The organism is Sphingomonas faeni, assembly GCF_040407565.1.
Classification (GTDB): Bacteria; Pseudomonadota; Alphaproteobacteria; order Sphingomonadales; family Sphingomonadaceae; genus Sphingomonas; species Sphingomonas faeni_F.
The window spans coordinates 1-110249 of sequence record NZ_JAPZPR010000010.1 but is presented as its reverse complement, the minus strand read 5'-3'; the positions used below and the strand labels follow the sequence as shown (position 1 = coordinate 110249).

Sequence of the window (110249 nt, the reverse complement as noted above, 5' to 3'; positions counted from 1 at the left end):
CTTCCCCATCGAATCGCCCGCGACCCAGACCGCTCCGTCCTGCCCCTCGACGATAGTGTTCACCCCGCCGGTCGGTGCCCAGGGATTCGCATCCTTCAGCACGCCGCCGCGAACGACGGAGATACCGCCAAAGTCGTACCCTACCCAGATGTCGCCATTGCGCGCCGCGAGCAGCGCGGTGACCTGCGGCGAGCGATAGCGATCCTGGTCGACGGGCACGATCCGCTCGAAAACGATGCCGTCGAACCGGTACAGCCCGGTCGCGGTCCCGAGCCACAGATAGCCGTCGCGTCCCTGCACGATCGCACGGATGTTGCCGGGGGCACCGTCGCCCAGCGTCCAGCGCGAATGGCGCATCTGCGCGATGCTCCGCGTTGGATCGAGTGCGGAAGCGCTGCCGGCCGCCATAAAACAGCAGAGGATGCCGAGCAGCATGCGCAGTAGGCCACGGACAATCGCTCTGCCGCGCTCGAAGCGTAGAAGGCTGGTTTGCGCAATCAAGCGGAGGACACCTAAGCAGAGCTGATGATGATCGACGTTGCGCTCGCGGAACGAACAAATGCAAGGGCGGATCGCTATGCCTCAGGTCATACGAGATTGGGTCGGGCTACTGGCCGGTACGCGTGCACGCAAATGTCACGATTGTCCAAATTGGGTCAGCCCCGTCCACGATCCTGCGCCAAGCTCGTGATATCAATGACATAGGTCCGCACCGGATCGACGGGAGAACAGGATGCCGCCGATGGACGGTCGGACCGACGACGCGGCGACGATCGGCGTGTGGCGCGGTGTCCGCATCGACGTAGCGCCGCGCGATGCGGTCAGCGTCGAAGTGATGGTCGCCAGCGCGGGCGTCTTCACGCACGAGATCGGCCGGACGCGCCCCGCTGGCGGATTGGGCAATCTCGATACGGCCTTGGGCGGCGCGATCACGCGGTTGCGCGCCGACGGCATTTTTCGCGCGGAAACAGGCGACGTACTGACTTTGTCGGCGCCGGCGCGACCGATCCACGCGACCACCGTGCTCGCGATCGGGCTCGGCGATCCTGTGGCATGGTCGCCCGCGACGATGCGACAGGCGGTGGCGACCGCGACGCGCGAAACGATCCGCATCGACGCGAGCTCGGCGGCGTTCGCGCCGAGCCTGCTCGACAGCGGCCTCGATCCGGACGGCTTGGCCGGCACGCCCGACGCGATGCTTGCCGGGCTGTTCGACGCACTATCCGACGCCGACGCCCGGACGCTGTCGCGCTGGGTGTTCTGCGTCGGCGCGGGACGGTTCGAGACGGTGGTCGAGGTCTTTCGCGCCAGCTTCGACCAGCTCGCCGCGCAGTGACGCCGCGGCCGCTTGCCATGTCCGCCAGTCGCGGCGCAGGGTCGCCGCTATCCTTCCCGCCAGCCCGAGAGCCCGCATTGCCGCCCTCCCCCCGGATCCGCATCATGATCGTCGACGATCATCCCTTCCTGCGCGAAGGCGTGAAGGCGGTGATCGAAACGCAGGAGGATCTGGCGGTGGTCGCGGAGGCCGAGTCCGGCGAACAGGCGCTCGCGCTCTACCCGACGCACCTCCCCGACATAGTCCTCATGGATCTGCAGATGCCGGGGATCGGCGGCGTCGACACGATCGCGGCGATGCGGAGCAACTGGCCGCACGCGCGGATCGTCGTGCTGACCACCTATTCGGGCGATGCGCAGGCGTTGCGCGCGTTGCGTGCAGGGGCCGCCGGCTATCTGCTCAAGAACACGCTGCGCAAGGAACTGCTCGACACGATCCGCTCGGTCCACGCTGGCGGCAAGCATCTGAACGCGCAGGTGGCGTCGAGCATCGCCTTCCACGTGATCGAGGATGCGCTGACCGAGCGCGAGATCGGCGTCCTGTCGCTGGCCGCGTCGGGCAATTCGAACAAGCAGATCGCCGCCAAGCTCGCCGTCTCGGAAGAGACGGTGAAGGGCCATATGAAGCTGATCTTCGCGAAGCTCGGCGCGTCGGACCGCACGCACGCGGTGACGATCGCCGCCAAGCGCGGGATCATCGAACTCTGATCCAGGGCTGTACCGCGCCCCACTAAAGAGGGGGCGATCGCCACCCCGGCCGGGGCGCAGCCGATCGATACACGTCCGTTATGGTCCTCCGCACAGGTTGCGAGGGAGAACAGACGATGATGCACACTGCCCCGACGGCGATGGCCCTGCCCCACGCGTTCGCACCGTCCGTTGCCGCCAGCCTCGTGGCGAATGCGGTCAGCACGCTCGATCACAATCCGCTCGTCGCGCGGCATTATCTGGAGCGGCTCGCGGCGATGTTCGCCGACGATGTCGGGAATGGGTTCGCCGACGATGGCACCAGCAGCCCGCCGCCGAAGGCCAAGCCGGTCAAGGGCGGACTCGCCGCATGGCAAGTGCGTAACGTCGTCCAGCATATCGATACGTATCTGGGATCGACGATCGTGGTCGACGCACTCGCCGAGGTCGCGCGGCTCAGCACCGGGCATTTCTGTCGCGCCTTCAAAGTGACGACGGGCGAGACGCCGCACGCCTTCCTGATCCGCCAGCGCGTCGGCCGCGCGCAGACGCTGATGCTGCAGACTGACGATACGCTCAGCCACATCGCCTACGCCTGCGGGCTGACCGATCAAGCGCATCTGACCCGGCTGTTCCGCCGCGTGGTCGGTGCGACCCCTCTGATCTGGCGCCGCACCTGGCAGGCGCGCTGACCGACCTTTTTCCAACGGGAGACTATCATGACCATTACCGCCACAGCCGCGCCCGGCGCATCGCTGATCTCGCCGACCGATCACACGCTCGTGCTGATCGATTTCCAGTCGCAGATGGCGTTCGCGACCAAGTCGATCGCGACCGAATTGCTGCGTAACAATGCTGCCCTCATCAGCCATGCCGCGGCGGTGTTTGACGTGCCGACAATCCTGACGACGGTCGCGGTCGACAGCTTCTCCGGGCCGATGTTCAGCGAGATCACCGACGCGTTTCCGGGCGAGCCGCTGCTCGACCGCACCTCGATGAACACCTGGGAAGACGCCGCGGTGATCGACGAGGTCAACCGGATCGGCAAGACGCGGATCGTGTTCGCGGGGCTGTGGACGGGCGTGTGCATCGTCGGCCCCATCGCGTCGGCGATCGACCAAGGCTTCGAGGCGTATTTCATCAGCGACGCGTGCGGCGACGTGTCGGTTGAGGCGCATGAGCGCGCAGTGCAGCGGATGATCCAGCTTGGTGCGGTGCCGATGACGTCGGTGCAGTATCTGCTCGAACTGCAGCGCGACTGGGCACGGACCGAAACCTACGACGCGGTCACCGGCGTCGCGCGCAAATTCGCCGGCGCGTACGGGCTCGGCATCACCTACGCCAAGACCATGTTCGGCGCGTCCGAAGGCGGGCATTGATCGCGTGCGGCCGTACCTGATCTCGCTCGCGGCCGGCCTGTTCGTCGGCGTTATCTATGGGCTGCTGAAGGTCCGGTCGCCGGCGCCGCCAACGATCGCGCTGATCGGGCTCGCCGGGATATTGCTCGGCGAGCAGGCGGTGCCGCTCGCGAAGAGCCTGTGGGCCAGCCGCGACAAGGCCGCCGCGATCCGGGCGGCCTGCACCGATCACGTGTTCGGGATGCTGCCCGGCCATCACCACGACGATGCGGCGTGATCGCCCCGTGATCCTTGACCGCCGCACGACCATCCTCGGCGGGGCAGCGGCGACGCTGGCCCCGCTGCTAGCCGGCAACCGGAGACCGACCATGTCCGACCTGACCCTCGTCAACGCGAAGGTGACGACGCTCGACCGCGAGAACCCCGAGGCACAGGCGATCGCGATCCGCGACGGCACCTTCCTCGCGGTAGGCTCCGAACAGGAGGTGCGCGCGGCGGCTCCACAAGCCACCGTGATCGACGCGGGCGGGCGGCGCGTCATCCCCGGCCTGATCGACAGCCACATGCACATCATCCGCGGCGGGTTGAACTATAACCTTGAACTCCGCTGGGACGGCGTGCCGAGCCTCGCCGACGCGATGGCGATGCTCAAGCGCCAGGTCGACAACACCCCCGCCCCGCAATGGGTGCGCGTCGTCGGCGGCTTCACCGAACACCAGTTCGCCGAGAAGCGCCTGCCGACGATCGCCGAACTGAACGCGGTCGCACCCGATACGCCGGTGTTCATCCTGCATCTGTACGACCGCGCGCTGCTTAACGCGGCGGCGTTGCGTGTCGTCGGTTACGGAAAAGACACGCCCAACCCGCCCGGCGGCGAGATCGTCCGCGATGCGGCGGGCAACCCGACCGGGCTGCTGCTCGCGCATCCCAATGCGATGATCCTCTATTCGACGCTCGCCAAGGGCCCGAAACTGCCGCCTGAATATCAGCTCAATTCCACCCGACACTTCATGCGCGAGATGAATTCGCTCGGGGTCACCGGCGTGATCGATGCCGGGGGCGGCTTCCAGAACTATCCCGACGACTATGCGATCATTGAGAAGCTGCACGCCGACGACCAGTTGACGTTGCGGATCAGCTACAACCTGTTCACGCAGAAGCCGAAGGAGGAGCTCGCCGACTTCAAGGGCTGGGTGAAGCAGGTCACGCCCGGCCAGGGCGACGACAAGTACCGTCACAACGGCGCCGGCGAGATGCTCGTCTATTCCGCCGCCGACTTCGAGGATTTCCGCGTCGAGCGCCCCGACATGCCGCCGAGCATGGAAAGCGATCTCGAACCCGTCATCCGCCTGCTCGCCGAGTATAAATGGCCATGGCGCCTGCACGCGACCTACGACCAGACGATCGGCCGCGCGCTCGACGTGTACGAGAAGGTGGCGAAGGACATTCCGTTCGACGGGATCAACTGGTTCTTCGATCACGCCGAGACGATCACCGACCGCAACATCGACCGGATCGCAGCGCTCGGCGGCGGCATCGCGGTCCAGCACCGCATGGCTTACCAAGGCGAGTATTTCGTCGAACGCTACGGCGCCAAGGCCGCCGAGCGGACGCCGCCGATCGCGAAGATGCTCGCCGCCGGAATCCATGTCGGTGCCGGCACCGACGCGACGCGGGTCGCCAGCTACAACCCGTGGGTATCGCTCAACTGGCTGGTCACCGGCAGGACGGTCGGCGGTCTCGGGCTCTATCCCGGCGCGAACCGGGTCAGCCGCGAAAAGGCGCTGGCGATGTGGACGCATGAGAACACCTGGTTCTCGAACGAGGTCGGCAAGAAAGGCCGGATCAAGGCGGGGCAACTCGCCGATCTGGCAGTCCTGTCGGGCGATTATCTGACCGTCCCCGAAACCGACATCCCGCACCTTCGCTCGGTCCTGACCTTGCTCGGCGGCAAAGTGGTGTTCGGCGAAGGCGACTATGCGCCGCTCGCGCCCTCGCTGCCCAAACCGATGCCCGACTGGTCGCCGGTCGCGACGTTCGGCGGCTACCACCGGACGCCCGAAGCCTCGGCGAAACTTTCCGCCGCATGCGGATGCGCGAGCGGCTGCTCGGTCCACGGCCACGACCATGCCGCCGCCCTCGGCCGCGATGTGCCGGTTGCCGACGTCCAGAGCTTCTGGGGCGCGTTCGGCTGCGGCTGCTGGGCGGTCTGATCATGAAGGGGAGAAAGACGATGAAGCGTTTCGCCATGCTGTTCGCCGCCGCGCTGATCGGGGCGGCGCCGTCGATGCCATCGATCGCCCGAGAGGCGCCCGCGGCCGGGTACGCGGTCGGCGCGCAATACGACACCACGCACGTCTATGTGGCGCCGGAGGATTTCGACCGGTTCGTCGCGAGCTTCGTCGCGACGTTCGGCGGCACGACCAGCAAGCAGGGCGTGTTCCAGGTCACACCGACGCCCAGCCAGACGCTGTCGCAACTGATCCTGACGCCCGCCGGCACGGTCTCGGTGTTCGGCTTCAAGACACCGATCCCCTCCCCGTTCGGGCAGGAACGCACCGGCTATCTGGTGCGCGATCTGGACGCCGCCGTCGCCGCCGCGATGAAGCATGGCGCGACCCGGCTGGTGACGAGCTTCCCCGATCCGATCGGCCGCGATGCGCTGGTGCAGTGGCCGGGCGGCGTGAACATGCAGCTCTATTGGCACACCGCGACGCCGCATTATGCCGCGCTCGCGACGGTGCCCGAGAACCGCGTCTATCTCACGCCGGATGCTGCCGATGCGTTCGTGAAAAGCTGGCTCGGCTTCTCCAGAGGCCGCATCGTGTCCGATGAAAAGGCCACACCGGGCGCCGCGATCGGCCAGCCCGGCAAGACCTACCGCCGCATCCGCATCACGTCGGGCTACGGCAGGATGGTGGTCATCGTCTCGGACGGCCAGCTCCCCTGGCCCTACGCCCGCGACACCACCGGCTATGCAGTGACCGACCTCGGCGCGACGCTGGCCAGGGCGAACGCCGCGGGTGCCGAGGTCCTCGTCCCAGCGCAGGCCGACGGCGATCGGCAGACCGCGATCGTGCGCTTCCCCGGCGGCTATATCGCCGAGATTCACAGCGGCGCGGCGCGCTAGGCCGATGCGAACGTCCGCCCCCCGTTTCGTCGACGCGATCCTCGACTGGCGCTGGACCGCGACACTCGCCCGCCTCGCCTTGGTCAGCGCCTATCTTCTCGGTGGCATCGTCAAACTCGCCGAGTGGCCGGCAGCGGTCGCCGAGCAGGCGCATTTCGGCCTGCACCCTGCCGCGGTCTGGGCGGCGCTAACGATCGCGGTCGAATTGGTCGGGCCGATTTTGATCCTCTCGGGCCGGTTGGCGTGGTTGGGCGCGGGGATGCTCGGCGTCTTCACGCTGCTCGCGGCGATCACCGCGAATGCATTCTGGGGAATGCCGGCCGGACAAGCGCGGTTCATGGCGACCAACGCGTTCTTCGAGCATCTCGGGCTGATCGGCGGCTTCGCGCTCCTCGCGCTCCTCGACCGGGCACGACGTGCATAAATGGAGCCTGGTCCTGGCGCTGGCGGCTGCCCCGGCCGCAGCGCAGGACCGTGAGGCATGGCAGCCGCCGACGCTCACGACCACGCGCTACGACGAGACCTGGTCGACGCTCGCCGATCCGGCACCGCGCACCGGCCGCTGGACCGAGCGGTTCAAATATATCCCGCTCGGTGACGAGGACTATCTCACCACGGGCGTGGAAGTCCGCCTGCGCAACGAGGCGTATCGCGCAAAGCAGTGGGGCGGCGGCGATGCACCCGACGACGGCTATCTATGGATGCGGACGATGCCCTATGCCGATCTCCATGTCGGCCGCGTCCGCGGCTTCGTGCAGCCGATCGCCGCCTACGCCGCCGGGGTGGCGCCGTCCGCAGGCCCGATCGATCAGACCCGTTTCGACCTGCTCCAGGGGTTTGTCGACGTCCGGCTGGGCGATGCGGAAACGGGGTCGTTCGACGGCGCCGGCGTCACCGTCCGTGCTGGCCGCCAGATGCTGTCGTTCGGCACCGAGCGGCTGGTCGGTACGCGCTACGGCCCCAACGTGCCACTCGCGTTCGATGGAGTCCGCGCGCTAGCGACCATCGGTGGCGCCACCGTCACCCTGCTCGCGCTGAGGCCGGTCCAGCCCGGCCTCGGCACACTCGACGATCGCACGTCGCGGACGAAGTCGCTCTGGGGCGTGTATGTAACGCAGCCCGGTCTGGATCTCTATTACCTCGGCTACCGCAACACCGCGGCGCGTTTCGGCACGCGTACCGGCCGCGAGCGTCGTCACAGCATAGGCGCGCGCACGTTTGGCACCGCGGCCGACTGGCATTGGAACGTCGAGGGCGTCGCGCAGTTCGGCCGCTTCGCCGGTGGAGCGATCGCTGCCTGGACGCTCGGCACCGAACTCGGCCGTCGCTTTCCGACCGCAAGGCTCGCGCCCGATGCGGTCGTGCGCGTCAACATCGTCAGCGGCGACTCTCATCCAGGCGACGATCGCCTCGGGACGTTCAACGCGCTGTTCCCCAAGGGCAAGTATTTCGGCGAACTGTCCCCCGTCGGCCCCTACAACATCGTCAGCGTCAACCCGCGCGTCGCGGCTGCACTCGGCAAGACCGTGTCCGCAAGCCTCTCGGCGATGGCCTATTGGCGCTATTCCCGCAGCGACGGCGTCTACGATATTCCCGGCACCCTGGTCCGCGCGGCCGGCACCTCCCGCGCGCGCTTCATCGGCAAGGAAGCCGAAGCGACTTTGGCCTGGCAAGCGACGCCCGAACTCGAACTCTCGGCCTCGCTCTCCGCCTTCGCCCCAGGTCGGTTCATCCGCGACACGGGCAGGGCCCGAACGATCGCGATGCTCGGCACCGAGGCCAATTTCCGTTTCTAGAGGAGCTCCGATGACGATCGATCCGGCACCACCGCGCGACCCCCGAGTCCCCCTGCTCCTGCTGTTGTCGGTCACGACCGGCCTGGTCGACGCCGCGAGCGTGCTTGGGCTTGGCAAGGTGTTCACCGCGAACATGACCGGCAACATCGTGTTCCTCGGGTTCGCGGCCTCGGGGGTGCCGGGCTTCAAGATTGCACCGTTCGCGCTGGCGCTCGCCAGCTTCATGATCGGCGCGACCATCGCCGGACGGCTGGCGCGCAGCAGTGGCGACGGGTCGGAACGACGCTGGTTGATCATGTCGGCGATCATGGAAACGATCCTGCTCTGGGCGGCCGCCGCCGTCGCGCTGGGGTTCGACGTCGCCACCCAGTCGCCGGAGCCCCGGTTGTTCGCGATCATCGTGCTTACCGGCATCGCAATGGGCTATCGCAACGCGACCATCCGCCACTTGAAGGTCGCCGATCTGACGACCACCGTGCTGACGCTGACGCTGACCGGCCTCGGCGCCGATTCCAGCGCGGCGATGGGCGCCAACACCAACTGGCGACGACGGACGGGCGCGGTCGCCGCAGTCTTCTCGGGAGCGGCGGTCGGTGCGTATCTTCTCGCGCATGTCGGCCTGTTTGCGCCCCTGGCCTTGGCCGGCGCGCTGGTGCTGTCCGCCACGCTCGTGCACGTTCTGCGCGTCAGATAGGACTTCGGCCGCGAAACGCTCGAACCCATCCATAGCGGAAAACCGGTGGGTGAGACTGGTAAACCGCCACGAGATGCGCTCCGCTTACCACACGCGGGTGAGCGCCCGTCCCGAAGCGATCGATGCCAACGCGAAAACCGCAACGGCCGCCCACACGGCGACATCACCCCGCCGCTTCCGCCAGAATGGAGCGGCCGATCGCTGACGAAACGCCTCCGACGCATCGGGACAAGATCGTTCGCATGCGCTCCGGGTCGCGAACACCGTTGGCGTGGGCGCGATGCTGCGATACCGCGGCGGTGCACGCGAGCAACGAGGTTTTCAAATGGCAGCCACCGTAATCACTCCAAGCGGCCCCGGTGCCATGGAAGCAGGCCTGATCCTCGACGAGGACGGACAGCGCTTCGTCGTCCTGACCTTCAAGGAGCCGCAGGGCGAACCGACCTTGGTCACCTTCACGGTTCCGATCTTCCAGAACTATGTCGAGCATCTGGTGCGCACCGCCGCCGCCGCCAACGAGGAAGCGAACTGGGGCGTCCCCGGCTGACGGTCAGGCTGACCGGCAGCATTTGCGCGGTCACGCCGCGATCTGGCGGACCGGCGTGGCGGTGGCTTTCGCCCTGCACCCGCCGTTAGTGAACTTCGCCGGGCGGTTTGACGGGAAGCAGCAGCGGGGCGACGGGGACTCCCTCGTCGACCAGAGCCCTTGCCTCGGCAAGGCTGGCCTGGCCGTGGATCGTGACGTGCGCCTCGTCGCCCTGATGCATAGCCCGCGCGCGATCGGCGAACGCGGTACCGACCCATTCCGAGGATTCGAGCGCCTTGGCCTGCCGCGTCGCCAGCATGGTCATCGCCGCCTTGATCGCCGCGGGACTCGGCGCGGGCGGTTTGCGATTGCCCTTGGTCGGGATCGATGGCGCCATGAGCGCCTTGGTCACGGTGTCATCGTCACATACCGGGCATCGCACCAGCCCGGTCGCGCGCTGCTCCTCATAGGCGCCGCTCGACGCGAACCATGCCTCGAACACGTGACCCGCACCGCATTTGAGGTCGAAGACGATCACGGAACCATGGTCGCAGTCGGGATGGCGCGACGATGCGCGATCACCGGGATGCGCGCACGGACATCGGCGACGCGCGCCTGATCGATCTCTGCAAACGCCAGGCCATCTTCCTCGCCCATGTCGAGGATCACCTCGCCCCAGGGATCGACGACCAGCGAATGGCCATAGGTGGCGCGTCCATCGGCGTGGACGCCGGTCTGGGCCGCAGCGACCACGAAGGCGGCGGATTCGATCGCGCGGGCGCGCAACAGGACGTGCCAATGCGCCGCACCGGTCGGCTGCGTGAAGGCGGCCGGCATCGACAGAATGGTCGCACCAGCCGCAGTCAGGGCATTGTACAGTTCCGCGAACCGCAGATCGTAGCAGATCGAGGGTCCCAGCCGTCCCACGGGCGTCTCCACGACGATCGCCGCATCGCCGCCGGCATAGGCGGCGGACTCACGCCAACTTTCGCCGGTGGGAAGATCGACGTCGAACAGATGGATCTTGTCGTACCGTGCGCGGATTGCGCCCTGTCCGTCGATCACGAAACCGCGATTGGCGAACAGGCCGTCGGGTCGTCGCACGGCAAGCGACCCAAGATGGACCCAGATGCTGGCGTCCGCCGCGGCCGCACGGACGGCGGCGAGTACCGGATCCTCGTCTTCCGCGACGATCGATCGCCCGGCGCGTGTGCGATCACGGTCGATCAGTCCGGACATTTCGGGCGTGAACAGCATCGTCGCCCCCGCCCGGCCCGTTTCGCCGATCGCATCGACCAGCGTCGCGGCGTTGACGGCGGGATCGATCCCGCTCGTCATCTGCAGGACGCCGATCGTCGCCATCAGGCGAGCAGCGGGTCGAGACCACCCCTGGCGTCGAGCGCGGCCAGATCGTCCGACCCGCCGATATGCTTACCGTCGATGAACACTTGCGGCATCGTCGTGCGGCCCCCCGATCGCTCGACCATCTCGGCCTTTTTCGGGCCGCCCATGGTGACGTCGAACTGCTCGGGCTCCACGCCCTTGGAGGCGAGCAGCTTGAGCGCCCGGGTACAATAGGGGCAGAACGCCTTGGTATAGATTTCTATTTTTGCCATGGGGCGGGAAATGTGGTGTCGGTCCGCGCTTGTCAATCGTCCGCCGTCGAGGAAAGGACGCGCGCCCAGCACAGGATCGTGACCGAATGCGCGCCCGCTCTCAGCAGCGTCCGCGTGCAGGCGTCGGCAGTTGCACCGCTGGTATAGACGTCGTCGACCAATGCAATCGTGCGGCCACGCACGCGATCGGGCACCCCCACCGCGAACGCTCCGGCGACCGCCGTCGCTCGCTGGCGCCCTCCTAGTCCCCGCAGCAGGATCGTGCGGCGCCGACGCACCAGGACATCGCGGTCGTGGCGTACGCCGGAGAGCCTCGCGACGGCGTCCGCGATCAGCGCGGCCTGGTTGAAGCCGCGCGACCAGAGACGCCAACGATGCAGCGGCACCGGGACCAGCAGATCGATCTTCTTCGGCAACTGCCGGAGCATCTGGCGGGCCATCGTCTCGGCAAACGCGATCCGGCCGCCATATTTCAGCCGCAGCGCCAGATCGCGCGCGACCGGACCATAGGCCACCGCCGCCCGTACACCGGCATGGCGGGGTGGCTCGGCCATGCATGCGGCGCACACCGCAGTCTCGCCGCGATCGAACGCGAAAGGACGGTTGCAGGCGGCACACCATGGCGGCCCCAGGAACCGCAACCCGGCCCAGCAGACCGCGCAGAAGCGATGATCCTCGGCGACCGGCAGTCCGCATCCGGCACAGCGTGGCGGCAGGGCCAAGCCGATCAAGCGACGGATCGGCGCGACTGGCATCATCGTTCCCCCTTGACGCCGATTGCGGCCCCACCGGCCCGCGACGCCACGGCGCCCGCATCACGGACCTTGTCGGGGACGCGCGACCGCGGCACAAGCGCGACCGTGTCCGATACCGCCCCAGAGATTTTCGACCGCTCCGCCCGCCGCCATCGCCGCGACCGCGCGGCGCGCGACTATGCCGAGCATGATTTCCTCCGCGCGACGATGCTCGACGGGATCGCCGAGCGGCTCGACGCGGTCACGCGCGGTTTCACCGACATCCTCGATCTCGGCTGTTTCGATGGCGCGTTCGCTGCCCCGCCGGGCGCGCGCGTGGCTCGCTGCGATGCCGGGTTTGCCTTTGCGTCCGGACAGGCCGGCGTGCAGGCAGACGAGGACCGGCTGCCGTTCGCCGACGGGTCTTTCGATCTCGTGGTCAGCGCCGGCGTGCTCGATCAGGTCGACGACCTGCCCGGAGCGCTGTCGCTGATCCGCCGCGTGTTGCGACCCGACGGCCTGTTCCTCGGGGCGTTCGTCGGTGCCGGCAGCCTGCCAGCGTTGCGCAGCGCGCTGCGCATCGCCGAACGCGATCGCCCCGCCGCGCGCTTGCACCCGCAGATCGACGTCCGGTCCGCAGGCGATCTGCTGATGCGGGCCGGGTTCGCCTTGCCGGTCGCGGACGTGGAAACCCTCGACGTCGGCTACCGCGATCTCGGGCGGCTGTTCGGCGATCTGCGCGGCATGGCGGCCAGCAACATGCTCGCGCAGCGACAGGTCTTGACCAAGGATGTCCTGGCCCGAACGATCGCCGCCTTCGCCGACGCAGCCGACCCACGCGGTCGCACGCACGAAACCTTCCAGATCGTCTTCCTCACCGGATGGTCGCCCGATCCGTCGCAACCCAAGCCCGCCCGCCGCGGTAGCGCGACCGCGTCGTTGGGCGACGCCCTGAAACGCTGAGGCTCGACCGCCGGTCGAACCGCCGACTTACGCCGACGATCCGACCCTTAGCCGATCATACCCTCGCCGGCGGCGCCGCGGGCGAGGATCGCTCCCATCGCCTCGAACAGCGCATCCATCGCGACCGGTTTGAAGATCACATCGTCGGCGCCCGCAGCCAGGCAGCGTTCGCGCAGATCGGGCGCGATGTCCGCCGTCACGACGATGATCGGCACGCTGGCCTTCGCATCGCCGCGTGCGCGGATATGTTCGATCGCGGTGATCCCGTCCATGCCAGGCATACGCAGGTCAACGAGAACGATCGCGAACTCCTGCCCGTCGAGAATTTCCAGACCGCGTTCGGCGCTCTCCGCCTCGACCATGCTCGCGCCGGCGACATCGAGCATGTCCCTGACAACACGGCGATTCATCCGGTCATCTTCGATGAACAGGACGTTCACGGATGCCTCCGCGATAGTTCAACGAACGGAGGAAAACGAAAGGGCATTCCGCAGCATCTACGCCTCATGCTGCCCGCGGCACAAGGTCCGCATTTGCGTTGTTTTTCGAAACATTCATATCGAACATCGTGGCTACCAGAGCGCCCCCGCTCACCGGCTTGGCAACGACCCGGGTAATCCCAGTCGCCAGCAATTCGTCGCGTTCGGACGGCGCCGAAACTGGCCATAACAGTGTCGTCTCCGCGTCGCACGACGCCGCGGCGGCCGCAATCCTGGACAGGGCGGCATGCGTGTCGCCGCCTACCCGAATGGTGGCGTCGTCGATCAGCACCCGCGCCACGTTGCCGGCCTCCAGCTGCAGCACGGCATCGTCGGCGGACACGACACACATGACGGGCGCGCCATGCGGCGCCAGCAGCGTCTTGAACATGCTGCGGGTAATGGGGTTGCGATCGACGACCAGCGTCACCGGGCCGGTATCGGACGCCACGGCTGCGACGCGTGCCTCTTCGGCGCGGACCAGAGGCAGCACCAGCGTGAAATTGGTCCCCTGCCCCACCCTGCTGTCCACGGTCACGTCGCCGCCCATCGCGCGGGCGAGGTTGCGGCAGATCGACAGTCCCAGCCCGGTCCCGCCGAACTGGCGCGTCGTCCCGGCATCCGCCTGGCGAAACGATTCGAATATCTCGTCGAGCTTGTCGGCGGGGATGCCGATACCGGAATCCGTCACCACAGCCCTCAAACGATCGTCGGCGTCGACATCGACCGTCAGCGCGACGCGACCGGCCTGGGTGAATTTCAGCGCGTTGGACAGCAGGTTGAAGACGATCTGACGAACCCGGGCCGCATCGCCGATGATCATCGTCGGACACCCGCCGAGATCGACCTTGAACGAAAGTCCTTTGGCGCGAGCCTGCTCTTCCCACATCCGGGTCGCGTCCGTCACCGTCGCGCGAAGATCGAACGGCGCGGATTCGATCGTCAGGTTGCCGGTCTCCATCTTGGCGACGTCGAGGATATCGTCGACCAGCGCGCGCATCGTCACGCCCGCGCTGTGCACCACGCCGAGCCGGTCGCGCAGGACCGGGGCGAGCGTCGCGTCGGCCAGCATCACTTGCGTCATGCCGAGGATGCCGTTGAGCGGCGTACGGATTTCATGACTGGTAGTCGCCAGGAATTCGGTCTTCGCCGCCAGCGCCTTTCCAAGCGCACTGTTGGTCACCGCGAGATCGTCGTTCGCGGCACGGACCTGATCGCGACTGCGCCGCAGCGTGATCACGCCGAACGCCAGCAGCGCGATGACCACGGCGACCGCGGCCGCCGCGCCCAGGAATATGTAACGCTGCGTCTGCGCCCGTGATCGCTCGAACGCGATGCTGCGCTGAAGATCGCTCGCCTTGAGCTGGCTGATCTTCAGCTCCTGGTTGGCGAAATCGAACCGTGCCGCCATCAGTGCGGTCTTCGTACTCGTCGCCAGCTTGGTCGCATTGTCGTCGAGCCGTTTCAACGCCTGAAGATGCACCAGCGCATTTTGCCAATCGCCCGTCGCGCGGAACACATCATAGGCGGTCTGATGCACGTCCCTGAACGAGATGCCGGTAAGCTTGGTGTCGACGTCGCCGAGTGCACGGGTCAGCAGCGCCTTCGCGCGCGCTGGCTGGCCGTGTTGAAGCGCCGACTGTGCCTCGGTAGCGTCCAGGCGGACGATCAGGCCCGAGTCCTTTTGGTCGGCGATCTGACGCGCTGAAGCGATCGTCCGATCCGCCTTGGCGAGCTTGCCCATGTCCAGTTCGACACGCGCGATATTGATGTAGATCTGTTGCAGCAGGTTATGGCTGCCGAGTTGCTTGGCCGCCACCAACGCCTTTTCGAGCTGTATTTCACCCTTGGCGAACTGCCCGGACTCCGCGAACATCAAACCACGATTATTGTAGATCGATACCGCCATGTTGATATCGGATTTGTAGACGTCGAGCGCCTGGTCATAGTATTTGTCGGCCGTGTCAGGGTCCATCGCCTGCGTGTACAGCGACGCCAGGAACACGAGCGCCCGGGATTGGCCGCGCGCGTCCAGCAGCCTGCGGTAGATGATGTACGCCCGCTGGAAATCGATCAGCGCGTTGCCGGCCCGCCCCTCATTGCTGTCCAGCCAACCCAGCGACAAAAGGACGTCCGCTTGCAGCTTCGATCTCGGCTCATGGCGCGTGACCGCGGCGATCGCCTGTCTCAGCGGCAGGTCCGCACTGTCCGAATCATTCGATCGAAGATGGGCTTCCCCGCGCAACCACCGCGCGGTGGCGACGGCAATGCCGCGCTGCGCCGTCCCGCCGATCCGTTCGGCGTAGCGTTCGGCGACGACGGCCTTGGCCAGCGCCGTGACGGGATCGATAAGCATCGCGGCCTTCGCGTCCGCCACCGACTTTTCATATTCACCGACGGCGGTCGATGCCGGCTGGGCCGATGCGGGAACGGGCAGCCCGGCGGCCAGCAGAAACGCGGCGGCGATCGTGACGATCGACCGGATCGATACGCTCATCCGCGCTTCCACACGGTGGCCAGTCGATTGAACGGCGCCCGGATATCGGCGGCCATCGCCTGATATTTCCCGTCCTCCAGAAAGTGGATCAACGCATCGAGATTGATCGGACGGCTGATCAGGAACCCCTGGATCATGTCGCAGCCCATCACCGACAACAGCGCCATCGCGGCCTGCGTCTCGACACCTTCCGCGACCACCTCCATCTCCAGCGCATGCGCAAGATCGATCGTCGAGCGAACGATCAGCGGATCGCGGTTCGAACTGGTCAGCTGCGTCACGAACAGCTTGTCGATCTTCAGTTCGCGGGCCGGCAGTTGCTTCAGATAGGCCAGCGACGACAGCCCTGCGCCATAATCGTCGATCGCGATGACGATGCCGATATCCGCGAAGACCTTGAGGTTGGCGATCGCGCCCTCCGGATCGCGGATGACCGAAGTTTCGGTGATCTCGAATCCGAGCCGCGCGCCACTCGACTCGACCAGCGCGCAGGCGCGGCGGACGAAGCGCTTGTCGGCCAGCAACACGCCGGCGATATTGATGAAGATGCGGAGGTCATGACCTTTGTCGGCGAGGGTCTTCTGGTCTTGGATCGATCGGCGGATCGTCCAGAGCGTCAACGCGACGATGTCGCGCGACTCTTCGGCAAGCGGAATGAAGTCGTTCGGCAGCACCAGGCCGCGGGTCGGGTGATTCCAGCGCACGAGCGCTTCCACGCTGGTGATCTGCTGCCGGCGGAGGTGGACCTTGGGCTGGTATTGGAGGAACAGCTCCTCGCGCTCGATCGCGAGCGTCAGGTCGCGCGCGAGTTCGATCTGGTCGATGACGGCGGTATCGCCCGATACGTCGCGAGCAACCGCGACCCGCTCCGTTCGCGACTCGACGAGCGCGCGCTCCGCTTCCTCGATCAGGTGGACGTCGTCGCGGTGGTCACCGGCGGCGGCAGCACCGAGCCGGACATGGACGACGTGCGATTCGCCGTCGATATCGAAGGGCCGCTCGAACGCGACCTCCAGCGCGGCGACGGCAACGTCCAGCGCCAGGCGCGCGTCGCTCTCGAACGCGATCTCCGTCACCTCGCGACCGGCGATCATGACCCGCGCATCGGGTAGCGCAATGCCGATCCGCGCCGCCACATCGACGATCAGCGTATCCGCCCTGAGCCTGCCGAGATGCCGCCGCAGCAGCGCGAAGTTGGCGATTTCGACGAGGACGAGAAAGCGCCAACCCAATTGAGAACCGTGGGAAAAGACACTGTTCCGGGACGTCGCCGACGCGACCGGATCGATCGTTGGCGCTACGGCGCGCGAGATGCCGTGTTCGAACTGCGCATGCGGAACTTCCCTCATGCCGTCCGCGATAGCCGGCACGCATAAAGATACCCTTAAGCACTCGCCCGACTAGCTCGCGCAAAGATGGTTAATAAAGTACAAACGTGATTGTTTAACGCGCCGTTAGTGAGTATCAGGCGGGGGCACCCTCAAGGGTGTCAATAAGGGAGCATAAAACATGCTGAAGCTCATTATCTCGTTGATCTACGACCACATTCGCCCCTGGTGAATGACGTCGGTCGGTCCGAATATCGGTGATGCGTCGAATAAGGACGTGTCTCGGTAGTCGGGCCGACACTTGATCGAGGCTGACGGTATTTGACGAACCGATGACAGTGACAAATTAGTCAGTAGTTTCCGCCCTTGCAGCGCACAAATATTGATTTAGATCAATTGTATAGACTGCGTGAATCGCCGGCAAACTGACCACCGGCCAGGCAAGTTAAGGGCACGGGAATGCCTCCTCCCCGCCGCAATCCTGCGTTCGGACAGGTGATCGGCACGGAGCCGGACGCCGAGGTTCACCTACGTCGCGCGAACCAGCGACGGGCGGCGGGTCGCCCGGTCAGGCGACCTGCGCGACGCGTCGGACCGCCGGGTTCGAGAAGACCATCGCATCGTCGACCGAGCCGAACTTCAACGCCATCAAGTCCAGCGCATAGTTCTGGTTGAGCTTCCACGGCTTGCGCTCGCCCTGCGTCGGTAGTGCAGCGGCGGCGCGCTGGACATAGCCCGAGGTGAAGTCGAGGAACGACTCGCTCTTCATCGTCGGATCGTCGTTGTGCGGCGTTGCTTGGCGCAGGCCGCGCTTGGTCATCGTGTTGAGCAGGCGGCAGACATACACGGCGGTCAGGTCGGCCTTCAGCGTCCACGACGCGTTGGTGTAGCCGAAGGTCGAGGACAGGTTCGGTACGCCGTCGAACATCATCCCCTTGTACTGCAGCCGCCCGGCGAGCTCGATCGGCTTGCCGTCGAGGCTGAACGCGACTCCGCTCATCAGTTGCAGTTCGAGCCCGGTCGCGGTGACGATCACGTCGGCGGGCAGGTCCTGCCCCGAATCGAGGTGGATGCCGTCGGGCGTGATTCGCGCGATCGTGTCGGTGACGATCGAGGCGGTGCTGGCATTGATCGCGGTGAACAAGTCGCCGTCGGGGACCAGGCAGACGCGCTGGTCCCACGGATTGTAGCGCGGGGTGAAATGTGTCGCGACGTCATAGTCCGGGCCGAGCTGATCGCGGACCATGCCGATCATCCGCTCCTTGACGACCGCGGGCTTCTTGCGTGCCATCCGGTAGAAGAACATGCCCATCAGCACGTTCTTCCACCGCGTGATGCCGTAGGCCGCTTTCGCTGGCAGCTTGCCGCGCAGCCAATTCGCAACGCCGTCCTCGCCCGGCCGCGCGACGATATACGTCGGTGAGCGCTGGAGCATCGTCACATGCGCCGCGGTCTTCGCCATCGACGGGACCAGCGTCACAGCGGTCGCGCCGCTGCCGATCACGACGACTCGCTTGCCGCTATAGTCGAGGTCCTCGGGCCAAAATTGCGGGTGGACGATCTGCCCGGCGAAACTGTCCGCCCCCTCGAACTCAGGCGAATAGGCCTTGGCGTAATTGTAATAGCCCGCGCACATCGAAAGGAAGTTGCAGGTCAGCGTCACCGGGCCATCCGGTCCGGTCGCTTCGACCGTCCAGCGCGCGTCCTCGGTAGACCATGCCGCCGACTTGACGTGATGGCCGTAGCGAATCTTCTGGTCGATGCCGTACGCTTGCGCCGTTTCTTCGACATAGGCACGGATCGAGGGGCCGTCGGCGATCGACTTGGCCGCCGTCCAGGGGTGGAAGACGAACCCGAGCGTATGCATGTCCGAATCGGAGCGGATGCCGGGATAGCGGAACAGGTCCCACGTCCCGCCCATCGACTGCCGGCCCTCGAGGATCATGTAGCTCCGGTCGGGGCAGCGCGTCTGCAGGTGGTAGCCGGTACCGATCCCGGAAATGCCGGCGCCCACCACGATCACGTCGACATGTTCGGTCATGCTGCATCCTCATGCCCCCGGCGTTACGCCGTAGGTTTCATAACCGAACCTATCCTGTTGTGATCTTTACTCAATAGTCCTTCGTATATTTCACGCTCGCGCTCTGCCCGCCGCTCGATCCCGCCGCCGACAACAGGCTCAGCGCCTTGGTCAACGCGATCTCGAGCTGGGTCGAGGTGAAGCCCTTCGCGTCGGTCACGATCTCCACATAGATGTTCTTCGTGATGTACTTGCCCGCCGCGAGGCTCGTCCCACGCCCGGTCGCCTGATCGGCGCCGAGCACGCGCAACCGGTCGAAACCGGTCGCCGAGCGCAGCTTGCCGAGCGGGTTCAGACCGCCGCCGCCCGACCCGCGCAGCGAGTTCAGCGCCGACGCCAGCTGGATCGCCTCGGTCGCCGACAGATTGGCCGGGCTCGACCCGAACAACAGGCGGCTGAGCACTTCATCCTGCGGCAGCACCGGCGTCGACGTGAACGCGATCTGCGGCTTCTGGCCGGTCCCGGTGACGTTGATGACGACGGTGATGTCGCTGGTGGTCGTGGTCGCCTGGATGTTGATGTCCGGATCGGTCAGCGCACCGCCGCGGAAGCGGATCTGGCCCTTGTTCACCTCGAACCGCTTGCCAGAGAACGAATAGGTACCGCGGACCACGTCCATGCCGCCGGTGATGATCGGCGCGGCGGAGGTGCCGCCGATGTGCATGTCCATCTCCCACTCGGATTCGAGGCCCATGCCCGAGACGAACAGCTGGTTCGGCGCACGGACGCGAAGGTCGAGCTTGAACTTGCCGATCGCAGGCACGTCCGAGCGATCGGTCGAGACCGGCCTGCGGATATCGCTCTTGCGGCGGACACCGGTCAGTTCGGGAACCTCGGCCTGGCCCTGACGGATGATCTGGTAGCGCGCCTCGGGGATCTGAAGATCGCCCTGGATCAGGCCACCGTCGCGGCCATTCGTCAGGTGGACCGTGCCCGTCGTAGTCGCGCTGATCGCGTCGCTCTTGGCAAGCTGCGCATTGTTCAGCGTCGCGCGGATGTCGATCGGGAAGCCGCTGTCCGCCGCAAAGCCAATCCTGCCCTGCGCCTGAACGGTGCCGTCGCCGGCCTTGGCGGTCAGCTGCGTCAGTTGCAGGTCGGTGTTCGAGAACCGTCCGGCGATCCGCATCTGCGACAGACGCGTGCCATAGGTTTCGTTGTCGTACGTCAGGTTGTCGGCGCGGACGACGCCGTTCAGCTGCGGTGCGGACAGGCGCCCGGAAAAGTCGGCGGCGACAGCGATCGGCCCCGACAGCTGCTGGTTCGGGATCGCGGCGAAGCTGAACAGCACTGCGGATGGGCCGTTATAGCGGATCCCGCCCGACAGAGGGGCGGCCATCAGGCGCGTGCTCCACGAGCCACTGCCGGCCGGAAGCGGCCGAAGGTTGGCGACCATGCGGCCGATGACCGACGTCCCGCGACGAACCAGCGCTCGGCCGGTGGCGCCCTCGCCGCCGAGCGTGCCCGCGAACACGATGTCGACGGGGTCGGAGACGGCGGCCAGGCCGGATCGGGTGAAGTTGGTGACGGTCACGCGGGCGTCTGCGGTCGGCAGGGCCGCCGAGTTCGCCTGCGAGAAGTCGAGGCTGCCGGTCGCCTTGCCGCCGATCCCGAGGTTCGGGACGAGAGCGGAGAGCGTCGACAGGTCGAGGCGATCGAGCCGGACCTGCGCGTTCGTGCCGCGGCCATAGCTGCCCGCCAGGCGCGCCGAGCCACCGCCTGAGCCACCGAAGTCGATCCGGGTCGGCGACAGGCGATACACGCCCTTCGCCGCCTGAATGCGCGCCGGGTTGACGGTGCGGAAGTCGATGCCGTTCGCCTGGCCCTGTGCGGCGACAAGGTAGTTGTTCGGGCTTAGCTTGGCGTTGACGGCGAGACGGAACGGTACGCCGTTCGAGCCCGTCAGCAGCGCCTGCGCGGTGCCGTTGCCGCCGACATAGTTGACCTTCGCGCGTGCCGCGGAGAGGACGATCGCGCCGTAGCGCATGTCCGCGATCTGTGCGTCGGCGACGATCTGCGGGGTCGGCGTCAGGACTGCGGTCGCGCTGACGATCGCGCGACCTATCGTGAAGTCGACCATGCCGGGGATCTTCGCGCCGTTGGCACGTGCCGCGACGTCGGCACGCTGATAGCCGCCCTGGTTGGCGAGGCGGACGTTGCCCGACAGGCCCTGCCCGGCGAACTGGAGCGCACCCGCGAACGGACCTGCCGCGGTCTGGACGATGCGGCCGCTGCCGACGATCCCGGCAAACACCACGCGACGCACGTCGACTGCGAGTTGCGCCCCCGGCTTGACCAGCACGTCGGCGGTGAACGGCCCGTAATTGGTGCCGCCGCTCGCGGTGACGGCGTAGGCGCCGCCACGACCGACGATCCGCGCATTGAGGTTGACGAGGCCAACGCCAACGCCCGGCCGCGGTGCACGCAGGACGACGACCGGTGCGGTCGCGCTGCCCGTGACGCGGGCAGACAATGGGCCGTAGGCGGTCGAATACGCATCGGCGTTTACCAGCACTGCGCCGGTGGCCGGATCGAACCGACCTTCGCCGCTCGTCACGCGGAACTGTGGCGCGTTCATCCGGAGATTGCGGAAGGTGACGATGCCTTCGGGGCTGTAGCCGATGTCCGAACGGACGATCGCGTTGCCGCCGAGGAAGCTGCGCGCGCCTTCGTTGAAGATCTGCGAGGTCTGCGCGACGACGCGGCCGGTTATCCCGAAGCCGCCCTTGGGTCCCGGCACCAGCTTGGCGTCGGTCGTCAGGTTGACGATGCCGATGCCGTCAACGCGGTAATTGTTGACCCGCCCCTTCAGCGCGCCGGTGTAGCGGCCGGTTGCCATGTTCGCGACGACCACTGCGGTCGCATCGATCTTGTCCGAGCGGATCTTGAGGTTGTCGGAGAGGACGTTGACGCCCGAAATCGCAAAGTCGCCGTCGATCGCGACGTTGGTCGCGAGACCGCCGACCGCCGCGTTCAGACCGGTCACGCGACGCGCGCGCGCCTTGACCGGCACGAGGATGCGGTCGGAGTTCACGCGTGCGAGGCCCTCGGCGTAGAGGTTCTCGACGCCCATGTCGCCGAACGCGATCGTGGCGGCGCGGACCTTGTAGTCGACGGTCGGCGTCGCGAACGCGCCGTCGAGGACGACGCGAGCGGTGACATCACGACCGCGCAGGTTCGGCAGGATCGCGCCGGGCGTCAGCAGCTTCGCGTTAACCGCGAAATTGCCGAAGCGGCTGTTCGCGAGATCGATCAGGCCACCGGCGTCGACCGCGAGCGCGTCCGACTTCAGCGTCATCCGCGTGTCGGCCTTGCGGTCGTTCAGCGTGGTGTCGATCGCAACATCGAGCTGCGGCGCGGTCAGGCGCTCGACTGGCCCTTCGAGGTACAGGCCGGGACGTGTCGAGCCGCGGACTTCGATATGGCCGTTCTTCGCGGTCAGCGCGAGGTTGGCGAGTTCCCCACCGCCGAGCGTCGCGATCGCGCGACCCTGCCACGCCGCCCAGCTGCCGCGGCCATCGACGGTCGCAGTGAGCGGCGCCTTGAGCGAGCCCATCGTCGAAACGACGCCGCCGACCGGTGCGGTCAGCTTCACGTTTACGTCGAGCTTGTTCTGGTCGGGCACCGCGTCGAGCTTGAGCATCAGGCGGTCACCACCGGCGATACCCGGTCCGGTGAGCGCGGCGGCATTGGTCGTCAGCTGCGCGCGCTTGTCGGCGACATGCACGGTGCCGTCGATCTTGACGATATGCGTCTGGCCGGTGACCGGCTTGGCGATCAGGAAGCGATCGATCACCAGGCGGTTGATGTCGATATCGAGATCGGGAAGCAGCGGCGCGTTAGGATCGGTCGGCGTCGCGTTCAGCACCGGGCGGCGCTGCAGCGTGACCAGCGGCGTCGTCAGCGAGCGGACGTCGACATGATTCTTGGCGAACGCGAATGGACGCCAGTCGACGGCGAGCTTCGGGCTGGTCAGGAAGACGCCCTTGGGATCCGACACGCGGACATCGCTCAAGGTCATCGCGCCGTAGATCGAGCCGTCGATCCGGCCGACCTTGATGTTGAGCCCGGATGCGGTCGTGTAGCCACCGATCTGGTCCGCGACGAGGCGGCGGCCGGGATCGGTATTGATCCCGAACAGCACGATCAGGACGAGCGCGACAAGGCTCACGATTAGGATCGCGAGCCATTTCAGGATGCGCTGCCATAGCGGGCGCCGCTCGACCACGATCGTTTCGGGCGTCGTCTCGACGTGCGGAGTGCCGTTTTCGGCCATCAGAATGCCTGCCCGATCGAGATGTAGAGGGCGACCTTGCCGTCACCCTTGCGGGGGTTCAGCGGAGTCGCGACGTCGAACCGCATCGGGCCGAAGCTGGTGTAGAAGCGCCCGCCGATGCCCGCGCCGTAGCGCAAGGACGACAGGTTCGGCGTGCTGCTCTCATAGCTGTTGCCCGCGTCGATGAACGGCACGATGCCGTAATCGCCGAACCGGTAACGCGCTTCGAGTGCAAATTCGTTGAGCGAGCGACCGCCGACCGGGTTGCCGTTGGGATCGAACGGCCCGAGCCGCTGATACCCGTAGCCGCGCACCGAACCGCCGCCGCCGCCATAATAGCGCCGCGAGGGGGCGAGATCGTCGCGGTCGACGCCCTGGATCGAGCCGGCCTTGGCACGACCGGCGATGACGATGCTGCTGGAGACGGGATAGTAGAACGTCCCCTCGATCATCGTGCGGACGTACGGCTTGACCGACCCCTGCACCGAGGTTTCGGGGCTGAGGTTGAGCGTGAGGCGATAGCCCTTGGTCGGGTTGAGCAGGCTGTCCGAGCGATCGAACTTAATTTGGCCCGGCAGCGCGACGATGCCGTAGGTCCGGCGGACGTCCTTGCCTTGCGTGAAGTCGTAGACGCTTTCGTTCGTGCCGACGAGTTCGCCACCGTAATAATAGGTCAGCGGCTTCTGCCAGATCGGCGTGGAGTCGTAGCTCCAGCGGACGCCGACGCTGGTCGTGAACGCGTCGTAGGCGTCGTAATTCGAATGGTTCGCACCGGCGGTCAGGCTGAACGTCTTGTCGCGCTTGCCCGCGTTGGCGCGGCGGAACGTGCCCGCCAGACCCTGCTCCTGCGTACCAGCGATTACCGACGCGATCAGCGCGCCCTCGTACGGGAACAGGTTGCGGTGCTGCCACGTGCCTTCCGCGCGGAAGCCCTGCCCGGTCGAGAACCCGACATTGCCGCCGAGCGACCGCGGCTTGCCCTCGCTCTGGCGGACCAGCAGGTCGACCTGCTCGGTGCCGTCGGGGTTGATCGTGCCGGTACGGACCGGCTCGACCGAGACCGTCGAGAACAGCGACGTCGCGACCAGCGCATCGCGCAGATCGTCGGTCATCCGGTTGTCGTAGAGATCGCCCGCCTTGAACCGCGGGAAGAGGCTCAGATGCTCGAGATCGAAGACCGGATCGCCTTCGGTGCGAAGCTGGCCAAACGACGAGCGCGGGCCGGTATCGACGGGGAGCGTGTAGGCGCCGGTCGGGGTCTGGTCGTCGAGCAGGATGTCGCGCTCGCCGACCTTGACGAACGGATAGCCCTGCTGCGGCAGCGTCAGGCTGACGTTCGCCTCCGCGCCCTGGATCCGCGCGGCCTCGATCGGATCGCCGACCTTGAGCGGCAATTGCGTACGGACGAGGTCGGGCGGGGTCGTCGCGTCCGCCTTCACGGTGATCGACGACAGCGAATAGAGCCGGCCGGGTTGCGCGCTGACGGTCGCCTTCAGCCGCGCGGGCTTGGTCTTGTCGGCGTCGGGGATCGTCTCGATCGTCGAGATCGCGGTCGCGTCGTAATAGCCGAGCGACTTCAGCAGCCGCACCGCCAGCGCCTCGTCCTCGCGCGCACGCGCCGCGACCTGCGTGGCGTTCGCCGCCTTGCCTTTGCCCTCGGCGAGTGCGGACAGCGCCTTGTATTCGCCTTCGAGCCCGTCGCCCGCCTTGTCGAGGCCCTTGGTGGCGGTCTCGTAGCGGATCTCCGGCGCGTCCTTGTCCTTGACGTCCGCCGCGGTCTGGAGCGGGGTCGTGTCGAAGCTCGACAGCGGCGTCAGCGGTTGCGCGAGTTGTGGATCGCTCGGGCCGGTCGGGGGCAGGACGTCGCCGGCGAGCGTGGTCGCGGGGGGCGTTGCAGCGGCGGGAGTCGCGGGTGTTTGCGTCGAGGGAGCAGGCAACGGCGCCATCGCTTCCAATGGCGCATTCAGGTCACCGCTCAACGGCGGCAAGGCGCTGTCGAACTCGGCGTCCGGCACGATCGGAGCGTTGGAACGCGGGTCGTTCGACTGTGGCTGGTCGCTGGGCTTGGGCGCGTCGGGGCCCTTGGCCGGGGCGGTGCCCGGCTTCACCAACTGCGCGGAACCGGCGCCCGCGAACCCCGTTGTCGACGCTACCAACGCCAGAGCGAGCCAATGATGCCGGCTGTTCGAAGCTGTCACACAATCCCCTTTACAGGCAGCGATCGTGCTCGATTCACCCCCATGTTCGTCCACGTAACGCACATAGGACGGCTTGGTTTCACAAAAATTAACCTCAGACACAGCCGATTAGGCCACCGACCGGCATGACGATCGTATCGCGTCCGGGGCGGTCGATCCGTAGCGTCGCGGACGTCACGGTCGCGCCGGCGGAGATGTCGGCGCGGACGGCGACCGCCATGTCGAGCGTCGCTGTCACGTCGCCGCCGCGATACTGGGTGACGCCGCCAAAGCCGAAGCCGATCGCGGGCGACTGCGTCGTCATCGCGTAGTCATTGGTCTTGCCGTCGATCGCCAGGCGGATCTGCGCGGGGTCGGCGGTGGCCATCGCGACGAGCTGCCGGCCGGCGTCCATGCTCCAGAGATACGCGGCGCATCCCTTGGCGGGGAGCTTCTGCGTGCCGATCGCGCCGAGGGGGCCGGGACCTGAATTGGCAGCTGGCGCAGGCGTCGCAGCTTGCAGCGCGAGCATAAGAGCGAGCGATATCATGGCGTCACGCCTATCATGAACAGCCACGCGGGATAAGCCGCGATCGCCAGCAACGCGCCGAATGGAAGCGCGGTGTCCGCTGCCATGCCGCGTCCCTTGAGGCGTGCGGCAAGGACGACGCCGAGCCCAATCATGCTCGCGATCAGCAGGACGGCGGGCAACATCTGCCACCCGAGCCACAGCCCGATCGCGCCGAACAGCTTCGGGTCGCCGCCGCCCATCCCGTCGCGGCCACGCAAATGTCGGTAGCCGAACGCGACCAGCCACAACGTGCCGAACCCGGCGAGACCGCCGATTAGTCGCGCGGGGAGCGGCGGGTCGATGCCGAGCGCGGCGCTGGCGAGCCCGGTCGCAGCGAGGAGCATCGTCAGTCGATCGGGCAGCCAGAACGCGACGAGATCAAGACTTGCCAGCGCGAGCAACAGCCAACCGAATATCGCGCCGGCGATGCCGACTACCCCGGGAGCGACGAGCCCCGCGCCCAAGCCGATCGCCAACCCCGCCAGCTCGATCCGCCAATGCACCGGACTGATCGCGACACCGCATCCTCGGCACAGGCCGCGCAGGACGAGCGCACTCAGCAACGGTACCAGCTCGACCGCGCGGAGCGTTCGCCCGCAGCCATCGCACGCCGATCGCCCCTGCATCACCGACCGCCCGTCGGGCCAACGTGTCACCAGTGCCGCGACGAAGCTGCCGATGATCGCCCCGAGCATCCCCAGCAACACCGCCCAGAACGCAGCCTCAGACACCCGTTTTCCGCACCAGGTAGCGATACACGCCTAGGAGGTTGATCCCGAACAACACGATGTTCTGCGTGCCCAGCGCCCAGTCCCCGGTCAAGGCCGCACCGCTCAGCCAGGCGATCGACGAGCCGACGAACAGCACGAACCCCCACCCCGTCACGCGCCGCCCGAAATCGAGCGACACCATGAAGGCGGCGATCACCCCCGACCCTGCGGCACACCATTTGAGCGTCGTGATGAGTGTTTCCATGACGGGAGGTCTAGGCGCATCCCGCAGTGCTTTGTATTGCCGCACATCAACCCCAGATACGGGGGCAGAAGAATATATGGAGAGTGAAGTGGCCGCCGATCGAGATCCCATCGTCATCCTGTCCTACGCGCGCACGCCGATGGGATCGTTCCAGGGTGCGCTTGCCGGCGCCACCGCGACGCAGCTCGGTGCCGATGCGGTGCGCGGTGCGGTCGAGCGGTCGGGCGTCTCCGCCGCTGAGATCGAGCGGATCTACATGGGGTGCGTGCTGCCAGCGGGCCTCGGCCAGGCGCCGGCGCGACAGGCTGCGATTAATGCAGGGCTTGGCGATCATGTCGAGGCGACGACCGTCAACAAGATGTGCGGGTCGGGGATGCAGGCGGCGATCCTCGCCGCGGATGCGCTCGCGGCCGGCTCGGTCGACCTGCTCGTCGCCGGCGGCATGGAGAGCATGACCAACGCGCCATACCTCTCGAAAAGCCACCGCGGCGGCGCGCGGATCGGGCATGACCGGATGTACGACCACATGTATCTCGACGGGCTCGAGGATGCGTACGAACCCGGCAAGCTGATGGGCAATTTCGCCGAGGACACCGCGCACGAATATCAGTTTACGCGCAAGCAGATGGACGACTACGCGATCGAATCGCTGCACCGAGCACAGCGCGCGCAGAAGTCCGGCGCGTTCGACCGCGAGATCGTCTCCGTGGATATTGCAGGTCGCAAGGGCACGACAACAGTCTCGCTCGACGAGCAGCCGGCCAAGGGTGACGTCGCCAAGATCCCGACGCTGAAGCCCGCCTTCTCGAAGGAGGGCACGATTACCGCCGCCAACGCCTCGTCGATCTCGGACGGTGCCGCCGCGCTGGTGATGACGCGTGCGAGCATTGCGGACCGGCTTGGCATCAAGCCGATCGCGCGGGTCGTGGCCCACGCCGCGCACGCGCATGCCCCGTCGCTGTTCACGACCGCGCCGGTGTTCGCGATGCGCAAGGCGATGGAGAAGGCCGGCTGGTCGGCGTCGGACATCGACCTTTTCGAAGTCAACGAAGCCTTCGCGGTGGTGGCGATGATCGCGATGCGCGACCTAGGTCTGCCGCACGACAAGGTGAACATCCACGGCGGCGCGTGCGCGCTCGGCCATCCGATCGGCGCTAGCGGCGCGCGGATCCTCGCGACGTTGCTGTCGGCGCTCGAAACCACAGGCCAAAAGCGTGGCCTTGCCTCGCTCTGCATCGGCGGTGGCGAAGCGACCGCGATGGCAGTGGAATTGATGAACTGATCCGCTGACTTCCCCCCTCCCTGAAAGGGAGGGGCCGGGGGTGGGTTGCCCTCCACGACTCCCGGGCGCAGTCTCGAAGGATGCCGCGAGTTCCTCCCGAGATGACGCGGCGTGCACGGGAGTTGCGCAACCACCCGACCGATGCCGAGATCGCGATCTGGCATAAGGTCGCGTATTTTCGCCCGCGGTTCACGCGGCAGTTGGTCGTCGAAAGGTTTATCGTCGATCTGGCTTGTCGGGAGGTGCGCCTCGCGGTGGAGTTCGACGGCAGCCAACACATCGACTCGGTTCGGGACCGTTCGAGGACACGGCGGTTGGAAGAACTTGGTTGGACGGTGATCCGGTTCTGGAACTCCGACGTCGCTCGAAACCCAGACGGCGTAGCGGAAACGATCCTGGCAAGCGTTGTCCGTCTTCAGCAGCCAACCCACCCCCAACCCCTCCCTTCCAGGGAGGGGAGCTAGAAGGGCAGTCGACTACAGGGGGACGTTACCCTCTTCTTACTCCCTTCCCTGAAAGGGAGGGGCCGGGGGTGGGTCGGCTTCCGGATCATGCGACGCCGCCGATTAAACAGCCCTCTCAACCCTCAAGGCAAAACCTCACCAGCCTCAACACCCCAAAGCCCCCCAACCGCAACAAACCCCGCCTGCCCCTTCACGTCCATCCGGCACCAGCCATTGCCACACTGGCTCAGCCGCCCGACCACGCCCGGCGCTGCACGCCACAGCAATTTGGCGGACGAGACGGGCTTCTCGCGCATCTCCACCGGCCCCGCGCCGTGGACGATAGCGGTGCGCGTGCCGCTGAGCAGGTTCGCCTGCATCCAGCCTTCCGTGCCATCGGGATCGGCGACCTTGCGCCATTCCTTGAAGATCGCGACCACCTTGATCGGCAGGTCCTGGCGTTGATACAGCCAGCTCGCCGGATACGTTCGCGCAGGCCCGGTCCGCATCCGCGCACGCGATGCCGAGATCGATGCGTAATAGGGCACGCGCTTCTTCGTCGCATCCGCGGCGGTCACCGGGTCGGGCACCAGCGCGGTGGCAACGAAAACGGAAAGCGCGGCGGCGAGAATGCGCATGGTCATGTCCTAACTGGCGAACCCCGTCCTATCGCTATGCCACGCATTGCTCAACCGGAGTCGATACCGACAATCGCGGCTCCAAGATTGACGCGCTTGCCCGCCTTCGCCAAGCCGGTAGCATGACCGACACACGCCGCTGTCCGAACCCCAAGGTCGTCGTCACCCGCGAGCTGGCCGACACGCTCATGGACCGGATGGAGGCGCTGTTCGACACGCACAACAACCGCTCCGACACCAAACTTGACCGCGACCAGCTTGCCGCGGCGATGGCCGATTGCGACGTGTTCGTGCCGACCGTCACCGACGACATCGACGCCGACCTGATCGCCGGCGCGGGCGACCGCCTGAAGCTGATCGCCAACTACGGTGCGGGCGTGAACCACATCGACCTCAAGGCGGCGCGCGCGCGCGGGATCATCGTCACCAACACGCCAGGGGTGCTCACCGAGGACACCGCCGACATGACGATGGCGCTGATCCTGTCGGTCCCGCGGCGACTGGCCGAGGGCGAGAAGCTGGTGCGCTCGGGCCAGTGGAACGGCTGGAGCCCGGGTGGGATGCTTGGCCACCGGATCGGCGGCAAGGCGCTCGGCATCGTCGGGATGGGGCGGATCGGCCAGGCGGTCGCGCTGAGGGCACGCGCATTCGGGCTGACGATCCATTATCATAACCGCACCCGCCTGCCCGCGGTCCGCGAGGCGCAGCTGGCCGCCACCTTCCATGCATCGCTCGACGACATGCTCGGGGCGGTCGACATCGTCACGATCCACACGCCCCTGAACGCCGACAGCCGCGACCTGATCGACGCCCGCCGGATCGCGCTGATGCGGCCGCACGTGTACCTCATCAACGCCGCGCGCGGCGGGATCGTCGACGAGGGCGCGCTGGTCGAGGCGCTGGAGGCGGGCAAGCTCGCGGGCGCCGGGCTCGACGTCTGGGCGCACGAGCCGGCGATCGATCCGCGGCTGCTGGCGTTGCCCAACGTCGTGATGCTGCCGCACATGGGCTCGGCGACGCTCGAAGGGCGGATGGCGTCGGGCGAGCGCGTGATCCAGAATATCCGGATGTGGGCCGATGGCCATCGCCCGCCGGATCAGGTGCTCGACGGCTGGGTCTGAGCTTCAGCCGTCGATCTTCCCCCGCAAGGGTTGAGGTGCCGCCGAAGGTGAGGGAAGGGAGGACACGCGACGTTTCGCTTTCCTCCCCCTCCGACTGGCAAGTGCCAGCCACCTCCCCCTGGCGGGGGAGGATTACAAAACCCTCAGACCGCGCGCATCCAATGCGTCCGCGCAACAGTCCCGGTCAGTACCTTCGATCCGAACGCCTTGATGATCTTTGCCGCATCCGCACTGTTCATGAGCACGACGCGCGTGCCTCCCGATGGCAGCGTCTCGATCGCACTGATGATCGCGTCATGCTTCTTGCACATCGCAACGACCTGCGGCTGCTCGACGCTGACGTTGACCGCCCGCGAGATCGGCACGACGGTTTCACTGCCCGTCGTCACGACGAGAGTCCGGTGTTCGCTGAAACTGGATCGATACGCATACGGCATTCCCGGCTCGGAGCGGGAGCGCAAAGCATCTCTCAGTCGCGGCTCGCTCGTACGAAGCGCCGCAATGCCGTCGCTATGCGCGTAATGCCCGCAAACGGCAAGGCGAACCGCTAGGATCGCACCCGCAACAACGCGAGCCCGAAGCCGACGAAGATCGCCCCGGTCGCGCGATCGAACGCACGCCGAAGTACCGGACGCGTCAGATATCTGGCCAGCGTCTGTCCGCCCGCCGCATAGATGCCGTACCAGAAGCTCTCGACCACCGCGAACGTCGCCACCAGGATCGCGAACTGCGGTCCCTGCGGCGACGCGCGGTCGACGAACTGCGGGAGGAATGCCGCGGCAAAGAGCAGCAGCTTCGGGTTGCTGATCCCGATCACGAACCCGCCGCGGTAAAGGCGACTCTTGGACAGCGTCGTCGGCAGCGTGTCCGCGCCGACGTCGATCGGCGCGCCGGCGCCGCGCCAGGCCTTGATCCCGAGAAAGACGAGGTACGCGACGCCCACATAGCGCAAGGCGTCGAAGACGCGGGGCCACGCCGCCAGCAACGCGGACACGCCCGCCGCCGAGGCGGCCAGCACGAGCACCAGCGCGGTCAGACAGCCTGCCATCGCGGCAATGCTGCGCCGTACGCCGAACGACACGCTGCGCGTCATGACATGCAGCATGTTCGGCCCGGGCGTCCCGCAGAGCAGGAACACCGCGCCAATGAAGAGCCACCACATATGCAAGGTCATGCGCGGTTTCCTAGAAAGGTCACCTCGCCCTCCTACGCGAGCAAGAGCCCAGGATCGCAGGCGGCGTCTGTCGCAGACCCCGCGTGACGCACCTCAGTCCCCCGTCAAAATCCGGTCGACCAGCTGCCCGACGCTCGGCACGAACCCGTTCGAGTAGAACGGGTCCTTCTTGAAGTTATACGCCGCATGGCCCGCGAACATCAGGTTCTGGTCGATATCCCCACCATGCGCGATGTCCTGCAGCGTCTTCTGGATGCAGAAGCTGCGCGGATCCGCGAGGCGGCCGGTCGAGTTCGTCTCGGTATCCGCCCAGCTCGAGAACGAGCATTGCGACAGGCAGCCCATGCAGTCGGCCTGGTCCTTGCGGATCATGCCCTTCTCGGTCGGGCTGACGAACACCAGCGTGTTGTCCGGCGTCTTCAGCGCGTCGGTATAGCCCTCGCCGAACCAGCCGCGCGCGCGCAGCAGGTCGTTGCGGGTGACCCAGAAATTCTTGCCCTTCACGCCGACGTCGAGCTGGAAGACGTGATCGCCCGCCTCCTGCGTCGAGAACGCGATCTGGCGCTCCGAGCGTGCTTCGAGCGAGCGCAGGAACGGATTGCGGACAGCAGACGAATAGAAGCCGGTGGGGGAGAATTTGTGCAGCAGAACGTCGCCGGGCTCGATCTGCGTCAGCGCATCCTTCCACCCCTGCGGGATCGGGCTCTCGCGCGTCAGCAAGGGTCGCGTGCCGAACTGGAACGCGATCGTGCCCAGTTCGGGATTGTCGATCCAGTCGTTCCAGTCGCGCAGATACCAGACGCCGCCCGCCATCACGATCGGCACGTCGTCGGAAATCCCGCCTTCGCGCATCACGTCGCGCAGTTCCTTCACGCGCGGATACGGGTCCTGCGGCTTCAACGGGTCTTCGGCATTCGACAGGCCGTTATGCCCACCCGCGAGCCACGGATCCTCGTACACCACCGCGGCAAGCCACTCGGCCGCCTTCGAGTACGCGCGCTTCCACAGCGCACGGAACGCACGCCCCGAACTGACGATCGGCAGATAGCTGACGCCGTAGGACGCGGTGATCTCGGACAGCTTGTACGGCATGCCCGCACCGCAGGTGACGCCGGCAACCTTGCCGCGCGTGCGTTCGAGAACGCCGTGCAGGATCCGCTGCGCGCCGCCCATTTCCCACAGCACGTTGATGTTGATCGCGCCCTTGCCGTCGGCGATCTCATACGCGCGCTCGACCTGCTGGACGGCACCTTCGATGGCGTATTCGACGAGTTCTTCGTGGCGGGCCCGCCGAGTGAGGGCTTCATAGACCTGCGGAATGATCTTGCCGTCGGGATCGTAGCTGTCGGCGTTGACAGCGGACACGGTACCGATGCCGCCCGCGGCGGCCCAAGCGCCGGCCGAGGCATGGTTGGTCGCCGCGACGCCTTTGCCGCCTTCCACCAGCGGCCACACTTCGCGACCGTTATAGACGATAGGCTTCAGGCCCTTGAACACGACGTCACCTCTCCCGGAAAATACGGCCTACTAGAACGCACGGACGCATCGTGCGAGCAAATTGCGACCTAAGTTAGCGCACCTGGCCGTTGCAACGCGGCTTCGTACAGATCACGGTAGCGCGCGATCATCACGCCCTCGTCATACTCGGCGCGTGCCTTCGCCTGGTTCGCCGCCCCGACCGAGGCCCGCAGCGCCGGGTCGGACACCAAAGCCTGCAATGCGTCGCGCAGCCGGACTTCGTTGGCGATCTCGGTCACGAACGGCAGGTTCTCGGGTGCGACCATCCGCCGCAGATCGCCGACCGGATAGCTCGCGACCGGTAGGCCCGCCGCCATTGCCTCAACCACCGAGATCGGGAACTGCTCGCTCCGCGACGACAGCGCCAGCATGTCGAAATTCCCGATATACCGGTACGGCCGATCGAGGAATCCGGGCAGCACCAGCTTGTCCGCCATCCCCATCGCCGCGGCGGCTTGCAGGATGTTGGCGCGCTCCGGCCCCTCGCCGACGATCACCAACCGTATCCGCCCCGACACGCCGCCGACCGCACGCACCAGCGCGGTGAGGTCCTTCACCTCGCGCAGACCCGCCAGCGCGCCGATCACGACTTCCTTGGCGTTGCGCGTGAACCCCGGGATCGCCTTGGGCTCGGGCTTCTGCGCGTAATAGGCGGTGCCGATGCCGTTGACGATCCGGTGGACGCGCTCGCGTGGCTGTTTCCAGGTTCGCAGCGCTATGTCCTCGAGCACCTCGGACGGCACCGCGAGCGCATACGCAGCACTCAGCGCGAGCCGCCGATAGATGTTGCGCTCGATCTTCAGGCCGGACGCCTCGTCCGAGTTGAACCCGTCCTCGTGATGGACGAGCGGCGGCGCGCCCTTGCTGAACGCCCGCCGCGCCATCGCCCCATCGATCGCACCCCAGTTATACGTCAGCACCAGGTCGAACCGCCGCATATACTGCGCGATCGCCTCATAGCGCTTGACCGACGGCTTGCCGGTCAGCGGCGGCGGGGTCTGCGCGATCTCGTAGCGGATGCCCTTCGCGATCGATTCCCGCGCGCTGGTCTGCTCGGGCATCCCCGAGACGATGGTATGCTTCGCGCGATCCCCGAACGCGTTCATCAAGCGAACCGCCCGCGCCTCCTTGCCGCCGAGATCGAACGAGGAATGGAGATGGAGAATGTTCACGGGAGTGGCCATGCGGCGGGGGATGCCGAATTATCGGCGGCCTTTCAAGGGACGCGGTTTATCCCTGACAGGTCGATCGCGATGGTTCGCCGGGCGGGCACGCCTCCGACCGAACCCTCGCGTTGCCGGTATTCCCCTGGTCCGGCTGAAGCGCCGCCATTCGGCTTAGCGCCTGTTCGAACGGAGAAGCCCGAGCGCAAACAGGAGCCAGCCAATGATCATCAGACCGCCGGAGAGGATGACCATGGTCGCGACGCCAGCCTCGACGATCGGGGGCGCGGCATGCCCCTTGCCGGCAATCGGGAGAGCCTCGCTCGCGCCAGTGGCCGCGGCGAGCGTGAGGCCCAGCCAAAGGCCGATCGTTCCGGCGAGCGTCGTCCAGAACGACAGTGGTTCTGAAACCTTCGACCACGCCGCGTTCGACCAGACCAAGCCCAATATCATCAAGGCCATGCCGCTCTGGACGGCCGTCAGGTGCGCCGACAGTCCCATGCGAGGGTTCGCGAACATCGACACCACCACGCCTTGGCAAAGGCCAAGAAGAAACAGCAACGTCCCCGCTACGACAAGCGCTCTGGCGTGATGCGGAAGGGTCAAGGCCATGTCCTAATCGACCGCCCCAATAAAGGCGGCTCGCCAGTCTTGATCTTCCATTCGTCGATTGGCAACAATTCAGTGTTTCGCGACAAGAAACACTTACCCGGCGAACGCGTCCTTGCCGATATGCGTGATCCGGCAGGCCAGGTCCGCCTCACCGCTCGCTACGACATAGAAGTCGCCCGCATCGGCGATGCCGGTCGTGAAGACGACGTTGTCGAGATACATGCTGTCCTTGAGCGGTTCGGTCAGCGCGGGGCTGGGTTCGAGCAGCGCGGCGTGCTGCGTCGCGATCGTGATCGACGGATCGGCCTTGTCGAGGATCGACCAGTACGTCCGGTATATCCCGACGACGCCCGACGGCTCGACGCCGTGCCACAACGTCAGCCAGCCGCGATCGGTCAGGATCGGGGGCGCGCCGCCGCCCATTCGCGCGGTCGCGACGGTGGCGGCGTGCGGTCGGATGCCGGGCTTGTCGTGCGGCTTCCAATGTAGCGCATCGGGCGAGCGCGACAGGTTGATCGACGGCCCGCTGCGCCATTCGCTACCCGGCGGATACGCGAAATACAGGTCGCCGAGCGGTCGCGTCTGCGCCCAATACTGCCCGTCGATCAGCCCCTCGAAGATCAGCATGTCCTTGTTCTGGTGATCGAGCACGATCCCCTCGAGCTGCCAGTCGAGCGCGTCGGCCGACGAATACAATGTCGTCGAATGCCGCTCCGGGCTGACCGAACAAGTGGTCATCAGATAGCGGTCGCCGACCTTCGAGATCCGCGCATCCTCGACGCCGTAGCATTGATACGAGGTGCGCGGCGCGATCGCCTTGTCGTAATGCACCGCGACCACCGATTGCCCCTCGGCGTCCAGCTCCACCGGAAGCAGCCACGACAGCGACGTCAGCGCCATCACCTTCCACCCGCCGCCGGGGATCAGGAATTTCCGCGGATCCTTCGTATCCACCATCGTCAGCGGCCAGGCGTCGAGCACATACGCGCCGTCGTCCCAGCGGATCGCGTGGACGTTGCCGTTCTTGATCGGTTGCCTGAGCGCCTCGGCAACGCGCACCATGAGCAGCAGATTGCCGTTCGCCAGCCGCGTCATCCCGGGATTGAACGCGCCGAGCACATAGGTCTCGGCACCGACCTTCCCCGCCAGCGGCGATCGCGACAGGTCGATGTCGGCGGGGGTGAAGACGAGCTGGTCGAACATGCTGTACTCCTTGGATTTACGTCGGGCGACTTCCACCTGTTCCGTCATCCTGACGAAAGTCAGGACCCAGAGCCATGCAGGACGCCGCCCCGTTACTCTGGGTCCTGACTTTCGTCAGGATGACGGGAAGGGCTTGGCGCTCGACGACATACTGCCAAGCCGCCGCGCGCCTATTCCCCCTCGAGCGCCCGCGGGACGATGACGATCTGCTGGATCACGGTGCGCGTCGGTTGCGTCAGCAGGAATTCGACACCGGCTGCGATATCCTCCGCGCGCAGCATCTGCTCCGCCTTGATCATCGCGCGTTGCTTGTCGTCGGGCACATCCGGATATTGCATGTTCGACCCGACCTTGCCCGGCTCGACCAGCGAGACCTTGATCCCCTTCGGCCCGAGCTCGCGCCGCAACGCCTCCGAGAACCCGGCGATGCCCGCCTTGACCCCTGCATAGACGGTCGAGCTCGGCCCGAGGATGTGCGCGCTCAGCGAGCCGATGATGACGATGTCGCTGATCGGCGTCATCCGGTGCGCGGCGTGGTGCGCGCTCAGCATGTATGCGGTGAAATCGACCGCGATCGCGTAGCGGAGTTCGTCCTCGGTCATCTGCATGAGGCCGCCCGCCGCCACCGCCGCGTTGATGACGGTGATGTCGAAGCCGCCGAGATACGCCTCGCCCGCATCGAAGAACGCGCGGACCTTGTCGGGATCGGCGAGTTCGGTGATCATCCCGTCGCCCTCGCCGACTTCGCGGATGCGCGCGAGCGCGTCCTGCAGATAGCGTTCGTCGCGGCCGCAGATATAGACCTTGGCGCCTTCCGCCGCGAGCAGCACCGCGATCGCCCGGCCGATCCCGGTGGTCCCCCCGGTGATGATCGCGCGGCGGCCCTTCAGCGGGCGGACGGTGGTGTGGGCGTCGGAGAGTTCGGTCATCAAGTATCCCGGCTTGTCAGCAGACTGCGGGCAGAACATGCCGCGCCGCCCTCCCCTAAGCGCGGATCGCCGCCCCCTCAAGCGCACGCGCCAGCAACCGGTCGATCGGCTCCTGCAGCATCGTCTCGCTCAGCGTCGGCGCGTGGCCCACGCCCGGCACCGTCACGAGCTCGGCCCGGTCGAGCGATGCCGCCATCCGCTCAGCGGTCGCCGCCGACAGCAGGTCCGAGCGTCCCCCGCGCACGATCAAGGTCGGCACGTCGCGCAACGACGCCAGCCCCTGCCACATGTCCGGCCCCGCCTCGTTGCCCGGCACGCGGAAAGGCTCGGCGATCTTGAGATCGTAATCGAGCACGATCCGCCCCGAACTGTTGAGCCGGTACAGGCGCTTGGCCATCGCCAGCCAATCCTCGATCTGCCAGTCGGGATAGACGTCGCCGTTATTCTCCGCGACGCACCGCGCGGCATGCATCCAGGTCGGGAACACGCTCGCCTTGCCGACATAGCCGCGGATCCGCGACAGTCCCTGCGCGTCGATCTCGGGCCCGACGTCGTTGAGCAGCGCCGCCATCATCCGCCCGCGCGATGGCCCTGCCATCAGCATCGTCACGATCCCGCCGAGCGACGTGCCGAACGCGATGTAGCGAGCGATGCCGAGTTCGGTCAGCAACGCCTCGACGTCCTGCACATACGTCAGCGGTACATACGACATCGGATCCTTCGCGTAGGCGCTCTCGCCGCGCCCGCGAAAATCCACCGCGATCAGGCGCCAGCGCCCGGCCAGCCTTGCCGCGAGCGCATCGAAATCGCGCGCATTGCGCGTCAGCCCAGCCATGCACAGGATCGGCGGCTGGCCTTCCGCGCCCCCCGGATAGTCCCGCGCGTGCAGCCGCAGCCCGTCGTTGGACCACCAATAGAGGTTTTCGTATGCGGCCATGGTTGCGTCCTTCGGGTAGCGGCCACCATATCGCCGCATGCCCACCCGCCCGCAAGTGTATCGCCCCGAAGCAAATCTCCTGGATCTCGGCAACGGCTTCTTCGACCCTGTCGCGCCCGCCGACTTTCCCGAGACGCGAACCCGCTTCCGCAACGACCGCGCCGCGGCTCAGGTCGGCCTCGACACGTTGACGGACGACGAATGGACGCGCCATTTCGGCCGGTTCGAGCCGCTCCCCGGCACGCTGCCCCAGCCGCTGGCGCTGCGCTATCACGGCCACCAGTTCCGCAACTACAATCCCGACCTCGGCGACGGTCGCGGCTTCACCTTCGCGCAGATGCGCGACAATCGCGGCCGCCTGATGGATCTCGGTACCAAGGGATCTGGCCAGACTCCGTGGAGCCGTGCGGGCGACGGTCGCCTGACGCTCAAGGGCGGCGTCCGCGAGATCCTCGCGACCGAGATGCTCGAAGCGCTCAACGTCCCCACCTCGCGCACGCTGTCGCTGATCGAAACCGGCGAGCACCTCCACCGCGGCGACGAGCCCAGCCCGACGCGCTCCGCCGTGCTCGTCCGCCTCAACCACAGCCACGTCCGCATCGGCAGCTTCCAGCGCCTCGCCTACCACCGCGACGAAGCGGGATTGCACAAACTGGTCGGCTACACGCTGCGTATGCTCTACGACGAGAACAGCGACGATCCGGTCCGCCTGCTCGACCTCGTCGTCGGCCGCACCGCGCGTCTCGCGGCGCGCTACATGGCGGCGGGCTTCGTCCACGGCGTGCTCAATTCGGACAACATCAACGTCACCGGCGAGAGCTTCGACTACGGGCCGTGGCGGTTCGCCCCGACCTGGGACCCGGCCTTCACCGCCGCCTATTTCGACCACCAGGGGCTCTACGCGTTCGGCCGCCAGCCCGAGGCGATCCACTGGGACGTGATGCAGCTGGCCGTGGCGCTCCGCCAGATCGCCGAGAGCGACCCGCTGGTGGCCGCGCTCGACCAGTTCGGCCCGCGCTACCAACCCGAGGTCACGCAGGCGATCCTCTGGCGCCTCGGCGTCCGCCCGCACGACGACGAAGCCGACCGCGACCTCGTCCAGGCAACCGAACGCGCACTCCGCACCTCGAGCGTCGGCATCGACCGCTTCTTCTTCGACGCGTTCGGCGGCACCCTGCCCGATACCTATGGCGAACCCTGGACCGAAGTCCGCGCCGCGCTCGCGGCCTACGAACCGCGCAAGGATCGCGCGCATCCTTATTGGTCGGGCGAACCGTGCAGCATGCTGATCGACGAGGTCGAGGCGATCTGGACGCCAATCGCCGAGCACGACGACTGGACGCTGCTCAACGCCAAAGTCGCCGCGATCCGTAACATGGGCGAAGCGCTCCGCTGATCCTCCCCCGCCAGAGGGGGTGGCAGGCACTTGCCTGACGGAGGGGGAGGCAAGCGGCAGCACCCGTTTGCGTGTCCTCCCCCTCCGTCACCTTCCGCCCCCCCTGGCGGGGGAGGATCGTGAGACCGGCCTTAACCACGTGCAGTGGAAACTCGCCGCGAAACAAGGCAAGAGCGGCGCATGTCCGACGAGATCATCTCCTACGAGCCGGCCACCGGCGCGATTCTCTGGCGCCACCCGATCGGCGATGTCGACGCGGAAGTCGCCTGCGCGCGCTCCGGCTGGGCGACGTGGGCGTCGAAACCACTCGCGTTCCGGATCGAAACGATGCGGCGCTTCGCCAACATCGTCCGCCAGCGCAACGACGCGTTCACCGACCTGATTGCGCGCGAGACCGGCAAGCCGATCTGGGAAGCGCGCGGCGAAGTCGAGACGGTCATCGCCAAGGTCGACATCTCGGTCAGCGCCTATGCCGATCGCACCGCGCAACGTCGGCTCGAGGCGACGATGGGCTCGCGCATCGCCGTTCGTCACAAGCCACACGGCGTGCTCGCGGTACTCGGCCCCTACAATTTCCCCGCGCATCTGCCCAATGGGCACATCGTCCCCGCGCTGATCGCCGGCAATGCGGTCGTCTTCAAACCTTCGGAAAAGACACCCGCCGTCGGCGCCTTCCTCGTCGAATGCTTTCGCGCCGCGGGCGTCCCGCCCGAATGCATCCGCCTCGTCATCGGTGGCCCCGACGAGGGCAAGGCGCTCGCCGCGCATCCCGACATCGACGGCCTGCTGTTCACCGGGTCCGCGCGCACCGGCATCGCGCTCAACCGTGCCTTCGCCGAGAAGCCGGAGAAGATCCTCGCGCTCGAGATGGGCGGGAACAACCCTATCGTCGTCTGGGACACGCCCGACCTTCATACCGCCGCGGTGCTGGTGATCCAGTCCGCGTTCACCACCGCCGGCCAGCGCTGCACCGCGGCGCGCCGGCTGATCGTCGACGCGAAGCTCTGCGACCCGCTCATCGCGACGATCGACAAGATGATGGGCCGGATCATCGTCGGCGAACCCCATGCGAACCCCGCTCCGTTCATGGGCCCGGTGATCGACAACGAGGCGGCCGACCAGCTTACCGAAAGCTTCCTCACGTTGCTGATGCGGGGCGGTCGCCCGATCCGTCATCTCGAACGCCCCGTCGAGGGATTGCCGTTCCTCAAACCCGCGATGATCGACGTCACCGATATCGCCGACCGTCCCGATATCGAGCTCTTCGGCCCGCTGCTCCAGGTCATCCGCGTCGACGATTTCGACGCCGCGATCGCCGAGGCGAACAATACGCGCTACGGTCTGTCAGCATCGCTGATCAGCCAGACCCCGGCACTCTACGACCGCTTCTGGGCCAACATCCGCGCCGGCATCGTCAACTGGAACAAGCCGACCAACGGCGCCTCCTCGGGCGCGCCGTTCGGCGGCGTCGGCTGGTCGGGCAACCACCGCCCGAGCGCCTATTACGCCGCCGATTACTGTGCCTACCCCGTCGTCAGCAGCGAATCCGAAAGCGCGCGCGCGAGCATAGGCATCGGCCTCAGCGACGGCTGACCGACGTGATGGATTAACGATCCTCCCCCGCAAGGGGGAGGTGGCTGGCACTTGCCAGACGGAGGGGGAGGAAAGGGATAACCGATGCTCCGTGTCCTCCCACTCCGTCACCTTCGGCGCCACCTCCCCCTGCGGGTGAGGATCGTGAGGGTTCGACGAATGCCCCCACCACAAAAGCTCTCCTACCTCCCGCCATAGCATCATTCGGTTGCGGCGCAGGACGTTGCCGCCCATCTCTTGGTCCATGGCAAGCCTTCTAGATCCCACCGCCCGCGGGCGCGTCATCCTCGTCGGGGCGGGGCCAGGCGATCCCGGCCTCCTCACCGTCCGCGCGGTCGAGGCACTGAAGACCGCCGATGTCGTGGTCCACGATGGCCTGATCGACCCGCGCGTGCTCGACATCGCGCCACCGTCCGCGCAGCGCATCTCGGTCGCCAAGCAGCGCGCGCGCCATACGCTGCCGCAGGAGGCGATCAACGCGCTGATCATCGCGCACGTGAAGACGGGCGCGATCGTGATCCGCCTCAAGGGCGGCGACCCGTTCGTGTTCGGCCGCGGCGGCGAGGAAGTCGAGGCGGTCCGCGCTGCCGGCCTGCCCGTCGAGGTCATTCCTGGCGTGTCCGCCGCACTGGGTTGCGCCGCCGAGGCGATGCTGCCGCTCACCCACCGCGACCATTCGAGCGCGGTCAGCTTCGTGGCGGGCCAGTGCAAGGGCCTGAGCGAGCAGAACTGGGCCGGGCTCGCTGGGCAAGGCCGGACGTTGGTCATCTACATGGGCATCGCGAGCGCGACCGACATCGCCGACAAGCTGATGACCGATGGCGTTGCTCCCGACATGCCCGTCGCAGTGCTCGAACGCGGCACGCTCGAGGGCTCGCGGGCGATCCGGACATTGCTCGCCGATCTCGGCGCGATGGTCACGCGCGAGGCGGTGAAAAGCCCCGCGATCATCGTCGTCGGCGAAGTCGTCGAACTGTCGGACGCGCAAGACAAACTCGCCCGCTGGGCCCGCGTAGCAGAGGACGCCGCCGCATGAAGCTGTTGACCGGAAACGACCTTCCCACCGGCGACGTCGTCTGGTGGACCGGCAATGGCTGGTCGCGCCACATCGAGGATGCGGCCGATGTCGGCGTGGCCGGCGAAGCGATCCTCCAGGCGGAGGAAGGCGCCCGCCGCGTCAACGTGCCCTACCTGATCGAGGCGACACTGACCGAAGACGGCCCCCGCCCTGCCCACATCAAGGACCGCATCCGCGCTTTGGGCCCGACGATGCGGCCCGACCTGACTCTCAAACCCGCCGATCCGACCGCGGGCAGCTGGGTGATATGATTTACGCAAAGCCTGTCCTGAGCGAAGCCGAGGGGGCGCGAAGGCGCGAAGAGGTTAGTGAGAAGGTGTTTCACGCGGAGACGCGGAGACGCGGAGGTGTTGCGCTTGCCGCGCAGCGGCCTTCAAACTCGCTAGCCGCTTCAGCTTTGTTGCCCGCTAGCGCGGGTGCTTTCTCCTCCGCGTCTCCGCGTCTCCGCGCGAACAAAATTCTTCTGAATCCCTTCGCGCCATCGCGCCTTCGCGTGAACCAAAACTTTTCCGGAACCCCGCATGTATAAATACGACGAATACGACCAGGCGATCGTCGACCAGCGCGTTGACGAGTTCCGCGACCAGGTCCGCCGCCGCCTCTCGGGCGAGCTGACCGAGGACCAGTTCAAGCCGCTCAGGCTGATGAACGGCTTGTACCTCCAGCTCCACGCATACATGCTGCGCGTGGCGGTGCCGTACGGGACGCTCGACGGGCGGCAGATGCGGATGCTCGGCCATATCGCGCGCAAGTACGACCGCGGCTACGGGCACTTCACCACGCGCCAGAACATCCAGTTCAACTGGATCCAGCTCGACCAGACTCCGGACATCCTCCAGGAGCTGGCGACGGTCGAGATGCATGCCATCCAGACCAGCGGCAACTGCATCCGCAACATCAGCTCCGACCAGTTCGCCGGCGCCGCCGCGGACGAAGTTGCCGACCCGCGCCCCTGGGCCGAGCTGATCCGGCAATGGAGCACGTTCCACCCGGAATTCACGTACCTGCCGCGGAAGTTCAAGATCTGCGTGATCGCGGCGGACGAGGATCGTGCGGCGATGCGGCTGCACGATATCGGCATCGGGCTGCACGTCCGCGACGGCGAACTCGGCGCGAAAATCTACGTCGGTGGCGGCATGGGCCGTACGCCGATGATCAGCCACGAGATCCGCGACTTCGTCCCCGCCGACGACCTGATGAGCTATCTCGAGGCGTGCCTGCGCGTCTACAATCGCTATGGCCGGCGCGACAACATCTACAAGGCGCGGATCAAGATCCTGCTCCACGAGATCGGCGCCGACGAATATCGCCGCCAAGTCGAGGAGGAATTCGCCGCGGTGAAGGGCCTCGGTCTCGATCCCCCGCGGGCCGAGCTGGAGCGCATCACGAGCCACTTCGGCGCGCCAGCGTTCGACACGGACGCTGGCACCGACATCGATCGTAGCGACCCCGACTTCGCCGTCTGGCTCGACCAGAACGTCCGCGCCCACAAGCAGGATGGTTACGCTATCGTAACGATCAGCTTGAAGCCGGTCGGCGGCATCCCCGGCGACGCCTCGGCAGACCAGATCGACCTGATGGCCGACCTCGCCGAGCGCTACAGCTTCGACGAACTGCGCGTCACGCACGCCCAGAACATCGTCCTGCCACACGTTCATAGGCGTAACCTTCATAACCTTTGGACTGCGCTGAACGAGGCGGGGCTCGCCGAAGCCAATCTCGACCTGATCAGCGACATCATCGCCTGCCCCGGTCTGGATTACTGCAGCCTCGCCAATGCGCGCTCGATCCCGCTCGCGCAGAAGATCGCGACTCGCTTCGGCAGCCTCGATCGCCAACGTGACCTGGGCGAACTGAAGCTCAAGATCAGCGGCTGCATCAACGCCTGCGGGCATCATCACGCGGGCCACATCGGCATCCTCGGCGTCGACAAGAAGGGCACCGAGAATTACCAGCTCTCGCTCGGCGGCTCGGGCGCGGAGGATGTGAGCCTCGCCAAGATCACCGGGCCCGGCTTCTCCGAGGACGGCGTGGTCGATGCGATCGAGCGCGTGACGGACCGGTATCTGCAGGTCCGCGACCCCGGCGAACGCTTCCTCGACACCTACCGCCGCGTCGGCTTCGAGACGTTCAAGGAGGCGATCTATGGTTGAGTATCCGGACCAGACGCTGCTCCGCTTCCGCGACGACGAGCCGCATGACGAGCCCGCGGTGACGCTGGATTCGTTCATCGGCCAGAGCAACGCCGCGGCGGTGCGCCTGGAGGCAGGCGACGACGCGCGCGCACTGCTGCCGCAGATCGACCAACTTGCGCTGATCGAGGTGAGCTTCCCCGGCTATCGCGACGGCCGTGGCTATTCGTCCGCACGGATCTTGCGCGAGGCGGGCTATACCGGCGAGCTGCGTGCGCAGGGCGACGTGCTGGTCGATCAGATCCCGCTGATGCGTCGCTGCGGGTTCGACAGCTTCGCACCGCAGGCACCGATCGATATCGACGTGCTGCGCGCGAGCCTCGAGCGCTACGATACGCCGTACCAGAAGGCGGCGGACGGCGCGGTGCCGGTGTGGAAGCTGCGCCATGGGTGACCCCGCGCGCCTACTCGACATGATCGACGTGACGCCGCCCTTCACGCGCGCCGACGCAATGGCGATGCAGGAGCGGTTCGAAGGCGTCTCCGCACAGGAAATGCTGTTCGAACTGCTCGTCGGCGAGTTGCGTGGACGGATCGCGGCGGTGTCGTCGTTCGGCGCGGAGTCGGCGGTGCTGCTGCACATGGTCGCGCAGGTCGATGTCGACGTGCCGGTAGTGTTCACGAACACGCAGAAGATGTTCGGGGAGACGTTGGCGTATCGCGACGAGCTGGCAGAGAAGCTCGGCTTCACGGACCTGCGCGTGTTCCGGCCCGATCCGCGGTTGCTGGCGATCAAGGACAAGACGGGGTTGCGGTGGTCGTATGATCCGGACGGGTGCTGCGATCTGCGGAAAGTCGAGCCGTTGCGGCGGGCTCTGGCGCCGTTCGATGCCTGGATTTCGGGGCGGAAGGGGTTTCAGTCGGGGACCCGTACTGCCTTGCCGCGGTTCGAGGAGGATGAGGGCCGGTTGAAGATCAACCCGTTGGCGGATTGGGATAAGGCGAAGCTCGACGCCTATTTTGCGGAGCATGAGTTGCCGCGGCATCCGTTGGAGGCTCAGGGGTATCTCTCGATCGGCTGCGCGCCTTGCACTACCAAAGTCGCCCCCGGCGAAGACCCCCGTGCGGGGCGGTGGCGCAGTTTCGACAAGGTCGAATGTGGCATCCACGCCCCCACCGATTACGACCCGATGATCTGATCCAATTCCCTCGCCCCGACGGGGAGAGTGAAGGAGGAGCCACTTGGCGACGGAAGGGAGAGGGGCGTTGGGATCCAGGTCCCGAGCCACACTCCCCTCTCCCTTCCCACCGCAAGTGCGGCGGGCCCCTTCCCTCTCCCCGGAGGGGCGAGGGAGAAGCGGATCAATACTCGGCGAGATCCGAGAACTTCGTGATCGTCGGATCGAACTTCATCCGCACCTTGCCGGTCGCGCCGTGGCGCTGCTTGGCGATGATCAGTTCCGCCAAACCGTAAACTCGCTCCATCTCCGCCGCCCAAGACGCATGGTCCTCGAAGATCTTCGAGCTGTCGCCTTCCGCCGGGCGCTTGGGCTCCTTCGACGCGACGTAGTAATCCTCGCGGTACACGAACCAGACCATGTCGGCGTCCTGCTCGATCGAGCCCGATTCGCGAAGATCCGAGAGCATCGGCGTCTTGTCCTCACGCGATTCCACCGCACGCGACAGCTGCGACAGCGCCAAAACGGGGACGTTGAGGTCCTTCGCGAGCGTCTTTAGCCCGCGCGAAATCTCGGAGATTTCCTGGACGCGGTTGCCGTCCTTGCTCTTGCCCGAACCCGACAACAGCTGGAGATAGTCGACCACCACCAGCCCGATCTCGTTGTTGTGCCGACGCTGCAACCGGCGCACGCGCGTGTGCAGCGCACCGATCGAGAGACCGCCGGTATCGTCGATGAACAGCGGCAGGTTCTCCAGTTCCGCGGCGGCGGCGGCGAGCTGTGCGAACTCGGTCCGGCTGATTTTACCCATGCGGAGCGATTCCGAACTGATCTGCGACTGCTCGGCGAGAATACGCGTCGCCAACTGATCCGCCGACATTTCCAGCGAGAAGAACGCGACCTTCGCGCCGACCGAATCCTTCGGGGCGATTCCGTCGGCCATGTCGCGCATCCAGCGCCGCGCGGCATTGAACGCGATGTTGGTGGCGAGCGACGTCTTCCCCATGCCCGGACGGCCGGCGAGGATCATGAGATCGCTGTGATGCATGCCGCCGATCTTGGCGTTGATCGAATCGATCCCGGTGGTGACGCCCGACAGGTTACCGCCCGAGTTCAGCGCGCGCTCGGCCATCTTGACCGCCGCAGTCGTCGCCTGCGCGAACGACTTCACCGTGTTCTCGGAGCCGCCATCCGCCGCGACCTTGAACAGCTCTTCTTCAGCCAGCTCGATCTGCGCGCGCGGATTGACCTCCTCGGAGGTGTCCATCGCGCGATCGACCAGCGTCCGCCCGACCGACACGAGCGCACGGAGCATCGCGAGGTCGTAGATCTGCTGCGCGAACTGGCGCGCACCGATCAGGCCTGCACCGCTGCCCGTCAGCCCAGCCAGATACGCCGGCCCGCCGAGTTCGCGCATGCCCTCGTCCGCATCGAACATCGGCCGTAGCGTCACCGGCGTCACCAGCATGTCGTTGCCGCGCAGCGTCTTGATCGCCGCGAAGATCCGGCCGTGAACGGGTTCAAAGAAATGCCCGGGCTCGAGCTTGTCGACGAGGTCGTCCGCGAGCCGGTTGTCGATCATCATCGCGCCGAGCATCGCGGCCTCGGCTTCGACGTTGCGGGGAAGTTGCTGCGGTTCGGGGACCGCGGGAACGGGGAATGCGAGAGTTGCCATCTGCTTCACCTACGCGATGCTGAGCGTCCGGTCCAAGCGCACTGCGACGGAATGTGGGGATAAGTCGCCTCCTCCTTCTCCCCTCCCTGGAAGGGAGGGGTTGGGGGTGGGTCGGTCTCCGGATCGTCGAACGGTTGCGGCCAGAGCTGGCCTACCCACCCCCTGCCCCTCCCTTCCAGGGAGGGGAGTCCGTTGTGCTCATGGCGTCAACGCGTTCAGACCAAGTGACAGGCGATACGACCCCCGCTATCGAACCGTGATGGCCGACCCGCGGATCATCGACGTGCAACTCGACGAGACCAGTCTCGGCTGGCGCTCGCCAGACGTCGAGCAGGAGCGGCGGATCGCGATCTTCGACCTGATCGAGGGCAATCACTTCGCCCCGCAACGCGCCTATGCCGACGGCTATGCGGGGCCGTACAAGATCAAGCTCCAGTCGGAGGAAGGACGCCTCGGCATCCATATCCACCGCGAAGACGACACGCATCTCGAGACTTTGGTGCTCGCGCTTGGGCGCTTCCGACGGCCGATCCGCGATTATTTCGCGATCTGCGACAGTTACTATCAGGCGATCCGGCAATCTTCCCCCGCCCAGATCGAGACGGTCGACATGGCGCGCCGCGGCGTCCACAACGAAGCCGCCGAGCTGCTGAAAGAGCGTCTCGACGGCAAGATCGAGGTCGATTTCGACACCGCGCGACGGCTGTTCACGCTGATCTGCGTCCTCCACATCCGCAACTAGAAGACCCATGGCTCACGCACTTTTGAAATTCGCGGCCGCGCTGGCCGCAACCGGCTTCGTCGGCATCTGCGGCTGGACCGCGGCAACCGGCTGGCACCCCGACGTCAAGCACTACCCGTTGCAGGGCATCGACCTCGCCGAGAGCCCCGGCCCGGTCGAATGGGGCACGGTACGCGCGAGCGGCGCCGACTTCGCCTACATCGTCGCGACGTCGGGTACCGACCGCCGCGATCCGGCGTTCGAGGCGAATTGGGCGGCGTTGCCCGACGCGGGCCTGCGCCGCGGCGCGGTGCACGTCTATTCCTTGTGCCAGCGCGCGGACGAGCAGGCGAACGCGTTCAACACCTTCGTGCCGCGGACGTCGGACGCATTGCCGACCGCGGTCGACATCGCGTTCCACGACGACTGCACCGCGCGGCCCAGCCGCGCGACGCTGATCGCGGACATCGCGCAGTTCGTGACGATGGTGGAGACGCACACCCGCCAGCCGGTGATGCTGCGGATCAGCAAGGCGGTGGATTCGAAATACACGCTGTCGGACGCCGTCCCGCGGCCGCTCTGGGCGGTGGAGAATATCCTCAAGCCCGACTACACCGCGCGGCCGTGGCGGATGTGGCGCGCGAGCGATTTCCGCCGCATCGACGGGATCGAGGGACCAGTGAACTGGGACGTGGTGGCATCATGAACGAACAAGCAACGCAACTCGTGGCCGCAGCACGCGACGCCTCGCGCAACGCTCACGCGCCCTATTCGCGGTTCGCGGTCGGTGCGGCTGTGCTGCTCGACGACGGCACGGTGATCACCGGCGCGAACTTCGAGAACGCCAGCTACGGCTTGTCGCTGTGTGCGGAGACGGTCGCGATCGCCACCGCCAGCGCGGCGGGCCGGCTCCGCGATATCGTCGCGATCGGCGTGATCGGCGGCGCGATGGATGCCGACGGCTGCGCGACCGGCACATCCCCCGTCAGCCCATGCGGCCGCTGCCGCCAAGTCATCAATGAGGCGGCGCAGATGGGTGGCCGGGACCTGCCGGTGCATTGCGGGGCAGCCAAGGGCGACGCGATCCGGACTTACACCATGTCGGAGTTGCTCCCGGACGCGTTCGGTCCGGCAGATTTAGGCATTAGCTAAGACGGATTGCGAGGACGTAGCCGATACGACCCCGCCAGGGCGCGGTGGCAACGGCGGGGACCGATAGGGACTACACGAAGCATCGGTGGTCGCTTACCCCCCGCGGCTAGGCCTGCCCCCTGGCCGGGAAGGTTCACTGCCACTCGAGGCCACGCGTCGCGCAGGCGAGCCCTCGCTACCGGACCCGCTCGGCATGCGCGACGATCGACTCGCAAAGCCGGTGCGTTTTCAGAATGTCCTCCGACGCCGTCGCGCGCCCCTCGCGCACGCCCGTCAGAAAGTCAGCGCACATCGCCTCGAAGCCGCGTTGCCGGACGACCGGGGTCCAGTCGCCGCGTCGGTGACGCGTCTCGCCGTCGTCGTGCGTATACCGATCGGACAGATTGACGACCGATGTCTTGCTTCCGTCGCCGATCACGTCGAGCCGCTCCTCGTCGAGGGCGGACATGCGCTGCATCGTGCCGATCGCGTGGAGGCCGTCCCCCGCCAGCGTCAGCGTGACTCCGTGCAGCATCCCGTCGCGAACGATCGTCTCGGTCGTCATGCGCGGCGTCGCCCCCGGCGCCAGGAACCGGAGCGTGTCGACGACGTGGATGAAATCGTCGAACACGACCCGGCGCGGGGTGTCGGGTTGAGCGCGTCGATGCTTCTGCAGCAGGATGAACGACCGCGGCCGATCGAGCAACGAGGCGTAATCGGGTGCGAACCGCCGGTTGAAACCGACCGCCAGCAAGACCTGTCGGGACTCCGCCAACGCGACCAGCCTTGTCGCCTCGGCCAGCGTGTCAGCGAGCGGCTTGTCGACGAACACCGCGACGTCGCGATCGAGCAACGCCTCCACCGTCGCCGGATGCGCGACGGTCGCGCTGTGGACGAACGCCGCATCGAACCGCGTCGTCGCCAGCGCGGCGGCCACGCTGTCATGGCGGTGTGGAAGCCGGTATTGTGCCCCGACTTCAGCAAGAACCGCGGGATCGCGCGTCGTCAGATGAAGCTCGATCTCCGGCATTGACGCCAGCACCGGAAGATACGCCTTCCGCGCAATATCGCCCAGCCCACTCATTAATACCCGCATCGCCATTCCCTTCTCGTGCATCGCCACTAGGTATGCGTCGCCTGTCGCTACGCATCGTAACGTCGTGAGTCTCTACCGGGGATGTGGCGGCTGTCGACACGCACCCACTTGCCGTCGACCACCATCCGCGCGAAAGCGCACCGCGAAGAGGGAGCTATCATGACAGTCATGTCCGACCGCTGGATTCGCGAGCGCGCGCTGGGCGATGCGATGATCGAACCGTTCCACGAAGCGCAACGCCGCGACGGCTGCATCTCGTACGGCCTGTCATCCTACGGCTACGACGCGCGCGTTGCCGACGAGTTCAAGATCTTCACCAACGTCGACAGCGCGATCGTCGATCCGAAGGACTTTGCGGCGAACAGCTTCGTCGATCGCAAGACCGACGTGTGCATCATCCCGCCCAACAGCTTCGCACTTGCGCGGACCGTCGAATATTTTCGCGTACCGCGCGACGTTCTGGTGATCTGCCTTGGCAAGTCGACCTATGCGCGTTGTGGGATCATCGTCAATGTGACGCCGCTCGAGCCCGAATGGGAGGGCCATGTGACGCTCGAATTCTCGAACACCACGCCGTTGCCGGCCAAGATCTATGCGAATGAAGGCGCTTGCCAGTTTCTGTTCCTCAAGGGAAACGAACCTTGCGAAGTGAGCTACGCAGATCGCGCGGGGAAATATATGGGGCAGCGCGGGGTGACCCTGCCGCGGCTTTAGGGTGCGCCTGAAGCGCATGAACGCGTGCAAGCGCGGCGTCTCGTCGCAGCGGCTACAGCAATTAGCTCTACCGTCAGCTACGCCGATATTGTCTCATCGGCACCGAGTAAGCTAAACCAAAGCGCACGGTTCTTCGTTCTCGAAGGCGGAAACCCAGACTCGGCTTCCGCCTGCGTTGCAAGACTAACGAGCTATTGGTCGCCAAACCCCGTTTGATCAGCGGGTTGCGATCTGCTGCAAGCGTGCGCTGAGCGCACGATTTGCCAGATCGTGCGACGACATGACTATCCCCGAGGGGAGGTCCATCGCCACTGCCGGACGATCTAGGACCGCGGCGTACAACGCGCGGGCCTCGGACTCACGTCCAGTCCGGTGATAGACCGACGCCAGGTTCAACATCAGTTCGGGGCGCTGCGGGTAGATCCGGCGTTCGGCGACGATACGGTGTTCCGCCAAGGCCAGATCGCCAGCCGCGATCGCGACATACCCAGTTCGGTCAACCGGCGCGGACGGAACTGCCAAAGCCGGCGTCGCTGCGCCGAGGGCTGCGAGAACGAACAGGACGGTCTTGCGCATCGCTCATCTCCACTGACCTTCACGTGCTGGAAGGTTTCATTTTTATGACATTAGTGTGTCACTTCGATGACTGTCATACAAGTGTAATATTTGAATAGATCCTTCACCGTGCCAGCTTCAAATTTGCCAACGACCACGAAAAAGGGCGGCCCCGGAGGACCACCCTTTGGACGTTCAATACTGTACGCAGCGCGACCTAGAAGTCGTTGCGATACTGCTCGTTGCCGATGAAGCCGAGCTTGGTAATCGCGGACCGCTTGATCACGGCAAGCGTGCGATCGACCACTTCGTAGCGCGACTGCGGGTCAGGCTGGAAGTGAAGCTCAGGCTCAGGCGTCATGCCCGCGCTCTGATCCAGATACTGGCGTAACGTGACTTCGTCGACCGGAGAACCGTTCCACGCGACTACACCCGCAGCGTCAATCGAGATCTTGTTCTTCTGCGGATCAACCGGGTTCAATGGCGGATTCTTGCTGTTGACCGGAAGGTCCACCTTGACCGCGTGAGTCTGGATCGGGATCGTGATGATGAACATGATGAGAAGAACGAGCAGGACGTCGATCAACGGCGTCATGTTCATTTCCATCATCGGGCCGTCGTCTTCTTTGCCGCCGCTCATTGCCATTGCATGCTACTCCTAAATACGTCCGAGCGATCGTCAGCGTTCGGTGGTACCGCCGGGAGGCGGTTCAGAGATGAAGCCGACCCGGGCGAACCCGGCCTGCTGCATCGTGTAGATCGTGGCACCGATGCAGCGATACGGTGCGTTAACATCGCCGCGGATATGCGCCTCGGGCAATTCGAGGCCAGCCGCGTTGACACCGCCCTGACGTGCGATCTCCGCCTTCAGCTTGTCGACGGCCCGCTGCAGCAGTTCTTCGTGCGTGACCGGCGACAGCCCCCAGTACACCTGGCACTGGTTATTGGCCGACGTCACGGACAGTGACACGTTCTCGGGCTTGGTTGTGGTCGGATCGAAGCGGACATCGGGGAGCTTCAGCTGCACAGCCTGGACCGCAACGGTCGTCGTCACCAGGAAGATGATCAGAAGCACGAGCATGACGTCGACCAGCGGCGTCGTATTGATGTCCGATATCGATTTCTCGGTGGAATCGCCACCAACACTCATCGCCATGTGCGAACTATCCTATTCATATAATCGCCACCGGTACCGCCGGCGGAAAGGAAGCAGGGCTACCGACGGCAGCCCCACCTTCTCGCGGCTTAGTTGGCGCGCGGCACGCCGCCAGCCTGACCGGCGGTCGTGGTAGCGGGCTTGGTCGCGACCGGCTTGACGCCCGAAGCGATCGACGGGCGAACCGCGCCGTTCGAGGCCAGGAAGCCGAGCACGTCGTTCGAGAAGGCCGACAGGTCCTCTGCGATCGACTTGTTGCGACGCTGCAGCCAGTTGTACGACAACACGGCAGGAACCGCGACGACCAGACCAAGGGCAGTCATGATCAGGGCTTCACCGACCGGCCCTGCGACCTTGTCGATCGATGCCTGACCCGATGCACCGATCTTCACGAGCGCGCGGTAGATACCGATAACCGTACCGAACAGACCGATGAACGGCGAGACCGAACCCACCGTCGCGAGGAAGGCGAGACCGCCACCCAGCTTCGAGTTGATCGCGGCTTCCGAGCGGGCCAGCGAACCGTGCAGCCAGTCATGCGCCTCGACCGGATCGGTCAGCTTCGAATGCTGCTCCTGGGCGGCCAGGCCGTCGTCGACGATCTGCTTGTAGGCCGAGTTCTTGTCGAGCTTGGCCGAACCTTCGCGAAGGCTGTTCGACGACCAGAACGCCTGACGGACGCGCTTGCCCTGCCCGATGATCTTCTGCTGCTCGAACAGCTTCGAGAACAGGATGTAGAACGACACGACCGACATCAGAACGAGGATGCCGAACACGGTCTGGGAAATCAGGCCGCCTTCGCGAAGTGCGGCTTGCAGGCCGTACGGGTTGGCGTCGGCAGCGGCGGTCCCGGCCGCAGCAAGGATGGTGGTGATCATGGTCGATTAGTCCTCTGACTATAGGTCTATGTCTGAAACAAAAAACGACAGCGTGTGATGTCGCCGGTTACGGTCGCCGATTACTGGGGCGGGATCTTCCACGTCACGCGACGCGACGAACTCGACCGGATCGGGTTGCCCGACTGGTCCAGCGCCGGAGCGTAGCGCCCACGCCGGGTAATCGCCGCGCATGCCGCACGATCGAGAGCGGAAGACCCACTCGACGACGTTACGCGGCAATTCTCGACACGACCCTGCGTGTTGATGTCCCACGCAATCCCGACGGTGCCTTCTTCCTCGGCACGCAACGAGCTCGGTGGATAGTCATCCGTCGACACCCACTGCGCAGGATCACCCTTTGCGCCGGCTGCCTTGCTGACCACCGGAGCAGGTGGCGCGGGGGCTACTGCTGGCGATGGCGGCGCTGGCGGCGCCGTCGGCTGGAACCGCGGAATGATGCTCGACGTCGTCAGCGCGGGCGCTGGCTGCGGCGTTACAACGACCGGCGGCGGCGTGACGACAGTCGTCGGCGGCGGCGGCAGGTTTGGCTGGTCGGGTGGCGGCGGCGGGGGCTCGTCGGGTGGAGGCGGCGGCGGCGGCGGCTCCACGTCGAACGTCGTCATCTTTTCCTGGGCCTTTTTCACGTACTGATACGCGAGGCCAGTGACGAAAGCATAGCCCAAGGCCGCATGGATCAGCGCGACGATCACGATCGCGACGATTTTGCCTCCGGACATCTTCTGGTCAGTATAGGCCATTCAGAAACGACACTCCCTTAATCTGCCTGCTCCGTACACACATGCCCGCATTGAACACGGGGCACGTACGTCTGCCGTTGGCCGGAATAACCACGGGGCAGTGCCTTAGTCCTATCGCCACGTCATGCGACACGCAAACGCTTTGTCGGACGCAACAAACGTACAACCTCAGCATGGCAGAATTATTTCTGTATCGTTCAGGCGTGCTGGCGTAGCTTGGAGGCATGAATATTCTCTTTCACGTTACGGCTTCGGCCCTTGCGTTCGCACTCCTCGCCGTGCCTACCGATGCCCGTCAGGCACCGTCGCAGGCCCGCGTTTCTCCCGATAATGGGGCAAATCCCGGTGGTGCGGCGCAGCAGCCGACGAGCGGCGGCATCGGCTATGCGGACGTGGCCGATCTCGTTTTGGCGGCGCCGGTGATCGCCGACGCCACCGTTCGATCGACGACCAAGATCAAACCTGCCGAAGCGCCGGATCTCGCACCGGGCCTTGTCAGACTATACGTCGAGGTCGATGTCGCGGCGCTCATTCGTGGTGCAAACGGGCTGCCGCCGCGAATCGGGTATCTGCTCGATGTGGCGCCGGATGCCGGCGGTCGCGTTCCCAAATACAAAAAGGCGCGCGTTCTGATCTTCGCGCGGCCCGTCGCTGGCGCGGTGAATCAGGTTCAGCTCATCGCCCCCGATGCGCAACTCGGCTGGACCCCGCTGCTCGACGCCCGCGCCCGCAAGATCGCCCAGGATGCGCTGGCGACCGACGCCCCGCCGGTCATCACCGGGATCGGCAACGCCTTCCACGTTGCCGGTGCGCTGCCAGGCGAAGGCGAGACGCAGATCTTCCTGACCACCGCGGACCAGCGTCCGGTATCGCTATCGGTGCTGCGTCGCCCCGGCGAGCAACCCCGCTGGGCGGTGGCGCTGAGTGAAATCGTCGACGAATCGGCGGCGCCCCCGGCCGTCGAGACGCTGCTCTGGTACCGCCTTGCCTGCGCGCTTCCCCGGACCTTGCCGGAGCGCAGCACGAGCTCGCTCGAGGCCGCCGATGCGACGATCGCGCGCGAGGATTATGCGTTCGTGCTGAACGCGCTCGGACCCTGCGGCCGGACGCGCAAGAGCTAGGCGATGTCGAGCAACTGCCCGGTCGTGGACCGCGCCTGATCGAGAAATTCGACCGCGGCGTCAATATGCGCGGCCGCGGCGGTCTCGGTCGGAAATACCGCATTCAACCGGCGTGCGGGTGCCAGTTCGACCGCGAGCGGCCCGATCGCCGCTCTCGCCTGTGCCATAGCAAGTGGATCCAGCGCAGGCGATATCGACACGACGAGCGATCGGGCATTGGCATTCCGCACCAGCGCCGCGATGTCGCCGCCGGCTTCGAGCCGCAGCAGCACCGCGTCAACGACGATGGCGGACGAGGGTCACGCCAATCGCCTCGTCAGCTTCGGCGATCGCCAGCTTCACGATCTTCACCTGCACGCGCAGCACCCGCGCATCCTGCAGGAACAGCGTTTCGCAGATATGATCCGCCACGCCCTCGATCAGCGTAAAGTGGACACCCGGCGGCAGCGCCGTCGTCGCCGCATTCTTCAGGTCGAGATAATTCTTTGACGCGGACAGCAGCGTGTCTGGGTCGAACCGTTTGGGACACACCATGTCGACGGTCAGCGAAATCCGCAGCGGCTGCGGCAGATGCGTCTCCTCCGAATAGATGCCAGTCAGCACCTGCACTTCGAGATCGTGGACTTCGAGTTGAAGACTGTCTTCCATCGCCGCGCCTCTAGCAGACGCGCGCGTAGAAGAAAGTCGTGGTGAGATGAAAGTCACGCGGTAGAACTTGGTCGTGCCGTCGCCGCCGCGTGCCAGCGCCGGACCGCCCGCGCCTCCTCGGGCAACGCCAGCTTGCAGCGCGCCGCGAAGTCGATCGTCACCAGCGCCGTGATGTCGGCAAAGCTGTAGGCATCGGTCGCGATCCACGGCCGGTCCGCCAACTGCGCCTCCAGCGTCTCGACGAACACGTCCCACATGATCACGCCGCGTGCGGCGAGTTCGGGGATCTGCGGCATTGCCGGCCACTTGCCCGCCGCCCCGCGATCGCGAAACGCATCGACGGTGTTGCGCAGGACATAGACCGCCGCGGCATAGCCATCACTCTCGATCCGCCGGGTCCATGATTCGATCCGCGCGATGTCGACCGGCGTCGTCCCGAACAGCGACGACGCCGGGTGCAGCGCCTCGAAATACCGGCAGATCGCGGCCGATTCGCAAATCACTTCGCCGTCGTCGAGTTCGAGCGCCGGCACCGCCCCCCGCGGGTTGATCGCCAGGAACGCATCCTGCAACTGCTCGTCCGCGCGCAGGTCAATGGTCACACGTTCGACCGATATCCCCTTTTCGGCGAGAAAGACGCGGACGCGGCGCGGGCTTGGGGCACCGCGTGAATCATAGAGCTTCATCGATCGGGTTATCCTTGCGTTCAGCCGTCCCGAAGTTAAAGCGCGCTGCCCCCGTCGTCCATGCGCCACCCTGTTGGCCATGCCAGGGGCTGGAGATGCCGGTGATCACTCTCGTCCCCCTAGACAGCATCGATTCGACCGCGGTCGAGTTCCTGCTCGACCGCGCCTTCGGGCCCGATCGGTTCGCGCGCACCGCCTATACGATCCGCGGCACGGCAAAGCCGATCGCTGCACTCAGTTTCGCCGCGATCGAGGACGGCGTACTGGTCGGGTCGATCCAGTGCTGGCCGATCGCGCTGATCGAAGACGACCGCGAGATCCCGCTCGTCATGCTCGGCCCGGTCGCGGTCAAACCGACGCATCAGGGCGATGGCATCGGCCGCCGATTGATGGCGCACGCGCTCGACGCGGCAACCGCCTTCGACCTTGATGGTGCGCTGATGCTGATCGGGGACCCCGACTATTATGGCCGCTTCTTCGGCTTCACCGCCGAGCGCACCGCACGGTGGCGCGCGCCCGGCCCGGTCGAGCGTCATCGCCTGCTCGCGCGTGGCGCGGCAGTGCCCGATCGCGCCGGGATGCTCGGCCCCCGCGTGCCGGCCGTCGCATCTGTGTAAGGCGCGGCTTTACCTCGGCCCCCTGCCCGCCTAGTCCGCCGCTATGCCCATGGACCCCATTCCCGACATCGCCTCGCTCAGCCTCGCCGAGATCGCGAAACTGGTCGAGGAGGCCAAGCTTCCGCCCGTCGAGAAGTGGAGTCCCACGCATTGCGGCGACAGCGAGATGCGGATCGCGCGCGACGGCACCTGGTATCACCAGGGCTCGCCGATCGGTCGCCCGGCGATGGTCCGGCTGTTCTCGACGATCCTGCGCCGCGAGCCCGACGGCAGCCACGTCCTCGTCACGCCCGTAGAAAAGCTCGATATCGAGGTCGAGGATGCGCCGTTCATCGCGGTCGAGATGAAGGCGGAGGGCAGCGGTCGCGACTCGAAGCTCGCCTTCCGGCTCAACACCGGCGACTTCGTCACTGCAGGCCCGGAGCATCCGCTGCGCTTCATCGAGGATATTGACGGCCCACGCCCGTACCTCGCGGTGCGCGGCGGGCTGGAGGCACTCGTCGTCCGCCCGGTCTACTACGAGCTTGCCGAACGCGCGATCGCCGACGATGCGACGCCGCCGGGCATTTGGAGCGACGGCGCGTTCTTCCCGCTGGAGCCGGCTGCATGAGCCTGACGGAACGGCTGACCGCGGCGCTGGCGAAGGGCACCGGGTCGCACATGATCCTGCTGACCGGCGACCAGCACGACGGTGATCTCACCGCCACCGATACGCTGCTCCCCGCCGCAGTACTGATCGCAGTGACCGATCGCGCCGATCCCGGCGTGATCCTGACGCAGCGCACCGACACGATGAGCCGCCACCCCGGCCAGATCGCATTCCCCGGCGGCCGGATCGATCCCGGCGAAGACGTCGTCACTGCCGCTCTGCGCGAGGCCGAGGAGGAGATCGCGCTGCCTCGCGACCGCGTCACCGTGATCGGCGAGGCGGACAGCTACCGCACCGTCACCGGTTTTCAGGTGACGCCAGTGATCGGCATCATTCCCCCCGACCTGGTCTTCACACCGAGCGAAGCGGAAGTCGCCAGCGTGTTCGAAGTCCCGCTAGCGTTCCTCCTCGACGAGGCGAACCACGTCGAGGCGACGCTCGAATGGCAGGGCCACGACCGGCATTATTACGAGATCCTGTGGAACGAGCGCCGCATCTGGGGCGCGACCGCGGCGATGATCGTCAACCTCGCGCGCCGCCTGAGGTGGTCTTGATACTCCCGGCTGCGCCGTGGCGCGACCGTGACGGCCTTGAAGCACTGACCAAGGTTCTTGGCGCGGCCGAGGGTGAGTCGCGCTTCGTGGGCGGCGCGGTGCGCGATACGCTGCTCGGGATCGACGTCGCCGATGTCGACATCGCCACGCGCCTGCCGCCGCAGGAGGTGATCGATCGCCTCCAGGACGCGCGGATCAAGGCGGTACCGACCGGCCTCGCGCACGGCACCGTCACCGCGGTCACCGCAGGTGGTCCCGTCGAGGTGACGACGTTACGCCGCGACGTCTCGACCGATGGCCGCCACGCGATCATCGCCTATACCGACGACTGGCGCGAAGATGCCGCGCGCCGCGACTTCACGATGAACGCGCTCTACGCTGATCCGGCGACCGGTGAGATCTTCGACTATTTCGGTGGTCTCGATGACCTCGCGTCGCGGCGCGTCCGTTTCATCGGCGACCCGTTGCAGCGCATTGCCGAAGATCATCTGCGCATCCTTCGCTTCTTCCGCTTCCACGCGCGCTTCGGCACTGCGATCGACCAGGCCGGCCTCGACGCCTGCACGACCCGCGCCAACGACTTGATGGCGCTCTCACGTGAGCGCGTCGCGAGCGAAGTCCTGAAACTACTGATCGCCGCCAATGCCGTCCCGGTCGTCGCGATGATGGTCGAGCGCGGCATTTTTCGCGCGGTGCTTCCCGAGATCGACGTTGCTGGTGCAGAACGTCTCGCGCTGTTGGCCGACCGCGAGACGGCGGCCGGCATCGCCCCGGACCCGATCCGTCGCCTCGCCGTGGCGATCGCCCCCGCCACAGCCGAAGCCGTCGGCGCGCGCCTCAAACTCTCCAACACCGACCGCAAGCGCCTGATCGCCGCGACCGCCGGTCCCGGCACCGAAGGCCCGCACGCGCTCGCCTACCGCGTGGGGACGACCGGCGCGATCGATCGCCTGCTGATCGCCGGCGAGGACGTGTCCGCAATCAAGGACTGGGCGCCCCCCGCGTTCCCGTTCTCGGGTGGCGCATTGGTGGCACGCGGCTTGCGCAAAGGCCCCGACGTCGCCGCGATGCTCCGCGAGGTTGAAACGCACTGGATCGCAGAAGGCTTTCCCGACACGGCGCGGATAGACGTAATTGCCGACGAGAAGGTCGACGCAGCCTTACGCTGAAACCATTTCTTGCATGGTCGCTGGAGCAATCATCGCATAGGCCGCATCCGCCTCGAGTGGCCGGGCGTAGAAATACCCTTGCCCGAACGTGCAGCCAAGCGCGGCGAGCGTCTGCGCGAGTTCGTTCGTCTCGACTCCCTCGGCGGTCGTCTTCATACCCAGCGCCTGCGCCAGGCTCAGGATCGCGCGGACGATCGAAACCTTGTCGCGGTCCGCGAGCATGCCCGTGACGAAGCTTCTGTCGATCTTCAGTACGTCGATCGGCAGCTTCTGCAGGTAGGCCAGGTTCGAATAACCCGTTCCAAAATCGTCCATCGCCAGCGTCGTACCGAGCGCCTTCAGCGCGTGCATCGTTCCAGCGATCCGATCGGGATCTGTGACGATCGCGCTCTCGGTCAGTTCGAGGGTGAAGCGATCGCCGCTCAGCCCGGTCGATGCGAGCGCTGCCTCCACCACCGGCGCGATCGCGTCGCGCTGCAGCTGGATTGCCGACAGGTTCACGGCCAGCTTTACCCCGCACGGGCCGCCATAGGCGGAGTCCCAACGCGCCAGCGTTTGCGCCGCCTCCTCGATCGCCCAGCGCCCCAGCGGAACGATCAGCCCCGATTCTTCGGCCACCGCGATGAAGTCGGTCGGAGAATGCGCCCAGCCCTCGTCGTCGGTCCACCGCGCCAGTGCCTCGAACGACACGATCCGTCCGGTCGCAAGATCGCAGATCGGCTGGTAGGCGAGTCGGAGTCGACGATCCTCGATCGCCCGACGCAACATCGTCTCCATGCCGAACTGCGCGCGGGCGATCGCGAAATCCTGCGTCTGGTAGGTTTCGGCGCGTCCACTCACCTTGGCGCGCTTCACCGCGAACTGCGCGTGGCGGATCACCTCGACCTTGTCGTCTGGCGTGTCGGCACCATAGGCAATGCCCACCGAGCATTCGACGCTGATCTCGTAATCGGTCAGTCGGAACGGCGTGGTCAGCGTCCGCTGGATCCGGTCGGCGAGCGCGTGCGCTTCCTCGCGATCGTCGATCGTCATGAGGATTCCGAACTGATCGCCGCCGATCCGCGCGAGCGTGTCGCGCGCGCGCAACGCCCCCTTGATCCGCCGCGCGACGGTGATCAGCAACTCGTCGCCCGCCAGCGATCCGAGACAGGAGTTTAGTCGCCCGAACCGGTCGAGATCGATCGCAAGCACCGCACCGGACGCGTGATCCGCCATGTCTTCGATCAGATCGGCGAAGCCTTCGCGATTCGCCAGCCCGGTAAGGCTGTCCGTCGTCATCTCGCGACGCAGGCTGCGCTCGGTCTGCACCTGCGACGTGTGATCGATGAAGCTGATCGTGCACCGATCGCGGAACGCCGCGAACGATCGGGCGATCGTCACCCGGTAGTGGCGGCAGTCGATCGCGTCGCCGAGCACCCAGTCGAAATCGGATCGTAACTGCGTGGATTCGAGAAAGGCCAGTATCCTGGGGCCAAGGTCCGCAATCATCGGCGACCGCTCCGCGACCACGCCAAGCCCAGCCAACCGATAGGCGCGGTTCATCGCGAAAAGCTCGAACCGCCCGGCGATTACGACCAGATGGGCGGATGGGATCGGGATGAGTTCGAGCGCACGTGCGACCAGTTCGGTCGCGACGATGTGTTGCGCTAACGCTTCCGGGGCGGTCGAAGCCATGAGACTGCCGTACCCGGTGTTCGTTAAGACGCCCTGAAGGACCCTGAATGGAGTATTTCTAAACCATTATCCGAATCGATTGTCGCGCGGAAAGCCGGTCGGCGGCATCCGCCCCGCAGCCCCGCGCGCTGCACGCCACGGCCCGAGGTCCGACTCGGTCCGCGTCCGACCGGTGCCGCCGCCCATCGCCCAGCTGAGGCCCTCGGCGAACGTGAACGTGATCGCATCCGCCAGCCCTCCGTCGCGATAGCGTTGCAGCTGGAGCCCTTGCCCGCGCGTCATCTCGACCAGTTCGGCGAGTGGGAACACCAGCATCTTCCGGTTGTCGCCGATCGCCGCGACGTAATCGTCGTTCGGCCCGATCGGTCGAACGATCTTTAACTGCGCACCCGGCCGCGGCGTCATCACCGTCTTGCCCTTGCGGGTCTCGGCAACGACCTCCGCCGAACTGACCGAGAAGCCGCGGCCGTCGGTGGCAACGACAAGCAGTTTGGGATGCTTGCTCGCGGGCAGCAGCGCGACGATCCCGACGCTGCCGTCGAGGTCGATCATCGCGCGTACCGGCTCGCCGAACCCGCGTCCGCCCGGCAGCTTGTCCGCCGCGAGCGTGTAGAACCGCCCGTTCTCGGCGGCGAGCAACAGCTTGTCGGTGGTCTGCGCGTGGAACGCATAGGCCGGGCCGTCGCCCTCCTTGAACTTCAGCGCCTCCGGGCTCGCCAGATCATTGTGCCCCTTCATCGCCCGGATCCAGCCGCGCTGCGACAGGATCACGGTGATCGGCTCGCGCTCGATCATCGCCTCCAGCGGAATGTCGCGCGTCGGCGCGTGCTCCTCGATCGTCGTCCGTCGTTTGCCGAGCGGGGTCTCCAGCCCGTAGCGATCGCGAATCTTGGCCATGTCGCGCTTCATCCGCGCGCGCTGCTTCTTCGGATCGGCGAGCAACGCGGCCAGCGTCGTCTGCTCCTTGTCGAGCTTGTCGCGCTCGGTCTTGATCTCGAACTCTTCGAGCCGGCGGAGCGAGCGCAGACGCATATTGAGGATCGCCTCGGCCTGGCGATCCGTCAGCGCGAACTCGGCGATCATCACCTTTTTAGGCTCGTCCTCGGTGCGGATGATCTCGATCACGCGATCGAGGTTGAGATACGCGATCAGATAGCCGTCGAGCAGTTCGACCCGGTCGGCGATCTTCGCCAGCCGGTGTTCGGTCCGCCGGCGCAGCACCACGAACTGGTGATCAACCCACGCCGCCAGCGCCTCGCGCAACGACATCACCCGCGGCGTGCGATCCTTGTCGAGCACGTTGAGGTTGAGGCTGATCCGCGTCTCGAGATCGGTGAGCCGGAACAGCCCGTCCATCAGGATCTGCGGATCGACCGTTCGGCTACGCGGTTCGAGCACGATGCGGATCTCGGTATCCGATTCGTCGCGCACGTCGGCGAGGATCGGCAGGCGCTTGGCGTTGATCAGATCGGCGATCTGCTCGATCAGCTTGCCCTTCTGCACGCCGTACGGGATCTCGGTGACGATCAGCTGCCAGCCGCCGCCCTTCTCACGCTCAGTTTCCCAGCGGGCGCGGACACGGAAGCCACCACGTCCGGTCGCATAGGATTCGCGGATGACCGCAGGCGGGTCGACGACCAGCCCGCCGGTCGGGAAGTCGGGGCCCTTCACATGCTCAAGGATAGCCGCGTCGTTGGCGTCCGGCGTATCGATCAGGACGATCGCCGCATCGAGCAGTTCGGCGGCGTTGTGCGGCGGGATGCTCGTCGCCATGCCGACCGCGATCCCGCTCGCGCCGTTCGCCAGGAGGTTCGGGAACAGCCCCGGGAACAGCTCGGGCTCGTGGTCCTCGCCATTATAGGTCGGGCGATACGCGACCGCGTCCTCGTCGAGCCCGTCCATCAGGTCGATCGCGACCTGCGTCAGCCGCGCCTCGGTGTAGCGGTAGGCGGCCGCGTTATCGCCGTCGATGTTGCCGAAATTGCCCTGCCCGTCGACCAGCGGATAGCGCATCGCGAACGACTGCGCCAAGCGGACCATCGCGTCGTAGACCGACTGGTCGCCGTGCGGGTGGTATTTGCCGATGACGTCGCCGACGACGCGCGCGCACTTCTTGTACCCCTGCGCCGGGTCGAGCTTGAGCAGCCGCATCGCCCAGAGCAGGCGCCGATGCACCGGCTTCATCCCGTCGCGCACGTCGGGCAGCGACCGCGCGGTGATCGTCGACAACGCATAGACGAGATACCGCTCGGACAGCGCGCTGTCGAAGGGGGCGTCGACGATGGAGTCGAACGGATCTTTGAAATCGGTGGCCATTGCGCGCAGCGATAGCAGCCGGGAACGAAACGATCAAAGCATGAACGTACGAAGCGGCCTGCGCGGTTGATCACGACGATATGCCCGCATGACGCGGTCGATCGAGCCCGCTACACCAACCCGATGATCCGCCTCGCCTTTCTCGCGCTCGCCGCGATGTCCACGCCCGTCATGGCGCAAACGCCTGCTTCTCCACCGGCCAAGTTGCTGACATGGCCCGACGTAACCAAGCGGCCGAAACCGATGCCTGACGCGACCGTCGACTATGGCACCGACCCGATGCAGAAGGTCGACGTCTGGCTCCCCAAGGGGAAGGCCAAGGGGCCCTTCCCGGTGGTCGTGATGGTCCATGGCGGCTGCTGGACGACGAGCATCGCCGATCGCAGCCTGATGAACTGGATCGCCGACGACCTTCGCAACGCTGGCGTCGCGGTCTGGAACATCGACTATCGCGGTGTCGACCGTGCTGACGGCGGCTATCCAGGCACGTTCGTGGACACTGCGAATGCTGCCGACCAACTCACCGTAAATGCGAAGAACTATAACCTCGATACGCGCCAAGTGCTCGCGATCGGCCACTCCGCCGGTGGCCACCTCGCGCTCTGGCTCGCCGCCCGCGCGAAGCTTCCAACGACGAGCCCCCTCCACACGGCTCACCCACTCCGCATCCGCCATGTCATCAGCCTCGGCGGCCTGCCCGATCTCGAAGCCACCGCGACCAACGCCGACAATGGCTGCGGTACCGAAGTCGTCGCGAAACTGGTCGGTGCACCCACGCCTCAGCATCCGGACGTCTACGCCGACACATCGGTCCCGCGCCTGCTGCCGCTCGGCATGAAGCAGGACCTCGTCAACGGCCGCGAAGACCGGATCATCCCCTTCGTCATGGCGACCGACTATATTGCCAAGGCGACCGCCGCCGGTGATACCGCCACGCTCCACACCATCCCGGCGACCGGCCATGTCGAACTGATCGCGCCGGAAACGCCTGCATGGGCCGAGGCCAAACGCCTGATCCTGTCCTATTTCGGAAAGAGCCAGTGACTCTCGAAGACGCCCGCGCGCTCGACACGACCGACCCGCTCGCTGCGTACCGCGATAAGTTCGCCCTCCCCGAAGGCGTGATTTACCTCGACGGCAACTCGCTCGGCGCGCTGCCCAAGGCCACGCCCGCAGCGCTCGCCGACGTCGCCACCCGCCAATGGGGCGACCGCCTCATCCGCAGCTGGAACGAAGGCTGGATCGACGCCCCCCAGCGGATCGGTGCGAAGATTGCTCCCCTGATCGGCGCGGGCGAGGACGAGGTCATCATCGGCGACACGACCTCGACGCACCTTTTCAAGGCGTTGGTCGCCGGACTGCGTAGCAACCCGGAGCGTCACACGGTCTTGAGCGAGGCCGGTAACTTCCCCACCGACCTGCACATTGCCGAAGGCGCTGTCGCCTGCGTTCCCGGCGCGCGGTTGAAGGTCGTCGCCCGCGAAGACCTTGCCGCAGCGCTCGACGGCGACACCGCGGTGCTGCTGCTCACGCACGTCCACTACAAGACCAGCGACCGCTTCGACATGGCCGCCTGGACCGCCCGCGCCCACGACGCCGGCGCGCTCATGCTCTGGGACCTGAGCCACAGCGTCGGGGCGGTCCCGATCGACCTCAACGGCGCGCACGCTGACCTCGCCGTCGGCTGCACGTACAAATACCTTAACGGCGGCCCCGGCGCTCCCGCATTCCTCTACGTCGCCAAGTGCTGGCAGGACGCACTCGCGAGCCCGCTCTCCGGCTGGATGGGCCACGCCGCACCGTTCGCGTTCGAGGACGCCTACCGCCCCGCCCCCGGCATGAAGCGCTGGCTTGCCGGTACCCCCGCGATGCTCTCGACCGCGGCCCTAGAAACCGCGCTCGACCTCTGGGCCGACATCGACCAGCACCTCGTCGCCACCAAGAGCGCCCAGCTGTTCGACATTCTCGCCGCAGCCGGCGACGCACTAGGCCTCGACTGCGTCAGCCCCCGAGACCCCGCCAAACGCGGCAGCCACATCAGCTTCCGTCACCCGCATGCCTATGAACTCACGCAAGCCCTCATAGCCCGCGACGTCATCGGCGACTTTCGTGACCCCGACATCCTGCGCCTTGGGCTCACCCCCTTGTACCTCAGCCATGAAGACGTCTGGCGCGCAGGCGAGATCTTGCGGGACACAGTCAAGACCGAAAGCTGGCGCGATCCGGCATATTCGCAACGGCTCGTCGTGACCTGAGCACGCTTGACGGCATATCCCAGTTAACTGATAGTGATTAGATCAATCACGGGAGACTGTCCATGAAGTGGGTTGTTAGTAGCGCCATCGCGTTGTCCCTGGCCGGGTGCAGCAAGGTTCCCGAAAGTAGCGCCGGGGAGCCCGACATCGCCGGCAACTCGGTCGCTGGTGTCGCGTTCGACTATAGCTATGACCTGACGCTTCCCTCGTCCCGGATCTCGGATCTTCAGGAGGAACATGCGCGCGCCTGCGAACGGCTCGGGCCAACACGCTGCCGGATAACGGGATTGCGCTACACGGTCGGGCAACAAGGCGACGTCAACGCGAACCTGTCGGTCAAGATCGCCGCCCCCCTGGCGCGTGCCTTTGGCCGGGCCGGGGTGAAGCAAGCCGAGAGCGTCGGGGCGACGTTGACGGGGGCGGATATCAGCGGCACCGATGTCGCCACGGCCGTCGCGGCGACCGCGACCGAACGGACCGACGTCGCAGCCGAACGCGCTCGGATCGACCGCGAACTGGCCCGCGTCGATCTATCCCCGCGCGAACGTGCCGAACTCCGCCAGCAGCAGGCGGTCGCGCAGGGCCAAGCCACGGCAGCCGCGGCGACGGCATCCGAGCAGCGCGAAAGTCTCGCCAATACGCCGATGTCGTTCGACTATACGACCGGCCGTGGGACCGGCCTGGTCGATCGCCTGCAGGATGCGGGCGACACGGCGCTGGGCTCGATCGGATTGACCGTGACGGCGCTGCTCTGGGTGCTGGCAGCGCTTGGCCCGCCACTGGTAGTGCTCTTGCTCGCCGTGCTGGTTTGGCGGCGCTGGATCCAGCGTTGGTGGACGGAACTGTCGGCACGCGTCGATCGCCGACTCAGTAGACCGCGCCCGACTGCCCATGACCCTACGTCTCCCTCCCAGCGATGACGTCGGGCAGTATTCCCGGGGCAGTCATGCGCCGCGATTGCACCCCCCGCGCCCTTCGCCTATAGGCGCGGCCTATTCCGGCCTCGGCTTCGCGGTACATATCGCGTAGGCTGGGGCCGCTCGATTTTCACCGCTCGATTTCCAGGGGACCGCGCATGGCTCGCCGCCGCCAGATCTACGAAGGCAAGGCCAAGATCCTCTACGAGGGTCCCGAGCCGGGCACGCTGATCCAGTATTTCAAGGACGACGCGACCGCGTTCAATGCCCAGAAAAAGGGCACGATCAACGGCAAGGGCGTGCTCAACAACCGAATTTCCGAGCACATCTTCACGCTGCTCGATCATATCGGCGTGCCGACGCACTTCATCCGCCGGCTCAACATGCGCGAGCAGCTGATCCGCCAGGTCGAGATCGTCCCGATCGAAGTCGTCGTGCGCAACGTCGCCGCGGGCTCGATCTCGACGCGCCTCGGGATCGAGGAGGGCACCAAGCTGCCCCGCACGATCATCGAATATTACTACAAGGACGATGCGCTCGGCGATCCGATGATCTCCGACGAACACATCGCCGCGTTCGGCTGGGCCAGCCAGGAGGAGATGCACGACATCGCCGACCTCGCGATCCGCGTGAACGATTTCCTGTGCGGGCTGTTCGCCGGCGTCGGCATCCGTCTGGTCGACTTCAAGCTCGAATTCGGCCGCATCTTCGACAACGACTTCGGTCGGATCATCCTCGCGGACGAGATCAGCCCCGATGGCTGCCGCCTGTGGGACATGGAAACCAACGAGAAGATGGACAAGGATCGCTTTCGTCGTGATCTCGGTGGTGAAGTCGAAGCGTATCAAGAGGTTGCACGCCGTCTTGGCCTGCTGCCCGAGGGGGCTGACAACGCCGTCCTCGACCTCGAAAAGCATCGCAAGAACCGGGGCAAGTAAATGAAACTCAAGGTTTTCGTGACATTGAAGCCGGGCGTGCTCGATCCGCAGGGCCGGGCGATCCACCACGCGCTCGGCAGCCTCGGCTTCGACGGCGTCCAGGACGTCCGCCAAGGCAAGCTGATCGAACTGGAAGTCGCCGACGATACCGACGACGCGACGATCGACGGCATGTGCCGCAAGCTGCTCGCCAACACGGTGATCGAGAACTACCGGGTCGAGCGCGCATGAAAACTGCGGTCATCGTCTTCCCCGGCTCCAACTGCGACCGCGACATCGCCGTCGCGCTGGAGGCGGTGACCGGCGTCAAGCCGGTGATGGTCTGGCACGGTGACGCGGATCTGCCCGCGGATGTGGGCCTGGTCGCGGTACCCGGTGGCTTCTCGTACGGCGACTACCTACGCTCGGGCGCGATCGCGGCACGGTCGCCGATCATGCAAGCTGTGGTCGAGCAGGCTGGCAAGGGCTTGCCCGTGCTCGGCATCTGCAACGGCTTCCAGGTGTTGACCGAGGCAGGGCTCCTGCCCGGCGCGCTGATGCGTAACGAGGGGCTGAACTTCGTCTGCCGTGATGTCGCGCTGACGGTCGAGACGGCAAGTTCGACCTTCACGTCTGGCTACACGGCCGGTGAACGCGTGTCCTTCCCAGTCGCGCATCATGACGGCAACTACTTCGCCGACACGGAGACGCTCGACCGCCTCGAAGGCGAAGGGCGCGTGGCGTTCCGTTATGCCGAGAGCGTCAACGGTTCGGCGCGCAACATCGCGGGTTTGCTGAACGACAAGGGCAACGTGCTCGGCATGATGCCGCATCCGGAACGTCGCATCGAAGCGGCACACGGTGGCACCGATGGTCGCCGTTTGTTCGAGGGTCTCCTCGAAGTGGTCGCCTAAACCCTTAGCGCCTTCAGTCGGGCAAGCAGGACGATCAGGCTGGGCCAGAACAATGTATTCCAGATGTCGTGCCAGTTCGCCCAAACGTCGATCCGCGTGCCGTAGACGAGACTATCGCGCAAGTCCCATGCCTCCCCGGCAAGAGCGGCCAGCAGCACAATCAACCAAGGCCGTCGATCGGACAATCGCCATTTGAACAGCGTCGCGCTGCCTAGGAACAGGCCGAGCGCGACGTAGATATGTAGTGCGTCCTTCGCGAGCCCCATATGTCGGACGGTCCAGAGCTTGACGGTCTGGAGCGGACTCATACCCGCGTGCGGAACGGCGAGAAGTCCGTCCCCCGGTCGTACACGTCCACCCCTTCGCGGCGCTTCAACCAGCCCACCGCCACATAGGTCAGCGGCGTCAGCAATACCTCCCAAGAAACCTTCAACAAAAACTGGCTGACCATCACCATCAGCATCGCCTCCACGGGCCAGTCCGGTGCGCCGTAGAACGCGAGCGGGTAGAAGATCAGACTGTCGAACGCCTGCCCCACCACCGTGCTGCCGATCGTCCGCGTCCACAGCATGCGCCCCTGCGTCCAGACCTTCATCCGCGCGAGCACGAAGCTGTTGGCGAACTCGCCCACCCAGAACGCGCAGATCGACGCGAACACGATCCGCGGCACTTGGCCGAACACGGACTCGTACGCGGCCTGCCCCGTCCAACCGGCATCGGGCGGCAGCGCGACGACCACCGCCGACATGAACACCATGAACAGCATCGCGCCGAACCCCGCCCAGATGCAGCGCCGCGCCCGCGCGTAGCCGTAGACTTCGGTCAGGACGTCGCCGATCACATAGCTGACCGGAAAGAAGAGGATGCCCGCGCCGAACGGCCACGCGCCGATGAACGGCAGATCAATCACCGCGCGCTTCCCCGCGCCGATGACGTTCGACAGCAGCAGGATCGTGACGAACGCCGCCATCACGAAGTCGAAATACCGAAACTGCACCCCACCGACTGCATTCGCGTCGATCGGTTCGAGCCCGGGCGCCTGATCCGTTCCAATTTCCATGCCCGGCGTTATGATCGAGGTTCCAAGCCCGCACAATCCGCGCTAGTCGTCGCCCCAGCGCGCGCCCGTAGCTCAGCTGGATAGAGCAAGGAGCTTCTACCTCCTCGGTCGGGGGTTCGAACCCCTCCGGGCGCGCCATCCCTGCCACGAAAACGGCAGATTTCAGCCATTCTCAGCGGTGTTAGTGTCTAACCTTTCTGCCCGGTTAGACATTTCCCAGCGCGCAAGAACGCCAATTGCATCGTCTGCCATGCTGCGTTGATTCGCCGCTTCCGTATACCGAGCGACCTCCTCGTCCTTCCTATGGCCGGACACCGCCTTCATGGTTTGGTTGCCCTGGTTGAGTTCGGCCATCCGCCGCATGATCGCTTTGCGCAGTCCGTGCGCGGTGCATTGCGGGAGGCCGGCGGCATCGCACTTATCGCGGAACCAGTTGCCGAAACCCGCTCGCGTGAACGGGCGCCCCTGCTCGTTGATCAGGAAGCACAGGTGAGACTTGGCGGCGGGCATCGCGACGATCGCCTCCAGCAGCTGCGGCGCGACGGCGATCCATAGGACCTTCCCTGTCTTGTCCTGCACAACCTTGATCCGGCCGTCGACAATGTGCTGGCGGCCCATCCGGATCGCATCGCTGCGTCGTTGGCCCGTCCATAGCAGGAGCTCCAGCGCCAGGCGTGCGTTTGTTCCTAGCTGGTGGCGGGCGCGGTACTGATCGATCTCATCTTCGCTCCACGTGTGATAGCCGGCGGATCGCTGCTCCACCGATAGCTTGACCTGATCCGCCAGCAGAACCGGGTTGCTCGCGATCATCCGCAACTTCACTGCGAAATTGAATAGGCGCACCAGTTCCTTGCGCAGCTTGCCGGCTGCGACGGGACCGCCGATCGGGCGCAGGCCGCGCGAGGTCTGAACCATCTTCCGCTGCATCTTCGCCGTTACGATCGCGTCAATGTGCTCGAACCCGACCCGGGCGACCGGCAGCTTGCCATATTCCTCGCTGAACCGGCCGATGATGCTGCGGACCTTGCTTTGAGTGGTCGTGGTAGGGCCCAGCCGCGTCGGGGTGGCAAAGTAGCGCGCGACGAGGTCGGCGATCGTACCTGGAATGGCGCGATCGACCGCAACCCCGATCGTTTCGCTGGCGTCCATGAAAGCGCGATACTCGGTTCGGAAATCCTCCGTGCCTAAGGGGGCCTTGAAATAGCCGCCTGCGAAGCCTTTGCGCCGGAAGCGCAGCCGCTCCTTGCCGTGCCTGTCCTTGAAGCTGCTAACGTACTCGGGGAGAAACCGGCGGCGCGTCATTTGCGAAGGGCCTCGCCACGATCAGTCATTCGGTCAGACTTTGCCAATCACAATATCCCAAGGGTTCGGATCGGCAGGAGGGGCGACCGATTCGCTGAGGATGACGATCTTTCCGTTCGGATCAATCTCTATGCGCCCGACCAGCATCCCAGCCTTCGTTGCACCGCGGACTGCGCGGGTCACGTCGGCTTCCTTAAAACGTGCCGCGGCGCTCATGCTGCTGCCTTTTCCTGCTCGACGTATCCCATGCCGCGCAGCTGCTGGTTTACCATCGTGATGAACCGCCGGCTTTCGAAATGCGGACGCTCCTGCCACCAGAGCATGGCTTCGATTGCGGCAGCGTAGCTCTCCCACCGCAGGTACGGCAGGATCCGCAGCGATCGGGTGTCATGCGCGTCGTGGATCGCCCATAGTTCGACGAGTGACAGGTCGCCGACCGCCGCGCCGTATTCGTACATCATCGCAGTACGCGCGTGATCGCGGCGCTTCTTGGCGCCGGTCAGCACTGCCTTCAGATCGGCAACCTTCTCCGCGTCGGTAGTGCGATCGAGCGACGGTAGCTCCATACGGGCGTACGCCTTCCAGTCGACGGCGATGGCGGTTGAGATACGCAGGCGTGTGGCGGCGTCTTCGACTGACAGCTTGCCCGCCTCAATCAGTGCGGGATCGCCTTCGGCTCGGTTCTTTCGGACGTCGTCGGCAACCTGCGCCATTTCCGCGTAGGCGTAGATGAAGCGGGGGCGATCAATCATAGCGGGTCAAATCCGGTTTGAATGCGCAGGATCATGAATGCGGGCCATTCCATCCGGCCGCGACCGTCGTTGGCTGCGCGATCCTCGTCGCGGTAGCGTTGGACCAGCGTAGCGTAATACGACGAAGCGGCTTTGCCGGCTTCTCTCACGTCTGGTGTGCCTCGGGTGCCGTTGCGCGTGATTCGCGCGACCATCGCAAGCGGCGTCAGCACGCGACCGCGCGTCGTGGCGCGGTTGTTCCAGTCGGCCGTATGGGCTGGCTTGCAGAACAGCTGATTGACCACCTTCGGCTCGAAGGGCTTCATGCACTCCGGGCAATGACGGACGGGCCATCCACCCTCCTGCTGACCCGGCAAGCGGTTATGGCCTATCTGAGAGCAGCCTTGTAACAAGGCACCTTTGATGGGCGGGTGCGTCAATGAATCCGCCCCACTGCGATCTCGACGATCAAGCCAAGCCACTGGAGGCAGATCGTCCCACCCTTAACAGAGTCGTGACGGCATTCGGGATGCCAGCGCTGATCTGGCGGCAGGACGGTCAAGGCATCGCCGCACCAACCGCTCCAAGACGCGTGAGGGATCAGGTGGCGGATCATGCAAACCCGCCGAAGTACGCCCAGGCAACGCGACCGGCGACCATGAGGAACATCGTGATCCCGACGATCAGGCAGGCCTTGCCGACCCGGTCCTGCCGCTCGCGCATGGCGTAGACGACGTCGATCCAGAACGGGCTGGTCGCCGGTGCCATCATCGGCGCGGCCGGGGCGTGACCGAGTTCGGCGAGGAACTGATCGAACGAGCAAGGCCGCTCGATCTGGCGGGCTACGGTGTCGGTGCGCATTCGCAACTCCCATCGGGCGGGGTGCCCTGATGGTCGCCATATCTGCCGTTATGGCATATTGAGTCAATCGCTATTATGTCGTAATGGCATACCTAACTTTTCCGTCTTGATCAATGTTCTGCGTTTGTTCTAAATTTATGCAATGACCGGGAGCGAACAGTGGGCGACTCGTTGAACAAGAAAATGGTGAGTTGGTATCGAGCGACGTGTTTCGGTCGTCCGATTGGACCGTGGCGGAAGAGCGTACGCTACGCTCGAGAAGATCTGATCGCGGAAGGGCTAGGGTCGCATGACGAGTACGGATGCTTCTTCGTCACGGTACCTGGCGGGATGGATCGTCAGTCCGAATGGATGCCCTATGATGAGGCCGTCGCGTTAGCGGCGTCGATAAAGCGCAGTCACACGGCCCATCACCGTGAACGCTTGCCCGTCGCCAATCTGGATCGGTCGATGCGCTTTGTTCGTCGATCGAGGAACTAATCGAGCCGGGTCATTCTCGAACTGCTTGAATGTCGTTTCGCCGTCCTCGTTCAGGATGACGAACAAATGCCCAGGGAACAACGCTTTGTCGTCGGGATCGACAACAACCATTCCGCCATCTTCTATCTCCAAATCCATTGAATCGCCCTGTACAACCAGAACGACGCCGTTTTGCGGCGCTGTCGAAGCCGCAAGCGGGAGGTGACCCGACGGCTGATGGATTGCTTCCTTCCAACTACCTGCTGCGACCTGACCGATTATGGGAAGCATGCGGACTGACTCTCCGCCCAGTTCGACCGCGGGGGCGCCGCCCAGCAACCAAGCCTGGGTCTTAACCATTTCCTGATGCTTGAACGGGCGTTTGCCAGTCAACCGCTTCGAGACCGCGCTCGGGTCGATACCAAGCAGGTTTGCTAGATCGCTCTGATCATAGCCCTTAGCTCGCATGAGCTCGCGGATTTCTGCGATTTCCATAGCTAATGCATCAAGAGCATGTCTGCCATTATGGCAAATGCCATTCCGGCATAATAGAGCTTGCTTCCAATCTGCCGTTTCGGCATATCTGCCGGTATGGATCGATTTGCAAACCTCGTCATCGATGCGCTCGGTGGGACAACAGCGGTAGCCAATAAGGCTCTCACCGGCGTTTCGACCGTCCACAACTGGCGGAAGAATGGCCTGTCGGCGTCCCGACTGGATCATCTGCGTCGCATAGCTCAAGACGAAGGGTCCTCTGACACAGTCTTTGCGATCGCTGCTGAATGCGGCGTCGATTTGCCAATTATGAGCGCAACCGCCGGCGCGTCATCGGGAAATGCGGACGCGACTTCCCTCCGGGTGCCAGCATGAGCGTGATCGCATCCGATGCGGTCAAGGGCCGCATGCTGAAGATCAAGTTCGGCGAACTGATCGGACGGATCGGCGGGCTGGAGGCAGCTGCGTCGTTCTGTCGCGTCGGCAAGAGCACGCTCGCTCGGTACGCCTCGATCGTCCAGGCTGACGCCGAGTGCTTCGCGCCGATCGACGTCGTCCGCGACCTCGAAGCGCTGGCGGGCGAGCCGATCGTCACGGCGACGTTGTGCGGGATGGCGGACGGCGTGTTCGTTGCGGTTCCCAACTCCCCGCCGGGCACCGGTGACCTGCTCACCATGATGTCCGCGCTCTCAAGCGAGTTCAACGATACGACCCGCGTGGTCTGCGACGGGCTCGTAGACGGCAATTTCTGCGCGAACGACGCTGCCAAGCTGGAGCGCGAGCTCGACGACGCGATCCGCGTCGCGGTCGGCATGCGGGCGCTGGCCCGATCCATTCATGGAGGTGAACGATGAAGACGCTCCGCCTGCGCCTTGGCGTCCGTGTGCCGAACGAAGGCGCTCGCCGCCTGGCGCAATGGATCATGCGCGAGCCCGCCGGCACGCTGGACAAGCTGCTGCGCAAGATCGGCATGGGTCAGATCGCAATGGAGCGGATGATGGCCGGCGAGCTCGCGCCCGACGCCGACATCGGCCACCAGATCTTCGCTTTCACCCGATGCGCCGTCACGATCAACGACTGGTATCGTCCTGCCGCTGGCGGCTGGTTCGACGTCGTCGGCGCCGAGTCCCTGCGGAGGGCTGCATGACCGCATCGGTTTCCAAGTTCACGCGCGGCGCTTCCCCGGCAGTCGCATGTGCCGGCGAGACGTCCCCACTGTCCTCGGACAGCGTCTCGCCGGGTTCGTTCGCCGAGGCGAAGGGCGTCATCGCGTCGATCGATCAGATCGAGACGTGGCTCGCCATCGCCAAGGCCGGCGACCGTTTCCTCTATGCGACGCGGCCGTTCCTGCCGGCAGGGTCGCAGGGCGCGCTGCGCATGCGTACGCTGTCCGAGCAAGGCCTCGTCCACCTCGTCCAGAAGCGGAGCGACCTGCTGCGCGGCGAGTGGTGCTATTACGCGGAGCGGTCGACTAAGTCGGCACGCGACATTCGCCCTCTTCGCGAGCCGCGTCACGACGTGCGGACGGTGCCGGACGATATCTCCGCCATCAACGTGCTGTTGCCGATCCTGAAGAAGGCGGCGCGGTTCGGCCGTCCCTGCCCCACTGACGTCCAGCTTGCCGAACGCGCGCAGCTGCCGCGCGACGCGGTGCAGCCGGCGATCGACGCGATGCGGACGATGAACATCATTCGGGTGCTGCCGGCGAAGGCCCCCACCCTGCGGCTCGTCGAGATCGTCGAGACCGGACACAAGACGGGACTGGTGGCATGAAGGTCGAGATCGAACGCGATGCGCTGCTCGGCGTGCTGGAGCAGGTTGCGGGGGTCGTCGAGCGGCGCAACACGATTCCGGTTCTGTCGAACCTTCTACTGATCGTCGACGCCGGTAAATTGTCGGTGACCGGTACGGATCTCGATATCGAGGCGACCGCGTCAGCTTCAGCAGCCGGCGAACTGCGCACAACGGTGCCGGCGGAAAAGATCCTCGCCGCGGTGAAGTCCTTCAAGGCCGGCAAGTTGACCATCGCTCCGGTCGAGGGTCGGCATGCGGTCACGGTGAAGCAGGGCCGCGGCGTCCGGACCCTCTCGACGTTACCAGCCGACGACTTTCCGAAGCGTCCAGCGCTGGGCAAGGCAGTGTCGTTTTCGATCCCCTGCGTCTCCCTCGCGCGGATCTTCGCAAAGTGCACCGTGGCGCAGTCGAGCGACGAGACACGCTACTACCTGATGGGCGTTTTCCTCCACACGACCGATACGAAACTGCGCGGGGCCGCGACTGACGGTCACCGTCTGATCCGCGTCGAGGCCGACCTGCCGGACGGTGCCAGCGACATGGCGGACATCATCGTGCCGAAGAAAGCAGTGGCGCAGGTGCTGCAGATGATGGGCAAGTCGACCGGCGAGATCGCTTTGCAGACCAACGGCACGGCGATCGCCTTCCAGCTGGGTGATGGTACGATCATCAGCAAGCTGATCGAGGGCACCTATCCCGACTACAACCGCGTCATTCCCGATGTTGCGCAGAACAGCATTAGCGTCGTCCGCGACGTCCTGATCGCCGCGGCGAGCGCCGTCACGTCCGTCGTCAACGCGGAGGGCGACAAGTCGAAGGTCCGTGCGGTCGCGATCGACATGGGAATCGACGACGAAGCGCACGAAATGACCGCGAAGGACCAGAGCGGCACGAGCGCAGTCGAGCCCATCGCCGCAACCTACAAGGGCAAGCCGCTCCAGTTCGGCGTTAACAGTCAATACCTGCGCGATGTCGCGGGCATCTTCGCCGAGGGCGCCGCCCTCACGATAACGCTGCATGATCCGGCAGCACCGCTTCGCATCGTCTCGGACAATGATCCCGATCTCGTCGGTGTCATCATGCCGATGCGCGTCTGAGGAGAATCAGCATGCACTTCGAGTTCGCAGAAGAAGACGCAATCAACGATCTGGTCACGGCCATTCAAGCCGGTGCTCCTGGGCCGGCGTTCGATGCTCTCGCTCGTTTCGTTGGCGATCAAGAAAACGCCGTCGAGATCCGCGAGCGCATTGCCGGCGCTCGCACACGTCGACGCTGATCGTGGCTAGCGAAACGCGGGTGAATCGCGGACCTCAGTCGCAACAGGAAGAACGCAAACAAGGCTTGGCGTACGCAGCGGCGTGGCGTCAGCGCATGCGGCCGGTGTTCGATGAGATATATGGCGAAGATCGTTGTCGTCTTTGCGGCGCGGTTCATCGCGCGTGAAACAGAAGCTCGATACTCAGGTCGCTGCGGCGATCGGCGCTATGCTCGTCGGCTGCAGCGAGATCACGCTCGATGAAGTCGCCGACAGGCTGCCCGATCATATACGTGCGGCTAACCCCTCGCTGAAGTCGATGACGAAGGCGCTCGTTGGCGCTGGCTGGGTTGCGCAGCGGCGCGATGGCGGCAGCGTCGTCTATCTGCCGCCTCGCCCCGAAGGCGAGGAAGGCCCTGATCCGCGGCATAACGGCTTTGAGGGCGGCGCGGTGGCGGCGGACGAGGTTCGGCTTCTGATCGAGCGGGCCGAGCGCCTGATCGAACAGAAGAAGGGCATCGCCGACGACATCAAGGACGTCATGGCCGAGGCGAAGGGCCGTGGATACGACCCTAGCGCCCTCCAGGACATCATCAAATTACGGGCGAAGAAGCCCGAGGAACAGCACGAGCGGCAGGCGATCCTAGAGGTCTACCTCCGCGCATTGGGGATGATGTGATGAGCAGCGTGAACAAGGTTATCCTCGTCGGCCATCTCGGCAAGGATCCGGAGGCGCGCAGCTTCCAGAACGGTGGCGAGATCGTGAACATGAGCCTCGCGACGTCCGAGCGCTGGAAGGACCGCGTGTCCGGCGAGCAGAAGGAACGGACCGAGTGGCACAATATCGTCATCATGAACGAAGGGCTCGTGAAGGTCGCGAAGCAGTATCTGCGGAAAGGCGCCAAGGTCTACATCGAAGGCGCGCTGCGCACCCGCAAGTGGCAGGACAACGCCGGTAACGATCGCTGGTCGACCGAGATCGTGCTTGGCGCGTTCAATTCCACACTCGTCCTGCTCGATCGCCGCGAAGCCGACCCCGGCCGCACCGACTATTCGAGCTACGGCGACACGCGCGGCGGTGCTGCCGGTGGCGCTGCTGGAGGCAGCACTGGCGGTTCGCGCGGCACCTTCACCGACGATCTGGACGACGACGTGCCGTTCTAACGGTCGAACCGTCGCGCCGCTGGCAGGCCGGTCTCGGTCGTCTGCCGCCAATTTTGCCGGGGGCATGATCTGTGAGCGTTTCCACTTCGTTGCCGTCTCAGCTGGAGGCGGCGCTGTCATTCGCGCGCCGTGGCTGGCCGGTGTTTCCGTGCTCGGTTACGAACAAGCGGCCCTTGGTGCCGCAAGATCGGGACAGCGAGAACAAGCCGATCAAGGGATCGGGCGGCGTGTCGAAGGCGACGTGCGACGCGGATCAGATCCGCGCCTGGTGGCGCAAATGGCCCAAGGCGATGATCGGCGTCTCCGTTGGCAAGGCCAATCTGATCGTGGTCGACTTCGATCCGCGTATCGACGCGGTCACCGGCGAAGAGTGGACGCTGGAGCAGCTGAAGGCGGATCTGGAGGAACAGATCGGTTGCGCACTGCCGACCAGCCTCGCAGTGCGGACGCCCTCAGGCGGCGTGCATGTCTATTTCCAGATGCCCGAGGGCGAGCCGATCGGGAACCGCGGCAACCTGCCCGATCACATCGATGTCCGCGGCCTGGGCGGTTATACGATCGTCCCGCCCAGCCACTGCGAAGGCGATGCGAAGAACGCGACCGGCACCTACCGCTGGCTGCGCGGCGATCCCGATGCCGAGATCGTCGCGATGCCGCCCGAGCTGGTCGCGGTGCTGCGCTCGCCGACCGGTAAACGCAAAGCCGATCCGGCCGGCGCTGCCGCATCGACTTACGTCCCGCGCGACGTGTTCCCCGTTGACGTCGATGCACGGCACAAGCGGTATGCGCAGATCGCGCTTCAGGAAGAGATGGACGAGCTTGCCGCAACGCCGATTGGTGGTGGCCGATGGGGTGGTCGCAACCAGGGTATCTATCATGCGGCGCTGAAGATGGGCGGGCTCGTCATGGCGGGCGCGATCGCGGAGAACTTCGTACGCGCCGGCCTTGAATCGGTCGTGCGCGCAATGCCGCAGAACGACGACCTCGTGGCCGCGCTGAAGGCGATCGATAACGGGTTTGCCAACGCGAAGCCCCGCGATCTCGGCGCCGTAGGCGCGCAGACGGCGCGCGGGCGCGATAGTGGCCGGTCCTCATCCGTATCGTCGTTTGCGCCGGAGGTTCCGCCGCTCGACGCCTATGCCGAGGACATCGGCCGGTTCGAACCCGGACCCGACGAAGAGGGAAATTCCGAGCCCTTCCAAACCGGAACCATCAGCCCCGCCAACCAGACTGGGGGGTCAGGGGGGCGCATTGCGCCGGCCAAGGACGAAGCGCTGGATCGCCAATGCGCGGTGTTGGCGACCACGGATCTCGGCAACGCGGAACGTTTCAGGGCGCGGCATGCATGGCGCTTCCGCTTCTGCAACGAACTCGGGTGGTTCGTATGGGACAACCGGCGGTGGGAGTTGCTGTCGGAGGAGAAGGACAAGATTCCCGGAAAGGTCAGCCTCGCGGTGTTTGATACCGTGCGGTCGATCCGACACGAAGCGGAGCTCGTCGCCGCCAGCGGTCTGATCGAGGAGCTTCCCGCCGACGCTACCGACGAACAGCGCGCCACGACACTGGACTTTATCGTCCGGTGGAAGGGCAGCGGCGATAACAAGATTCCGATCTACTACAGCGAGATGCTGCGAGACCATGCGAAGTCGAGCGAGGGATCGCAGCGGCTCGGGTGCATTGCCGGGCTGGTGAAATCGTTCATCGACGTCTCGATCCGTGCCGATGCCATGGACGCCGATCGCATGGCCGTGAACCTGCTCAACGGCACGCTGCGGCTGACGCAGACTGGTAAGCGCTGGTGCATGGTCGAGGGCGTGCTGAAGCCGATCACGATGGGCGATCGCTGGGGTATGCGCCTCGACAAGCATCGTCCCGAGGACCTGATCAGCAAGATCGCCAACGTCGTGTTCGATCCGAAGGCGATCTGCCCTGACTATGACAGGTTCCTCGCGGTCGTGCAGCCGGACGAGAAGATGCGGCGCTTCCTGCATCAGTGGGGCGGTCTCAGCATGACCGGGGACATCAGCGAGCAGAAGCTGGCTTTCTTCCACGGCAAGGGGCGCAACGGCAAATCGACGCTGGTCGATGCCTGGAGCTACATCGCCGGTGACTATGGTGGATCGGTCGGGATCGAGACGTTCCTCGACCAGGGACGCGGACGCAAGGGCGGCGAAGCAACGCCCGATCTGGCACGGCTGCCCGGCATCCGGTTCCTCCGCACGTCCGAACCCGAGAAGGGCGCGAAACTGGCGGAAGCGCTGATCAAGCTGATCACGGGCGGCGAGCTGATCGACGCGCGCCATCTGAACAAGGGCTTCTTCTCGTTCCTGCCGTCGTTCAAGGTAACGATCTCGGGCAACCACAAGCCGAAGATCACGGGCCACGACGACGGGATATGGCGGCGCGTCATGCTCGTACCGTGGGACATCCAAATCGCCAAAGAGGCGGTCGACAAGGCCTTGCCGGAGAAGCTGAAGAAGGAATCGTCCGGCATCCTCAACCGGCTGCTGGAGGGGCTTCTCGACTGGCGGGAGCACGGTCTGGTCGAGCCCGACAGCGTGATCGCGGCAACGGCGAAATACCGCGAGCAGAGCGATCAGCTAGGCCGCTTCCTCGACGAGTGTACCAAGGCCGTCGACGGAGCTCGATCGAAGTCGTCGACGCTGTTCGACCTCTTCAAGGCATGGTCGAAGGCGACCGGCGCGGCCGAATGGCAGACGCAGGGCTTCTCGAAAGCGATGGAGGACCGTGGCTTCGAGAAGAAGGCGTCCAATGGCATGCAATGGCTCGACATCGAGATGACGAAATCACCGTCCGACTATGTCGACGCGAATGCCAGCCGCTCCGGATATGGCGGCGATCCCGGACCCTACCCGGATGACGAGCCGCTCTAGGCTGAATTTGGAAGGGGTTCGCCTTCCGGCTGGAACCACAATTGGAAGGACAAAAATGGCGGATTTGTACGGGCTTGGAAGGGGTGGAAGGGCTTTGCTTGGTCCTCCCGTCATGTGCGCGTGTGTGCGCACATGCGCACACGAAAGACCCTGAATTATCATTCCACCCCTTCCAATCTCTTCGATCGAACAGATCGAACCAAACAGAAACGGCGGAAATCCGCCAATCATGCGAACCCAAAGGACCAATAGAATGGAAGGACTACCCGCCGACGTCTCCCCTCCGATGGAAGGACAGCCCCTTCCACGTGATTTCTGGACGTTCGACATGGTGGAGGAGCGTCTGGTCGAGGCGATGATCACGTGCTGGCGGCACCCGGACCGCGAACGCGGATGGCAGCGGGTGCGATCGGCGTGGCCCGACATCCTGCGCGAGGTATCGGCTGGCGACTATGATGCCCGCGGTGCTGACCTTGCCAGTTCGGATGTCGAGTTCCGACCCTCATCGCTGACCCGGATCGAGGTTGGCGAGATGGAGGAGGCGTTCGCCTGGACGGATATGCTCGCGCTAGACGATCGCAAGCTCGTCGGCATGGTCGTCACCGAACTCGCGCGAGGACAGCGCGAGGTGAAGTGGCGCCGGCTGTTGGTGCGGATGGGTCTGCAGCGCGGTGCGGACGGCCTGCGCAAGCGGTATGGTCGGGCAATCAACGCAATCTGCATCGCTAAGAATGGCGGAAATGCACTGGGTTGACGTGTCAAGTGGGACGATTTGCAAGAACGGTAATTTTGTATGTCCGCCTATCGTGCGATTTAGGTCTATAGGAGACCACGCTGGGTTGGACCTTCGGGTTCGATGCAGCGCCTCTCCCTTATCGATACCCCTTCGACGGGCGGCGCGACTTCGGTCTCGCCGCCCGTCGCCGTTCAGGCGTACCCACATGCCCAAGCTGACCAGCCTCAAGCCGATGCTTGGTTCGCTTGCGCCGATGATCGGGCGGTTGCCGGGACGGGAGGCGTACGACGCGGAGCGTCGGACGGTGACATGGCGCGGCTGGTACAAGCTCGCTCGGTGGAAGAAGCTGCGACTGGCGATCTTCGTGCGTGATCTGTTCACGTGCCAGATGCCGGGATGTGGTCGGATCGAGGGCGACACGTCGCTGCTCGTCGCGGATCACGTGAAGCGGCACGAAGGCGACGAACGCCTGTTCTGGGACGAGGGCAACCTCCAGACCCTCTGCAAGCCCTGTCACGACGGGGCAAAGCAGAGGGCCGAACGGAAGCGCGGTTAACCGCGCTCGCGATTGTTTCTGCCTAATTCCCCCTCGAACTTAGCCCACTTCCGGTCCAGATCACGATACTTGTTCACGTCGGGTGCGGTCGACGGTGCTGCTGGTACTGGTGCTGGTGCTGCCGTTGGGCTGTCTCTGTCGTCCATCGTACTGGCCTCCTCGGCCTTCATCAAAGTCATCTCAGTGTGAACGAAGGTAAGTGGTGTTGGTCTGTCTTCGGATCAACCAAGTCGACGCTGGGGGGGGGTGAAAAGTCCGGAAGGGCATCGGCTTGGGGACCGCTGTTCCTCTCACGCGGAGATTTTATTTCGTCATGGCTGAAATTCTGGGGCTCGATCTCTTCGGTGACCCCATCCAGCCGGACCGGGAGACGCGTGGAAGGCCCGAGCATTCGTGGTCCCTCGCGAACTCGAACAAGGTTCTGATCGCGTTCGCGCGCGGTCTGAGCGTGAAAGAGGCGGCAGTGGCGATCGGGGTTTCGGTCCCCACGCTGCGGAAACATTATTTTGCCGAGGTCGGAAAGCGGCAGGCGGCGCGTGTCCGGATGGAGATCGCGCAGCTGGCCCGCCTCAACGACGCCGCTTCGGGCGGCAACGTCGCTGCCGAGAAGGAATTGTTCAAGCGGATGGACAAGGCGGCGCTCGCCGAACTGGCCGAACGCGTCGCGGATCGCGGTAACGCGAAGCCGTCAGGGCAACCCAAGCTCGGCAAGAAGGCGTCGGCGAAGGCAGCGGCCGGTCAGGTCACGGGCAAGTTCGCCCCGCCGCCCCAGCCGAAGCTGCTCAATTGACGCCGGTCTGGTCAACCGCCTGTCGTGACTGGGAAGAACGGATCGTCCAGCGGCGTTCGCTGATACCGTTCGACCCTCTGTTTCCCGACGAGGCCGCTGCCGCCCTGGCGGTGTTCAAGTCGCTCCACATCGTCGACCTGCCCGGCAAGCCGACCTTCGGCGAGGCCTGCGACCAGTGGGTGTTCGACTTCGTGTCGGCCATCTTCGGGGCGTACGACCACCAATCGGCGCGGCGTCTGATCCGGAAGTTCCTCCTGCTGATCAGCAAGAAGAACTCGAAGTCGACGATCGCCGCGGGGATCATGGTCACGGCGCTGATCCGCAACTGGCGGTTCAACGCCGAACTGCTGATCCTCGCGCCAACGATTGAGGTCGCGGGCAACAGCTTCGACCCTGCTGCCGGCATGGTCCGCCACGACCCGGAACTCGACGCGCTGCTCGATGTCATCGACCATCAGCGATTGATCAAGCACCGGACCACCGGCGCCGAGCTGAAGGTAGTGGCGGCGAACAAGGACGTCGTCAGCGGTACCAAGGCGGCGTTCGTGCTGGTCGACGAGCTCTGGCTTTTCGGCAAGCGCGCCAACGCCAAGGCGATGCTGCGAGAGGCGACGGGAGGTCTGTCGTCCGCGCGCGAAGGCTTCGTGGTCTACCTGACGACGCATAGCGACGAAGAACCACGGGGCGTCTTCAAGGACGAGCTCGACCATTTTCGCGGCGTCCGCGATAGCACGATCGAAGATCCTGCCAGTCTGGGCGTCCTCTATGAATACCCGCCAGCGATGCTGGAGCGGGATGCTTTCCTCAAGCCCTCGAACTTCTACGTCACCAACCCGAACATCGGGCGGTCGGTACACGAAGATTGGATCGAGAACGAACTCGCGCAGGAGAAGCGCGGCGCAGGCGAAGGGTTGCAGATCTTCCTCGCGAAGCATCTCAACGTGGAGATCGGCACCCGGCTCAGTCGGGATCGCTGGACCGGCGCCGAGTTCTGGGATGGCGCCATCGACAAGACGATCACGGTCGACGAGCTCATTCGGCGGTGCGAGGTCATCGTCGCCGGGGTCGACGGCGGTGGCCTGGACGATCTGCTCGGGCTCTGCCTGATCGGACGCGAGAAAGGTTCTAAGCGCTGGCTGGTGTGGTGCCATGCCTGGGCATGGTCGATCGTCTGGAAGCGCCGGCAGGACATCGTGACCAAGCTCAACGAACTGATCGCCGAAGGCTCTCTGACCCGGTGCGAGATGGTCGACGACGATCTGTCCACCGACATCGATGCCGATGGCAGCGAGGTCGGGCAGGCTGACCTGACCGAGGATGTCCGCGGCGTCGTGGAGATCCTCGTGAAGGTTCGCGACGCTGGGTTGTTCCCGGAAGGTGGAGCGATCGGGCTCGACCCGATGGGTGTTGCCGCGATCGTTGACGAGCTTTCGTCGAACGGCTTCGACAGCGCCACGCAGCTGATGTCCATCCCGCAGGGCTACAAGCTCAGCGGCGCGGTCAAGGGCTCGGCGCGCAAGCTGGCGGCCCGCACTATGCGGCATGCCGGCACCGCCCTGATGCAATGGTGCGTCGGCAACGCGAAGATGGAGCCGCGCGGAACAAGTGCGGTTGCGATCGTGAAATCGGCGCCCGGCGCAAAGATCGACCCGCTCGCAGCGATGTTCAACGCCGTGACCCTAATGACCAGAAACCCGGAGGCCGTGATGAACGTCGATGACTGGATTGCGAGCCTGCGCGCATGACGGGATACCGTCTCTCGGCGCGCGCTGCGGAGGCGGAAGCACGCGCGAGTTCCAGCCGTGAAGTGGCGCTGGAACGCAAATCGGTCACCTGGATCGAGGGGCAGCCTGCCGGTCGCAGCGATGGCGATAACTTCATCACCAACCGGATCACGACCGAGGCGCACGAGGACAACCGCGGTACCAACGTCGGCTCGATCCTCGGGCTTTCGGCGACATGGTCCTGTGTCGGCTTCTGGGCCGGCAACATCGCCGCACTGCCTGTCATGATCTACCGGAGGGGCCCCGACGGCGTTCCCGTCGAGGCTCGTGACCATCCGCTCTACTGGCTGCTGCATACGAGTCCGAACTACGATCAATCGGCGTTCGACTTTTGGGAGTTCATGGTCGCGTCGATCGAGCTTCACGGCAACGCCTATGCCGAGATGCAGATGCGGAGCGACGGCCTGCTCGGTCTTCTCACGCCGATCCGTCCAGACCTGATGAATGTGCGCCAACTTTCGACCGGTGCGCTTCAGTACACCTGGTACGATGAAGGTCGCAAACGGACCGCGCTGCAAGATCAGATCCTGCATATTCGGGGGTTCGGTGGCGGACCGCTCGGGGGGCTTTCTCCCCTGGCGGTATGTCGGCAGGCCTTTGCAGCGGCGCTCGCGCCGGAGCGCGCATCGTCGGTGATATTCCGCAATGGTGTGCGGACCTCGGGCGTCTTGTCTACCGACAAGTCGCTCACCGGGCCACAGCGCGTCGAGACCGAGGCGTTGCTGCAAGACAAGTTCGTCGGCGCGCAGAACGCGGGCCGGCCGATGCTGCTCGACAATGGGCTGACTTGGACGGCGTTGACGATCAATCCCGCGGACGCCGAGATGCTCGAATCGCGCAAGTTCAGCATAGAGGACGTCTGTCGGATCTTCGACGTCGATCCGCACCTCGTTGGTCATACCGCCGGCAACACGTCGCTCGGAAGCAGCATCAAGGATCAGACGCAGTCACTGCTGAAGTTCAAGCTGCGCAAGCGCCTGAAACGGATCGAGGGCGCGCTGGAGAAGCAGCTTCTCACCCCGCAGGATCGCTCGCAGGGCATCTCGATCGAGTTCAACGTCGAGGGTTTCCTCCGCGCCGATAGCGAGGGTCGCGCCGCCTACTACGACATCATGCAGCAGTTCATGACGAAGAACGAAATTCGCGCGCTGGAGGGCCTCGCGCCGATCGCCGGAGGCGACGCGCTGATGGTCCAGATGCAGGACGTCCCCCTTTCGCGTGCGTTAGCCGCGCCCACGGAGAAGCAGAATGTTTGACGTATTGGACATCGCGCTCGACGCGAAGGCGCTGGACGATGACGGTAACATCGAGGGCATCGCCGTCGGCTATGGCGATATCGACCATGGCGGCGACATCGTCGCGCAGGGTGCGGTGAAGCTCGAAGGGCGCAAGAGCATACCGATGCTTCTCCATCACGACCGCAAGCGGCCCGTCGGTGTCTGGAACAAGTTCGAGGAGCGCTCGGACGGCCTGCACGTCAAAGGCCTGTTCTCGACATCGGCCCTTGCACGCGAGGCACGCGACGACGTGCGGATCGGTGCGATCACCGGTCTGTCGATGGGGTTCGTCACGCAGAAGCATCGCTTCGAGGGCAAGTCGCGCCACCTTCTGGAGGTCGGCCTGCACGAGATATCGCTGGTCACCGTGCCCATGAACGCGCGGACGCGGATCCTCAGCGTCAAAGACATTCTCGGCGCTGGCGAACTGCCCAGCGTTCGCGAGTTCGAGGATCACCTGCGGGAAGCAGGTTTTTCCCGAGCAAAGGCGACGGCCTTGGCCGCAGCCTGCACGCCGCATCTTCGGGGGGATCCCGAGGCGAAGGCGATCGACGAGCTCGAACAGTTCCACCGGGCGCTGCTCGGCTAATCCTTCCTCTCTGCCGAAAGGGCATTTCAATGCGTAAGATGATTTTGATGAGCAGCGCAGCGGCGCTGCTCGGACCGATGACGGCTGCCGAGCGCTCGAAGGGGCGCTTCATGCGCGGTCCTGATGGCCATAGCGGCGGCAAGAGCTACGCCGAGATGGCAGCGGAACTGAAGACGCACTTCGACACCAAGATGAACGAGGTGAAGGGGATCGCCGAGAGCGCTCTGGCGAAGGCCGAACGCGGCGAGCCGCTCACCACGCAGGGCAAGGAACTGGCCGACCAGGCGCTGTCCGGGCTGACCGAGATCAAGATGCGTCTCGACGAGTTCGAACAGAAGTCCTCGCGCCGCGGTAGCGACGACGATCGGTCGCAAATGTCGGTCGGCGACCAGTTCATCAACAGCGACGAGTTCAAGGCGCTGAACGGCAACCTCTCGCAGGGCAGCAAGCTGACCATCGAGATGAAGACCATCACGTCGCTCAGCACCAATGCGGACGGGTCGGCCGGCGCGCTGACGCGGTCCGAGCGCGTTGCCGGCATGCTGACGCAGATGCAGAACCGCCAGCTGCGTGTCCGCGATCTGATCGCGCCTGGCACGACGTCGGCGGGTTCGATCGAATATCCGCAGGAGACCGGCTTCACCAACGCCGCGGCAATGACCGCCGAGGGCGCCGCCAAGTCGGAAAGCAGCCTGAAGTACGGCCTGAAGACCGCACCCGTCCGCAAGATCGCGCATTGGATGCGGGCCTCGACGGAGATCCTCGCCGATGCCCCTGCCCTCGGCTCGATGATCGACGAGCGTCTCCGCTACGGTCTTGCGTTCAAGGAAGACGGGCAGTTGTTGAACGGTGATGGCACCGGTATCAATCTGCTCGGCATCAACGCGGTCGCCTCGCCGTATGTGAAGCCGGCCGGCGCGATCGTTGCCGGCGAGACGCCGATCGACCGCCTCCGTCTGGCGATGCTTCAAGTGACGCTCGCTGAATATCCGGCCACCGGCTTCGTGTTGAACCCGATCGACTGGACCAACATCGAGCTCGTGAAGGATGCGGCCGGTGGCTACATCCTCGCGAACCCGGCCGCGCTGACTGGTCCGACCCTCTGGGGGCTGCCTGTCGTCGAGACCCAGACGCAGGCGGTCGGGAAGTTCACGACCGGTGCTTGGCGCATGGCGGCGCAGATCTTCGACCGCATGCAGGCCGCAGTCACCGTGTCGTCGGAGGATCGCGACAACTTCATCAACAACCTGGTGACGATCCTCGCCGAGGAGCGCCTCGCCCTGACGATCTACCGTCCGGAGGCTTTCGTCACCGGCAACGTCAACCCGGCCTGATCACAGCGTGATCGTCGTCGAACGCGAGGGCGGGCCTATTGGTCCGCCCTCTTTGCAAGGGAGCGAAACCATGAAGAACTACCGTTACGTTCGCGGGCTGGAAGGGTCGCCGGAAGGCACGGTCCGTAAGCTGTCCGAGCAGGACGCGGCCCCTCTGATCAAGAGCGGGGCGATCGTCGCGGCCGACGATGACGACGCCGACGTGCTCGGTACCGGCCCGACGCACGCCGCCCAGTCGCTGCTCGATCACAACGAACGGCTGAACGCGGATCTGAACGATGCCGTCCAGGCCCGTGATGCCGCGATCGGTCAGCGCGACGCGGCCATCGCCGACCGCGACTCTGTGATCGTCGAGCGAGATCTTGCTCGCAAGGATCTTGAAAGCGCGAGCGCCCTTCTCTCCGACACGTCGCAGGTCGATCAGCTGCGCGCGGATCTCGATGCGGCGGTGAAGCGCGGCGACCAGGCGGAAGCGGATCTGCTGGTGCTGAAGACGCCCCCGCCCGCAGCCGAGGGCAGTGCCGACGACACCGGGACGTCAAAGCCCGCGAAGCCCGCCAAGTAACCGACAGCCGCGAGAAACCACCATGGCACGCAAACCCGGTAGCCGCCCTCGCGGCTACGTCGTCGTTACGCCTGACAAAGCGATATCACCGGTCCGTCCGGCAGTCGGCCCTTATCCGGTGCCGGTGGCTACGCCGACGCCGACGCCGTCATCCAGCACATGATTATCACGCCGCTATCCGTGCTAAGCGGCGAAGGCGTTTTGCCTCTTGAACAGGCAATGTCACACCTGCGGCTCGACGATCCTGCGAACGAAAGTTCTGACGTAGTCGCGTTCCGTGATGCGGCTATTGACTGGGTGGAGCAACATACCGGTCATTCGCTGCAACGGCGTGCTTTCAGGTGGTCTGGGGACGCCTTTGCTCAGGCTCAAGATTTGCTCGTACGGCCTCTCCGGTCGGTCATCGGGGTTTCCTATCTTGTCGCGGACAATCTCGTTGCCGTGCCGGCAGGTGGTTATCGTATTGCAGGGGACGGAATAGCTGCCCTCTGCGCTGCTCCGTGGCCTCCAGTAGACGGTGGTGTCGGTTGTGTCCAAATCGACTTCGAAGCCGGTCATGATAGCAACCTACCTGCGCCATCCGCCCTTATTACGGCAGTCAAAATGCTGATGGCACACCTTTACCGCAACCGAGAGGCTACGAGTATTGGTGCCGCAATAAGTGAAGTCCCCTTCGGCGTATCCGTGCTCTGCCAACCTTACCGTTCGGAGCGCGTTTGATGGCTGGCCTCGATGCAGGCTCGCTCGATCGTCGCATCACGATCGAGCGCCCCGACATGCGCGCGGATGCGCTTGGCACGAACATTCCGGGCTGGGTGTCTCTGGCTCGCGTATGGGCGCAGAAGGTTCCGCAGCGTGCGGTCGAGGCATGGAAGGCCGGTAGCACGGCGTCGACGCGTGAGTTCATGTGGCGCATCCGCTGGTCGCCGCAGGTCGCCGATATCGCGACGACCGATCGTCTCGTGCACGGTGATGTCGTGTACGAGATCAGCGGCGTTCAGGAGATCGGCCGGCGCGAGGGTATCGAAATCATCACCGTCGACAGCGTCGAGAAGGTCTCATGATCAAGATCAAGGTCGAGGGCCTTCGCGAGCTTGACGCGGCGCTCGGTCAGCTACCGAAGGCCACAGGCAAAGCCGTGCTTCGCCGGGTTCTGAAGAAAGCGGCCGAGCCGCTACGGGCGCATGCCGAGCAGCTGGCCCCGACCCTGACACATGCGCTGGAGCGCTCGATCACGATCGGGACGAAGCTGACGCGGCGACAGGCGCGGATGGCGAAGAAGGCTCCGAAATCGACCGTCGAGATGTACGTCGGCCCGAACAATCCGGCCGCGGTCCCGCAGGAGTTCGGCACGCACGATCAGCGCGCTCAGCCATATATGCGCCCCGCGTGGGATGCAGAGCAGGGTGTCGTGCTCGTCAGCATTGCCGACCAGTTGGGACCTGAGATCGAGAAGACCGCCGCACGCCTCGCCAAACGCAAAGCGCTGAAGGGCTGACATGCAGGAAGCATTGCGCGCAAAGCTGCTGGCGGACGCCGGCGTGAAAGCGCTCGCCCGCGAAATCGTGTGGGACGAGCGCAACCAGAACGGCCCGCTTCCCGCGATCGTGCTGACGCTCGTGTCGCCGGGGCGTGAATATAATCACGATGGCTGGGACGGGCTCGACGATAGCCGCGTCCAGGCTGACATCTGGGCGAAGACACCGGCCGAGGCGCTGGCGCTCTTCCGCGCGCTCGTGCCGGCGATCGAACCCGAAACCACCACCCTCGGCTGGGTCATCGGCCCGGCGTTCCTCGACGACGATGCCGGCGGGCAGAGCGAGGATCTGGGTGGCGGCGCCAAGATATTCCGACGTCGGTCGGACTGGATGATCATGAACCGGCCGGTGGCCTGAGGAGGACGTTATGGCGAAGAAGAATTTTGGCGCGCAGTTTTGGCTGGGCAGCGCCTTGGGTGTGCCGACGCGCATTTCGGGACTGCTGAGCGTCAAAGCACCGTCGCTCTCCCGCGGCACGATCGACACCACCACGCACGAGAGCGAGGATGGGATCATGACGTTCATGGGCGAAGGCGTCGCCGATCCCGGCGAAGGCACCGCGCAGATCGAATGGATCCCCGGCAGCACTGGTGACGGAATCGTCCTCGATGCGCTCGCGAAGGGTGACGTCCGGTCGGTGCAGATCTTCGTGAATGGTAACAACGGCAAGGCATCGCTCACCGGCGAATGCATCATCACCAGCTACGAGCCGGACGATCAGCCCGTGCAGGGCAAGCAGGCCGCCACGATCGGCTTCAAGGCATCGGGCAAATTCGTCTGGGATTATACGGAATGAACCGTCTGCGCGGCGAAGCAACGCTGGCGGGCGGTACGTCGACGTACGCGCTGGTGTTCGACGTCAACGCGTTCTGCCTGGCCGAAGGCGCTCTCGGCCGGGCAACCGATGAACTCGTCGACGACTACGACAGCGGGCGTCGCGATCTGCGCCTGACGCGTGGTTTGCTGTGGGCCGGGCTTCAGGCGAAGCACGCGTGCACGATCTCCGAGGCGGGCGACATCATGTCCGACCTCGGCGCTACGCCTGTTCAGGACGCGATCAGCGCCGGGCTGATGGCGGCATTCGGCGTGGTGACGGAGGGTGAGGATGGCGCGCACCCTCCGAAGACAGCCGGGGATGGGACTGGCTGAAGCTTCACGCGTCGTGGTGCGAAGCGGGCTTCTCGCCGGCTGACTTCTGGTCCCAGACGCCGCGCACGATGCGGTCGGCGCTGGGCGGATATGCCGAGCGCATTCGTCAGGCGCACCGCATGGCGATGTCCGCGGCGTGGCATGGCGCAGTCCTTTCCCGAGCCTCTTCGATCCCGCCTCTGTCCGACATCCTCGGCGACGAACGCCAAGCGCAGACCGAGGACGAAATGGTGTTCAACCTGCAGGCGTGGGCAGCGGCCACCCAAGCGAACGACTGATACCCGTTCAATCACCACCAGGATCGGAGAGCAGGCATGGCGGGAGCGATCATCGGCGCGCTGCGCGTCGTCCTGGGTATCGACACCGCGCAGTTCGAGGCGGGATCGAAGCGCGCCGAAACTCGCGCATACGCTCTCGGAGAGCGTATTGGTAAATCGATGCGCGGTGCCGTTCTCAGCACCACGTCGCTCAAGTCTGCGCTGGTTGGATTGGGCGGGGCTCTTGCCCTCAAGGAATTGGCCGGCGCCACGCAGCGCGCGTTCGACTACGCGGATGCGATACAGGATCTCGCCGACCGCACCGGCGCCAGCACCAAGACGATCCAGGAGTTCCGCTTCGCCGCGCAGCTGTCGGGGTCGAGCGTCGAGGTGGCGGATGCCGCAATGGAGAAGTTCGCGCGGACGCTCGGACAGGCGCAGGCGGGTGGCGACGCCCAGGTCAAGCTCTTCCGGCAGCTGGGCGTCACCAGCGGCAATTTCGACGAGGCGCTGCGGCAGACGATGGACGGCCTCGCCAAGCTGCCGAGCACGCAACAGCGGGCGGCGCTAGGCTTCCAGGCGTTCGGCAAGTCGTCGGCGACGCTCACCGGTCTCATGGGTCAGGGCAGCCGTGGTTTCGACGAGCTCGCCGCGAAGGCGCAGGAGTTGGGGATCGTCCTGAAGGACGATGTGATCCGGAATGCCGGGGGAGCGAACGACAAGCTCGATGCGCTGAAGATGATCCTGAACGCGCAGTTCGCCAACGCCGTGGTGCAGAACGCCAACAGCCTCGTGGCGATGGCCGACGGCCTGACGACGCTCACGTCGGCCGTCATCAAATTCTTGTCCTCGAATCCTGCGCAGGCGCTGGCGATCATCGGCGCGCTCGCAGGGTCGCGCGCTGGTCCGATCGGGGCGGCGATCGGCGGTATCGCGGGGTACGCGACCGGGACCGCGCTGAAGAGGAACGCGGACGACGCCAATGGCGATCTCGATTTCCGGCGTAAGGCATACTACGCCGCGCGCCGCGACCAGCGCGCTCGTGAGCGATCCCAGCAGTCCGGTGGGCTGATAACGGTGCGGCGCGCGAATGGTTCGGGCGACGGGTCGGCAGCAGAAACCGAGCGGCAGCGCACTCTGTACCAGAACGCTCGCGCGGCGCGGAAGGCCGGTTTGGGTGCCCCTAAATCGGTCGCGCTTCCAAAGGTCGGCACGGGCGAAGCGGGTTCAGCCGCCAGCAAGGCGAAGTCCGACGCCGCCAGGGAAGCGCGCGAGCGCGAGCACGCGGCGAAGGAAGCCAAGCGCAACGAGGAGGCGTACAACTCGGACCTGTCGCGACTGAACGTCGAGCAGCTGGGGCTCAAGCAGCAGATCGCGACGGATCTGCGCACGAGCGCCATGTACGAGCATGAGCGCGTCACCGCGGAAGGCGATGCGGCACAGTACGAGATCACGTCCAAGCAACAGGACGGGAAGCTGACTGCCGCGCAGGCGGAGCGCCTGCGTCTCGTCGAGGCGCGCAATATCGAACTCCAGCATACCGCGATCAACTGGAAGCTCGACGATGATCTCGTTCGCGAGCAGGTCCAGATCTCCGACGAGACGCTGTCGCTTCAAGGCGATCTCCTGCGTGGTCAGCAGGACGGCGCGCGGACACAGGCCGAACGCCGTCGCATCGAACTGAGCCTGCTCGACATCGAGTATGACCGGCAGAAGGCGGCGCTCGAATCGGTGCTGGCGCTGCACTCGTCCACCGATGCGGAAAAGGCGATCGCGCAAGCACGGCTCGACCAGCTGGGCACGCTGAAGGGGATCGACCAGGCCAATGTCCGACGCGGCACGATGGGGCCGCTCGAACAGTATCTCGATACGATGCCCAAAAACGCTGCCGAGGCTAACGAGGCATTCCAGCAGGTCGCATCGGACGGACTCAAATCGCTGAACGACGGACTGGCCGATGCCATCACCGGCAGCAAATCGCTGGCCGACGTTTTTAAGAACGTCTCGAAGCAGATCATAAGCGACCTGGTTCGCATCGCGATACAGCAGGCGATCATCAAGCCGCTGTCGCAGTCGTTGTTCGGTGCATCGTCGGCTTCGGGATCCGGCGGTTCGGGCGGACTGTTTGGAAAGCTGTTCAAGGCGGCCTCGACCGCCCTCGGGTCCAAAACCCCGGTCCAGACTCCGTCCACTGGCGTGGGACTCCCTCGGTTGGCAAAGGGCGGATCGTTCCGCGTCGCCGGCAACACGGGTCTCGATCGGAACGTGCTCGCCCTGAACGGCGTGCCCACCGCGATGGTGAACTACGGCGAGCGTGTTCACGTCACCCCGGCGAATGACGTGGGTCGGCAGACACCGTCGGTGGTCCAGCTCGTGCTAGGGGAAGGCCAGCTCTTCGAGCCGCGGGTGACCGGGATCGCTGGCAACGTATCCGTCGAGACGGTCGACCGCGTAAGCGCCGCGCAAAATCGGCTCCGGCGCCGGACGCTGGTCAAGTGAGCGTCGATCTCACCGGCCTGCCGATCCGCGCGTCGGTGCTGTCGCGCCAGCGGTTCGGCGGAAAGCTGCAAGGCGCCCTAGGCGGCCCGGCGCAGCATATCGATCGCGCCGGGGACCGGTACAGTCAGGCGATCGAAACGCCACCCATGCGGGTCCAGCCAGACGGGCGCGAGTGGCATGCGAAGTTGCTGGCTGCGGAAAAGGAAGGCGGCCTGTTCCGCATCTCGCAGCCGGGGCTGGATATCGGCAATCCGGGCGCGCCCGTGATCGCCGCTGCAACGCTGGCCGGCACGACCATTCCGGTCGCCGGTCTCGCAGCCGGGTACGTCGTCCGCGCCGGCCAGTGGTTTTCGATCATCCATGCCGGTCGGCGATATGCGGACCAGGCGCGGTATGCCGTCGCAGCGGACGCTGGCGGCAACGCCGCGATCGTCATGCAAAACCTGCTGCGGGTGTCGCTGGCGGCCGGCGACGTCGTCGAGATCGCCTTGCCGAAGATCGAAGGGTCGGTCGACGGCGTGCCCCTGGACCTGCCGGTGACCCGCACGACGTCGTTCTCGATCCGCGTGGATGAAGACGAATGACGCCTGCAATGAACGCCGCGCTCGGCCAGCGCCGGGTGATGCTTGCGGGACTGCTGCGTATCACGCTGCCGAATTATACGATCCGGCTGTGTGACGGCTCGATCGCCATCCGCTGGGGTGACGAGGTCTTCACCGGCCGCGACGCGCTGTTCGGAACGATCGGGCAGGTCGAGGCGATCAGCGAGGCGACCGGCGACACGATCCCCGGCATGGATATGTCGCTGATCCCGCCCAGTCTCGAGGCGGCCGTGCGGCTGTGCAGTCCCGACAATCAAGGCTCGCCGGTGCGCATGTGGCTGGCGGTGGTCGACCGCGACACCGGCCTCATCGTACCGGACCCGGAACTGCTGCTCGCCGGGGAGGTCGACACCATGACGCTCGAACAGGATTCGCAGGTGCTGGAGGTGCAGATCGCGGTCGCCAGCGTCTTCGAGCGGCTGTTCGAGCCTGACGAAGGCGCAGGGTATTCCGATAGTTTCCATCAATCGATCTGGCCGGGAGAGCTTGGCATGTCGAACATGACCGGCACGAAGATCAACGAACTGTGGGGGCCGGGCGACAAGCCCTCGGCCGTCACGACCGTGCCACCCTTCGCCGTGCGCGGCGTGCAGCGGTTTTTCTGATGAGCGAACTCGCACGCCGCACCGCTGCTGTCGAAGCCACACGGGCGCACTTTGCCGGAAAACCGTTCGCATGGGGCAAGGTCGACTGCGCCAAGATCGGCGCGTTCCACCTGCGGCAGATGGGGCGGCACGACGCTCTCGGGCTGTCCAGGGCAGGCACGTACCGGTCCGCTCTATCGGCTCGACGCGCGCTCGCTCGCGCCGGGCACGAGAGCCTTTCGGCTGCGCTCGATAGCATCGGCCTCGTTCGGATCCCGCCAGCTGCAGCACTTCCGGGCGACATCGTCCTGACGCCGGGAACTGACGACTGGGAAGCGCTCGGCATTATCGCCGGCAATGATGCGGTGCTCTCGTTCCACGAAGACGCCGACGGGCTCGATTACGCGCGCGTGTTCGATTGGTCGGCCGCAGAGGCGTGGCGGGTATGAGCAAGGTTCTCCGCATCGTGGCAGCGGTGGCCAGCGTCGTGGCCCTCATCCCCAGCCCGATCCAGCCGATTGCCGCGGCGGTTGCCGTCACGGCGTCGATCGGGGCGGAACTGACCGCGAAGCGACCGAGCAACGACCGGCAAGGATTGACCGATCAGTTCAAGATCGATCCGAACGGACCGCTCGCCTACATCATAGGCCGGACGTCGACGGGCGGGACGATCGCGTATCGGAAGGTGTACGGGACCGACAACCACTACAAGACGTATTTCGCGATCCTGTCGGCGGGTGGTCCCATCGATGCGATCGAGACCTTCTCGGCTGACAGCGTACCCGTGCTGCTCTCCGGCACGTCGGCAGTCGGCTATTATAACAAGTGGCTGTGGCAGGATCAGCAACTCGGTCAGACACCCGAACCACGAGCGCTCGGCAGCGGTGTCGTCAGTCCGCCATTCGGGACAGCTGGTCCCGTTCCCGGCTGGGGCGCGGCCTATAAGCTGTCCGGATATGCGGCTGCCTCGCTGACGCTGCTCTTCGATACGAAGGCGCGTCGGTATGCGAGCGGCGAGCCGGTTCCCAGTTGGATCGTGCGCGGCGTCAAGGTGTACGACCCTCGCCTCGATTCGACGTATCCCGGCGGGTCAGGGTCATGTCGATGGGCCGATCCTCGTAACGCGGCCGCGCACGCCGCAGCACGTCTGACGTGGATCTATTCGGAGACCCCTGCCCTTCACAGCCTCAAGTGGAAGCTGGGCATCTGGCAGCGCGACGAGAGCAACCCATCGGCCGCATACCGAAAGATCCTCGGCATCGGTGCGCCGATAGACCTGATCGACGTCGCGGCGCACGTCGCCAGCGCAAACGTGCAGGAACTCAACGGGTGGAAGGCCGGCGGAGAACTGAATTCGGACATGGGTCGCTGGGACGCTTGCAAGCTGATCGAGCAGGCTGGCGGCGCAGAGCCGATATCGAACGGCGCCCGCCTTTCGACCCTGCAAAAAGCTCCGCGCGTGAGCCTTGCTACGATCACGACCGCAGATCTCGCCAACGGCCGGCTGTCCATCCCGTCGAACCGTATGCGCCGCGAGCGGCTCAACGGGTTCCGCGCCCAGTTTAAGAGCGAGGCGCACGGCTGGCAGATGGTGCCGATCGATATCGTCCAGGTGCGCGACTACGTCATTGCCGACGGCGGCGAGAGGACCGGGAGCGGTGATTATCAGCTGGTGCAGGATCCCGATCAGGCAGCGAGCCTTGCCGCGTACGAAGTGTTCGACAGCCGCGAACTGTTGCCGATCACTCTGCCGCTCAAGCCCAAGTGGATGGGCTACCGGATCGGGGACTGCGTGACGCTAGCGATGCCGGAGCTTGGCCTTGCGAACCAGCCGGTCATCATCCGAGGGCGCTCGCAGGATCCTGCGTCCTCGATCGTGACGCTGACTTTCGCCACGGAGACCGCTGGCAAGCATGCTGCGGCGCTTGGACAGACCGGCGTGGTTCCGCCCGTCCCGGCGTTGTCGACCGGCACTGGCGACGTGCCCGCGCCCGCAGCTTCCGAATGGACGCTGGAAGGCGCGACGTTCACCGACAACGGGGTGTCGATCCCGGCAATGGTCGTGACCGGAGCCGTCGGCAACACCAACGCCGATGCGGTCGTGTTCAGTTATCGCCCGGCCGGTGTCGGTGCGGAATGGGCCGGCGCGAGCTTCGATGCGCCCGAGACGATCCGTAAGGAGATCACCGGCCTGACGCCCGGCACACAGTACGAGGTAAGTGTGCAGTATCGCGCGCGCGGCGTGATCAGCGATCGTCTGGTGTTGGGTCCGGTGTTCGCGGGCGCGTTCGGCGCGGCCCGCGGCGCCTACCTCCTGCGGACCTACAACGTCGACTATCCGGTATCGAGCACCGACACGGCGATCAGCCTGGTGGCGTTTACCGGCGTGATCGACGACGGCCGCGCCATCGCTTTTCCAGCCGACACCCTGGCGGGTCTCGGAAGCGCTACGCAGTACGGCGTGTTCAGGGACCTGTCGGCGGCGATCTACGTCGCTGCCGCTGCGCCAGCCGCGGCGCAGTTCGCGTCCTCGCAGTACGTCTTCATCGGCTGGTCGACGACCGCGAACGCCGGCGGCACTTCGTACCCGTCGACCCCGACCCCGCCTGGCGGGTGGGGCGGCGGCGGGCGCAACCCGTATGAGCAGGAACCCTGATCATGCATCAGACCATTCCCTACTCCCAGCGCGTCTATCTGATGTTCAAGCAAGGCGCGGACGGCCGGGTGACGCTCAGCTTCTCGCTGATGCCGCCCCCGCTCACCTCCGGCATGGTCGCACTTCTGGTGCGCGGCGTGATCTATGACGGTGCACTGCTTTCCCTGCCGCTGGTAAGCGATCCGACGCAGGACGAGCACCTGCGCGGTCCGGCGGGCAAGGACGGCTCGAACGGCGTCGACGGCGCATCCGCGTACCAGATCGCGCGTGCGGCCGGATATGGCGGGACGCAGACACAGTGGCTCGCCAGTCTGCGCGCTACCGACGGCAAGGATGGGAAGAACGGGTTCGACGGCAAATCGGCCGCGGCGCTGCTCGGGACGGTGACGATCGGGCAGACCGCGAGCGTCGCCCTCAGCGCTGGCGTCCGACGCGTCGTGATCACCGTTCCCGCGTCGATGGGGCTCGCGGCTGGCGATCCGCTTGCCCTGGCACCTACCAAGGCTATCGACGGCTACGCGATCCATGACGCGATCGCGGTGTCGCCGACATCGATCAACGTTGGGCTGACCGCGCCGCTGCTCGCCATTGGCGCCAGCTTCGCGATCCCGGCCAAGCTGTTCCGCCTCAACACCTGACATCGAACTGGAGAAGGCCATGACCAACCGGGCAGCAATGCGCGGCGCGGAGACGCGCGCGTGATCGACCGCAATTTCGATATGCGCGTCGCGGGCGGCGATCCCCTCGCCGTGCGCTACCGGCGCCAGCTGGCGGACGGCACCACGCGCGAGCTTCTCGGCGAGGTCTACGCCTTCACGGTCTACCGGCCGGACGGCAGCACGGAGCCGGGCTGGAGCGCCGCCAGCACGATCGAGCAGGATCTCGACGGCGACTTCGCCGACATGGCCCTGCCCGCGCCCCTGAGCGCCGCGCTGGCGGGCGTCGTGGGGTTGAAGTGGGAACTGGCGGAGGTGCTGCTCGATGGCGGCCGCCAGCGCCGGCAGGGCGGCGCGCTCTACGTCTCGCGCTCGGCCGCCACAATTGCCGGCACCGCCCCGCCCCTCGCGCAGGCGGACATCGACTGGATCATCGAAAGGGACGATAGCTGATGTCTAGAACGATGGTGCAGCTGCGCGGGGGCAAGGGCCTCAGCGCGGCAGAACAAGCATTCCTGGCGGGTCAGATCGCCGAACCGACCCAAGCCGCGCTTGACGCCTTCCTGCGCGCGCCGGCGCTCGCCGCGGCTGATCAGGCAGGCGCCGATGTCGACGCGCTCATCGCCGCAACCGGCGAGGCGTTCGGGCAGGAGAAGGCGGCGCTCGATATCCACGTCGCTGCTAAGGACGCGTTGATCGACGACAAGCTCGATAGCGTCGACGGGGTCGTCGACGTTCAGATCGCGCGGGTCGACGGCGCGGTGGCCGTTGCGGGAGAAACTACCGCATTGGCGCAGGGCGTGGTCGACAAGGAGGTGGCAACCCTTGCCAACATCGAGGCGGCGAAGATCCTCGTTCAGGCCTCCGTTGTTTTCGCGGGCTCGTACGAGGCAAGTGCGTTCCAGGCGGCGAACCAGGCAACCAGTCTATTTTCATCGCTGATGACAGTTGCCGCGGCCGGGCGACGAGCGTTCACGACCCTGGCGGAGGCGAACTCGATTAAGGCGACGCTGCCTGATGGCTTCCTTGCCGAGGTGGTCGATACCGCGAGCGCCGATGCAGGGACTTACCTGAAGAAGGGCGCGGACCTTGTGATGGTGTCGCAGTTTTCGCTCAGCAGCCTCGGTGCGCGCGTCGCAAACACGACTCCGGTCGACACCGACCCGGCCTCGTCCGGCCCCCTTAATTTCGTTCCGTTCTACGTCACGGCCGCATCTGACGATCCGGCGAAGGTGATCAATCGCGCGGGCTACGATCCGGTGACGGGCTCGTTTTTCTTCGACAAGCTGATATCGCCGGACGTCTCGTTTCCGAACCTTCCAGCGGGCGGTCAGAGCCTGTTCGTTTCGAAGGCGCTTTTCGAAGGCGCTGGGGGACTATCGTCCGTCGTCGGCAACTATCCGAATGATACGATCGGCGAGGCTCGGGGAGGCCCAGGAGAAGGTCTACACCTGAGATCTTTCGGCACATGGAACCTGCTGACCCCGTCCAGCTTGAAGACCTTGGGAATGCGGGCGGCCGCCACGGCTCCGGTGACGAACACCAGCGGCATCCAGCCGATCATCGTGGCGCCGGACAGTGCTGACCCCGACAACACGGTCGTGAATCTGGCGTGGCTCGCGTCGGATGGGCTTCTGCATCTGTCGAGCGCCTTCATCCATTCGCTGAGCGCGCCGGGGTTCAATAAGGCGGCCGCGCCGATCGCGACGCCCTCGGTGCTCAAAGATAGCGGCGGGGCAATCGTGTCGGTCAGCACGAACGACAATGATGGCCAGCGCCGCTATAACCCTTTCAGCGACCCCAACACCTGGTATGTTTTTGGCTGGGCCGGGCAATCGCTGAACGGCGGTCAGGCTAGCCTGCTGCACAATGCGTATGGCTACAACACGCCGCCCGACCCAAGCGCACCGAATTACGCGGCGTTCATGGCGATCTATAACCGCACGTACGCCCCGCTGACGACGATTGAGCAGAACCTTTACCCCGCAAATCTGCTGATGCCCAACGTCGGCAGCAACATTGTCGGTCTGACGGCGGGCATTACCGGGTTCGTCCCCCTCGTCTGCTACAACAAGGTTCCGTTCGGCACCTTGACCCAGAGCGGCGAGACGCCCGAAACGCAGGCGCTCTATACGATGATGGCGCTGCACCGCGCCGACTTCCCGAACGATCCTGTGCCGACGTTCATCGCCATCAATTACGCGGTCGGATCTTCGTCGATCCTGAACCTCGGGCCCGGCCGGCCAGCGTGGACCGACATGCAGGCGGCGGTGCAGAAGATCGTCGACCTCGCGACCGCAGCGAATAAGCGCGTCGTCTTCGTGTCCGAGCATTACCGTGGCTTCGAGGCGGACTGGGACATTCCACGTCATGCCGATCTGGCGAACAGCGATCCTGCCGACCCGACGATCATCAACGGCCGCGAGCGCGAGACCCTGATGCGGGCGCTCGCGAACCGGCGCGCACAGCTCGACGAGTATATCCGCCCGATCACCGGGCAGGGTAGCTACATCCGCCTTGCCACCGATCAGGTGCAAATCGGAGCATCGAGCTACACGGCATCTCGAGAGCCGCGCGCAACGGGTGCGCAACTCGACTTGCATATGTTCGAGGCGCTATGCATCTCGCTCGGCAGCAAGGGTGCGATCCCGGCCAACATCCTCGACTTCATCCACCCCAGCCCGCACGGCTACAACTGGATGGGCCGCTTCGACGGTTACCTGCTGTACCGTCATTTCTGCATCGTGGAGGGTCACCAACCGCTGAAGGCGTACCGCTTCAAGCAGACCGGTGCGTTGACGTATCAGGTCATCTGGAACCGACATGCTCGGTTGCTCGCCGATGACACGGTCGTCAACGTAACGGATCTGGGCGCCGGCAAGGGGCTTCAGATCGTCGACAGCAACGGCACGGTGGTTCCGATCGCCAGCGTGGTCATGACTTCGGTCAACGTCACTACGATCACATTGGCTGGGGCTTACGCAGGCTTCGGCCCGCCCCGCCTGAACATCTCGCTCGTCTCGTCAGGCAACCGCCGGGGCAACAAAACCGGCGCCCGGTCGGCGATCGTTTCGTACGCCCCGCTTGGCTACATGCCAGCGCCTCCAACTTTCCCCGGAGAGGTGAACGACGAGGGCACGCCCTGGCCTGTCTATCCCAATCCGCTGCCGATCTACGAGATGGCCGCGCACCAGCAAATCGCTCTGACGTAAGGACTGAACAATGGTATTCTATCCAACAATGCTCGGCACCCCGATGTCGTCGGTCGGTGCTCCAGGTGGCACGTCGCGTCGCGTATCCGTGCAGAACCAGCTTGAGGACAACGTCATTGCGGCGCTCCCGGCTGGCAGCGTCTGGCTGGACGTCGACACGCTTTACAACACCACAGCCCAGACGTGGACCGATCGGAAGTCGGGCATTGTCTTTCCCCGCATCTCGGGCGCGATGCCGGCGAAAAGCACCGGGGGACAGAACGGCAAGGCCTTCGTCCAGTGGATCACCGACACCGTGTTCGCTGGCCCAGCGGGAACAGCGATCTGGCCGACCGCTGCCGACTTCACCGCAGTCGCAATCATGGCATCGGCCACGCCAGACACGTCGGGCGGCAACGGCGCGCTGCTGGGGAACGGGCGCATCTCAACGACGCAAAGCGCCGGTGTCGCGACTGGCGGATCGTACGCGCTCTCGTTCAATTCGACGAACAGCATCCTCGCAATGCAGGAGGGTAGCGCGGTAGCGACTGCCGAGATCCAGACGGCCGCGGGAGACTGCGCCGGACCCAACACCTACCTGTGGGCCATGAGCCGCGCCTACGCCGAAAACACCGCGGCGATCATCCGCAACAACACGACATTGAAAACCAATACCGGCCTGACGCGGCACAACGAGAACGAGCGGCTGATTGTCGGTGCCGGCGGCTTCGACGGGACGACCTACGACCGCAAGCTTCGCAATGCCCGCATCTATCAGATCATGTTCGTGCGGGGTCTCGCGCTGCACAAGTCCGATGGGGCGCCGTTGCTGGCGGCAATCCAGGCCTACGCGAACGCCAAGTACGCGCTGTATTAACGCGGCATGTCGAGAATACGATCAGTCCCAAGAAACTCGCGGACGGGCTTTACGTCCTCGATATAGCCTTGCTGCAACAGCCACTTAAAGAAGTCCTCGGGGCTGGCGTATTCATCGCTCTCGATTAGGTGGCCAGCGTAAAACTCTTCCTTGAGTTCGGGTATGTTCGCCGGCTTTAAAACGCGCGCGACGCCGATAATATCGTTCACGTCGCTAAAGCATTCCTCGAATGCCACGATCCGACCAACTTCGATTACTGGCACCTAACGACCTCTTAACGCACGACTTTCGGGCCGCGCACTCTCCACGCATAGCGCCTCGTGTCAAGGCACGAGCGTGAGACCGTTTATCCCAGGAGCCCACCATGAACCACAGCAGCAACGCGACCCATGCGGTCGCGGGAAGGGATGACGCATGACCGCGACAGCCACGAGCAACTACATCGGAGAGGCAATGCGGGCGACGGCCACTCTTGCCCCGCCCTCCCTCGCTGACAATCCGGGGCTGCTTGCCTGGAACCTGTTCGTAATGACCGCGGCGTTCTGCCTCGGTCTGATGATGGCGGGAAGGCAAGCGCGCCGGCTTTGGCGGGCGCGGGCCATTGACCATCCCACGGACCCGGTCTCGATCTACCGGATCATAATCTTCCTGGCCGGGTGCGCGATCGCCAGCCGGGGCGGTGCCGAAGCCGTCAGCCTTTGGTCGTGGAGCTCCGGCGATGCCGCCACGATCGAGCGTATCGCAGAACTGAAGCGCTGGCTTGATCCGCTGTCAATCGCATGCGGCTTTACCTGGATGGGTCTGCATATGCTCGCCGAGCCGATGATCGAGCACCAGCTGCGCAAAGCCCCGCTGCCGGTCGACATGTGGTCAAGGTGGCCACAGCTTCGGCGGCCGGCTGCCGTGCTTCTCGTTAGTCTCTTGATGGCGGCAGCGGCCGTTGGTCTTCGGTGATCAAGGAGGCGGTCGTGTCGACCGCTCCCGCTGCAACTGTCCCCGTCATCTGGTCGGTGCTGGGCTATAGCTTCCCTGCCGGATCGATGTGCGTCGGGCTCTTCACCTGTTTCATGGTGCGGCTATTCATCACCCTCGACGCGACCGGCCCGAAACGCTGGCTTCTGGATGGCATCGTCACGGGCTTGTCGATGGTCATCACTGCGGTCTGGATCGTCGAGCACCAGGTCGACCTCTTCGCCGCTTTGGGAACCGGGGGAATGACGGGCGCGGTCGGCGCGGGCATCATCACCTTCTTCAAGCGCCGCGGTCAGAGCGCGATCGACGCCCTTGATGCCGCACTACCCGGCAAGTCAGCGGTTCCACCAGACATGACGGCCACTCTGCGCGGTATCGACAAGTTGCCCTAACGCCCCGCCCTTCGGTTGGCGAAGGACGGGGCGGCCAGTCACTTTCCGGAGATACCTGGCGTTGCACCAACGCGGAAACCTCGAACCGGTTTCGCGGTAACGGCCCGCCTCAAACGCAGCGGAATGCACGAGACGGGCCGGCCGGCACTGGCGGAGAGGGCCATCGGCGAGATCTCGAATACCACCTGGCCACGATAGCTTCAACTTGGAAGGAATTACGATGACGACGGTTACAAAGCCGGCGACCGCCTCTGCGCGTCCTGCGCACGGGCTGGCGGCGCCAGCGAAGTTCTTCGCGGCGATTCGCCCGCTGTTCGGCACCATGACCACGGCTCAGGTTGAGGGGATTGAAGCGAAGCTCGCCGCGTTTGCTGCGCAGGCGTCGCCGTTGGCGTTCGCCGCGTACGGGCTTGCGACGTCGTTCCATGAGACGGCTCAGAAGATGCAGCCGGTCCCAGAGATCGGCCGAGGCCGTGGCAAGGCGTACGGAAAGCCGGGCAAGCACGCCGGGCAGATCGCGTACGGCCGCGGCGATGTCCAGCTGACCTGGGACTACAACTACCAGCGCGCGGACGACGAGCTCGGACTGAAGGGCACGCTGATGTCGAACTACGATCGCGCGATGGAGACCAAGATCTCCGCGCAGATCATGGTCTTCGGTATGACCGAAGGCTGGTTCACCGGAAAGCGTTTCGCCAGCTACCTACCGGCGACGGGCCGCGCGACGGTCGCGCAGTTCAACTCGGCACGGCGCATCATCAACGGGATCGATCGTGCAGAGAAGGTCGCCGGGTACGCTATGTCTTTCCAGGCCGCCCTTGGCGCTGGGGGTTGGGCGTAGGTTCCGCCCTCCCCTTCGCCAGCGCTTCGGTCAGAACGATGTCCTGCGGTACGCCGATGTCGTCGCAGATGCGGGCGAACTGCGTCCCGGCCCACGTCACCCGGAACTCGGGAGGTTGGCGATCCTGCCCCGTCAGGGTGCGCCAGAGGACGTCGAACGGCTCCCGGTTCTTCGACAGCGTGATCGAGTAGAGGTAGGCCAGCGCCAGACGGACGCCGTACTGCGGCTGTTTAAGTGGGCCGTCGACCTGAAGCCTTCTGATCGCGTCGTCGAGCACCACCAAGGCGATGAACGTCGTTCGGTTGGGCTTCGACACGGCAACATGGCTCCGACTCGTCAGAGCCGCGAGCTACACCGTTCCACGTTTGTTCTCAATTGCTGCCGTGCGTATCCGCGCCGGTTATCGCGTCGACCGCAGCCGCAACACGGCGCCAGTCCTCGACGGCCGTATCGTTCCCAAGGACGTCCCCCAACTGGTCGATGATATAGTCAGCAGTCATCTCGCCGTGCTCGGCGAGGATGGTGCTGGCTTTCATCCATACCTCGCGATTGGTCATCGCCCGTTGCAGTTTCATCGTTCAGTTTCGGCCTTACTTGACGCGTCCGCTTCGTCGAGCGCGGCGATGATCGCCTTTACCTCGGGTACGTAGCTTTCCCACATCGGGCGCCCTTCGAAATTCGTGTTCTCCGGGAGGCCGTGAAACCTACACATTGCTCGCGCGGCGTGCTCGATCCGTGTCACGTCCAAATCTCCCGGCCGTTGCCCCACGCGTTGTAAGCGATTGAGATCGCTTGCGCTACAATTGGCCGGTGATCGGGCAACCGGCGTTGAAATCAAACGACTTTACGGGTCCACGGCTAAACGCACGATTGAACGCCCGCATTAAAAGACGGTGGTATAAGTACCACCGTCATGCGATCCACCACGGCTAGGTCAACGTTGGGCACGCAAATGTGGATTGAAAACTCGAATACGGCCGGCTTCATGCGGCCCTTCCCCCGCATGGAGTTGAACAAACTCGCAGTAATCATCGGCCTAAACGGCGCAGGAAAAAGTCAATTACTAAAAAGCATAAGCAGCGGAAGTATTTTAACATCCTACGGTTTGAATAATCTTTCAAATGATATCAAATTACTGACCAATGAGGACGATGATACCAACAGCTTATTAGGTAGCTCGTCTACCGATTTGAGAACTATTCTAAACATACCCGTAAGGGATGCCGAGAAGTCGTCTATCGTTAACGCAATTCTACATCAGCAGAAGGTTGAGATCGGTGCTCTCGAAGCTCAGTTGCTGGAATTGACTGGAAATTTATCGACCGACCTGAACGTAAATTGGTCTGCGCTGGTGGACGGAATGCTGTTCCATAGAACTAGCGCAATTACATCACATTCTCCAGATTTGACGAGCTTGGTCGGCCCAGCGCGAGATGCCGCCAATCGCTTGGCAGTGATGATCGCCGGACCAGCTGCAGTGCACTTAGGTCCGACGGGTCGTTTTCTTACGATAACACGCGACGAAGTTTGCCAAACAAAAGGATGGAACGAGACACAGTTCTTTACCCCTGACCTAGTTCGTGTTTTTAGCGAATATCGAGACCGACGGTGGCGCAATCAGGTTCAACGACAAACCGACCAAGATGACGGCACCGGTGAAGCACTCACGAACGAAGAATTCATTGAGCAGTACGGCCCGCCGCCTTGGGATCGCGTCACGTTTGCGCTCAACCAATTTGGCCTCCCATACACCGTAATCCAACCCTCCTCTAACCCCGCCGGTGAGGTCAGTTTTAAGCTACGACGGACAGACAAATCGGCGGAAATAGGATTTCAGCAGCTTTCGTCGGGCGAGCGCGTGTTGTTGAGAATGATGCTTGCAATGTTTCAAGCTCAAGACGAGCGACTAAATGTTCGCTACCCGAAACTAGTCCTTCTCGACGAGCTAGACGCTTCGCTACATCCGCAAAATGTTCAACGGTGGCTAAGCTCCATTCAACGAGACTACGTCGAAACCCTCGACATCTCATGTATTCTGACCACGCACTCTCCGACAACCGTCGCGTTAGCCCCCGATGACGCAATCTACGAATTAACGGAAGAAACATCCCAACCGGTCAAAGTGACAAAACAGTACGCTCTCGATCGACTAACCGCTGGATTACCGATGCTGGCAATTAGTTACTCGAACAGAAGACAGGTTTTCACCGAAAGCTCAATCGACGTTGACCATTATTCAATGCTTCACGATTTAATGAGGCCAAAATTAGAATTGCAACGGACGCTTAGCTTCGTTGGAACAAGCACAAAAGGTAGCTGCAATTTTGTTTATGATATGGTCAAGCATATGGAAGACAATGGAAACAGATCCGTATTCGGCATTGTTGATTGGGATTTGAGGAATCGCCCAAACCAGCGCGTGAAAGTAATTGCTGACGGAACTCACTACGCCAAAGATAACGTTTTACTAGATCCCCTTCTTATTGCGGCGCTATTACTAAAAGATGACGATCTTGGAATTCAGCCCCCCATCCGATACTCAAATCTCGGAAATTGCTCAATAATTGAGCTACAACGGCTAAGCGATTATATCGTGAATAAAACGCCAGTGCCAAAAGTATCCTCAAATGACGTTACATATAATCAATACTTTGGGGGCTTTAACCTCGGGGTTAAAGCCTCATATATTCTTCGTCAAGGCCACGAACTGGAGCGTTCAATCAAGAGCGCATTTCCAATGCTTGATGGGCGGTACCGGGCAGAGGGGGCGTTGATAACTGAGATTATCTCGCGGGTGCTTGGCGACTATCCAAAATTTTGCCCAAAACCCGTTTGCGACCTATTTTTGGCTCTCTCAAACGACAGTCCGGAAGCCTTGAATTAAACGACTTCCCAACCGCGTCACCTTTGAGATCTGGAGTACCCCCGCACCGCTCGCCGTTGAGATGAAACATTCTCGGTATCGCACTGGTATCGCAAACGAGCCGCAACAACCGCTGATTACTACAGGATCGCGCGACGTTTTCCTCGTAACTCATACCGAAATGCAGCGTTGAGAGCAATCGCACTGCAACGCGCTAGGGTCGCGATAGCGTTCCGATAGCGACCATTCCTGTCACCGGTCTCCTTGCCCGTCGTGCAAGTTCCGCTCCATCGGATTGATGTCCGAGATGGGAAGGTTAGCAGCCGTTCGGCAACTCGGCGGCTCTCCCGAATAGAGCCCGGATCAGAGTCGCAAGTGCGATGAGTTGCCAGCCCATCCAAAGGACAAACCAAGTGGAGGCAAGGCTTGGTGCTAAGTCCCACGCCATCGCGAAGTAGCCGGGCTCCTGACGTTCGATATTATACGCGAGCAAGACATCCAACGTTACCGCCATCAGCAACATCGCGGCATCAGCCTTGGTGCCGCCAAGCCGCGATCGTCCAAAGCGAACCAACGCAATTGGGTATAGTGCGACGAGCGGGAGCGACCACGCGGCAGGTCCGATCCATCCATCACCAGTTTTAGACATACCGAACGCGATTGCCTGCGTTCCCAACCACAGCAACGCACCTGCACCTATCGATCCCACGAACCTAACCATACTGCCCCCATCGCTGAACGCGACATTGATGCCTCCGACGATAGTCCGCAATTCGGCGTAAGCGGAATGGCCGGAATGGGAGGATAGCAGCCTGTCCGCTTATGGGTTAATGCCGGTTAAAGCATCGCCCGACTAACCACCTTCATCGCGGCGCACCAAGCGTCAAACCGACGCACTCCGCCAGCGTCGAAAGGAAACACTGTTGTTTCTACTTCGATGGTGTCGCTTGAGCCGAACCAGTTCAAAGCACGAAGTTCCAACGCCGAGCTGCGCGAGCGATGTGCGAAGAAGTTCCGGGTTAGGCGCAAGTTCTCAAGCGGCCATGGCGTCGAGCCGATCGCGGCTGCAACGTTGGCGACATTAGCAATATTGAGCCGTCTCGCCGCGTTGATCGCATCCGTAGGCCGATACCACTTCGGCTCGAAACGCTGCCGCGTTACCTGCAAGAGATAATGGCTTACTGCTTCACGGTTTCTATAGGCATGCGGCACGCTCGCCGGGACCAAACCACCCAAGCCCGAGGCGTGTCCCGTCGCCGACGACAGGATGAAGTTCCGCACATACATTTCCCAAGCGTTCTGAAGCTGAAAAATGATATGCTCCGCCTGCCGGCGTTCGACGGCGTTGAGTGGCCCACCGCCTATAAGCGGCGTCATCTCTGCATGGAGATTGTCAACCCGGCGCTCTAGCTGGGCTGCGAGACTGCCGAGCATTAGGCCGCGATTGCGTTAACGATGGCTGCAAGCCGGGGACGACGCGAGCTTGTCCGCTGTGTGCTGCTTTTGCTCGCAACAACAAACGTGGCGTAGGGGCCATTGATGTCGTCATTCTCGACCGCCGTGGCAAGCAACGGCAGATTGTTCGCAGCATTCGCATAGCTCAGCCCGACGCCGCGTTTGTTGTCCACAACCGCAGTTAGAGCGGAAGCTGGCAGCTCCCCAGCAACGAATGCAATCGCGCAAACTAGGAGTAGGAAATTCGGCGCGTCAAAGAACGTTGTTTCACTGAACGATGGGCCGAACGTACCAATGGCAATATTGATGTTCTTATGCACAAGCGCGGTTATATCGGCGAAATACGCCTCATCCCTCTTAATGTTGTTCTTATAGAACGCACCGACCTTTTCTTCGCCGCCGTCACCGAGGCCGTTCGCGAAGGCCATGTACAGCTCGGCGATCAGCGTGGTGTTCTTTAGGCGCACACTGTCACGCAGCGACACCACATGATATTCGTCCCACAGCGCCCCGTTCTCGCGCGTGGTGTTCCAGATCGCCCATTTCACTGGTTCGTCAAATTTCGCATGGCGTAGTTCGGCCGGCGTGACCTTGACGCTGTAGGAGTTTAGGCGAGCAAATACCTCCAGCACCTCGGCATCCGACGCATTCAGGAGCTGAACGGTCGAGATGTTATAAGAGAGGAAGGCGTCTTTGCGGTCCTGTGTAAGATCGTTGTAGCGTTGCCCCCCGAAGTCGGGACTGCGCGAGCTGATACGAATGTCGTTGGCAGCAAACGCAAGGATAGCGCGCAGTCGTTGCTGACCATCGACGACTTCACGAATAGATGATTGCGTAACCGCGTCGATGCGTGTGCGGATATAGACGGCGGGGATGGGAAGCTCCCGCAGTATGGTGTCGATCAGAAATGACTGCGCTTGAGGTGTCCATACCGAACCACGCTGAAACTGCGGCTGCAGCTCAAGTTGCCTCTGCCTGTCCCAGGTAAGAAAGTCGGAAATTGAGAACGTCTGTGGAATGCTCGGCATTGGTTCCTCCCACCGGACGTATGCCAGCGCCATCGCGCGTTCACTAGCTGAATTCGGGAAACAGCTTGTCGCATTCGATCGCGTCGGTTGAACATGAACGGATGTCTGAAGTTCGGGAGAGCGAAACGACGGCTGAATGTCTTCGTGTGGGCGAAAGCGGAAAGGCCGGTTTGGGAAGGAAAGCCGACATTGCACGGTTTCATCCGCCTGCTAAGTATCCTCACACGATGTGCGGAGCAGACAGATGGGATTGGAACGCTTCGTCGAGACGTGGACTTCGTCCCATTATCCCCCCGAGAGGGTCCA

At 64.9% G+C, this 110249-nt stretch carries 122 protein-coding genes and 1 tRNA gene (1 of these 123 running past the window's edge); 74 read left to right on the top strand and 49 right to left on the bottom strand.

The genetic code is table 11. The features are described from left to right. A protein-coding gene (locus tag O6Y00_RS18830) for a sensor histidine kinase (protein ID WP_353444096.1) crosses the window boundary here: on the bottom strand, nt 1-435 show its 5' portion. It extends 2493 nt beyond the left edge of the window; only the first 435 of its 2928 coding nucleotides appear in the window; the start codon lies at nt 433-435; its stop codon lies beyond the left edge, outside the window. A gap of 307 nt (nt 436-742) precedes the next feature. On the opposite strand from O6Y00_RS18830, the gene O6Y00_RS18825 reads away from it, so the two are divergent. The 11 genes from O6Y00_RS18825 (at nt 743) to O6Y00_RS18775 (ending at nt 9547) form a co-directional block, all read left to right on the top strand. Further along, nucleotides 743-1336 (top strand): M17 family peptidase N-terminal domain-containing protein, encoded by a 594-nt coding sequence (locus O6Y00_RS18825; protein ID WP_353444095.1) that lies wholly within the window; start codon nt 743-745, stop codon nt 1334-1336. Between the two features lie 104 nt (nt 1337-1440). Then, the gene (locus O6Y00_RS18820; RefSeq protein WP_107955930.1) at nt 1441-2043 is read left to right on the top strand and encodes a response regulator; all 603 of its coding nucleotides are present in this window, start codon (nt 1441-1443) and stop codon (nt 2041-2043) included. Between the two features lie 116 nt (nt 2044-2159). Then, nucleotides 2160-2714 carry an AraC family transcriptional regulator gene (locus tag O6Y00_RS18815; RefSeq protein ID WP_353444094.1) on the top strand — a complete coding sequence of 185 codons (555 nt, stop codon included), beginning with the start codon at nt 2160-2162 and terminating at the stop codon, nt 2712-2714. A 27-nt stretch (nt 2715-2741) separates the two neighbouring features. Beyond that, nucleotides 2742-3401 carry a hydrolase gene (locus O6Y00_RS18810; protein WP_353444093.1) on the top strand — a complete coding sequence of 220 codons (660 nt, stop codon included), beginning with the start codon at nt 2742-2744 and terminating at the stop codon, nt 3399-3401. A 4-nt stretch (nt 3402-3405) separates the two neighbouring features. Next, nucleotides 3406-3657, top strand: coding sequence for a XapX domain-containing protein (locus tag O6Y00_RS18805; protein ID WP_353444092.1), 252 nt, complete (start codon nt 3406-3408; stop codon nt 3655-3657). A 91-nt stretch (nt 3658-3748) separates the two neighbouring features. Then, nucleotides 3749-5593 carry an amidohydrolase gene (locus tag O6Y00_RS18800; RefSeq protein WP_353444091.1) on the top strand — a complete coding sequence of 615 codons (1845 nt, stop codon included), beginning with the start codon at nt 3749-3751 and terminating at the stop codon, nt 5591-5593. Nucleotides 5594-5613: 20 nt separating this feature from the next. Beyond that, on the top strand, nt 5614-6510 hold the full coding sequence (locus O6Y00_RS18795; RefSeq protein ID WP_353444090.1) for a glyoxalase: 897 nt from the start codon (nt 5614-5616) through the stop codon (nt 6508-6510). Between the two features lie 4 nt (nt 6511-6514). Continuing rightward, a complete protein-coding gene (locus O6Y00_RS18790) occupies nt 6515-6934 on the top strand; it encodes a DoxX family protein (RefSeq protein WP_353444089.1) in 420 nt (139 codons plus the stop codon). Then, the gene (locus O6Y00_RS18785) at nt 6927-8306 is read left to right on the top strand and encodes an alginate export family protein (protein WP_353444088.1); all 1380 of its coding nucleotides are present in this window, start codon (nt 6927-6929) and stop codon (nt 8304-8306) included. Before O6Y00_RS18790 ends, O6Y00_RS18785 begins: the two co-directional genes overlap by 8 nt. A 10-nt stretch (nt 8307-8316) precedes the next feature. Then, on the top strand, nt 8317-9000 hold the full coding sequence (locus tag O6Y00_RS18780; protein ID WP_353444087.1) for a YoaK family protein: 684 nt from the start codon (nt 8317-8319) through the stop codon (nt 8998-9000). A 325-nt stretch (nt 9001-9325) separates the two neighbouring features. Beyond that, nucleotides 9326-9547, top strand: a complete 222-nt coding sequence (locus O6Y00_RS18775; RefSeq protein ID WP_353444086.1) for a hypothetical protein — start codon at nt 9326-9328, stop codon at nt 9545-9547. Nucleotides 9548-9632: 85 nt separating this feature from the next. On the opposite strand, the gene O6Y00_RS18770 is transcribed toward O6Y00_RS18775, so the two are convergent. Genes O6Y00_RS18770 through O6Y00_RS18755 form a run of 4 tightly spaced genes read right to left on the bottom strand, consistent with a single transcriptional unit; the run spans nt 9633 to nt 11900 of the window. Then, entirely contained in the window at nt 9633-10064 is a 432-nt protein-coding gene (locus O6Y00_RS18770; protein WP_353444085.1) for a DUF1178 family protein, read from the bottom strand. Next, on the bottom strand, nt 10061-10888 hold the full coding sequence (locus tag O6Y00_RS18765) for a carbon-nitrogen hydrolase family protein (protein ID WP_353444084.1): 828 nt from the start codon (nt 10886-10888) through the stop codon (nt 10061-10063). Before O6Y00_RS18765 ends, O6Y00_RS18770 begins: the two co-directional genes overlap by 4 nt. Then, a complete protein-coding gene (gene grxC, locus O6Y00_RS18760; RefSeq protein ID WP_353444083.1) occupies nt 10888-11142 on the bottom strand; it encodes a glutaredoxin 3 in 255 nt (84 codons plus the stop codon). Before grxC ends, O6Y00_RS18765 begins: the two co-directional genes overlap by 1 nt. 32 nt (nt 11143-11174) lie before the next feature. Continuing rightward, complete coding sequence (locus tag O6Y00_RS18755) at nt 11175-11900, bottom strand: ComF family protein (RefSeq protein ID WP_353444082.1); 726 nt, start codon at nt 11898-11900, stop codon at nt 11175-11177. A 66-nt stretch (nt 11901-11966) separates the two neighbouring features. Here O6Y00_RS18755 and O6Y00_RS18750 point away from each other — a divergent pair, with 66 nt between their 5' ends. Further along, a complete protein-coding gene (locus O6Y00_RS18750) occupies nt 11967-12839 on the top strand; it encodes a class I SAM-dependent methyltransferase (RefSeq protein ID WP_435368650.1) in 873 nt (290 codons plus the stop codon). Nucleotides 12840-12886: 47 nt separating this feature from the next. On the opposite strand, the gene O6Y00_RS18745 is transcribed toward O6Y00_RS18750, so the two are convergent. The 9 genes from O6Y00_RS18745 to O6Y00_RS18705 form a co-directional block, all read right to left on the bottom strand. Next, the gene (locus O6Y00_RS18745; RefSeq protein ID WP_353444080.1) at nt 12887-13279 is read right to left on the bottom strand and encodes a response regulator; all 393 of its coding nucleotides are present in this window, start codon (nt 13277-13279) and stop codon (nt 12887-12889) included. 64 nt (nt 13280-13343) lie between these two features. Next, nucleotides 13344-15815, bottom strand: a complete 2472-nt coding sequence (locus tag O6Y00_RS18740; RefSeq protein ID WP_353444079.1) for an ATP-binding response regulator — start codon at nt 15813-15815, stop codon at nt 13344-13346. After that, nucleotides 15812-17164, bottom strand: a complete 1353-nt coding sequence (locus tag O6Y00_RS18735; protein WP_353444078.1) for an EAL domain-containing protein — start codon at nt 17162-17164, stop codon at nt 15812-15814. The genes O6Y00_RS18740 and O6Y00_RS18735 overlap by 4 nt, the downstream gene beginning before the upstream one ends. A gap of 547 nt (nt 17165-17711) precedes the next feature. Continuing rightward, nucleotides 17712-19184, bottom strand: a complete 1473-nt coding sequence (locus O6Y00_RS18730) for a flavin-containing monooxygenase (protein WP_353444077.1) — start codon at nt 19182-19184, stop codon at nt 17712-17714. A 70-nt stretch (nt 19185-19254) separates the two neighbouring features. Beyond that, nucleotides 19255-23496 (bottom strand): translocation/assembly module TamB domain-containing protein, encoded by a 4242-nt coding sequence (locus O6Y00_RS18725; RefSeq protein ID WP_353444076.1) that lies wholly within the window; start codon nt 23494-23496, stop codon nt 19255-19257. Further along, on the bottom strand, nt 23496-25694 hold the full coding sequence (locus O6Y00_RS18720) for an autotransporter assembly complex protein TamA (RefSeq protein ID WP_353444075.1): 2199 nt from the start codon (nt 25692-25694) through the stop codon (nt 23496-23498). Before O6Y00_RS18720 ends, O6Y00_RS18725 begins: the two co-directional genes overlap by 1 nt. Before the next feature lie 94 nt (nt 25695-25788). Then, nucleotides 25789-26223, bottom strand: coding sequence for a hypothetical protein (locus O6Y00_RS18715; protein WP_353444074.1), 435 nt, complete (start codon nt 26221-26223; stop codon nt 25789-25791). Continuing rightward, entirely contained in the window at nt 26220-26939 is a 720-nt protein-coding gene (locus O6Y00_RS18710; protein ID WP_353444128.1) for a prepilin peptidase, read from the bottom strand. Before O6Y00_RS18710 ends, O6Y00_RS18715 begins: the two co-directional genes overlap by 4 nt. A gap of 28 nt (nt 26940-26967) precedes the next feature. Next, nucleotides 26968-27219 carry a hypothetical protein gene (locus O6Y00_RS18705; RefSeq protein ID WP_165895429.1) on the bottom strand — a complete coding sequence of 84 codons (252 nt, stop codon included), beginning with the start codon at nt 27217-27219 and terminating at the stop codon, nt 26968-26970. Nucleotides 27220-27307: 88 nt separating this feature from the next. On the opposite strand from O6Y00_RS18705, the gene O6Y00_RS18700 reads away from it, so the two are divergent. Together O6Y00_RS18700 and O6Y00_RS18695 are read left to right on the top strand one after the other, a co-directional pair. Beyond that, nucleotides 27308-28501, top strand: a complete 1194-nt coding sequence (locus O6Y00_RS18700; protein WP_435368648.1) for an acetyl-CoA C-acyltransferase — start codon at nt 27308-27310, stop codon at nt 28499-28501. A 101-nt stretch (nt 28502-28602) separates the two neighbouring features. Next, nucleotides 28603-28965 (top strand): endonuclease domain-containing protein, encoded by a 363-nt coding sequence (locus O6Y00_RS18695; RefSeq protein ID WP_353444072.1) that lies wholly within the window; start codon nt 28603-28605, stop codon nt 28963-28965. Between the two features lie 122 nt (nt 28966-29087). Here the strand turns inward: O6Y00_RS18695 and O6Y00_RS18690 are convergent, their stop codons facing one another. Then, nucleotides 29088-29588, bottom strand: coding sequence for an SH3 domain-containing protein (locus tag O6Y00_RS18690; protein WP_353444071.1), 501 nt, complete (start codon nt 29586-29588; stop codon nt 29088-29090). A gap of 116 nt (nt 29589-29704) precedes the next feature. On the opposite strand from O6Y00_RS18690, the gene O6Y00_RS18685 reads away from it, so the two are divergent. Then, on the top strand, nt 29705-30703 hold the full coding sequence (locus O6Y00_RS18685; protein WP_353444070.1) for a 2-hydroxyacid dehydrogenase: 999 nt from the start codon (nt 29705-29707) through the stop codon (nt 30701-30703). A gap of 143 nt (nt 30704-30846) precedes the next feature. On the opposite strand, the gene O6Y00_RS18680 is transcribed toward O6Y00_RS18685, so the two are convergent. The 8 genes from O6Y00_RS18680 to O6Y00_RS18645 form a co-directional block, all read right to left on the bottom strand. Then, complete coding sequence (locus O6Y00_RS18680) at nt 30847-31092, bottom strand: hypothetical protein (protein WP_353444069.1); 246 nt, start codon at nt 31090-31092, stop codon at nt 30847-30849. Between the two features lie 158 nt (nt 31093-31250). After that, entirely contained in the window at nt 31251-31877 is a 627-nt protein-coding gene (locus O6Y00_RS18675; RefSeq protein ID WP_353444068.1) for a LysE family translocator, read from the bottom strand. A gap of 93 nt (nt 31878-31970) precedes the next feature. Continuing rightward, nucleotides 31971-33374 (bottom strand): NAD(P)H-dependent flavin oxidoreductase, encoded by a 1404-nt coding sequence (locus O6Y00_RS18670; RefSeq protein ID WP_353444067.1) that lies wholly within the window; start codon nt 33372-33374, stop codon nt 31971-31973. 68 nt (nt 33375-33442) lie between these two features. Beyond that, nucleotides 33443-34579: a glycosyltransferase family 4 protein gene (locus tag O6Y00_RS18665; protein ID WP_353444066.1), complete on the bottom strand. Its 1137-nt coding sequence runs from the start codon at nt 34577-34579 to the stop codon at nt 33443-33445. A 153-nt stretch (nt 34580-34732) separates the two neighbouring features. Then, a complete protein-coding gene (locus O6Y00_RS18660) occupies nt 34733-35170 on the bottom strand; it encodes a hypothetical protein (protein WP_353444065.1) in 438 nt (145 codons plus the stop codon). A 93-nt stretch (nt 35171-35263) separates the two neighbouring features. Further along, a complete protein-coding gene (locus O6Y00_RS18655) occupies nt 35264-36373 on the bottom strand; it encodes a glycosidase (protein WP_353444064.1) in 1110 nt (369 codons plus the stop codon). A 170-nt stretch (nt 36374-36543) separates the two neighbouring features. Further along, complete coding sequence (locus O6Y00_RS18650) at nt 36544-37302, bottom strand: SDR family oxidoreductase (RefSeq protein WP_353444063.1); 759 nt, start codon at nt 37300-37302, stop codon at nt 36544-36546. A 55-nt stretch (nt 37303-37357) separates the two neighbouring features. Beyond that, nucleotides 37358-38239, bottom strand: coding sequence for an alpha/beta fold hydrolase (locus O6Y00_RS18645; protein ID WP_353444062.1), 882 nt, complete (start codon nt 38237-38239; stop codon nt 37358-37360). Between the two features lie 37 nt (nt 38240-38276). Here O6Y00_RS18645 and O6Y00_RS18640 point away from each other — a divergent pair, with 37 nt between their 5' ends. The 7 genes from O6Y00_RS18640 (at nt 38277) to O6Y00_RS18610 (ending at nt 45637) form a co-directional block, all read left to right on the top strand. Beyond that, nucleotides 38277-39635, top strand: a complete 1359-nt coding sequence (locus O6Y00_RS18640) for a protein adenylyltransferase SelO family protein (RefSeq protein ID WP_353444061.1) — start codon at nt 38277-38279, stop codon at nt 39633-39635. 180 nt (nt 39636-39815) lie between these two features. Continuing rightward, a complete protein-coding gene (astD, locus tag O6Y00_RS18635; protein ID WP_353444060.1) occupies nt 39816-41228 on the top strand; it encodes a succinylglutamate-semialdehyde dehydrogenase in 1413 nt (470 codons plus the stop codon). Between the two features lie 244 nt (nt 41229-41472). Then, complete coding sequence (gene cobA / locus O6Y00_RS18630; RefSeq protein WP_353444059.1) at nt 41473-42264, top strand: uroporphyrinogen-III C-methyltransferase; 792 nt, start codon at nt 41473-41475, stop codon at nt 42262-42264. Next, on the top strand, nt 42261-42557 hold the full coding sequence (locus tag O6Y00_RS18625; protein ID WP_353444058.1) for a DUF2849 domain-containing protein: 297 nt from the start codon (nt 42261-42263) through the stop codon (nt 42555-42557). The genes cobA and O6Y00_RS18625 overlap by 4 nt, the downstream gene beginning before the upstream one ends. A 270-nt stretch (nt 42558-42827) precedes the next feature. Further along, nucleotides 42828-44459, top strand: coding sequence for a nitrite/sulfite reductase (locus tag O6Y00_RS18620; RefSeq protein ID WP_353444057.1), 1632 nt, complete (start codon nt 42828-42830; stop codon nt 44457-44459). Beyond that, the gene (locus O6Y00_RS18615; RefSeq protein WP_056050673.1) at nt 44452-44892 is read left to right on the top strand and encodes a DUF934 domain-containing protein; all 441 of its coding nucleotides are present in this window, start codon (nt 44452-44454) and stop codon (nt 44890-44892) included. The genes O6Y00_RS18620 and O6Y00_RS18615 overlap by 8 nt, the downstream gene beginning before the upstream one ends. Next, the gene (locus tag O6Y00_RS18610) at nt 44885-45637 is read left to right on the top strand and encodes a phosphoadenylyl-sulfate reductase (RefSeq protein WP_353444056.1); all 753 of its coding nucleotides are present in this window, start codon (nt 44885-44887) and stop codon (nt 45635-45637) included. The genes O6Y00_RS18615 and O6Y00_RS18610 overlap by 8 nt, the downstream gene beginning before the upstream one ends. 163 nt (nt 45638-45800) lie before the next feature. Here O6Y00_RS18610 and O6Y00_RS18605 read toward each other — a convergent pair whose 3' ends face one another. Beyond that, the gene (locus O6Y00_RS18605; protein WP_056050676.1) at nt 45801-47291 is read right to left on the bottom strand and encodes a replicative DNA helicase; all 1491 of its coding nucleotides are present in this window, start codon (nt 47289-47291) and stop codon (nt 45801-45803) included. Nucleotides 47292-47550: 259 nt separating this feature from the next. On the opposite strand from O6Y00_RS18605, the gene O6Y00_RS18600 reads away from it, so the two are divergent. From O6Y00_RS18600 to O6Y00_RS18590, 3 genes are read left to right on the top strand one after another with little or no spacing between them, the layout of a single operon-like run. Next, the gene (locus O6Y00_RS18600) at nt 47551-48033 is read left to right on the top strand and encodes a UPF0262 family protein (protein WP_056050677.1); all 483 of its coding nucleotides are present in this window, start codon (nt 47551-47553) and stop codon (nt 48031-48033) included. Between the two features lie 7 nt (nt 48034-48040). Continuing rightward, nucleotides 48041-48718 carry a glycoside hydrolase family 25 protein gene (locus O6Y00_RS18595; protein WP_353444055.1) on the top strand — a complete coding sequence of 226 codons (678 nt, stop codon included), beginning with the start codon at nt 48041-48043 and terminating at the stop codon, nt 48716-48718. Next, on the top strand, nt 48715-49164 hold the full coding sequence (locus O6Y00_RS18590; RefSeq protein ID WP_353444054.1) for a cytidine deaminase: 450 nt from the start codon (nt 48715-48717) through the stop codon (nt 49162-49164). Before O6Y00_RS18595 ends, O6Y00_RS18590 begins: the two co-directional genes overlap by 4 nt. A gap of 175 nt (nt 49165-49339) precedes the next feature. On the opposite strand, the gene O6Y00_RS18585 is transcribed toward O6Y00_RS18590, so the two are convergent. Beyond that, on the bottom strand, nt 49340-50239 hold the full coding sequence (locus O6Y00_RS18585; protein ID WP_353444053.1) for a Gfo/Idh/MocA family protein: 900 nt from the start codon (nt 50237-50239) through the stop codon (nt 49340-49342). A gap of 159 nt (nt 50240-50398) precedes the next feature. Between O6Y00_RS18585 and dcd the strand changes: the two genes are divergently transcribed. Next, entirely contained in the window at nt 50399-50953 is a 555-nt protein-coding gene (gene dcd / locus O6Y00_RS18580) for a dCTP deaminase (RefSeq protein ID WP_353444052.1), read from the top strand. 216 nt (nt 50954-51169) lie between these two features. Here dcd and O6Y00_RS18575 read toward each other — a convergent pair whose 3' ends face one another. The 5 genes from O6Y00_RS18575 to O6Y00_RS18555 all read right to left on the bottom strand — a co-directional run bounded on the left by O6Y00_RS18575 (nt 51170) and on the right by O6Y00_RS18555 (nt 54300). Beyond that, nucleotides 51170-51529, bottom strand: a complete 360-nt coding sequence (locus tag O6Y00_RS18575; RefSeq protein ID WP_353444051.1) for a tetratricopeptide repeat protein — start codon at nt 51527-51529, stop codon at nt 51170-51172. 196 nt (nt 51530-51725) lie between these two features. Continuing rightward, nucleotides 51726-52154, bottom strand: coding sequence for an ExbD/TolR family protein (locus tag O6Y00_RS18570; RefSeq protein ID WP_435368647.1), 429 nt, complete (start codon nt 52152-52154; stop codon nt 51726-51728). A 33-nt stretch (nt 52155-52187) separates the two neighbouring features. Then, entirely contained in the window at nt 52188-52664 is a 477-nt protein-coding gene (locus O6Y00_RS18565; RefSeq protein ID WP_353444049.1) for an ExbD/TolR family protein, read from the bottom strand. Between the two features lie 89 nt (nt 52665-52753). Continuing rightward, complete coding sequence (locus tag O6Y00_RS18560; protein WP_353444048.1) at nt 52754-53542, bottom strand: MotA/TolQ/ExbB proton channel family protein; 789 nt, start codon at nt 53540-53542, stop codon at nt 52754-52756. 80 nt (nt 53543-53622) lie between these two features. Next, nucleotides 53623-54300 carry an energy transducer TonB gene (locus O6Y00_RS18555; RefSeq protein WP_353444047.1) on the bottom strand — a complete coding sequence of 226 codons (678 nt, stop codon included), beginning with the start codon at nt 54298-54300 and terminating at the stop codon, nt 53623-53625. 224 nt (nt 54301-54524) lie between these two features. Here O6Y00_RS18555 and O6Y00_RS18550 point away from each other — a divergent pair, with 224 nt between their 5' ends. Then, the gene (locus tag O6Y00_RS18550; protein WP_435368646.1) at nt 54525-55421 is read left to right on the top strand and encodes a hypothetical protein; all 897 of its coding nucleotides are present in this window, start codon (nt 54525-54527) and stop codon (nt 55419-55421) included. Here the strand turns inward: O6Y00_RS18550 and O6Y00_RS18545 are convergent. The 3 genes from O6Y00_RS18545 to O6Y00_RS18535 are packed head-to-tail and all read right to left on the bottom strand — an operon-like array spanning nt 55418 to nt 56755. Then, nucleotides 55418-55693: a Rossmann fold domain-containing protein gene (locus O6Y00_RS18545; protein WP_353444045.1), complete on the bottom strand. Its 276-nt coding sequence runs from the start codon at nt 55691-55693 to the stop codon at nt 55418-55420. The two genes, O6Y00_RS18550 and O6Y00_RS18545, sit on opposite strands and share 4 nt — an antisense overlap. A 4-nt stretch (nt 55694-55697) precedes the next feature. Continuing rightward, nucleotides 55698-56069: a dihydroneopterin aldolase gene (locus O6Y00_RS18540; RefSeq protein WP_353444044.1), complete on the bottom strand. Its 372-nt coding sequence runs from the start codon at nt 56067-56069 to the stop codon at nt 55698-55700. Nucleotides 56070-56122: 53 nt separating this feature from the next. After that, the gene (locus O6Y00_RS18535; RefSeq protein WP_353444043.1) at nt 56123-56755 is read right to left on the bottom strand and encodes a glutathione S-transferase family protein; all 633 of its coding nucleotides are present in this window, start codon (nt 56753-56755) and stop codon (nt 56123-56125) included. 101 nt (nt 56756-56856) lie between these two features. Between O6Y00_RS18535 and O6Y00_RS18530 the strand changes: the two genes are divergently transcribed. The 4 genes from O6Y00_RS18530 to O6Y00_RS18515 are packed head-to-tail and all read left to right on the top strand — an operon-like array spanning nt 56857 to nt 59744. Beyond that, the gene (locus tag O6Y00_RS18530) at nt 56857-57372 is read left to right on the top strand and encodes a GNAT family N-acetyltransferase (RefSeq protein ID WP_353444127.1); all 516 of its coding nucleotides are present in this window, start codon (nt 56857-56859) and stop codon (nt 57370-57372) included. Between the two features lie 43 nt (nt 57373-57415). Further along, nucleotides 57416-57982 (top strand): DUF1285 domain-containing protein, encoded by a 567-nt coding sequence (locus O6Y00_RS18525; RefSeq protein WP_353444042.1) that lies wholly within the window; start codon nt 57416-57418, stop codon nt 57980-57982. Then, nucleotides 57979-58575, top strand: coding sequence for a CoA pyrophosphatase (locus O6Y00_RS18520; RefSeq protein WP_353444041.1), 597 nt, complete (start codon nt 57979-57981; stop codon nt 58573-58575). Before O6Y00_RS18525 ends, O6Y00_RS18520 begins: the two co-directional genes overlap by 4 nt. After that, entirely contained in the window at nt 58566-59744 is a 1179-nt protein-coding gene (locus O6Y00_RS18515; protein ID WP_353444040.1) for a CCA tRNA nucleotidyltransferase, read from the top strand. The genes O6Y00_RS18520 and O6Y00_RS18515 overlap by 10 nt, the downstream gene beginning before the upstream one ends. Here the strand turns inward: O6Y00_RS18515 and O6Y00_RS18510 are convergent. Together O6Y00_RS18510 and parC are read right to left on the bottom strand one after the other, a co-directional pair. Continuing rightward, nucleotides 59736-61418, bottom strand: coding sequence for a putative bifunctional diguanylate cyclase/phosphodiesterase (locus O6Y00_RS18510; protein WP_353444039.1), 1683 nt, complete (start codon nt 61416-61418; stop codon nt 59736-59738). The two genes, O6Y00_RS18515 and O6Y00_RS18510, sit on opposite strands and share 9 nt — an antisense overlap. A 66-nt stretch (nt 61419-61484) precedes the next feature. Then, nucleotides 61485-63734, bottom strand: a complete 2250-nt coding sequence (gene parC / locus O6Y00_RS18505) for a DNA topoisomerase IV subunit A (protein ID WP_353444038.1) — start codon at nt 63732-63734, stop codon at nt 61485-61487. A gap of 66 nt (nt 63735-63800) precedes the next feature. Between parC and O6Y00_RS18500 the strand changes: the two genes are divergently transcribed. From O6Y00_RS18500 to purQ, 6 genes are all read left to right on the top strand, one after another. Then, a complete protein-coding gene (locus tag O6Y00_RS18500; RefSeq protein WP_353444037.1) occupies nt 63801-64778 on the top strand; it encodes an alpha/beta hydrolase family protein in 978 nt (325 codons plus the stop codon). Continuing rightward, entirely contained in the window at nt 64775-65989 is a 1215-nt protein-coding gene (gene kynU, locus O6Y00_RS18495) for a kynureninase (protein ID WP_353444036.1), read from the top strand. The genes O6Y00_RS18500 and kynU overlap by 4 nt, the downstream gene beginning before the upstream one ends. 62 nt (nt 65990-66051) lie before the next feature. After that, complete coding sequence (locus O6Y00_RS18490) at nt 66052-66909, top strand: hypothetical protein (protein WP_353444035.1); 858 nt, start codon at nt 66052-66054, stop codon at nt 66907-66909. 155 nt (nt 66910-67064) lie between these two features. Further along, nucleotides 67065-67844: a phosphoribosylaminoimidazolesuccinocarboxamide synthase gene (purC, locus tag O6Y00_RS18485; protein ID WP_056050712.1), complete on the top strand. Its 780-nt coding sequence runs from the start codon at nt 67065-67067 to the stop codon at nt 67842-67844. Then, nucleotides 67845-68075, top strand: a complete 231-nt coding sequence (gene purS, locus O6Y00_RS18480; protein WP_056050714.1) for a phosphoribosylformylglycinamidine synthase subunit PurS — start codon at nt 67845-67847, stop codon at nt 68073-68075. It begins immediately after the preceding gene. Beyond that, complete coding sequence (gene purQ, locus O6Y00_RS18475) at nt 68072-68737, top strand: phosphoribosylformylglycinamidine synthase subunit PurQ (RefSeq protein WP_353444034.1); 666 nt, start codon at nt 68072-68074, stop codon at nt 68735-68737. Before purS ends, purQ begins: the two co-directional genes overlap by 4 nt. Here purQ and O6Y00_RS18470 read toward each other — a convergent pair. Together O6Y00_RS18470 and O6Y00_RS18465 are read right to left on the bottom strand one after the other, a co-directional pair. After that, nucleotides 68734-69045 (bottom strand): hypothetical protein, encoded by a 312-nt coding sequence (locus O6Y00_RS18470; protein WP_353444033.1) that lies wholly within the window; start codon nt 69043-69045, stop codon nt 68734-68736. The two genes, purQ and O6Y00_RS18470, sit on opposite strands and share 4 nt — an antisense overlap. Next, nucleotides 69042-69797 carry a queuosine precursor transporter gene (locus O6Y00_RS18465; RefSeq protein WP_353444032.1) on the bottom strand — a complete coding sequence of 252 codons (756 nt, stop codon included), beginning with the start codon at nt 69795-69797 and terminating at the stop codon, nt 69042-69044. The genes O6Y00_RS18470 and O6Y00_RS18465 overlap by 4 nt, the downstream gene beginning before the upstream one ends. Nucleotides 69798-69858: 61 nt before the next feature. On the opposite strand from O6Y00_RS18465, the gene O6Y00_RS18460 reads away from it, so the two are divergent. Beyond that, a tRNA-Arg gene (locus tag O6Y00_RS18460) sits at nt 69859-69935 on the top strand. 24 nt (nt 69936-69959) lie between these two features. Here the strand turns inward: O6Y00_RS18460 and O6Y00_RS18455 are convergent. The 6 genes from O6Y00_RS18455 to O6Y00_RS18430 form a co-directional block, all read right to left on the bottom strand. Beyond that, nucleotides 69960-71099 carry a tyrosine-type recombinase/integrase gene (locus tag O6Y00_RS18455; protein WP_353444031.1) on the bottom strand — a complete coding sequence of 380 codons (1140 nt, stop codon included), beginning with the start codon at nt 71097-71099 and terminating at the stop codon, nt 69960-69962. A 33-nt stretch (nt 71100-71132) separates the two neighbouring features. Continuing rightward, entirely contained in the window at nt 71133-71315 is a 183-nt protein-coding gene (locus O6Y00_RS18450) for a hypothetical protein (RefSeq protein ID WP_353444030.1), read from the bottom strand. After that, entirely contained in the window at nt 71312-71851 is a 540-nt protein-coding gene (locus tag O6Y00_RS18445; RefSeq protein WP_353444029.1) for a hypothetical protein, read from the bottom strand. The genes O6Y00_RS18450 and O6Y00_RS18445 overlap by 4 nt, the downstream gene beginning before the upstream one ends. Continuing rightward, on the bottom strand, nt 71848-72156 hold the full coding sequence (locus O6Y00_RS18440) for a hypothetical protein (protein WP_353444028.1): 309 nt from the start codon (nt 72154-72156) through the stop codon (nt 71848-71850). The genes O6Y00_RS18445 and O6Y00_RS18440 overlap by 4 nt, the downstream gene beginning before the upstream one ends. 286 nt (nt 72157-72442) lie before the next feature. Beyond that, nucleotides 72443-72691 (bottom strand): hypothetical protein, encoded by a 249-nt coding sequence (locus O6Y00_RS18435; protein ID WP_353444027.1) that lies wholly within the window; start codon nt 72689-72691, stop codon nt 72443-72445. Nucleotides 72692-73066: 375 nt separating this feature from the next. After that, a complete protein-coding gene (locus O6Y00_RS18430; RefSeq protein ID WP_353444026.1) occupies nt 73067-73891 on the bottom strand; it encodes a LexA family protein in 825 nt (274 codons plus the stop codon). A gap of 125 nt (nt 73892-74016) precedes the next feature. Between O6Y00_RS18430 and O6Y00_RS18425 the strand changes: the two genes are divergently transcribed. The 32 genes from O6Y00_RS18425 to O6Y00_RS18270 all read left to right on the top strand — a co-directional run bounded on the left by O6Y00_RS18425 (nt 74017) and on the right by O6Y00_RS18270 (nt 102392). Further along, a complete protein-coding gene (locus O6Y00_RS18425) occupies nt 74017-74499 on the top strand; it encodes a hypothetical protein (RefSeq protein WP_353444025.1) in 483 nt (160 codons plus the stop codon). Further along, a complete protein-coding gene (locus O6Y00_RS18420; RefSeq protein ID WP_353444024.1) occupies nt 74496-74792 on the top strand; it encodes a hypothetical protein in 297 nt (98 codons plus the stop codon). The genes O6Y00_RS18425 and O6Y00_RS18420 overlap by 4 nt, the downstream gene beginning before the upstream one ends. Next, nucleotides 74789-75418, top strand: coding sequence for a hypothetical protein (locus tag O6Y00_RS18415; protein WP_353444023.1), 630 nt, complete (start codon nt 74789-74791; stop codon nt 75416-75418). Before O6Y00_RS18420 ends, O6Y00_RS18415 begins: the two co-directional genes overlap by 4 nt. Beyond that, nucleotides 75415-76536 (top strand): DNA polymerase III subunit beta, encoded by a 1122-nt coding sequence (gene dnaN / locus O6Y00_RS18410; RefSeq protein ID WP_353444022.1) that lies wholly within the window; start codon nt 75415-75417, stop codon nt 76534-76536. The genes O6Y00_RS18415 and dnaN overlap by 4 nt, the downstream gene beginning before the upstream one ends. An 11-nt stretch (nt 76537-76547) precedes the next feature. Then, complete coding sequence (locus O6Y00_RS18405; RefSeq protein ID WP_353444021.1) at nt 76548-76715, top strand: hypothetical protein; 168 nt, start codon at nt 76548-76550, stop codon at nt 76713-76715. Between the two features lie 430 nt (nt 76716-77145). Then, complete coding sequence (locus O6Y00_RS18400; RefSeq protein WP_353444126.1) at nt 77146-77373, top strand: DUF2312 domain-containing protein; 228 nt, start codon at nt 77146-77148, stop codon at nt 77371-77373. Continuing rightward, nucleotides 77373-77858, top strand: coding sequence for a single-stranded DNA-binding protein (gene ssb, locus O6Y00_RS18395; RefSeq protein ID WP_353444020.1), 486 nt, complete (start codon nt 77373-77375; stop codon nt 77856-77858). The genes O6Y00_RS18400 and ssb overlap by 1 nt, the downstream gene beginning before the upstream one ends. An 89-nt stretch (nt 77859-77947) precedes the next feature. Beyond that, nucleotides 77948-80752 (top strand): phage/plasmid primase, P4 family, encoded by a 2805-nt coding sequence (locus O6Y00_RS18390; RefSeq protein ID WP_353444019.1) that lies wholly within the window; start codon nt 77948-77950, stop codon nt 80750-80752. Nucleotides 80753-81005: 253 nt separating this feature from the next. Next, the gene (locus tag O6Y00_RS18385) at nt 81006-81506 is read left to right on the top strand and encodes a hypothetical protein (RefSeq protein WP_353444018.1); all 501 of its coding nucleotides are present in this window, start codon (nt 81006-81008) and stop codon (nt 81504-81506) included. Between the two features lie 187 nt (nt 81507-81693). Further along, a complete protein-coding gene (locus tag O6Y00_RS18380) occupies nt 81694-82044 on the top strand; it encodes an HNH endonuclease (protein ID WP_353444017.1) in 351 nt (116 codons plus the stop codon). Between the two features lie 313 nt (nt 82045-82357). Further along, nucleotides 82358-82834, top strand: coding sequence for a hypothetical protein (locus tag O6Y00_RS18375; RefSeq protein WP_353444016.1), 477 nt, complete (start codon nt 82358-82360; stop codon nt 82832-82834). Next, entirely contained in the window at nt 82831-84579 is a 1749-nt protein-coding gene (locus O6Y00_RS18370; protein WP_353444015.1) for a terminase large subunit, read from the top strand. Before O6Y00_RS18375 ends, O6Y00_RS18370 begins: the two co-directional genes overlap by 4 nt. Beyond that, nucleotides 84576-85874 (top strand): phage portal protein, encoded by a 1299-nt coding sequence (locus O6Y00_RS18365; RefSeq protein ID WP_353444014.1) that lies wholly within the window; start codon nt 84576-84578, stop codon nt 85872-85874. Before O6Y00_RS18370 ends, O6Y00_RS18365 begins: the two co-directional genes overlap by 4 nt. After that, nucleotides 85867-86484 (top strand): HK97 family phage prohead protease, encoded by a 618-nt coding sequence (locus tag O6Y00_RS18360; protein WP_353444013.1) that lies wholly within the window; start codon nt 85867-85869, stop codon nt 86482-86484. The genes O6Y00_RS18365 and O6Y00_RS18360 overlap by 8 nt, the downstream gene beginning before the upstream one ends. Nucleotides 86485-86513: 29 nt before the next feature. Continuing rightward, a complete protein-coding gene (locus O6Y00_RS18355; RefSeq protein ID WP_353444012.1) occupies nt 86514-87818 on the top strand; it encodes a phage major capsid protein in 1305 nt (434 codons plus the stop codon). Between the two features lie 7 nt (nt 87819-87825). Next, complete coding sequence (locus O6Y00_RS18350; protein ID WP_353444011.1) at nt 87826-88383, top strand: hypothetical protein; 558 nt, start codon at nt 87826-87828, stop codon at nt 88381-88383. A gap of 159 nt (nt 88384-88542) precedes the next feature. Beyond that, nucleotides 88543-89103 (top strand): head-tail connector protein, encoded by a 561-nt coding sequence (locus tag O6Y00_RS18345; RefSeq protein WP_353444010.1) that lies wholly within the window; start codon nt 88543-88545, stop codon nt 89101-89103. Beyond that, nucleotides 89103-89447 (top strand): phage head closure protein, encoded by a 345-nt coding sequence (locus O6Y00_RS18340; RefSeq protein WP_353444009.1) that lies wholly within the window; start codon nt 89103-89105, stop codon nt 89445-89447. Before O6Y00_RS18345 ends, O6Y00_RS18340 begins: the two co-directional genes overlap by 1 nt. Continuing rightward, nucleotides 89444-89881 (top strand): HK97-gp10 family putative phage morphogenesis protein, encoded by a 438-nt coding sequence (locus O6Y00_RS18335; protein ID WP_353444008.1) that lies wholly within the window; start codon nt 89444-89446, stop codon nt 89879-89881. The genes O6Y00_RS18340 and O6Y00_RS18335 overlap by 4 nt, the downstream gene beginning before the upstream one ends. Nucleotide 89882: 1 nt before the next feature. Further along, nucleotides 89883-90278: a DUF3168 domain-containing protein gene (locus O6Y00_RS18330; RefSeq protein WP_353444007.1), complete on the top strand. Its 396-nt coding sequence runs from the start codon at nt 89883-89885 to the stop codon at nt 90276-90278. 10 nt (nt 90279-90288) lie between these two features. Next, nucleotides 90289-90717 (top strand): phage tail tube protein, encoded by a 429-nt coding sequence (locus tag O6Y00_RS18325; protein ID WP_353444006.1) that lies wholly within the window; start codon nt 90289-90291, stop codon nt 90715-90717. Beyond that, nucleotides 90714-91070: a hypothetical protein gene (locus O6Y00_RS18320; protein ID WP_353444005.1), complete on the top strand. Its 357-nt coding sequence runs from the start codon at nt 90714-90716 to the stop codon at nt 91068-91070. The genes O6Y00_RS18325 and O6Y00_RS18320 overlap by 4 nt, the downstream gene beginning before the upstream one ends. A gap of 68 nt (nt 91071-91138) precedes the next feature. Continuing rightward, nucleotides 91139-91348: a hypothetical protein gene (locus tag O6Y00_RS18315; protein ID WP_353444004.1), complete on the top strand. Its 210-nt coding sequence runs from the start codon at nt 91139-91141 to the stop codon at nt 91346-91348. 36 nt (nt 91349-91384) lie between these two features. Then, complete coding sequence (locus O6Y00_RS18310; protein WP_353444003.1) at nt 91385-93826, top strand: phage tail tape measure C-terminal domain-containing protein; 2442 nt, start codon at nt 91385-91387, stop codon at nt 93824-93826. Continuing rightward, on the top strand, nt 93823-94410 hold the full coding sequence (locus O6Y00_RS18305; protein ID WP_353444002.1) for a hypothetical protein: 588 nt from the start codon (nt 93823-93825) through the stop codon (nt 94408-94410). Before O6Y00_RS18310 ends, O6Y00_RS18305 begins: the two co-directional genes overlap by 4 nt. Continuing rightward, nucleotides 94407-95033 (top strand): hypothetical protein, encoded by a 627-nt coding sequence (locus O6Y00_RS18300; protein ID WP_353444001.1) that lies wholly within the window; start codon nt 94407-94409, stop codon nt 95031-95033. The genes O6Y00_RS18305 and O6Y00_RS18300 overlap by 4 nt, the downstream gene beginning before the upstream one ends. Next, nucleotides 95033-95461 (top strand): DUF6950 family protein, encoded by a 429-nt coding sequence (locus O6Y00_RS18295; protein ID WP_353444000.1) that lies wholly within the window; start codon nt 95033-95035, stop codon nt 95459-95461. The genes O6Y00_RS18300 and O6Y00_RS18295 overlap by 1 nt, the downstream gene beginning before the upstream one ends. Further along, nucleotides 95458-97668: a hypothetical protein gene (locus tag O6Y00_RS18290; protein ID WP_353443999.1), complete on the top strand. Its 2211-nt coding sequence runs from the start codon at nt 95458-95460 to the stop codon at nt 97666-97668. Before O6Y00_RS18295 ends, O6Y00_RS18290 begins: the two co-directional genes overlap by 4 nt. Before the next feature lie 2 nt (nt 97669-97670). Next, the gene (locus O6Y00_RS18285; RefSeq protein WP_353443998.1) at nt 97671-98306 is read left to right on the top strand and encodes a hypothetical protein; all 636 of its coding nucleotides are present in this window, start codon (nt 97671-97673) and stop codon (nt 98304-98306) included. Between the two features lie 60 nt (nt 98307-98366). Beyond that, the gene (locus O6Y00_RS18280; protein ID WP_353443997.1) at nt 98367-98777 is read left to right on the top strand and encodes a hypothetical protein; all 411 of its coding nucleotides are present in this window, start codon (nt 98367-98369) and stop codon (nt 98775-98777) included. Continuing rightward, on the top strand, nt 98777-101536 hold the full coding sequence (locus tag O6Y00_RS18275) for a hypothetical protein (RefSeq protein WP_353443996.1): 2760 nt from the start codon (nt 98777-98779) through the stop codon (nt 101534-101536). The genes O6Y00_RS18280 and O6Y00_RS18275 overlap by 1 nt, the downstream gene beginning before the upstream one ends. A gap of 10 nt (nt 101537-101546) precedes the next feature. Beyond that, nucleotides 101547-102392 carry a hypothetical protein gene (locus O6Y00_RS18270; protein ID WP_353443995.1) on the top strand — a complete coding sequence of 282 codons (846 nt, stop codon included), beginning with the start codon at nt 101547-101549 and terminating at the stop codon, nt 102390-102392. On the opposite strand, the gene O6Y00_RS18265 is transcribed toward O6Y00_RS18270, so the two are convergent. Continuing rightward, complete coding sequence (locus O6Y00_RS18265) at nt 102389-102601, bottom strand: hypothetical protein (protein WP_353443994.1); 213 nt, start codon at nt 102599-102601, stop codon at nt 102389-102391. The two genes, O6Y00_RS18270 and O6Y00_RS18265, sit on opposite strands and share 4 nt — an antisense overlap. Before the next feature lie 205 nt (nt 102602-102806). Between O6Y00_RS18265 and O6Y00_RS18260 the strand changes: the two genes are divergently transcribed. The 3 genes from O6Y00_RS18260 to O6Y00_RS18250 all read left to right on the top strand — a co-directional run bounded on the left by O6Y00_RS18260 (nt 102807) and on the right by O6Y00_RS18250 (nt 104597). Then, nucleotides 102807-103346 carry a hypothetical protein gene (locus tag O6Y00_RS18260; protein ID WP_353443993.1) on the top strand — a complete coding sequence of 180 codons (540 nt, stop codon included), beginning with the start codon at nt 102807-102809 and terminating at the stop codon, nt 103344-103346. A 14-nt stretch (nt 103347-103360) separates the two neighbouring features. Then, nucleotides 103361-103756: a hypothetical protein gene (locus O6Y00_RS18255; protein ID WP_353443992.1), complete on the top strand. Its 396-nt coding sequence runs from the start codon at nt 103361-103363 to the stop codon at nt 103754-103756. A 220-nt stretch (nt 103757-103976) separates the two neighbouring features. Beyond that, the gene (locus tag O6Y00_RS18250) at nt 103977-104597 is read left to right on the top strand and encodes a hypothetical protein (RefSeq protein WP_353443991.1); all 621 of its coding nucleotides are present in this window, start codon (nt 103977-103979) and stop codon (nt 104595-104597) included. Here the strand turns inward: O6Y00_RS18250 and O6Y00_RS18245 are convergent. Together O6Y00_RS18245 and O6Y00_RS18240 are read right to left on the bottom strand one after the other, a co-directional pair. Continuing rightward, complete coding sequence (locus tag O6Y00_RS18245) at nt 104554-104913, bottom strand: hypothetical protein (RefSeq protein ID WP_353443990.1); 360 nt, start codon at nt 104911-104913, stop codon at nt 104554-104556. The two genes, O6Y00_RS18250 and O6Y00_RS18245, sit on opposite strands and share 44 nt — an antisense overlap. Nucleotides 104914-104968: 55 nt before the next feature. Continuing rightward, nucleotides 104969-105172: a hypothetical protein gene (locus O6Y00_RS18240; protein ID WP_353443989.1), complete on the bottom strand. Its 204-nt coding sequence runs from the start codon at nt 105170-105172 to the stop codon at nt 104969-104971. A 428-nt stretch (nt 105173-105600) separates the two neighbouring features. Between O6Y00_RS18240 and O6Y00_RS18235 the strand changes: the two genes are divergently transcribed. Beyond that, a complete protein-coding gene (locus tag O6Y00_RS18235) occupies nt 105601-107481 on the top strand; it encodes an AAA family ATPase (protein WP_353443988.1) in 1881 nt (626 codons plus the stop codon). A gap of 295 nt (nt 107482-107776) precedes the next feature. On the opposite strand, the gene O6Y00_RS18230 is transcribed toward O6Y00_RS18235, so the two are convergent. The 3 genes from O6Y00_RS18230 to O6Y00_RS18220 form a co-directional block, all read right to left on the bottom strand. Beyond that, on the bottom strand, nt 107777-108109 hold the full coding sequence (locus tag O6Y00_RS18230) for a hypothetical protein (RefSeq protein ID WP_353443987.1): 333 nt from the start codon (nt 108107-108109) through the stop codon (nt 107777-107779). 188 nt (nt 108110-108297) lie between these two features. Continuing rightward, nucleotides 108298-108837, bottom strand: coding sequence for a hypothetical protein (locus O6Y00_RS18225; protein WP_353443986.1), 540 nt, complete (start codon nt 108835-108837; stop codon nt 108298-108300). Nucleotides 108838-108893: 56 nt separating this feature from the next. After that, nucleotides 108894-109943 (bottom strand): DUF262 domain-containing protein, encoded by a 1050-nt coding sequence (locus O6Y00_RS18220; protein ID WP_353443985.1) that lies wholly within the window; start codon nt 109941-109943, stop codon nt 108894-108896. Between the last annotated feature and the right edge of the window lie 306 nt (nt 109944-110249).

Excerpts from the sequence above, each read along its gene's own strand:
- O6Y00_RS18825 (WP_353444095.1), top strand. The coding sequence starts at position 743 with ATGGACGGTCGGACCGACGACGCGGCGACGATCGGCGTGTGGCGCGGT.
- O6Y00_RS18820 (WP_107955930.1), top strand. The coding sequence starts at position 1,441 with ATGATCGTCGACGATCATCCCTTCCTGCGCGAAGGCGTGAAGGCGGTG.
- O6Y00_RS18815 (WP_353444094.1), top strand. The coding sequence starts at position 2,160 with ATGATGCACACTGCCCCGACGGCGATGGCCCTGCCCCACGCGTTCGCA.
- O6Y00_RS18810 (WP_353444093.1), top strand. The coding sequence starts at position 2,742 with ATGACCATTACCGCCACAGCCGCGCCCGGCGCATCGCTGATCTCGCCG.
- O6Y00_RS18800 (WP_353444091.1), top strand. The coding sequence starts at position 3,749 with ATGTCCGACCTGACCCTCGTCAACGCGAAGGTGACGACGCTCGACCGC.
- O6Y00_RS18795 (WP_353444090.1), top strand. The coding sequence starts at position 5,614 with ATGAAGCGTTTCGCCATGCTGTTCGCCGCCGCGCTGATCGGGGCGGCG.
- O6Y00_RS18790 (WP_353444089.1), top strand. The coding sequence starts at position 6,515 with ATGCGAACGTCCGCCCCCCGTTTCGTCGACGCGATCCTCGACTGGCGC.
- O6Y00_RS18780 (WP_353444087.1), top strand. The coding sequence starts at position 8,317 with ATGACGATCGATCCGGCACCACCGCGCGACCCCCGAGTCCCCCTGCTC.
- O6Y00_RS18775 (WP_353444086.1), top strand. The coding sequence starts at position 9,326 with ATGGCAGCCACCGTAATCACTCCAAGCGGCCCCGGTGCCATGGAAGCA.
- O6Y00_RS18765 (WP_353444084.1), bottom strand. The coding sequence starts at position 10,888 with ATGGCGACGATCGGCGTCCTGCAGATGACGAGCGGGATCGATCCCGCC.
- grxC (WP_353444083.1), bottom strand. The coding sequence starts at position 11,142 with ATGGCAAAAATAGAAATCTATACCAAGGCGTTCTGCCCCTATTGTACC.
- O6Y00_RS18755 (WP_353444082.1), bottom strand. The coding sequence starts at position 11,900 with ATGATGCCAGTCGCGCCGATCCGTCGCTTGATCGGCTTGGCCCTGCCG.
- O6Y00_RS18740 (WP_353444079.1), bottom strand. The coding sequence starts at position 15,815 with ATGAGCGTATCGATCCGGTCGATCGTCACGATCGCCGCCGCGTTTCTG.
- O6Y00_RS18735 (WP_353444078.1), bottom strand. The coding sequence starts at position 17,164 with ATGAGGGAAGTTCCGCATGCGCAGTTCGAACACGGCATCTCGCGCGCC.
- O6Y00_RS18730 (WP_353444077.1), bottom strand. The coding sequence starts at position 19,184 with ATGACCGAACATGTCGACGTGATCGTGGTGGGCGCCGGCATTTCCGGG.
- O6Y00_RS18725 (WP_353444076.1), bottom strand. The coding sequence starts at position 23,496 with ATGGCCGAAAACGGCACTCCGCACGTCGAGACGACGCCCGAAACGATC.
- O6Y00_RS18715 (WP_353444074.1), bottom strand. The coding sequence starts at position 26,223 with ATGATATCGCTCGCTCTTATGCTCGCGCTGCAAGCTGCGACGCCTGCG.
- O6Y00_RS18710 (WP_353444128.1), bottom strand. The coding sequence starts at position 26,939 with ATGCTCGGGGCGATCATCGGCAGCTTCGTCGCGGCACTGGTGACACGT.
- O6Y00_RS18705 (WP_165895429.1), bottom strand. The coding sequence starts at position 27,219 with ATGGAAACACTCATCACGACGCTCAAATGGTGTGCCGCAGGGTCGGGG.
- O6Y00_RS18695 (WP_353444072.1), top strand. The coding sequence starts at position 28,603 with ATGACGCGGCGTGCACGGGAGTTGCGCAACCACCCGACCGATGCCGAG.
- O6Y00_RS18690 (WP_353444071.1), bottom strand. The coding sequence starts at position 29,588 with ATGACCATGCGCATTCTCGCCGCCGCGCTTTCCGTTTTCGTTGCCACC.
- O6Y00_RS18685 (WP_353444070.1), top strand. The coding sequence starts at position 29,705 with ATGACCGACACACGCCGCTGTCCGAACCCCAAGGTCGTCGTCACCCGC.
- O6Y00_RS18675 (WP_353444068.1), bottom strand. The coding sequence starts at position 31,877 with ATGACCTTGCATATGTGGTGGCTCTTCATTGGCGCGGTGTTCCTGCTC.
- O6Y00_RS18665 (WP_353444066.1), bottom strand. The coding sequence starts at position 34,579 with ATGGCCACTCCCGTGAACATTCTCCATCTCCATTCCTCGTTCGATCTC.
- O6Y00_RS18660 (WP_353444065.1), bottom strand. The coding sequence starts at position 35,170 with ATGGCCTTGACCCTTCCGCATCACGCCAGAGCGCTTGTCGTAGCGGGG.
- O6Y00_RS18655 (WP_353444064.1), bottom strand. The coding sequence starts at position 36,373 with ATGTTCGACCAGCTCGTCTTCACCCCCGCCGACATCGACCTGTCGCGA.
- O6Y00_RS18650 (WP_353444063.1), bottom strand. The coding sequence starts at position 37,302 with ATGACCGAACTCTCCGACGCCCACACCACCGTCCGCCCGCTGAAGGGC.
- O6Y00_RS18645 (WP_353444062.1), bottom strand. The coding sequence starts at position 38,239 with ATGGCCGCATACGAAAACCTCTATTGGTGGTCCAACGACGGGCTGCGG.
- O6Y00_RS18640 (WP_353444061.1), top strand. The coding sequence starts at position 38,277 with ATGCCCACCCGCCCGCAAGTGTATCGCCCCGAAGCAAATCTCCTGGAT.
- astD (WP_353444060.1), top strand. The coding sequence starts at position 39,816 with ATGTCCGACGAGATCATCTCCTACGAGCCGGCCACCGGCGCGATTCTC.
- cobA (WP_353444059.1), top strand. The coding sequence starts at position 41,473 with ATGGCAAGCCTTCTAGATCCCACCGCCCGCGGGCGCGTCATCCTCGTC.
- O6Y00_RS18625 (WP_353444058.1), top strand. The coding sequence starts at position 42,261 with ATGAAGCTGTTGACCGGAAACGACCTTCCCACCGGCGACGTCGTCTGG.
- O6Y00_RS18620 (WP_353444057.1), top strand. The coding sequence starts at position 42,828 with ATGTATAAATACGACGAATACGACCAGGCGATCGTCGACCAGCGCGTT.
- O6Y00_RS18615 (WP_056050673.1), top strand. The coding sequence starts at position 44,452 with ATGGTTGAGTATCCGGACCAGACGCTGCTCCGCTTCCGCGACGACGAG.
- O6Y00_RS18610 (WP_353444056.1), top strand. The coding sequence starts at position 44,885 with ATGGGTGACCCCGCGCGCCTACTCGACATGATCGACGTGACGCCGCCC.
- O6Y00_RS18605 (WP_056050676.1), bottom strand. The coding sequence starts at position 47,291 with ATGGCAACTCTCGCATTCCCCGTTCCCGCGGTCCCCGAACCGCAGCAA.
- O6Y00_RS18600 (WP_056050677.1), top strand. The coding sequence starts at position 47,551 with ATGGCCGACCCGCGGATCATCGACGTGCAACTCGACGAGACCAGTCTC.
- O6Y00_RS18595 (WP_353444055.1), top strand. The coding sequence starts at position 48,041 with ATGGCTCACGCACTTTTGAAATTCGCGGCCGCGCTGGCCGCAACCGGC.
- O6Y00_RS18590 (WP_353444054.1), top strand. The coding sequence starts at position 48,715 with ATGAACGAACAAGCAACGCAACTCGTGGCCGCAGCACGCGACGCCTCG.
- O6Y00_RS18585 (WP_353444053.1), bottom strand. The coding sequence starts at position 50,239 with ATGCGGGTATTAATGAGTGGGCTGGGCGATATTGCGCGGAAGGCGTAT.
- dcd (WP_353444052.1), top strand. The coding sequence starts at position 50,399 with ATGACAGTCATGTCCGACCGCTGGATTCGCGAGCGCGCGCTGGGCGAT.
- O6Y00_RS18575 (WP_353444051.1), bottom strand. The coding sequence starts at position 51,529 with ATGCGCAAGACCGTCCTGTTCGTTCTCGCAGCCCTCGGCGCAGCGACG.
- O6Y00_RS18570 (WP_435368647.1), bottom strand. The coding sequence starts at position 52,154 with ATGGCAATGAGCGGCGGCAAAGAAGACGACGGCCCGATGATGGAAATG.
- O6Y00_RS18565 (WP_353444049.1), bottom strand. The coding sequence starts at position 52,664 with ATGGCGATGAGTGTTGGTGGCGATTCCACCGAGAAATCGATATCGGAC.
- O6Y00_RS18560 (WP_353444048.1), bottom strand. The coding sequence starts at position 53,542 with ATGATCACCACCATCCTTGCTGCGGCCGGGACCGCCGCTGCCGACGCC.
- O6Y00_RS18555 (WP_353444047.1), bottom strand. The coding sequence starts at position 54,300 with ATGGCCTATACTGACCAGAAGATGTCCGGAGGCAAAATCGTCGCGATC.
- O6Y00_RS18550 (WP_435368646.1), top strand. The coding sequence starts at position 54,525 with ATGAATATTCTCTTTCACGTTACGGCTTCGGCCCTTGCGTTCGCACTC.
- O6Y00_RS18540 (WP_353444044.1), bottom strand. The coding sequence starts at position 56,069 with ATGGAAGACAGTCTTCAACTCGAAGTCCACGATCTCGAAGTGCAGGTG.
- O6Y00_RS18535 (WP_353444043.1), bottom strand. The coding sequence starts at position 56,755 with ATGAAGCTCTATGATTCACGCGGTGCCCCAAGCCCGCGCCGCGTCCGC.
- O6Y00_RS18525 (WP_353444042.1), top strand. The coding sequence starts at position 57,416 with ATGCCCATGGACCCCATTCCCGACATCGCCTCGCTCAGCCTCGCCGAG.
- O6Y00_RS18520 (WP_353444041.1), top strand. The coding sequence starts at position 57,979 with ATGAGCCTGACGGAACGGCTGACCGCGGCGCTGGCGAAGGGCACCGGG.
- O6Y00_RS18510 (WP_353444039.1), bottom strand. The coding sequence starts at position 61,418 with ATGGCTTCGACCGCCCCGGAAGCGTTAGCGCAACACATCGTCGCGACC.
- parC (WP_353444038.1), bottom strand. The coding sequence starts at position 63,734 with ATGGCCACCGATTTCAAAGATCCGTTCGACTCCATCGTCGACGCCCCC.
- O6Y00_RS18490 (WP_353444035.1), top strand. The coding sequence starts at position 66,052 with ATGAAGTGGGTTGTTAGTAGCGCCATCGCGTTGTCCCTGGCCGGGTGC.
- purC (WP_056050712.1), top strand. The coding sequence starts at position 67,065 with ATGGCTCGCCGCCGCCAGATCTACGAAGGCAAGGCCAAGATCCTCTAC.
- purS (WP_056050714.1), top strand. The coding sequence starts at position 67,845 with ATGAAACTCAAGGTTTTCGTGACATTGAAGCCGGGCGTGCTCGATCCG.
- purQ (WP_353444034.1), top strand. The coding sequence starts at position 68,072 with ATGAAAACTGCGGTCATCGTCTTCCCCGGCTCCAACTGCGACCGCGAC.
- O6Y00_RS18470 (WP_353444033.1), bottom strand. The coding sequence starts at position 69,045 with ATGAGTCCGCTCCAGACCGTCAAGCTCTGGACCGTCCGACATATGGGG.
- O6Y00_RS18465 (WP_353444032.1), bottom strand. The coding sequence starts at position 69,797 with ATGGAAATTGGAACGGATCAGGCGCCCGGGCTCGAACCGATCGACGCG.
- O6Y00_RS18455 (WP_353444031.1), bottom strand. The coding sequence starts at position 71,099 with ATGACGCGCCGCCGGTTTCTCCCCGAGTACGTTAGCAGCTTCAAGGAC.
- O6Y00_RS18450 (WP_353444030.1), bottom strand. The coding sequence starts at position 71,315 with ATGAGCGCCGCGGCACGTTTTAAGGAAGCCGACGTGACCCGCGCAGTC.
- O6Y00_RS18445 (WP_353444029.1), bottom strand. The coding sequence starts at position 71,851 with ATGATTGATCGCCCCCGCTTCATCTACGCCTACGCGGAAATGGCGCAG.
- O6Y00_RS18440 (WP_353444028.1), bottom strand. The coding sequence starts at position 72,156 with ATGAAGCCCTTCGAGCCGAAGGTGGTCAATCAGCTGTTCTGCAAGCCA.
- O6Y00_RS18435 (WP_353444027.1), bottom strand. The coding sequence starts at position 72,691 with ATGCGCACCGACACCGTAGCCCGCCAGATCGAGCGGCCTTGCTCGTTC.
- O6Y00_RS18425 (WP_353444025.1), top strand. The coding sequence starts at position 74,017 with ATGAGCGTGATCGCATCCGATGCGGTCAAGGGCCGCATGCTGAAGATC.
- O6Y00_RS18420 (WP_353444024.1), top strand. The coding sequence starts at position 74,496 with ATGAAGACGCTCCGCCTGCGCCTTGGCGTCCGTGTGCCGAACGAAGGC.
- O6Y00_RS18415 (WP_353444023.1), top strand. The coding sequence starts at position 74,789 with ATGACCGCATCGGTTTCCAAGTTCACGCGCGGCGCTTCCCCGGCAGTC.
- dnaN (WP_353444022.1), top strand. The coding sequence starts at position 75,415 with ATGAAGGTCGAGATCGAACGCGATGCGCTGCTCGGCGTGCTGGAGCAG.
- O6Y00_RS18405 (WP_353444021.1), top strand. The coding sequence starts at position 76,548 with ATGCACTTCGAGTTCGCAGAAGAAGACGCAATCAACGATCTGGTCACG.
- ssb (WP_353444020.1), top strand. The coding sequence starts at position 77,373 with ATGAGCAGCGTGAACAAGGTTATCCTCGTCGGCCATCTCGGCAAGGAT.
- O6Y00_RS18385 (WP_353444018.1), top strand. The coding sequence starts at position 81,006 with ATGGAAGGACTACCCGCCGACGTCTCCCCTCCGATGGAAGGACAGCCC.
- O6Y00_RS18380 (WP_353444017.1), top strand. The coding sequence starts at position 81,694 with ATGCCCAAGCTGACCAGCCTCAAGCCGATGCTTGGTTCGCTTGCGCCG.
- O6Y00_RS18375 (WP_353444016.1), top strand. The coding sequence starts at position 82,358 with ATGGCTGAAATTCTGGGGCTCGATCTCTTCGGTGACCCCATCCAGCCG.
- O6Y00_RS18365 (WP_353444014.1), top strand. The coding sequence starts at position 84,576 with ATGACGGGATACCGTCTCTCGGCGCGCGCTGCGGAGGCGGAAGCACGC.
- O6Y00_RS18360 (WP_353444013.1), top strand. The coding sequence starts at position 85,867 with ATGTTTGACGTATTGGACATCGCGCTCGACGCGAAGGCGCTGGACGAT.
- O6Y00_RS18355 (WP_353444012.1), top strand. The coding sequence starts at position 86,514 with ATGCGTAAGATGATTTTGATGAGCAGCGCAGCGGCGCTGCTCGGACCG.
- O6Y00_RS18345 (WP_353444010.1), top strand. The coding sequence starts at position 88,543 with ATGATTATCACGCCGCTATCCGTGCTAAGCGGCGAAGGCGTTTTGCCT.
- O6Y00_RS18340 (WP_353444009.1), top strand. The coding sequence starts at position 89,103 with ATGGCTGGCCTCGATGCAGGCTCGCTCGATCGTCGCATCACGATCGAG.
- O6Y00_RS18335 (WP_353444008.1), top strand. The coding sequence starts at position 89,444 with ATGATCAAGATCAAGGTCGAGGGCCTTCGCGAGCTTGACGCGGCGCTC.
- O6Y00_RS18330 (WP_353444007.1), top strand. The coding sequence starts at position 89,883 with ATGCAGGAAGCATTGCGCGCAAAGCTGCTGGCGGACGCCGGCGTGAAA.
- O6Y00_RS18325 (WP_353444006.1), top strand. The coding sequence starts at position 90,289 with ATGGCGAAGAAGAATTTTGGCGCGCAGTTTTGGCTGGGCAGCGCCTTG.
- O6Y00_RS18320 (WP_353444005.1), top strand. The coding sequence starts at position 90,714 with ATGAACCGTCTGCGCGGCGAAGCAACGCTGGCGGGCGGTACGTCGACG.
- O6Y00_RS18315 (WP_353444004.1), top strand. The coding sequence starts at position 91,139 with ATGCGGTCGGCGCTGGGCGGATATGCCGAGCGCATTCGTCAGGCGCAC.
- O6Y00_RS18310 (WP_353444003.1), top strand. The coding sequence starts at position 91,385 with ATGGCGGGAGCGATCATCGGCGCGCTGCGCGTCGTCCTGGGTATCGAC.
- O6Y00_RS18300 (WP_353444001.1), top strand. The coding sequence starts at position 94,407 with ATGACGCCTGCAATGAACGCCGCGCTCGGCCAGCGCCGGGTGATGCTT.
- O6Y00_RS18295 (WP_353444000.1), top strand. The coding sequence starts at position 95,033 with ATGAGCGAACTCGCACGCCGCACCGCTGCTGTCGAAGCCACACGGGCG.
- O6Y00_RS18290 (WP_353443999.1), top strand. The coding sequence starts at position 95,458 with ATGAGCAAGGTTCTCCGCATCGTGGCAGCGGTGGCCAGCGTCGTGGCC.
- O6Y00_RS18285 (WP_353443998.1), top strand. The coding sequence starts at position 97,671 with ATGCATCAGACCATTCCCTACTCCCAGCGCGTCTATCTGATGTTCAAG.
- O6Y00_RS18275 (WP_353443996.1), top strand. The coding sequence starts at position 98,777 with ATGTCTAGAACGATGGTGCAGCTGCGCGGGGGCAAGGGCCTCAGCGCG.
- O6Y00_RS18270 (WP_353443995.1), top strand. The coding sequence starts at position 101,547 with ATGGTATTCTATCCAACAATGCTCGGCACCCCGATGTCGTCGGTCGGT.
- O6Y00_RS18260 (WP_353443993.1), top strand. The coding sequence starts at position 102,807 with ATGACCGCGACAGCCACGAGCAACTACATCGGAGAGGCAATGCGGGCG.
- O6Y00_RS18250 (WP_353443991.1), top strand. The coding sequence starts at position 103,977 with ATGACGACGGTTACAAAGCCGGCGACCGCCTCTGCGCGTCCTGCGCAC.
- O6Y00_RS18240 (WP_353443989.1), bottom strand. The coding sequence starts at position 105,172 with ATGAAACTGCAACGGGCGATGACCAATCGCGAGGTATGGATGAAAGCC.
- O6Y00_RS18235 (WP_353443988.1), top strand. The coding sequence starts at position 105,601 with ATGGAGTTGAACAAACTCGCAGTAATCATCGGCCTAAACGGCGCAGGA.
- O6Y00_RS18230 (WP_353443987.1), bottom strand. The coding sequence starts at position 108,109 with ATGTCTAAAACTGGTGATGGATGGATCGGACCTGCCGCGTGGTCGCTC.
- O6Y00_RS18225 (WP_353443986.1), bottom strand. The coding sequence starts at position 108,837 with ATGACGCCGCTTATAGGCGGTGGGCCACTCAACGCCGTCGAACGCCGG.
- O6Y00_RS18220 (WP_353443985.1), bottom strand. The coding sequence starts at position 109,943 with ATGCCGAGCATTCCACAGACGTTCTCAATTTCCGACTTTCTTACCTGG.